This window comes from Burkholderia sp. BCC1993 (genome assembly GCF_905339865.1).
Classification (GTDB): Bacteria; Pseudomonadota; Gammaproteobacteria; order Burkholderiales; family Burkholderiaceae; genus Burkholderia.
The window spans coordinates 170194-252248 of record NZ_CAJPGZ010000013.1; the positions used below are offsets into that span (position 1 = coordinate 170194).

General features: G+C 62.4%; 72 protein-coding genes and 3 pseudogenes (1 of these 75 running past the window's edge). 52 read left to right on the forward strand and 23 right to left on the reverse strand.

Annotation, left to right across the window (positions count from 1 at the left end):
- The 4 genes from U4Y91_RS22945 to U4Y91_RS22960 form a co-directional block, all read left to right on the forward strand.
- Nucleotides 1–750, forward strand: the 3' portion of a protein-coding gene (locus U4Y91_RS22945; RefSeq protein ID WP_044847921.1) for a M20 family metallopeptidase. 705 nt of this gene lie to the left of the window's left edge; the window shows 750 of its 1455 coding nt (coding positions 706–1455); its start codon lies beyond the left edge, outside the window; the stop codon is at nucleotides 748–750.
- Nucleotides 751–810: 60 nt separating this feature from the next.
- A complete protein-coding gene (locus tag U4Y91_RS22950; protein WP_321806994.1) occupies nucleotides 811–1920 on the forward strand; it encodes a malate/lactate/ureidoglycolate dehydrogenase in 1110 nt (369 codons plus the stop codon).
- A complete protein-coding gene (locus U4Y91_RS22955; protein ID WP_321806995.1) occupies nucleotides 1917–2450 on the forward strand; it encodes a TfoX/Sxy family protein in 534 nt (177 codons plus the stop codon). Before U4Y91_RS22950 ends, U4Y91_RS22955 begins: the two co-directional genes overlap by 4 nt.
- A 293-nt stretch (nucleotides 2451–2743) precedes the next feature.
- Nucleotides 2744–3322 (forward strand): NnrU family protein, encoded by a 579-nt coding sequence (locus U4Y91_RS22960; protein ID WP_321806996.1) that lies wholly within the window; start codon nucleotides 2744–2746, stop codon nucleotides 3320–3322.
- 186 nt (nucleotides 3323–3508) lie between these two features.
- Here U4Y91_RS22960 and U4Y91_RS22965 read toward each other — a convergent pair whose 3' ends face one another.
- The 3 genes and pseudogenes from U4Y91_RS22965 to U4Y91_RS22975 all read right to left on the reverse strand — a co-directional run bounded on the left by U4Y91_RS22965 (nucleotide 3509) and on the right by U4Y91_RS22975 (nucleotide 5488).
- Nucleotides 3509–4246 carry a sulfite exporter TauE/SafE family protein gene (locus U4Y91_RS22965; protein ID WP_321806997.1) on the reverse strand — a complete coding sequence of 246 codons (738 nt, stop codon included), beginning with the start codon at nucleotides 4244–4246 and terminating at the stop codon, nucleotides 3509–3511.
- A gap of 199 nt (nucleotides 4247–4445) precedes the next feature.
- Nucleotides 4446–4559, reverse strand: a pseudogene (locus U4Y91_RS22970) (DUF488 domain-containing protein); the annotation flags it as partial.
- A 26-nt stretch (nucleotides 4560–4585) separates the two neighbouring features.
- Nucleotides 4586–5488 carry a LysR family transcriptional regulator gene (locus U4Y91_RS22975; protein WP_321806998.1) on the reverse strand — a complete coding sequence of 301 codons (903 nt, stop codon included), beginning with the start codon at nucleotides 5486–5488 and terminating at the stop codon, nucleotides 4586–4588.
- 130 nt (nucleotides 5489–5618) lie between these two features.
- On the opposite strand from U4Y91_RS22975, the gene U4Y91_RS22980 reads away from it, so the two are divergent.
- The 5 genes from U4Y91_RS22980 (at nucleotide 5619) to U4Y91_RS23000 (ending at nucleotide 9072) form a co-directional block, all read left to right on the forward strand.
- The gene (locus U4Y91_RS22980) at nucleotides 5619–6029 is read left to right on the forward strand and encodes a cupin domain-containing protein (RefSeq protein WP_321806999.1); all 411 of its coding nucleotides are present in this window, start codon (nucleotides 5619–5621) and stop codon (nucleotides 6027–6029) included.
- A gap of 91 nt (nucleotides 6030–6120) precedes the next feature.
- On the forward strand, nucleotides 6121–6822 hold the full coding sequence (locus U4Y91_RS22985; protein WP_321807000.1) for a carboxymuconolactone decarboxylase family protein: 702 nt from the start codon (nucleotides 6121–6123) through the stop codon (nucleotides 6820–6822).
- 28 nt (nucleotides 6823–6850) lie between these two features.
- On the forward strand, nucleotides 6851–7588 hold the full coding sequence (locus tag U4Y91_RS22990; protein ID WP_321807001.1) for an SDR family oxidoreductase: 738 nt from the start codon (nucleotides 6851–6853) through the stop codon (nucleotides 7586–7588).
- A 48-nt stretch (nucleotides 7589–7636) separates the two neighbouring features.
- A complete protein-coding gene (locus U4Y91_RS22995) occupies nucleotides 7637–7864 on the forward strand; it encodes a tautomerase family protein (RefSeq protein WP_321807002.1) in 228 nt (75 codons plus the stop codon).
- Nucleotides 7865–7875: 11 nt separating this feature from the next.
- Nucleotides 7876–9072 (forward strand): arabinose transporter, encoded by a 1197-nt coding sequence (locus U4Y91_RS23000; protein WP_321807003.1) that lies wholly within the window; start codon nucleotides 7876–7878, stop codon nucleotides 9070–9072.
- Nucleotides 9073–9610: 538 nt separating this feature from the next.
- On the opposite strand, the gene U4Y91_RS23005 is transcribed toward U4Y91_RS23000, so the two are convergent.
- The 4 genes from U4Y91_RS23005 to U4Y91_RS23020 all read right to left on the reverse strand — a co-directional run bounded on the left by U4Y91_RS23005 (nucleotide 9611) and on the right by U4Y91_RS23020 (nucleotide 14404).
- Nucleotides 9611–10789, reverse strand: a complete 1179-nt coding sequence (locus U4Y91_RS23005; protein ID WP_321807004.1) for an MFS transporter — start codon at nucleotides 10787–10789, stop codon at nucleotides 9611–9613.
- A gap of 490 nt (nucleotides 10790–11279) precedes the next feature.
- Nucleotides 11280–12305: an alpha/beta hydrolase gene (locus U4Y91_RS23010; RefSeq protein ID WP_321807005.1), complete on the reverse strand. Its 1026-nt coding sequence runs from the start codon at nucleotides 12303–12305 to the stop codon at nucleotides 11280–11282.
- 63 nt (nucleotides 12306–12368) lie between these two features.
- Nucleotides 12369–13418: an NAD(P)-dependent alcohol dehydrogenase gene (locus tag U4Y91_RS23015; RefSeq protein WP_321807006.1), complete on the reverse strand. Its 1050-nt coding sequence runs from the start codon at nucleotides 13416–13418 to the stop codon at nucleotides 12369–12371.
- A 155-nt stretch (nucleotides 13419–13573) separates the two neighbouring features.
- Nucleotides 13574–14404: an SDR family NAD(P)-dependent oxidoreductase gene (locus U4Y91_RS23020; RefSeq protein WP_321807007.1), complete on the reverse strand. Its 831-nt coding sequence runs from the start codon at nucleotides 14402–14404 to the stop codon at nucleotides 13574–13576.
- A 674-nt stretch (nucleotides 14405–15078) separates the two neighbouring features.
- Between U4Y91_RS23020 and U4Y91_RS23025 the strand changes: the two genes are divergently transcribed.
- From U4Y91_RS23025 to U4Y91_RS23035, 3 genes are read left to right on the forward strand one after another with little or no spacing between them, the layout of a single operon-like run.
- Nucleotides 15079–15675 carry a (2Fe-2S)-binding protein gene (locus tag U4Y91_RS23025; protein ID WP_321807008.1) on the forward strand — a complete coding sequence of 199 codons (597 nt, stop codon included), beginning with the start codon at nucleotides 15079–15081 and terminating at the stop codon, nucleotides 15673–15675.
- Entirely contained in the window at nucleotides 15672–17930 is a 2259-nt protein-coding gene (locus tag U4Y91_RS23030; RefSeq protein WP_321807009.1) for a xanthine dehydrogenase family protein molybdopterin-binding subunit, read from the forward strand. Before U4Y91_RS23025 ends, U4Y91_RS23030 begins: the two co-directional genes overlap by 4 nt.
- A 28-nt stretch (nucleotides 17931–17958) precedes the next feature.
- Nucleotides 17959–19323, forward strand: coding sequence for a cytochrome c (locus U4Y91_RS23035; RefSeq protein WP_321807010.1), 1365 nt, complete (start codon nucleotides 17959–17961; stop codon nucleotides 19321–19323).
- Nucleotides 19324–19527: 204 nt separating this feature from the next.
- Here U4Y91_RS23035 and U4Y91_RS23040 read toward each other — a convergent pair whose 3' ends face one another.
- On the reverse strand, nucleotides 19528–20421 hold the full coding sequence (locus tag U4Y91_RS23040) for a LysR family transcriptional regulator (protein WP_321807011.1): 894 nt from the start codon (nucleotides 20419–20421) through the stop codon (nucleotides 19528–19530).
- A 331-nt stretch (nucleotides 20422–20752) separates the two neighbouring features.
- Here U4Y91_RS23040 and U4Y91_RS23045 point away from each other — a divergent pair, with 331 nt between their 5' ends.
- Together U4Y91_RS23045 and U4Y91_RS23050 are read left to right on the forward strand one after the other, a co-directional pair.
- On the forward strand, nucleotides 20753–21016 hold the full coding sequence (locus U4Y91_RS23045; protein ID WP_321807012.1) for a DUF4148 domain-containing protein: 264 nt from the start codon (nucleotides 20753–20755) through the stop codon (nucleotides 21014–21016).
- Between the two features lie 466 nt (nucleotides 21017–21482).
- Nucleotides 21483–22844 (forward strand): porin, encoded by a 1362-nt coding sequence (locus U4Y91_RS23050; RefSeq protein WP_321807013.1) that lies wholly within the window; start codon nucleotides 21483–21485, stop codon nucleotides 22842–22844.
- A gap of 148 nt (nucleotides 22845–22992) precedes the next feature.
- On the opposite strand, the gene U4Y91_RS23055 is transcribed toward U4Y91_RS23050, so the two are convergent.
- The 4 genes from U4Y91_RS23055 to U4Y91_RS23070 form a co-directional block, all read right to left on the reverse strand.
- The gene (locus tag U4Y91_RS23055) at nucleotides 22993–24384 is read right to left on the reverse strand and encodes an MFS transporter (protein WP_321807014.1); all 1392 of its coding nucleotides are present in this window, start codon (nucleotides 24382–24384) and stop codon (nucleotides 22993–22995) included.
- A 338-nt stretch (nucleotides 24385–24722) separates the two neighbouring features.
- Nucleotides 24723–25499: an SDR family oxidoreductase gene (locus U4Y91_RS23060; protein ID WP_321807015.1), complete on the reverse strand. Its 777-nt coding sequence runs from the start codon at nucleotides 25497–25499 to the stop codon at nucleotides 24723–24725.
- Between the two features lie 199 nt (nucleotides 25500–25698).
- Nucleotides 25699–26565, reverse strand: coding sequence for an SMP-30/gluconolactonase/LRE family protein (locus tag U4Y91_RS23065; RefSeq protein ID WP_321807016.1), 867 nt, complete (start codon nucleotides 26563–26565; stop codon nucleotides 25699–25701).
- Nucleotides 26566–26804: 239 nt separating this feature from the next.
- Nucleotides 26805–27095, reverse strand: a complete 291-nt coding sequence (locus U4Y91_RS23070) for a putative quinol monooxygenase (RefSeq protein ID WP_321807017.1) — start codon at nucleotides 27093–27095, stop codon at nucleotides 26805–26807.
- 94 nt (nucleotides 27096–27189) lie between these two features.
- Between U4Y91_RS23070 and U4Y91_RS23075 the strand changes: the two genes are divergently transcribed.
- The 13 genes from U4Y91_RS23075 to otnK all read left to right on the forward strand — a co-directional run bounded on the left by U4Y91_RS23075 (nucleotide 27190) and on the right by otnK (nucleotide 41035).
- A complete protein-coding gene (locus tag U4Y91_RS23075; RefSeq protein WP_321807018.1) occupies nucleotides 27190–27375 on the forward strand; it encodes a hypothetical protein in 186 nt (61 codons plus the stop codon).
- A 434-nt stretch (nucleotides 27376–27809) separates the two neighbouring features.
- Complete coding sequence (locus tag U4Y91_RS23080) at nucleotides 27810–29288, forward strand: NAD-dependent succinate-semialdehyde dehydrogenase (protein ID WP_321807019.1); 1479 nt, start codon at nucleotides 27810–27812, stop codon at nucleotides 29286–29288.
- A gap of 86 nt (nucleotides 29289–29374) precedes the next feature.
- Nucleotides 29375–30343, forward strand: a complete 969-nt coding sequence (locus U4Y91_RS23085) for a sugar ABC transporter substrate-binding protein (protein WP_321807020.1) — start codon at nucleotides 29375–29377, stop codon at nucleotides 30341–30343.
- Nucleotides 30344–30383: 40 nt separating this feature from the next.
- Nucleotides 30384–31934: a sugar ABC transporter ATP-binding protein gene (locus tag U4Y91_RS23090; RefSeq protein WP_321807021.1), complete on the forward strand. Its 1551-nt coding sequence runs from the start codon at nucleotides 30384–30386 to the stop codon at nucleotides 31932–31934.
- The gene (locus U4Y91_RS23095; RefSeq protein WP_321807022.1) at nucleotides 31934–33190 is read left to right on the forward strand and encodes an ABC transporter permease; all 1257 of its coding nucleotides are present in this window, start codon (nucleotides 31934–31936) and stop codon (nucleotides 33188–33190) included. The genes U4Y91_RS23090 and U4Y91_RS23095 overlap by 1 nt, the downstream gene beginning before the upstream one ends.
- Nucleotides 33191–33253: 63 nt before the next feature.
- Nucleotides 33254–34579 (forward strand): MFS transporter, encoded by a 1326-nt coding sequence (locus tag U4Y91_RS23100; RefSeq protein ID WP_321807023.1) that lies wholly within the window; start codon nucleotides 33254–33256, stop codon nucleotides 34577–34579.
- 286 nt (nucleotides 34580–34865) lie between these two features.
- On the forward strand, nucleotides 34866–35834 hold the full coding sequence (locus U4Y91_RS23105) for a sugar ABC transporter substrate-binding protein (protein ID WP_321807024.1): 969 nt from the start codon (nucleotides 34866–34868) through the stop codon (nucleotides 35832–35834).
- A gap of 176 nt (nucleotides 35835–36010) precedes the next feature.
- The gene (locus tag U4Y91_RS23110; protein WP_321807025.1) at nucleotides 36011–36244 is read left to right on the forward strand and encodes a type II toxin-antitoxin system Phd/YefM family antitoxin; all 234 of its coding nucleotides are present in this window, start codon (nucleotides 36011–36013) and stop codon (nucleotides 36242–36244) included.
- Entirely contained in the window at nucleotides 36241–36630 is a 390-nt protein-coding gene (locus tag U4Y91_RS23115; RefSeq protein WP_321807026.1) for a hypothetical protein, read from the forward strand. Before U4Y91_RS23110 ends, U4Y91_RS23115 begins: the two co-directional genes overlap by 4 nt.
- Nucleotides 36631–36911: 281 nt before the next feature.
- The gene (locus U4Y91_RS23120; protein WP_321807027.1) at nucleotides 36912–37568 is read left to right on the forward strand and encodes an aspartate/glutamate racemase family protein; all 657 of its coding nucleotides are present in this window, start codon (nucleotides 36912–36914) and stop codon (nucleotides 37566–37568) included.
- 82 nt (nucleotides 37569–37650) lie between these two features.
- Nucleotides 37651–38448 carry an HpcH/HpaI aldolase family protein gene (locus U4Y91_RS23125; protein ID WP_321807028.1) on the forward strand — a complete coding sequence of 266 codons (798 nt, stop codon included), beginning with the start codon at nucleotides 37651–37653 and terminating at the stop codon, nucleotides 38446–38448.
- Between the two features lie 74 nt (nucleotides 38449–38522).
- Entirely contained in the window at nucleotides 38523–39488 is a 966-nt protein-coding gene (locus U4Y91_RS23130; RefSeq protein WP_321807029.1) for a D-glycerate dehydrogenase, read from the forward strand.
- 239 nt (nucleotides 39489–39727) lie between these two features.
- A complete protein-coding gene (gene otnK, locus U4Y91_RS23135; protein ID WP_321807030.1) occupies nucleotides 39728–41035 on the forward strand; it encodes a 3-oxo-tetronate kinase in 1308 nt (435 codons plus the stop codon).
- A gap of 122 nt (nucleotides 41036–41157) precedes the next feature.
- Here otnK and U4Y91_RS23140 read toward each other — a convergent pair whose 3' ends face one another.
- Nucleotides 41158–42639, reverse strand: coding sequence for an aldehyde dehydrogenase (locus tag U4Y91_RS23140; RefSeq protein WP_321807031.1), 1482 nt, complete (start codon nucleotides 42637–42639; stop codon nucleotides 41158–41160).
- Nucleotides 42640–43122: 483 nt separating this feature from the next.
- Here U4Y91_RS23140 and U4Y91_RS23145 point away from each other — a divergent pair, with 483 nt between their 5' ends.
- Nucleotides 43123–44505, forward strand: a complete 1383-nt coding sequence (locus U4Y91_RS23145) for an MmgE/PrpD family protein (protein ID WP_321807032.1) — start codon at nucleotides 43123–43125, stop codon at nucleotides 44503–44505.
- Nucleotides 44506–44580: 75 nt separating this feature from the next.
- Here U4Y91_RS23145 and U4Y91_RS23150 read toward each other — a convergent pair whose 3' ends face one another.
- Nucleotides 44581–45510 carry a LysR substrate-binding domain-containing protein gene (locus tag U4Y91_RS23150; protein ID WP_321807033.1) on the reverse strand — a complete coding sequence of 310 codons (930 nt, stop codon included), beginning with the start codon at nucleotides 45508–45510 and terminating at the stop codon, nucleotides 44581–44583.
- Between the two features lie 846 nt (nucleotides 45511–46356).
- Between U4Y91_RS23150 and U4Y91_RS23155 the strand changes: the two genes are divergently transcribed.
- The 6 genes from U4Y91_RS23155 to U4Y91_RS23180 all read left to right on the forward strand — a co-directional run bounded on the left by U4Y91_RS23155 (nucleotide 46357) and on the right by U4Y91_RS23180 (nucleotide 54973).
- Complete coding sequence (locus U4Y91_RS23155) at nucleotides 46357–47775, forward strand: aldehyde dehydrogenase family protein (RefSeq protein WP_321807034.1); 1419 nt, start codon at nucleotides 46357–46359, stop codon at nucleotides 47773–47775.
- 972 nt (nucleotides 47776–48747) lie between these two features.
- Nucleotides 48748–50136, forward strand: a complete 1389-nt coding sequence (locus tag U4Y91_RS23160) for an MFS transporter (RefSeq protein ID WP_321807035.1) — start codon at nucleotides 48748–48750, stop codon at nucleotides 50134–50136.
- A 122-nt stretch (nucleotides 50137–50258) separates the two neighbouring features.
- On the forward strand, nucleotides 50259–51281 hold the full coding sequence (locus U4Y91_RS23165) for a zinc-binding dehydrogenase (protein ID WP_321807036.1): 1023 nt from the start codon (nucleotides 50259–50261) through the stop codon (nucleotides 51279–51281).
- 177 nt (nucleotides 51282–51458) lie between these two features.
- Nucleotides 51459–52958, forward strand: coding sequence for an aldehyde dehydrogenase family protein (locus U4Y91_RS23170; protein ID WP_321807037.1), 1500 nt, complete (start codon nucleotides 51459–51461; stop codon nucleotides 52956–52958).
- 219 nt (nucleotides 52959–53177) lie between these two features.
- Nucleotides 53178–54095 carry an NAD(P)-dependent oxidoreductase gene (locus U4Y91_RS23175; RefSeq protein WP_321807038.1) on the forward strand — a complete coding sequence of 306 codons (918 nt, stop codon included), beginning with the start codon at nucleotides 53178–53180 and terminating at the stop codon, nucleotides 54093–54095.
- Nucleotides 54095–54973 (forward strand): NAD(P)-binding domain-containing protein, encoded by an 879-nt coding sequence (locus U4Y91_RS23180; RefSeq protein WP_321807039.1) that lies wholly within the window; start codon nucleotides 54095–54097, stop codon nucleotides 54971–54973. The genes U4Y91_RS23175 and U4Y91_RS23180 overlap by 1 nt, the downstream gene beginning before the upstream one ends.
- An 89-nt stretch (nucleotides 54974–55062) precedes the next feature.
- Here the strand turns inward: U4Y91_RS23180 and U4Y91_RS23185 are convergent, their stop codons facing one another.
- Nucleotides 55063–56037 carry a LysR family transcriptional regulator gene (locus tag U4Y91_RS23185; RefSeq protein WP_321807040.1) on the reverse strand — a complete coding sequence of 325 codons (975 nt, stop codon included), beginning with the start codon at nucleotides 56035–56037 and terminating at the stop codon, nucleotides 55063–55065.
- 202 nt (nucleotides 56038–56239) lie between these two features.
- Between U4Y91_RS23185 and U4Y91_RS23190 the strand changes: the two genes are divergently transcribed.
- From U4Y91_RS23190 to U4Y91_RS23200, 3 genes are all read left to right on the forward strand, one after another.
- Complete coding sequence (locus tag U4Y91_RS23190; RefSeq protein WP_321807041.1) at nucleotides 56240–57583, forward strand: MFS transporter; 1344 nt, start codon at nucleotides 56240–56242, stop codon at nucleotides 57581–57583.
- A gap of 14 nt (nucleotides 57584–57597) precedes the next feature.
- Nucleotides 57598–59223, forward strand: coding sequence for a GMC family oxidoreductase (locus U4Y91_RS23195; RefSeq protein ID WP_321807042.1), 1626 nt, complete (start codon nucleotides 57598–57600; stop codon nucleotides 59221–59223).
- A gap of 728 nt (nucleotides 59224–59951) precedes the next feature.
- Entirely contained in the window at nucleotides 59952–60794 is an 843-nt protein-coding gene (locus U4Y91_RS23200) for a hypothetical protein (protein ID WP_321807043.1), read from the forward strand.
- A gap of 415 nt (nucleotides 60795–61209) precedes the next feature.
- Here U4Y91_RS23200 and U4Y91_RS23205 read toward each other — a convergent pair.
- Nucleotides 61210–61657, reverse strand: a pseudogene (locus tag U4Y91_RS23205) (transposase); the annotation flags it as partial.
- A 27-nt stretch (nucleotides 61658–61684) separates the two neighbouring features.
- On the opposite strand from U4Y91_RS23205, the gene U4Y91_RS23210 reads away from it, so the two are divergent.
- The 4 genes from U4Y91_RS23210 (at nucleotide 61685) to U4Y91_RS23225 (ending at nucleotide 65400) form a co-directional block, all read left to right on the forward strand.
- A complete protein-coding gene (locus U4Y91_RS23210; RefSeq protein ID WP_415750486.1) occupies nucleotides 61685–61885 on the forward strand; it encodes a transposase in 201 nt (66 codons plus the stop codon).
- Between the two features lie 157 nt (nucleotides 61886–62042).
- Nucleotides 62043–63332, forward strand: coding sequence for an FAD-binding oxidoreductase (locus U4Y91_RS23215; protein WP_321807044.1), 1290 nt, complete (start codon nucleotides 62043–62045; stop codon nucleotides 63330–63332).
- Between the two features lie 16 nt (nucleotides 63333–63348).
- A complete protein-coding gene (locus tag U4Y91_RS23220) occupies nucleotides 63349–63906 on the forward strand; it encodes an XRE family transcriptional regulator (RefSeq protein WP_321807045.1) in 558 nt (185 codons plus the stop codon).
- 147 nt (nucleotides 63907–64053) lie between these two features.
- Complete coding sequence (locus U4Y91_RS23225; protein ID WP_321807046.1) at nucleotides 64054–65400, forward strand: glutamine synthetase family protein; 1347 nt, start codon at nucleotides 64054–64056, stop codon at nucleotides 65398–65400.
- Nucleotides 65401–65470: 70 nt separating this feature from the next.
- Here the strand turns inward: U4Y91_RS23225 and U4Y91_RS23230 are convergent, their stop codons facing one another.
- The 5 genes from U4Y91_RS23230 to U4Y91_RS23250 form a co-directional block, all read right to left on the reverse strand.
- Entirely contained in the window at nucleotides 65471–65959 is a 489-nt protein-coding gene (locus U4Y91_RS23230) for a hypothetical protein (protein ID WP_321807047.1), read from the reverse strand.
- Nucleotides 65960–66277: 318 nt separating this feature from the next.
- Nucleotides 66278–66667, reverse strand: coding sequence for a lysozyme inhibitor LprI family protein (locus tag U4Y91_RS23235; protein WP_321807048.1), 390 nt, complete (start codon nucleotides 66665–66667; stop codon nucleotides 66278–66280).
- Between the two features lie 50 nt (nucleotides 66668–66717).
- Entirely contained in the window at nucleotides 66718–67479 is a 762-nt protein-coding gene (locus tag U4Y91_RS23240) for an N-acetylmuramoyl-L-alanine amidase (RefSeq protein WP_321807049.1), read from the reverse strand.
- Nucleotides 67480–67626: 147 nt separating this feature from the next.
- A complete protein-coding gene (locus U4Y91_RS23245) occupies nucleotides 67627–69246 on the reverse strand; it encodes an FAD-dependent oxidoreductase (protein WP_321807050.1) in 1620 nt (539 codons plus the stop codon).
- Nucleotides 69246–70760 carry a polyamine aminopropyltransferase gene (locus U4Y91_RS23250; protein WP_124522413.1) on the reverse strand — a complete coding sequence of 505 codons (1515 nt, stop codon included), beginning with the start codon at nucleotides 70758–70760 and terminating at the stop codon, nucleotides 69246–69248. The genes U4Y91_RS23245 and U4Y91_RS23250 overlap by 1 nt, the downstream gene beginning before the upstream one ends.
- Before the next feature lie 121 nt (nucleotides 70761–70881).
- Between U4Y91_RS23250 and U4Y91_RS23255 the strand changes: the two genes are divergently transcribed.
- The 6 genes from U4Y91_RS23255 to U4Y91_RS23280 all read left to right on the forward strand — a co-directional run bounded on the left by U4Y91_RS23255 (nucleotide 70882) and on the right by U4Y91_RS23280 (nucleotide 75100).
- Complete coding sequence (locus tag U4Y91_RS23255; RefSeq protein ID WP_014898735.1) at nucleotides 70882–71268, forward strand: DUF350 domain-containing protein; 387 nt, start codon at nucleotides 70882–70884, stop codon at nucleotides 71266–71268.
- Nucleotides 71269–71294: 26 nt separating this feature from the next.
- Nucleotides 71295–72347, forward strand: coding sequence for an SPFH domain-containing protein (locus U4Y91_RS23260; RefSeq protein ID WP_321807051.1), 1053 nt, complete (start codon nucleotides 71295–71297; stop codon nucleotides 72345–72347).
- A gap of 9 nt (nucleotides 72348–72356) precedes the next feature.
- On the forward strand, nucleotides 72357–73877 hold the full coding sequence (locus U4Y91_RS23265; protein ID WP_321807052.1) for a DUF4178 domain-containing protein: 1521 nt from the start codon (nucleotides 72357–72359) through the stop codon (nucleotides 73875–73877).
- Entirely contained in the window at nucleotides 73877–74023 is a 147-nt protein-coding gene (locus U4Y91_RS23270; RefSeq protein WP_175911781.1) for a hypothetical protein, read from the forward strand. The genes U4Y91_RS23265 and U4Y91_RS23270 overlap by 1 nt, the downstream gene beginning before the upstream one ends.
- Nucleotides 74020–74397, forward strand: a complete 378-nt coding sequence (gene speD, locus U4Y91_RS23275) for an adenosylmethionine decarboxylase (protein WP_321807053.1) — start codon at nucleotides 74020–74022, stop codon at nucleotides 74395–74397. Before U4Y91_RS23270 ends, speD begins: the two co-directional genes overlap by 4 nt.
- A 106-nt stretch (nucleotides 74398–74503) precedes the next feature.
- On the forward strand, nucleotides 74504–75100 hold the full coding sequence (locus tag U4Y91_RS23280) for a DJ-1/PfpI family protein (protein ID WP_059692119.1): 597 nt from the start codon (nucleotides 74504–74506) through the stop codon (nucleotides 75098–75100).
- 18 nt (nucleotides 75101–75118) lie between these two features.
- On the opposite strand, the gene U4Y91_RS23285 is transcribed toward U4Y91_RS23280, so the two are convergent.
- Complete coding sequence (locus tag U4Y91_RS23285; RefSeq protein WP_057929413.1) at nucleotides 75119–75571, reverse strand: type II toxin-antitoxin system RatA family toxin; 453 nt, start codon at nucleotides 75569–75571, stop codon at nucleotides 75119–75121.
- A gap of 184 nt (nucleotides 75572–75755) precedes the next feature.
- Here U4Y91_RS23285 and U4Y91_RS23290 point away from each other — a divergent pair, with 184 nt between their 5' ends.
- Both U4Y91_RS23290 and U4Y91_RS23295 read left to right on the forward strand, forming a co-directional pair.
- On the forward strand, nucleotides 75756–76796 hold the full coding sequence (locus U4Y91_RS23290) for a bifunctional nicotinamide-nucleotide adenylyltransferase/Nudix hydroxylase (RefSeq protein WP_321807054.1): 1041 nt from the start codon (nucleotides 75756–75758) through the stop codon (nucleotides 76794–76796).
- A 74-nt stretch (nucleotides 76797–76870) separates the two neighbouring features.
- Entirely contained in the window at nucleotides 76871–78304 is a 1434-nt protein-coding gene (locus U4Y91_RS23295) for a nicotinate phosphoribosyltransferase (protein ID WP_321807055.1), read from the forward strand.
- Nucleotides 78305–78397: 93 nt separating this feature from the next.
- Here the strand turns inward: U4Y91_RS23295 and U4Y91_RS23300 are convergent, their stop codons facing one another.
- Nucleotides 78398–79309: a LysR family transcriptional regulator gene (locus U4Y91_RS23300; RefSeq protein WP_257770221.1), complete on the reverse strand. Its 912-nt coding sequence runs from the start codon at nucleotides 79307–79309 to the stop codon at nucleotides 78398–78400.
- A gap of 119 nt (nucleotides 79310–79428) precedes the next feature.
- Between U4Y91_RS23300 and U4Y91_RS23305 the strand changes: the two genes are divergently transcribed.
- The 3 genes and pseudogenes from U4Y91_RS23305 to U4Y91_RS23315 form a co-directional block, all read left to right on the forward strand.
- The gene (locus U4Y91_RS23305) at nucleotides 79429–80703 is read left to right on the forward strand and encodes a CoA transferase (protein ID WP_321807056.1); all 1275 of its coding nucleotides are present in this window, start codon (nucleotides 79429–79431) and stop codon (nucleotides 80701–80703) included.
- Nucleotides 80696–81835: an acyl-CoA dehydrogenase family protein gene (locus tag U4Y91_RS23310; RefSeq protein ID WP_321807057.1), complete on the forward strand. Its 1140-nt coding sequence runs from the start codon at nucleotides 80696–80698 to the stop codon at nucleotides 81833–81835. The genes U4Y91_RS23305 and U4Y91_RS23310 overlap by 8 nt, the downstream gene beginning before the upstream one ends.
- A 31-nt stretch (nucleotides 81836–81866) precedes the next feature.
- A pseudogene (locus U4Y91_RS23315) lies at nucleotides 81867–82055 on the forward strand (electron transfer flavoprotein subunit beta/FixA family protein); the annotation flags it as partial.

Genomic DNA, 82055 nt, shown 5'->3' on the forward strand with positions numbered 1-82055 from the left:
GGCGTGTTCGGCGGCATCGCGCCGTCGAGCTTCCGCGTGATGCGCCAGCTGTTCGAGCGCCTGGAAGACGCGAAGAACGGCAACCTGCTGCCGGGCGTGTTCCATTGCGAGATTCCCGACAGCCGCGTGCGCGAAGCCGACGCGGCCGCCGCGATCCTCGGCGACGCCGTATGGAAGGGGTTGCCGTGGGCATGCGGCGCGGACGGCAAGCCGGTGCTGCCGACCACCACCGATCCGCGCGAGGCGCTGCTGAATTCGACGTGGCGTCCGTCGCTGTCGGTGACGGGCGCGGCCGGCCTGCCGGCGCTCGCCGACGCGGGCAACGTGCTGCGCCCGCGCACCGCGTTCAAGCTGTCGCTGCGCCTGCCGCCGCTGGTCGATGCCGCACAGGCCGTGCAGCAGCTGAAGGCACTGCTCGAACTCGATCCGCCGTACAACGCGAAGGTCACGTTCAAGCCGGATGCGGGCGCCGCGACCGGCTGGAGCGCGCCGGATCTCGCGCCGTGGCTCGCGTCGTCGCTCGACGCCGCGTCGCGCCGCCACTTCGGCGCGGACTGCGCGTACATGGGCCTCGGCGGCACGATCCCGCTGATGAACGTGCTGCAGGCCGGCTTCCCGTCCGCGCAGTTCATGGTGTGCGGCGTGCTCGGGCCGAAGTCGAATGCGCACGGCCCGAACGAGTTCCTGCACGTGCCGTACGCGAAGAAGCTGACCGCGGCGGTGGCGGACGTGATCGCGTCCGCGCGCTGAGCGTTCGCGCCGTCTGTCCCGACCCGACCGGATCCAACCCGACCTGACGGAGCCTTGCCGATGACCGCGCTGCCGACCCCCGATACCGACCCGCTGCGCATGCGCGCCGAACCGCTGCACGCGTTCGTCGCGGCACTCTGGGAGCGGGTCGGCAGCAGCGAGCGCGAGGCACGGCTCGTCGCCGATCACCTGGTCGGCGCGAATCTGGCCGGTCACGATTCGCACGGGATCGGGATGATCCCGAACTACGTCGCGTCGTGGCGGGAAGGGCAGCTGCAATTGAACGGGCACGCGTCGATCGTTCGCGACGGCGGCGCGGTGCTCACCATCGATGGCGGGCGCGGCTTCGGCCAGGTGATCGCATTCGAGGCGATGGTTGAAGGCATCGAGCGCGCGCGGCGCATGGGCATCTGCGCGATCGGGCTGCGCGACGTCCATCACCTCGGCCGCATCGGGCACTGGGCCGAGCAGTGCGCGCGCTCGGGGCTCGTGTCGTTCCATTTCGTCAACGTGCCGGGCGACTTGCTCGTCGCGCCGCTGCACGGCACCGATCCGCGCTTCGGCACGAATCCGTTCTGCGCCGCATATCCGCGCGCGGGGCGGCCGCCGCTGCTGCTCGATTTCGCGACGAGCGCGATCGCGTACGGCAAGACGCGGGTCGCGTACAACCAGGGCAAGCGCGTGCCGGCCGGGTCGCTGATCGATCATCGCGGCCAGCCGACCGACGATCCGGCCGTCATGCACGAGCAGCCGTTCGGCGCGCTGCTGCCGTTCGGGCTGCACAAGGGTTATGCGCTGGCCGCGATGTGCGAGATCTTCGGCGGCGCGCTGGTCGGCGGGCATACGACCTACGGCGACACGCTGCAGAAGACGAGCGCGATCGTCAACGGGATGCTGTCGGTGCTGATCGATCCGGACGCGTTCGATGCGGCCGATGCGCAGCGCGAAGCCGATGCGTTCGTCGAATGGGCGAAGGCGTCGCCGCAGGCGGGCGATGCGCCGGTGCGGATGCCCGGCGAGCCGGAGGCGGCGAGCCGCGCCGCGCGCGGCGTGGACGGCATTCCGGTCGATCGTGCGACGTGGCGGCAGATCCGCGCGAGCGCGGCAGCCGTCGGCTTCGACGACGCGGAACTCGACGTGTGGACACAGCGCTGCACGGAGCCCGCATGAGCTGGCAATCGGAGAAGGCGCACGGCGAGGAGATCGCGTACCGGCTGGCGCCGCTCGGCAAGGTAGAGGTCGCGCGGTTCTTCAGCGGCGCCGCGATGCGGCTCGACGGCGTGATGTTCGGCTTCATGTCGCGCGGGTCGCTGTTCCTGCGCGTCGACGACGTGAACCGTCCCGCGTTCGTTGCGGCGGGGATGGGGCCGTTTTCGTATGAGCGTCCTACGCGCACCGTTGCGCTCGAGGGTTATTACGAAACGCCGGCCGACGTGCTCGAGGATGCGGGCGCGCTGTTCGACTGGTGCCGCGGCGCGTATCGTGCGGCGTTGCTGGCGGGGGCGCCGAAGCGCAAGGCGAAGGTGAAGACGGCGCCGAAGCCGCCTGCGGAGCCGAAGACGGCAGCCGCGTCGACGCCGGCGGCGAAACGGAGTGTGAAGCCGTCTGCGAAAGCATCTGTGAGACCGTCCGCGAAAGCGGCGCCGAAACCCGTTTCGAAACCGGCCACGAAATCCGCGGCGAAGCGCAAGCAACAGTAGCGTCAGCCGCCCATCGTCGCCGCGCCACGATTTACGTTGTCCTGAGTTTACGACTCACGAGGCGCAGAGAGATGCGCCTGATTCCTGACACCCGCGCGGGATGTACGAAAGCATCAACCTTGCAGAACCGGGGGTGTGTCATGCTTCACAACGGCGGCTACGGCGTTTATGATCGGCGCGGATCGCGTCCGCGTCTGGCGCGACCCGCGCCGGCCGTGTCGCCGGCCTCGCGAACGGCGCATCGAAAGCCGCGCGAATGATTCCCCACTCATCGTTCCAGACGGAGACAACCGATGCTCGTCCTGATTCTCGGTTTAGCGATCTTCCTCGGTGTGCATTCGATTCGGATCGTCGCGGACGGCTGGCGATCCGCGACCATCGAGCGGATCGGCGAGAAACGCTGGAAGGGCCCCTATGCGATCGCGTCGATCGTCGGCTTCGTGCTGATCATCTGGGGTTACGGGATCGCGCGCCAGGGCGGGACGCTGCTGTGGGTGTCGCCCGTCGGCGTTCGCCATCTCACCGGCATGCTGACCGCGATCGCGTTCGTGCTGATCGCCGCATCCTACGTGCCGCGCAACCGCATCAAGACGCTCGTCGGCCATCCGATGGTGGCCGGCGTGATGGTATGGGCGATCGCGCACCTGCTCGCGAACGGCACGCTGCACGCGGTCGTGCTGTTCGGCGCATTCTTCGTGTGGTCGCTGGTCGATTTCGTCGTGTGGCGCGCGCGCGATCGTCGCAATGGCGTCCGCTATCCGGCCGGCAGCCTGTCGGGCGATGCCGTGACGATCGGCGCCGGACTCGTCGTATGGGCCGTCTTCGCGTTGTTCCTGCACGGCCCGCTGATCGGCGTGCGGCCGTTCGGGTGAACGCGCGCGCCTGCAAGCATTGACGAGCGGGGCGCGCAAGCCGCCCGCCGCGCCCGCGAATCCGCCCGCGACATCGAGGCGGGCGCATTGCCCGCCATCGCTCGGCGCACGGGGCGCCTGCCCATCGATGGCGAGTTCGTCGCGACCGACGGCATGCGTGCCGTTGGCGCGATCGGCGCGCGTGCGTCAGATCGGCTTGACGAACAGCCCCACGGTCAGCGCGGCGCCGATGCAGACGATCGCGATCCGCAGCACGCGTTCGTTCACGCGGTGCAGCGCCCACGCGCCGAGCAGGCCGCCGACGATCGCGCCGCCGCCGAGCGCGATGGCCTCGCGCCAGTGCAGGTGCGGCGAGGTCAGGAACAGCACGACCGCCGACGCATTCATCACGCCCGCGAGCGCATTCTTGGTCGACATCGCGTGACGCGGCGACAGGCCGGCCATCGTCAGCGCGGCCATCATCAGGAAGCCGATGCCGCCGCCGAAGTAGCCGCCGTAGATCGCGATCAGGAACTGCGAGATCGCGGCCGTGACGGGGCCGACATGCTGCGTGCCGGCGCCGGTCTTGCGGAAGAAGCTGCCCCATGCAAACACGACCGTCGCGAACAGCACGAGCCACGGCACGAGGTGCGAGAAGATCGACGACGGGGTTTTCAGCAGCAGCAGCCCGCCGAGCGCGCCGCCGACCACGCTGATCGCGAACAGCGCGCGAAACGACAGCTTGCCCGCGCCGCGCACCATGTTCCGGCTGGCCCAGCCCGTCGTGACCTGGCCGGGAAACAGCGCGACCGTCGACGTGATGTTCGCCGCGAGCGGCGACATTCCCGACACGATCAGCGCGGGCAGCGTGACGAACGAGCCGCCGCCCGCGAGGGCGTTTTGCAGGCCGGCCCACAGGCCGGCGACGATGATGAGGGCGAGCATGGGTGCGGAAGCGGAGAAGTGGCGGGGCGCGCGGGTACGCGCGGCGGACGCCAGATGGTAATGCAGGATCGCGGCGGCGCAAAGCGGGCAGCGTTGCGGGGGCGCGGGGGCGCGGGCGATCGACGTGGGGCGTTGCGTCGGGCGTGATGCTTTCGCGCCGTTTCGCCGTCACGCCGTCACGCACGCGACCGGTGTCGCGTCACGCGTTCGGCTGCGTGTCGGCGGTTTCCGCTGGCGCATCGCCTTCGACGTCCGGATAGACGATCGTGTCGTCGTCCCGGATCACCGCGCCGGCAGTAAGACGCGCGGGCTCCCGCGCACTGAGATTAACTCGGCAACTTACCGTGCGTTGCCCGCATACCCGGCCCTGAGCGCGTCGACCACGAGTTCCACCGCTCGCGACGATTTGCGCCGGCTCGGGTAATAGACGTGGTGCCCGACGAACGTCGGAAACCAGTCCTCCAGCACCCAGCCGAGGCGTCCGGTTTCAACGTGGGGCTCGACCAGATCCTTCGGCACATAGGCGAGCCCGAATCCGGCAAGCGCGGCGTCAACCATCTGATAGACGTTGTTGAACGTCAACTGCCCTTCGACGCGGACCTGCAATTCGCGGCGCCCCTTGCTCAACTCCCACGATAGCAGCGCGTTTCTCGTCGGCAGCCGAAGATTGATGCAGTTGTGTTGCGTCAGGTCTTGAGGCGTTTTCGTTGACGGTCGGGACGCAAGGTAATCTGGAGAACCGACAATCGACATCGTCATGTCCGGCGCGATACGCTGCGCGATCATGTCCTTGGCGACCTGGTCGCCGAGCCGTACGCCGATGTCATAGCGGCCGGCGACGAGGTCGGTCAGACCGTAATCGTTCACCAGCTCGACCTTGAGTGCCGGATACCGACGCAGCAGCGGCTGCAGCCGCGGCCACACGTATTCGTTCGCCGCGTAGTCGGTCGCGGTGATCCGGACGTTGCCGGCCGGCTGGTCCGTCATCGCGCGCAGTGATTCCAGCTCCGCCTCGATTTCCTGAAAGCGCGGGGCGATCGATTCCAGCAACCGCTCGCCGGCCTCGGTCGGCGACACGCTGCGGGTTGTGCGCGTCAGCAATGGAACGCCCATCCGTCCCTCGAGGGCGCGCACCGTACGGCTCAATGCCGACTGAGAGACGCCGAGCTGCGCGGCCGCCCGCGTGAAATTGCGCTCGCGCGCAACCGTCATGAACGCGACCAGATCGTTGAAGTTCTCCATTGATTTATGCACCCAAGCATAGGCCTATGCCGATTTTGCCATCTAGTCGCATGAATCGCGAGTCATTAGAGTGAGATGGCTGGCCGCTGGAACGATCCATGCGGCACCCTTTTCAGTAGAGGACGACATCATGGAACTGAAGCGCGCAGGCTCGCAGGCCTCGATCAAAGGCCCCGACGAATGGTTCACCGGCACGGTCAGGATCGACCCGCTGAACGCACCGCCGCCGCCGGCGCGCGTCTCATGCGCCAGCGTGACGTTCGAGCCGGGCGCACGCACCGCGTGGCACACGCATCCGCTCGGCCAGACCCTGCTCGTGACCTCCGGCTGTGGCTGGACACAATGCGACGGCGAGCCGCGCGTCGAGATCCGCGCCGGCGACGTGATCTGGTGCCCGCCCGGCCACAAGCACTGGCACGGTGCGACGTCGACCACCGCGATGACCCATATCGCGATTCAGGAAGCGCTCGACGGCAAGAACGTCAACTGGCTGGACAAGGTGACGGACGAGCAATATCTCGGCAGCGGCGAACCGCAATGAATGCGCCCGCTGCCGCCCGTTGCGGCTCGTCACCGCGACGGGCCTGGCACTGCTCGCCGCCGCGTGCACCAACATGAAAAGGACCGACACCATGCAGGAATCCTTATCTTCAACCGATTTGAAAGCAGTTGCGCCGGCCTTCGAGCGATATACGACGCACATCGTGTTCGACGGCATGTGGAAGCGGCCACACCTGTCGCCGCGCGATCGCAGCATCGTGACGCTGTCGGTATTGATCGCCCGCGGCCAGACCGTCGAGATGCCGCTGCATGTCCGTCTCGCGCTGGATCACGGCGTGAAGCCCGCGGAACTATCGGAAATGATCGCGCACCTGGCCTTTTACGCGGGATGGGCCAACGCGAGCGCTGCGTCGATCGTCGTCAAGCACGTCTATGACGAACGCGGCATCGGGCCCGATCAGCTCGCGCCGGCGGACGTCACGCCGCTGCCGCTGAACGAGGCGGCCGAGGCGCAGCGCGCACGGACGGTCGCGGAGAACTTCGGCGTCGTCGCGCCGGGCGTGGTCGAGTACACGACCGATGCGCTGTTTCGCGACTTGTGGCTTCGCCCGGGGCTCACGCCGCGCGACCGCAGCCTGGTGACGGTGAGTGCGCTCGTCGCCAACGGCCAGGTGGCGCAGATCCCGTATCACCTGAACCGTGCGATGGACAACGGGCTCACGCAGGCCGAAGCGTCCGAGACGTTGACGCAACTGGCGTTCTACGCGGGATGGCCGAACGTCTTTTCGGCGATGCCCGTGTTCAAGGACGTATTTTCACGGCGCGCGGCGTGACGCGCGCGCAACTGAAGAGAGGAGCATCGTGACCGACAACATCGATGGCAAAGTCGTCGTCATTACCGGCGCGAGCAGCGGCCTCGGCGAAGAGACCGCGCGGCATCTGGCGAAACGCGGTGCGAAGCTGGTGCTCGGCGCACGCCGCGTGGACCGGCTGGAGCGGCTCGCCGACGAAATCGGCGCCGGGCGGCAAGCCGTTCTCGAAACGGACGTCACCGAACGCGACGCAGTCCAGCGCCTGGTCGACCGCGCGGTCGACCTGCACGGCCGCATCGACGTGATGCTGAACAACGCGGGGCTGATGCCGAGCTCGATGCTCGAACGCCTGCACGTGGACGAATGGGACCGGATGATCGACGTCAACATCAAGGGCGTGCTGTACGGCATCGCCGCGGCGCTGCCCCACATGATCCGGCAGAAGGGCGGGCACATCATCAACGTGTCGTCCGTGGCCGGGCACAAGGTCGGCCCGGGCGGCGCCGTGTATGCGGCGACCAAGCATGCGGTGCGCGCGCTTTCCGAAGGCTTGCGGCAGGAGGTCAAGCCGCACAACATCCGCACGACCATCCTGTCGCCGGGCGCGGTGGCAACCGAGCTGACACGGACCATTACCGACCCGGACGTCGCGAAGGGCATGAACCAGGTCTATCAGCAGGCCATTCCGGCGTCGGCGTTCGCGCGTGCGGTGGAGTACGCGATGAGTCAGCCCGACGACGTGGACATCAACGAAGTGCTGTTCCGGCCCACGAATCAGGCCTATTGAGCGCGGCCGCGCGCATGCGGTCGTCGTCGAATTTCGGAGAAGGATGCTATGCCCCACATCATCGTCAAAGCCTGGCCCGGGAAAACCGAGGAACAGAAGCAACGTCTGGCGGACGCCATCACGCGCGACGTGATGGAGATCCTTGGTTACGGTGAAGAATCAGTCTCGGTGGGTTTCGAGGAAGTCCCGTCGGACAGATGGAAGGAGGAGGTCTATCGTCCGGACATCGAAGCGCGTGCTCGAACGCTTTACAAGAAACCCGGCTACAAAATGTAAAGGCACGTCGCATGGGTGATTCACCTTGCAGGGACGTTTCCGGGCGATCCGTTGTCGCAACGCTGGCGCCCGTGATGACCGCGGTGCTGGCGGGCTTCATCATCATCGGCGTCGCGCTCCCGGTGCTGCCCTTGCACGTGAGCGGCGATCTGGGCTTCGGTTCGTTTGTCGTTGGCCTCGTCGCGGGCATCCAGTTCGCCGCGTCGCTGTGCTCGCGCGTGTGGGCCGGAGCCTATTCCGACAAGCGCGGCGCGAAGCGTGGCGTGATGGTCGGTCTGCTTGCCGCGGTGGCGGCAGGTTTGCTGTACCTGCTGTCGCTGGATTTCTCGAGTATGCCCGTGCTTTCCGCTGCGATCCTGCTCGTCGGCCGCGCGGTTCTTGGCGGGGCAGAGAGCTTCATCATCACCGGCGGCGTTGCGTGGGGGCTCGGTCTCGTCGATAGGCAGCATGCCGGAAAAGTGATTGCCTGGGTCGGAACGTCGATGTTCACCGCAATGGCACTGGGCGGCCCGGTTGGAACTGTTCTGTACACGACGTTCGGGTTCTCGGCGATCGCCCTGGTAACGGCACTCTTGCCCTTGACAACATTGATGTATCTGGTTCGGATACCCGCTATTGCCCCGCACTCCCACGAGGCACACGCGTCCTTCGCCGCGATCATCAGGGCCGTGTGGCTGCCTGGCGTGGGCGCGGCACTCGCCAGCATTGGCTACGGCGCGATCCTGGCATTCAGCTCGCTTTTCTTCAGCGAGATGCACTGGCGTCCGGTGTGGACGGGCTTCACCGCCTTTGGTCTTGCGTTGATCGCGGCGCGCACGATGGCGGGACATCTTCCCGATCGATTCGGGGGAGCGAAAGTCGCTACCCTGTTCGTGATCGTCCAGGCGACAGGGCTGCTGCTCATGTCGATGGCGGGAACCGTCGTTGTCGCATCTGCAGGCGCGGCCCTGGCCGGCCTCGGATATTCACTCGTCTATCCCGGGCTCGGTATCGAGGCAGTCAATGGCATCGCGCCCACGAATCGCGGGATGGCCATGGGTCTTTACACTGCATTTCTCGACGTTGCAATGGCTCTGGGAAGTCCGGCCCTTGGGTGGATCGGCGGCCGCACCGGACTGCGTGCGGTTTTCATGGTCAGCGCGGCAATCGTCGCATGCGCCGCCGGCGTGGCCATACTGCTGCGTCGCAGGCACCGCGTTGTCGCTTGAAATTCAATCCGCAGTTGTGGAGCGCCAGCGTCCGCTGAAGTCGGCAAAAACGCGGTTGACGTGGCCGGCAGCGCGCCGCACAACGCGGTCCGGTCGCACTCCCCCAGGCGTGACCGTAGGGTCATGATTTTTATATGCGGTTCTCGGAATACGATTCGCTCGGTCACGACGCCACGCCCCGGTCAGAACCCTTCAGTCGCAAGCGACACGCGCTGGAGGATTGCATGGGCGCTGGCGGCCGACTGCTACTGCGGCTGCAGCCATTGCACTGGTTGTAGGCGGGAGGCAAACGCACCGGGGTGCGGTCGCAGAATCGGGCATCGCTTCTTCGTAACGTGCCTAGTGCGACTGAGGAGGGATGCCACGATTTGCTTCGCTTCGCATGCCGACAGCCTGCAAGCGCGCTCAACATGTTCTCGTAGGCTGCGGACCGGTATCTGACGATTCGTGACCGCTTTGTCACTCGATATGACTGGATTCAGGCGTCTTCACTGTAGGACGATGCGGCAGCACGATTACAATTCGTGCTGCCGCATCCTCACGGTTTCAAACGGGCGCCGTTACCGACGATCAACGACGACGACACGAGCAATGCGGTACCGCCTACCAGTGTTGCCGCGATGGACAGGTGGTCGAGCAGAACTCCGCCGAATTCAGCGCCGACCATGATCGACAACTGAATTGCGGCCACCATCAGGCCACCGCCGCTTTCAGGTTCGTCCTTGATTCCTTGGGTCAGCCACGTAGACCACGCAACCGGAATCGCCGAATTAATCGTACCCCATGCGATCATCGCGATTGCCACTGCCCACAGCAAGTGGCTGACTGAAAGCATTCCGATGGTCACGGCGCCGAGCGCGACCGGAAGAATCATGAGCAGCTGGTACAGGCGCTTGGCGATCAGCGAACTTGCCCCGTAGGTGCCCACGAAGCCCGCGAGCCCGAGACCCAGGAGCAGCATCGACAGTTGCGTGACGTCGACGTGTGTATACGTTTCGAGAAAGGGGCGCAGATAGGTGAAGATGGCAAATGCACCGCCGAACGTCAGCATGACAGCGAGCATCCCGAATGCCACATTGCGTCGCTTGAGCAGGGCGATGACTTTGCCAACTGATTGGTTCCCTTGAGGCCGCATCGACGGAATGCTGAACCACAGCCAGATCAGGTTGAGGAAAACTATTGGCGTCAGTGCCCAGAATACGCCACGCCACCCGATCACGCCGCCTACGTAGCTGCCGATTGGCGCAGCAAAGGCGGTTGCAACGGCGTTGCCGGTGAATAGAACGCCGAGCGCCTTCGGAATAGAGTCTTCCGGCACGAGCCGCATGACGGTTGCTGTTGCGAGTGACCAGAAGCCGCCGACTGCAATGCCGAGCAGTGCACGGGCTGCCATCAGCATTGCGAAATTGTCTGCGTCTGCGATAAGGGCGAGCGACACAAGCATCAGCACCGCCATTGCGGCAAGTACGTTTCTACGATCGAAGCGGCCCGTGAGCGCCGGAATCAGCAGACTTGTCGCCACTGCGAAGAGTCCCGATACCGAAATCGCCTGACCCGCCATCCCGACGGTTGCATGAAGGTCCGACGCAATCGGTGTAAGAAGGCTCACCGGCATGAATTCCGTGGCGATCAACATCGCGGCGCACATTGCCATCGAGCTGACGGCACTCCATATATGCCGGGCGGAAATTTCAGTTTGCGCTGTCAATGTCGACATGGTGTTCCTTGTTGATTCGCGAATACATAGCTGGCTGCGAACGAGTGGAGATGAAATGGTTGCTCGGTACCGATCGGCATGACGCGTAACGCTGCGGTAACGGATCCTGCGGATGGGAGCCGCGGTGCGGCCTGTTCGTTATCTGACGACTGCCAGGCGCGGGGTAATCGCCACGCAGATATTTCAGTCGTAACGCCGCAAGCGAAGAGGGAATGAGGGTGCCGGAACGACGGCCGACATGTGCGATGGATGCAGGCGTCACGGAGCCAAGACCGTATTAAACAGTGAGGCGGACAATCGATAAAGGTGGTGGGGGTGATTGGTCTTATGAGCGCTCGCGATAAATCAATCGGGGAAAACGCCAGCGTTGGGGGGCCAGAGCCGCCGTGCTATCGGTATGGGAGTGGACGAACCACTACTTCCGCAAAAAAGGCCACGCCGGTGCGTGGCCTTTGGACTGTCGGGCGCAGAAAGCCGCAAACCTCGACGACTAGAGGTTCTTCTGGAAGAACGACTTCAGCTTATCGAACGGGATCAGATTGACTCGATCGTAAAGGTCGACATGACCTGCACCCGGTACGACGACAAGCTCTTTCGGTTGACCAGCAAGTCGGTAGGCCTCTTCGCTGAATTCCCGAGAGTGTGCGTTTTCACCCGTGATGAACAGCATCGGGCGGGGGGATATCGTCTCGATGTCATTGAACGGATAGAAGTTCATGAATTTGACGTTGCTGGTCAATGTCGGGTGCGTCGTGAGCGCCGGCGACGATCCATTCGGCGTGTACTCGCCCCGCGGTGTGCGGTAGAAATCGTAGAATTCGCGCTGAATTGGCGGAGTATTTGCGTTCAGTTCGTGCACTGTCCCGCTGGTGTACTCGGTTTTACCACCAATGAATTCGACATAGCGTTGTTCTGCAGCTGCGGCGATTGCCTGCTTCCGCTGCTCAACGGCTTGCGAATGCCGCAGACCGTTTCGATTGACGCCGCCCATGTCGTACATGCTGACTGTCGCGATGGCTTTCATGCGCGGATCGATCTTGGCCGCACTGATGACAAAGCTTCCGCTTCCGCAGATGCCGAGCACGCCGATTCGCTGTCGGTCAACAAACGGCCGCGTTCCGAGGAAATCCACCGCGGCGCTGAAGGCTTCGGCGTAGATGTCCGGTGCTACGGCATTGCGCGGCTGCCCGGCACTCTCGCCCCAGAAGGACTGGTCGATAGCGAGCGTGACGAATCCCTGTTCGGCCAGTTTTTGCGCGTACAGGTTCGAGCTCTGTTCTTTAACAGCGCCCATCGGATGCCCGACGATGATCGCCGGGCTCTTCTTGCTACGGTCGAGGTTCTTCGGAACGAAGAGGTTCCCGACGATGTCCATCTTGTATTGATTCTTGAACGTGACCTTCTGCAAAACTATCCGGTCACTCGTGTAAAAGTTGTCGGCGCCGTTGGACATGTCAGCAGCCACTGCTGAGAATGTACTGACAAGCAATCCAAGCAACATGATGAGCTTTTTCATTGATGCGTCCTTCGTCATGTGAAGTAACTGAAGCCTGATGGGCGTCTACCAGCGGCATCGCGTTCAAGCGGCCAGGGTGGCGTTGTCGATCACGAAGCGATATTTGACGTCACCCTTGAGCATGCGCTCATAGGCATCGTTGATCTCGTCGACGCCGATCAATTCGATGTCGGAGACGATGCCGTGCTCGGCGCAGAAATCGAGCATTTCCTGTGTTTCGGGAATGCCGCCGATCATCGAGCCTGCAAGTGATCGCCGCTTGAAGATCAGATTGAACACTTCGGGCGACGGATGTGGTGACGCAGGTGCGCCGACGAGTGTCAGGGTGCCGTCCCGCTTCAGCAGCGTGAGGAATGCGTTGAGGTCGTGAGGTGCCGCAACGGTGTTGACGATCAGATCGAAGCTCTTCACATGGGCGGCCATCTCGTCTGAATTGCGGGATACGACGACCTCGTTCGCCCCAAGCGCCTTAGCGTCTTCGCGTTTGGATTCCGATGTGGTGAACGCAACGACATGTGCGCCCATCGCGTGGGCAAGCTTAATACCCATGTGTCCGAGGCCACCGATGCCGACGATGCCGACCTTCTTTCCCGGCCCGGTGTTCCAGTGGCGAAGGGGTGAATATGTCGTGATGCCGGCGCACAGCAGGGGCGCGACGGCGGCGAGTTGTTCTTCCGGATGACGGATGCGTAAAACATAGCGCTCATGAACGACGATCTGCTGGGAGTAGCCGCCCAGCGTCCAGCCGGGCTCGTCAGCAGTCGGGAAGTTGTAGGTGCCGGTCAGGCCGTCGCAATAATTCTCGAGGCCTGAATCGCACTCTTCGCACTGCTTGCAACTGTCCACGATGCAACCGATGCCGACAAGGTCTCCCGGGCGGAATCCGGACACGTGTACACCCACGGCGGCCACGCGGCCAACGATTTCGTGACCGGGTACGCATGGGAATTGCGTACCGGCCCATTCGGCGCGCACTTGATGAAGATCGGAATGGCAGATGCCGCAATACGCGATGTCGATCAAGACGTCGTGCGGGCCTGGCACGCGCCGGGAAATTTCCATGGGCTCAAGAGGTTTGTCACCGGCATACGCGCCATAAGCTTTTACGGACATGGTTTGTTTCCTCGATGGAAGGGGAGATCGACATCAGCCATCACGTCGACTGGCTGACTCTCGAGTTGATTTACATGGCGGTGAGCGGTATCGGCCGACCAGTCGCCGATCGCAATGGGCCAGACCGCTTGCACTGAGCCGTCGGATCGGTGCAATCAGAAGTCAGTCGATCTCGAGAGCGCCTCGTGAGCAGATGCATCTCTCCGACGTAACTCCGTGACGTCGCGAATGATGTCCAGGACATCGCTTCCAACTGCGAAGAACCGTGGCGGATTTTCCAGGGCGGTCAGCTTGACCAGCGCCTCGCCGAACTTGTCGGGGTCGCCTGCCTGGGTGCCGTTGATGCGGGACCAGGACGCATTGACCGGTTTCTCATGCGCATAATCGGTAATCGACGGCTGCGTGTAGCGGACGTTACTGTCGGCCAAGAGATCCGTCCGGAACATGCCCGGTTCCACCACGGTCGACTTGATCCCGAATTGCTCGATTTCGCTCGCCACGGAAAGCGTGAGTCCTTCGACCGCGAACTTGGTCGCGCAGTAGGCCGCGACATCGCTGAATCCCATGATGCCGCCGCCGGAACTGATGTTCATTACATGCCCGGACCGTTGTTTGCGCATTACGGGCAGCACTGCCCGAAGCACGTGCATCACGCCGTAGACGTTCGTGTTGAACTGACGCTCGATTTCCTGCCATTCGAGTTCTTCGAAGTTCCCGAGCAGGCAAAAGCCGGCGTTGTTGACCAGCACGTCGACGCGACCGAAACGACGGGTGGCGGTTGCGACTGCTTCAGCGACATCGCCAGCGTTGGTTACGTCCGCTTTGACGGTCGCGAGACTATCTCTGGTGAGATGAGCCAGCGAGCGCTCGATCTTCGCCGTGTCTCGTCCGACGGCTACGACCTTGTCGCCAGCCTTCAATGCAGCCTTCGCGACACCAGCACCGAGGCCGCTGCCGGCTCCGGTAATGAACCATACCTTGGTCACTGCATTCTCCTTATCAAGTGGCGAGTCTGTCGTTCGGCAAACAGCGATCGGCCCTGATTTCCGGTTTCGCGTGTTCTTGCGGTGTGTTGTCCCGGCTGGAAAATTCGAGCCATGGAACGCCGGAGGCGCGAGCGAATCTTTGGGGAATATTCGGCCGATTCCGTGTCCAGGAGTGCCTTGGACACAGTTCGAATCGAGCCTCGCTGAGCCAAGCGGCCAGACGCCGGTCACCGAGTGCGTCGGTTGAAACGACTGTGAGTGGACGCCTGTAGTTAGACGTTGGATTTGAATGATAGCGAGAAAGTCGCGATAGAAAACTCCCCGGAACGTGATTGGAGTCATGAGCGAAGCTAATCAATTCTGTGCCGGTTTCTCCTTTGGTTCCCCGACTGAATATCCGTCAATACATTTCCGCCGTTCGTGTGCCGAACCCAGCGTCAAGCAGCGATCCACCTATTCATTACGGTGGCAAAGACTGAACTAGCTCCGCTGTTTGCCACGAGTGGACGTTCAAGATTCATGAGCGGTTCTAATAGGGTCAATCTGTATCGAGGGGGTAATTGCAAATTCCTTGGGTGCTAGCATCGGCCGCATCTGCGAGGTATGCCGGCGCCAACGTGCGAGTCGAGAGGGCCGCACTCGCAATTTCAGTTTTATGAAAAGATGGGAGAGCCATGCAGCTTCAGATCAACGGCAAGACCTATGAGATCCAGTCCGATGCCGACACCCCGCTGTTATGGGCGATCCGTGATGAGCTCGGCCTGACGGGCACCAAGTATGGCTGCGGCCTTGCGCAATGCGGTGCCTGCTCCGTACTGGTCGACGGCGCGTTGATGCGCTCCTGCGTCACACCCGTCGAAGGTGTGGTCGGACGCAAAATCACGACTATCGAAGCGATCGAAGAGGATGCTGTCGGCAAGCGCGTCGTCGCAGCATGGGTTAAGCATCAGGTTCCTCAGTGCGGCTACTGCCAATCCGGTCAAGTCATGGCTGCAACGGCACTGCTCAAACAAACGCAGCACCCCACTGACGAGCAGATCGCAGCGGCGATGATCAACCTGTGCCGCTGCGGAACATACAACGCGATTCACGCGGCCGTGAATGATCTGTCGGGCGCTGCGGTTGCGCACGCCGACGTCGATCGTCCGATCACATCCGCGCTACCAACTGTGGCGACCGCCGCAACGGCTACGCTGGCAGGTATCGCCGTAGTGAGCGCAGTCGCGAGCAAAGCACCTGCCGCAGGCGATGAAGAGCGGGGTGACGCATGACGCAAACAGTCGATACGCGCGGGCAGGGCGACGCGTTCCCGATCGCTGAGCCGACGAACATTTCCCGGCGCCGTTTCCTACTTGCGGGCGCGGGCACTGCTGCTGGTGCGTTCGTGCTTGGCTTCGGCCTTCCGGTTCGAACGGCTCGTGCCGCGGTCGCAGTGTCTGGCACGGCGCCCGGCACACGCGTCCCAGCGTTCCTGGAGATCCGCCCGGACAACACGATCCGATTGCTTAGTCCGTTCATGGAGGGCGGACAGGGTGTCTTTACTGCGATGGCGCAAATCGTCGGTGAGGAGCTCGATGCGAATCCCGCAAACTTTATCGTGGAAAACGCACCGCCCGGCGCACAGTACATGGTCATGGACACCGGCATGCGGATCACTGGTGGCAGCCAGTCCGTTCGAACGAGCTATCCGACAATGCGCCGTCTGGGTGCACTGGCGCGCCAGATGCTGCTGCAGGCAGCGGCTGCGCAGCTGCGAGTACCTGTCGAAGGATTGAGCACGGAACCGGGCAAGGTGATCCATCGCGCATCCGGTCGGTCGCTCGACTACGGCCAACTCGCATCGCGCGCGATGGATCTGCCTGTGCCCGATCCCACAAGCGTGAAGCTGAAGGATCCGACGCAGTTCCACTGGATCGGCAAGCCGGTCCAGCGTGTGGACGTGCATCAGAAATCGACGGGCAAGGCGATGTACAGCATCGACAGTCGCGTGGACGGCATGCTGCAGGCGGCGGTCCAGCACGCACCTCGGCTGGGGCTGACCGTGGGTGCGATCCGCAACGAGGCGCAGGTCGGTGCGATGAAGGGTGTGCATTCCGTTCACCGTTTGCCAGGTGCGGTCGCCGTGGTGGCCGAGCGCTGGTGGGATGCGAAGCGCGCGGCGGAGGCGCTGCAGGTCGACTGGCGAGAGCCGGGGGCGAATTCTGCCGTGCGCTACATGCCGGCCGATTTCTCGACCGCGGCATTCGCACAGCGTCTCGCCAACGAGCCGGGCGCAGGCGACGACGCTGAAGTCGTGGGGGACGCGAACGGCGCGTTCAAGCACGCGAAGAAGGTTGTCAGCGCGACCTATCACAGCCAGTATCTGAATCACGCCCAGCTGGAACCACCGTCAGCCCTCGCGCGGTTCAACGCGGATGGTTCGCTCGAACTGTGGATTCCCAATCAGGCACCCGAAATGTTCCAGGCCGATGTCGCCAAGCGCACGGGCTTGCCTGTCGAGAAGGTGATCATCCACTCTCCGCTGTTGGGAGGGTTCTTCGGGCGGCATTTCCTGTACGACACGGCGCTCGTCTATCCGCAAGCGATTCAGCTGGCAAAGGCGGTCGGGCGTCCGGTCAAAGTCATTTGGAGTCGGGAAGAAGAGTTCCTGCGCGACGCGTTGCGTCCAATGGCTGCCGTGCGCTTCCGGGGCGGGCTCGACGATCACGGCATACCCATTGCGATCGAGGCCGTGACAGTAACCGAAGGTCCGACCGAGTCGCTTAGCAACAAGCGTGGCGAGAAAGTCGACGATAGTGCTGTCGAAGGGCTGGTCGGCAAGCATTACGTGATTCCAGATCGCCGCATTGCTCGGCTCTATGTGAAAACTCCAATGGTGCTCGGCTATTGGCGCTCCGTCGGCAGTTCGATGAACGACTTTTTCTACGAGACGTTCCTGGACGAACTGGCCGACGAGGGCGGACAGGATCCGTATGACCTGCGGATGCGAATGTTGAGCGGAAACAAGCGGCTAACGAATCTGCTGCATGCAGTCGGCGAGCTGTCGGGCGGCTGGAAGCGCGGGCCTTTCACGGCCAGCGATGGCTCGCGTCGAGCCCGTGGCGTAGCGATGGCGAGAGCCTTTGGCACCGAGACGGCGGTGATCGCCGAAGTGTCGATCGAGCAAGGGCAAGTCAAGGTACACGATATCTGGGAGGCGATTGATCCGGGCAGCGTTGTCAACCCGGCCATCGTTCAGGCGCAGGTGAACGGGGCGGTGGCCCTGGGGCTGTCCGAGGTCCTGCTGGAAGAGGCTACCTACGAAAAGGGCGTACCGACCGCGCGCAACTACGACATGTATCCGATTCTGCCGCCTGCGCGCATGGCGCGTGTGCACGTCCGGATCATCGAGAGCGGCGAGAAGATGGGCGGGATAGGCGAGCCACCATTGCCCGCCGTGCCACCAGCCGTGGCCAATGCGGTTTCCAGGTTGACCGGCCAGCGCATTCGCAGCATGCCGCTCTCGCGCTACACGTTCAACACTTGAAACCTTGCCCGGAAAGCAACGCCAGACAATGACGAAAAGCTGCTTCAAGAAGATCCTCGCCATCCTGCTATCGGCCTGTGTTGTCGTGGCCGCTGGCGTCGCTTGGTTCGTGACCCGCACACCTGCGTCCCCATTCGACGGTGCAGCTGATACGGGTGTGCCGTCGGCCGATCTGATCCGGCACGGTGAATACGTCGCGCGCCTCGGTGACTGCGTCGCATGCCACAGCACGCCGAGCAGCACACCGTTCGCGGGCGGCCTCGAGATGGCCACACCGATGGGATCGATTTTCGCGACGAACATCACGCCCGACAGAGCGACCGGCATCGGCAGTTATACGCTGTCGGATTTCGATCGCGCGTTGCGCCACGGTGTCGCGCGCGACGGCCATCGGCTCTATCCGGCCATGCCTTACCCTTCCTACTCAAAGCTTTCCGACGATGACGTGCGCGCGCTCTATGCGTACTTCATGCACGGTGTGAATCCAGTTCGACAGGAAAACAAGCGTAGCGATATTCCGTGGCCACTGAACATGCGTTGGCCACTCGCGTTGTGGAATGCAGTATTCGCCGCGTCGGGCGCTTACCAGGCGAAAGTATCGTCCGATGAGCAGTGGAATCGTGGCGCCTATCTCGTGCAAGGGCTTGGTCACTGCGGCAGTTGCCATACTCCGCGCGGGTTGTCGATGAATGAAAGCGCACTGGATGAAAGCAGCGCGCTCTATCTGTCAGGTGCAGAACTGGACGGTTGGTACGCACCAAGCCTACGGGGCGACGCGAACACGGGGCTCGGTCGCTGGAGCGAGGACGACGTTTTTCGTTTCCTCAGAACGGGGCGGAATCCGCATGCCGTCGTGTTCGGTTCGATGGCCGAAGTGTTCAACAACTCGACACAGTACATGGCGGACGACGATTTGCGCGCGGTCGCGCATTATCTGAAGTCGCTGCCCGGTGATTCCGCGCGAGATGGTGCACCGTGGAAATACAATGCAGCGTCCAACGACCATCTCGCTATCGACCAGAGGTCGAGGGTGCCTGGCGCGCAGACATTCATGGCGAAGTGCAGTGCTTGCCATGGCATCGACGGACGCGGACAGGGACAGTGGATACCGCCTCTCGCTGGCGCCGCGTCATCGATGGCAAACAAGAACGTGTCCTCGATCAACGTGACGCTGAACGGGTCAGGTCGTGTTGTCGCGAGCGGGGTTCCGGATAGCTATCGAATGCCACCGTTTCGCAAGCAGCTCTCGGATCAGGAGATCGCGGACGTGCTGACCTTCGTCCGGACGTCGTGGGGCAACCGCGGCGGGGCGGTGAGTGCAGATGAGGTGAAACATCTTCGCGAGCGGACGAATCCGGCCAGCAGCAATGTGATCGTTCTGCAGATGCGTTGAGGCGGACCGCCCCGTCGCTCTGCGATAACAAACGGGGCGATTCTATCGGTCAGCGTGGCGCGCGAGTGCGCACCACGCGTGGACGTCCGTATATGTAAAAGTGCGACCGAGAGTGGCTCGTCGACTTGCGGGATAGTTCCTGTAGCTGATGTTTCTGATCAGTCGGATTGCAGGCTTTTAGCGGCCAATCTCATCGACCGGACATCAGGCACGATGTTTCAATGCGTCAATCACGACGGAGAATGCTCGCGATGCCTGACGGCGGCTCGGATAGTAAGCGTGGTAGCCCGGAAATGTCGGGCACCAATCTTCGAGGACACATTGGAGACCACCGCTTCGAAGATATGGCTGCGTCGCGTCCTTCGGCAGGAAGGCCAACCCGAATCCGTCTAGAGCGGCCTGCAGCATTTGCGGCTGTGTGTTGAAGGTCAGTTGCCCACCGACACGGACCTGAATTTCGCGCTTTCCTTTTTTCAACTCCCACGCATACACACCTTTCATGGTGGTGAGTCGTAGTGTAATGCAATCGTGCTGAAGGAGATCCTCGGGAGTTTTCGGATGCGTTCGCCCCTTGAGATAGGAGGGCGCACCGACAATCGCCATCGGAATGTCCGGACTGATCCTTACGGCAATCATATCCTTCGCTACCTGGTCTCCGAACCTGATGCCGATGTCATATCGTTCCTCAACGATGTTCGCGAGACTGTAGTCGACCGAGATCTCGACTCGAATCTCGGGATACTTTGGCAGTACTTTCCTCAATTTCGGCCAAACGACCGTGTCGATCGGGTGATCGGTTGCAGTAATGCGGACGACACCTGCAGGTTTGTCTCGGAAGTCCGACAGCGACGCCAGCTTCGCTTCGATTTCTTCGATACATGGCGCGATGGTCTGGAGCAATTCTTCGCCGGCATCGGTCGTCGAGACACTGCGTGTGGTGCGAGTGAGGAGGCGAACGCCAAGCCGTGACTCGAGATCGCGGATCGTATGACTCAGCGCTGACTGTGAGACGCCGAGTCGTGCCGCAGCACGCGTGAAGCTTCTCTCGCGTGCGACGGCGAGAAACACTTGTAGGTCGTTGAGGTTTTCGCGAGTCATCGGCGTTTCCCGAGTCGAAAGTGACAGAATCCTAACACCAATGAGTTTTTGCACGCCGACTGTACGTCCAATTATTCATGAGCAGAATTAATAGGTCCTAGCAAACATAGCTACTTAATCGCGCTACCTGGAAAACGTACACTCATGGGCGATACAAGGCTGTCGACCCACCGTGCGGGCGAGAGCGACCATACCAAGCACGGCACCAGAGGGTACATTGAGCTGGAGACGTTGATTTTTATGCCGAATGCGCTTTGCATGACGAGCTTGCCGCGAGCGGGTGAGTCATCGAATACGGCAACCCTATATCCGTCTTTCTGGAATCAATGTCATGAACAACCGTATCGCTTTTGTCGCCACCGCGTTTGCTGCCCTCATTCCTGCGATGGCATCGGCTCAGTCGACTTCGCAAGGCTTGACCCGCGAGCAAGTCCGTAATGAAATGATTCAATACGAGGCAGCCGGCTTCAATCCGGCACGTGCGAATCCTCGTACTTGGGTCAATGATGTACAGTCGGCAACAATGAAAGTGACGCTTGCGCAGCAGGCGCATGCGCAATTCGCGGATAGCGGCGCGTCGCCGAAGTGCAATTGATATTTCCGCCAAACTTTCATGATGCTCGAATGATCGGGGCGGCGTCGACAGCCCCGGTCGATCCCCAGCACACCAATCTTGACGGGCACACCATCAAAGATCGATACGCGGTCGCGACGCGACGTCACGCCTACCAACGCACCGGCCGTCACGGCCATGCCGGCTGAATTTAATTTCCTCGGTCGCCCCGACGCGTTGTCTTGTTGCCGAACGGCGCATTCCGATCCATGAACTTGGTTCGAAGGATTTCTCGCTTCGGCGGAACGTTGCGTCCAGGAGTTTGCCGGAGCGCTCGATGTTACGTTGCAGTCGTGCAACATGGCGTGGTGCCCGGCATGTTGGTGACGATGCATGTTTCCGAGTCGCACGAGGTAGCGTATGCGCCACGGCGTCGCCGTCGGATTTTTTAGGAGAATTGAAATAAGGAATCCGACGGAATATGGTCAACCTATCTGACCAGATGCCGATGGATCATCAAAAAAATATTGCCTTCAAGCGCATCAGGATTATCGATTTCGATAGATGCGGAATAGACGTCCTTGAAAATATAGTCCAACTCAATCCGCTGCGAAGCGGATCGACGATGGGGTCCATCGTAGACCCCTGTTACGTGGTGGTGGGGACGTCAATTCAAGGAAGTCATATGAAAGCGAAGGGATGGATTGGTCTTTCGTTGCTCGCGATTGCCTCTGGGGCATGCGCACAGAGCAGCGTCACGCTCTATGGTCGGATCGACAACGGTTTGACGTACTGGAGCGGTCGAGCCGATGGACATCTGATCGGTGCGGAGACCGCAGGGTTTGGGGAATCGTGGTGGGGTATCGAAGGGACCGAGGACCTCGGCGGTGGGACGAAGGCCATTTTCAAACTGGAAAGCGGTATCAATACGCTGAACGGCGGCATCAACAACGGTAGTTTGTTCGGACGCCATGCATGGATCGGTATGACCCATGATCGATATGGCACGTTCAAGATGGGCAATATCGGTACCGGCGAGATCATGCAGGACAGCTACGATGCCGATCCGCAGGTCTTTCAACAGTTCGCTCTGTCGACGCTCGTGCGTGGCCGCAACTGGACGCAGGCAGGTAACGGGCTCGAGTATACGTCGCCCAGCATCGGCGGGTTCACGGTGAAGGGGCAGTATGACCTGACGAATAACCCCAATGGATGGAACGCAGCACCATCGAGTAGCGGTATTTCCGGCTCCGGACCGAATCAACTTGGTGGCGCTCAGGGGCGTACCGACGGCATCAAGGCGATGTATAACGGCGGAAACCTGGAGGTGCTCGCGATCTACGATGAAACGCGAGATCCGAACGGAAAGTTCAGCAACGTCTACGTCAGTTCTCGATCCGTCATGGCCGGCGGTAACTACACGTGGGGACCGTTGAAAGCGTATCTCGGCTATCAGCACCTGAGTGCGCCGGAGGCATCGCTCGGGAGCTACGGCGTTGCGACTGGTGCGTTGCCGTCAGGGGTGAGAGGTGTACCCACGGCGGTTGATCATGAGTGGTTCGGGGTGACCTATACGGTGAACCCGTTCACGGCGGTCACTGGTGCGGTCTACCACGCGAACGCGAACAACGGCAACGGCAACGCAACCATGTACACGCTCGGGGGCACCTACAGCCTCTCGAAGCGAACCTTCTTCTATACCGAACTCGCGTATCTCCACAACAGTTCCACGTCCAATCTCGGGTTGGGAAATGGCTTTGCCGATCCGTACGGGCCGAACCAGAATCAGGGTGGCGCGGCAGGCAATATCGCGCCGAACTACGGACACAGTCAGTTCGGTGTCGTCGCCGGCATCATGACGCTGTTCTGATCTGCGATTCGCACTACGGGGCAGCTTCACTGCTGCTCCTGCATATCTCCAAGCGCAAAAAGTTTAGGCGGCACGTACGTCATACCCTGCGTCGTGCCGCGCTTTTTTATGGTGCTCTTGCGCAGCGTGCAGCTTGCGCCTGGCTGAATCAGGATCCAGCTTGTCGAGGAGTTTGCCGTGCGGCCCCCGGGGCGTTATCGAGTCTCCGAAATACCAGCGCGGAGAGAAGCGTAACAATGCCGACGCATACGAATCCGAGCCGGAAACCGACGATGGTTGATTCCCACTGCGCGGAAAAAATATGAACGAGCGCGCCACCTATCGATACGCCCAGTCCCATCGCAAGCATTTGAACCATCGAGAAAAGGCTATTACCGCTAGCTGCATCCGCACGGGACAGGTCCTTCAAGGTGACGCTGTTCATCGCCGCAAACTGCATCGAGTTGGTCGCACCGAATCCCGCCAACACCAGAATCTCCAATGCGAGCGGTGTGCTGTCCGAGAACAGCGCGAACGCCATAATGAACGCGCCGACGATCAACGTATTGGCGAGCAGGAACGTACCGTATCCGTACCGTTTGATGAGCGGCGGGATCCAGCGTTTGGCCGTTGCTCCTGCGAGTGCCGCAGGAAGCAACATCAGACCTGATTGGATCGGTGTGAATCCGAGCTGCAACTGCATCATGAGTGGCAGCAGGAATGGCACTGCGCTTGATCCGACGCGGCAAACCAGATTTCCGATCAGGCCGACGCGAAAGTTTGGCTCGCGAAAGAGGGCCAGTCTGAAAAGAGGATCGTCGCGATGGCGTGCGTAACGAACGTAGGTGAGTGCAACGCCGAGTCCGAGCACGAACAACGCCATCGACCACGTCGCACGATGTGCGTCGAACGGTGCGTCTGTCGCGAGCGAAAAGGCAATCATCGAGAGAGAGAGCAGAGCGCAGCCGGCGAAGTCAAACGGCGGGGCAACGTGCAGTGTATCGCGGGGCAGATAACGACGAACAGCGACGAGTCCGAGCATCCCGACGGGTACGTTGATCAGGAAGATCCAGTGCCACGAGACCATCTCGGAAAACCATCCACCAAGCGTCGGGCCGACGATGGGCCCGGCCTGCCCCGCAACCGAAACGAGCGCGAGTGCCGACACGTACTGATCCCCAGGCATGCTCCGCAATATCGCGAGTCGCCCGATCGGTAATAGCATCGATCCGCCGACACCCTGAAGCACGCGGGCCGCTACCAGTTGATCCAGCGTATGTGCGCTCGAACAAAGAATTGATCCGATGACGAATACGAGAATTGCAGCGAAGTAGACGTGACGTGTGCCGAAGCGGTCTGCCAGCCAGCCGGAAGCTGGTGTGAGAAGCGCCATCGTGAGCGTGTAGGCGACAACGATCGAACGCATCGCAAGAGGCGATTCGTTGAAGCTGGCCGCGATCGCCGCAAGGGCCGTATTGACGATCGTCGTATCGAGCGTCTGCATGAAGAAGCCCATTGCCACGATCCACAGCAGAGGGGTTTGGGCGGAATTCTGATTCATGGTGCGTTCGAAAGTCGTCATCGGCTTGTTGAATCGCGATTCTGCTCATGCGATGGACGATCATTGCGGCATCCGGTAACTGCGCGAGACGGTCGATGCGATCTTCGGAAGAGCGCTCGCTTCGTCCGGTCGAGATGCGGCATGGTGGGCGGCGAGGCGATTTCGTGTCTGGATCGGGACACTACTCGCATCTCTGCGGGAGTCGGCACCCGACTGCGACGATGACTGTCGTGGCGGGTGGATGCCTGGATGCAGTTCAATATGATGCCGCCTGGCGGCACATCTGCTTGCGGGAAATCATTGCGGGACGCATGGATAAATGCGTCCCGCAAAGGCGGTCAGAGTCCGGCTGTCTGACCGCCGTCCACCACGACGGCATGGCCGATTGCGAACCCGGCAACATCGGAGCAGAGCCAGAGGACGGTTTCGGCGATCTCTTCCGGCCTGCCAAGTCGACCGACGGGTTCCTGCGCGATCATGCATTGACGGCCTTCCTCCGTGCCTTGCGTGAACCGGCCGATCATCGGCGTGTCGATGATGCCCGGGCAGACGGCGTTGATTCGCACGCCGTCCTTTGCATACTCGAGCGCCGCCGACTTGGTGAGACCGATCACACCGTGCTTTGCCGCGCAATACGCGCCCTGGCCGCGAATGCCGACGACGCCTGCGCCGGACGATGTGTTCACGATTGCGCCACCGCCGTTCTTGAGCATCAGCGGGATCTGGTGCTTCATGCAGTAGAAGATGCCGCCGAGGTTCACGCGCACGGTTCGTTCGAACAGTTCGTCGGATACATCAGCGGTATATGACAAAGGTTGTTCGATGCCTGCGTTGTTGAAGGCGAAGTCCAGGCGACCGAATGTCTCGATCGTCTTGTCGAGGGCCACTTTTACATCTTCCGATTTCGAAACATCGCATTTCACGGCGATGGCGCGCGCTCCAAGGGCTTCGATCTGTCGTACCGTTTCCACCGCGCCTTCTTGGGAAAGATCGGCGACAACGACATTGGCGCCTTCTCGCGCAAACGCCAATGCCGTGACGCGACCGATACCATTTGCACCACCCGTCACAAAGGCGACCTTACCTTCGTAATTCCATTTCCGATGAGTCGTCATATTGCGTTCCTATCTCCGTTCCACTTGCTCGTTTTGATATGGTCAACGCGCGAATCCTCGAGCGTTTCAGGATTCGTGCGAGCTTGTCGATCGATGCCCAGACCGATCTGCGCGGCTTTCTCTACGGGCAAGGATTCGAAATCCGCGCGCGGATGCAGTTCCGCGTTATATGTCGTTTTATTAGGGAGAGGGCGGCAGGTCACATACTTGCCCGGCTGGCCCGGGAGCCGGGCCCAGGCGATGACACCTCAACAGTGAAGATGGCGCTGCGCGGAACGCGTGCCCGAAGCTCTTCGTCGGTTCCCAGGTAGACGCAACAGTAAAGGGTCGTGTCATCCTTACCGCCCAGTACACACGAGACCGCATGTCCGTCAAACTGCACGCGATCCGTGATGATGCCTCCGTCGAGTACGCGTACGAATTCTCCGGTGTTGTAGCAACCCGCCCAAATGGCGCCATCGGCGTCTGCACAGATGCCGTCCGGTTGACGCTCGCCGAGATCGGCGTAGAGGCGCCGATTGGACAGATTGCCTTGAGGGTCCCTGTCATAAGCGGTGAGATGCCCGCGCCATGTTTCGGCGACGACCAGTGTCCGGCCGTCGTCCTTGATGACTGCACCATTCGGAAATTCGAGTTCGGATGCGGCGACCCGTATCGACCCGTCCGGTTCGACGATATGCAGGTCCGTCAGTGCTCGCGGCGCACCACCGAACAAGTCGTAACCGAAATTTCCGACGTAGATGCGTCCGTCGTCGTCGACGACGAGATCGTTGAGATCCCCGGTGGCGACTGCGGAAAGGTCTGCATAAATCGATACCTCGTTTCCGCACACTTTCATCAACTTCTTGTCGGCGCACGACACGACTACGGGCGTGTCATCCGCGAGGAATCCGATCCCGGCGGGGCGGCCGGCGATATCACAAACGAAAGTGCGGCCTCCCATCGCCTCGACGGTGTACAGCTTCAGATCGAATACATCGGAAACCCACAACCGGCCATTGCGCCAGCGTGGAGCCTCCAGGAAAACGAAGTTGTCGGCCAGAAGACTGGCCTGATGTTCTTTCATGAATGTGCTCGGGTCGCGACATGGCGGCCGTCGATCTTTCCGACGGCCTTTGATGAAGGTTATTTCTCTGCTCTTGGTAGGTCTAGTCGATTTTTCTGGTGTGAGCGGTAAGTTTCGCTGAATGAGAGACGTCTTTCGAGATGTCTCGTCCTGATCGTAGGTACCCACAATGGGTGCGGCTCAGCGACTGTCCCGCTTTCCGACACCCGCTGGCGATTCAACTGACCGAACTGATCTTGCTACCGTACCTTCCGAAGAACATGGATCGTATTTTTCTCGACCCAGCCTGCGACTTTTTCCAGGTAGGCCACTACGTGCGGGGAATTGCAGTGGGCATTGAACGTCTTTTCATCTTCCCAACGCTCGACGAAAACGAAGCAGCGTGGTTCGCGCGTGTCGCGATGCATCTCATACTGCAGCATGCCTGCTTCCTTGTGTGTCGGCTCGAGCAGCCCTTCCAGAGCCTCTGCCAGTTGAGCCTCGTATCCCGGTTTCGCCCACGATATAGCTACTGCGGAAACTTCAGACATGCTGATTCTCCTAGATCGAAAAAGTGAGTGCGCAGCATAGCCGTTACAGCGCCCAAGAAAAAGCGAGCCTTGACCTGAGGGCCAAGGAGATCACTTGAATCGCGACGATTTCGCTGCGAGATTCGGATCGGGTTTTTCCCTGATTTTTGGGGATGCCAACAACGCGGCAGGCCGCGTCGTTGTTGGCCGATGCCGTCTGCATCAGGCTTTGCGCGATGCCTTTCGCCGCTATGTCCCGAATTCAGAGTTGCTTACCGTCAACGCCAGAAAAATCGACTAGACCTAACGTCTCTCGCGGCAATAACCTTGGCTTCAACGGAGACAGCTTTTTGACGGAAGTAGGCAACCAGTGTGGAAATTTAAGCTAGTAGCATCGGCGCAGTTCCAGTCTATGCCTCAGGATTCGTCAGTGCCGGCATCCCGGTGTCCAGCGCGTCGGATCTCTACATTGCGTCGGCTATGGTCGTTACTACCGCGTTAGCATGAACTGGAATTGGTCCATGGACCCAGGATTGATCGATGTAAGTTCGGCCGGAGCGGACTTGGCGAGCCGTAGGCCCCACGTCCGGTGCTCAGATTTGTCTACCGATGAGGCGTTCGGCGTCGAATGAACTATTCGTATGGACCTGAAAACTGCGTGTCGGTCCGAGACGCTCTCATGTGAAGCGAATGGCCTATGTTGAAATTTGCTTTCTATAACTAAGGAATCGAGAGATGGTCAAGTTGAGCTCCCAGATGGCAGAAGGCGCGCGACGATATGCATATCCACGAATCGGGTTGTTTATCGATGGAGAGTGGATCTACGATCGCGAGACTGCCGTCGAGGTGAGAAACCCTAGCACGGAAGAAGTCCTGGCAAGTGTCCCCAGGGCCACTGCGGAGGATCTCGAACGCGCACTCGCCGCAGCGGCCCGCGGATTCCGGACGTGGCGCGAAACGGCTCCGCAGCAGCGCGTTGCGGTGATCAGGAAGGCAACTGCGCTGATGAGGGAGCGGTTGGGCGAGATCGCTTCGACGATCACCCTCGAAAACGGCAAGCTCTACGCGCATGCATACGCCGAGGCCGATCGTTCGCTGAACTTCTTCGACTGGAATGCCGCGCAGTCGCTGCGGGACTATGGGCTCATCGTGCCGGGTGAGCCGCAAATGCAGAAGTTCGTGCTGCGGCAGCCGATCGGTCCCGTGGCTGCGTTTACGCCGTGGAACGTGCCGATCAGCTCCGCGGCACGAAAGGTCAGTGCCGCACTGGCAGCAGGCTGCTCGGTGATTCTGAAAGCGGCCGAGGAGACCCCGGGAGCTGCGTGCCAGGTCGTGCAAGCGTTCGAGGATGCTGGATTGCCTGCAGGGGTGCTGAACCTCGTATTTGGCAACCCGGCCGAAATTTCGTCGACTTTGATCGCGTCGCCGGTCACCCGGCTGGTGACGTTTACCGGTTCGGTACCGGTTGGCAAGCACCTCACGCAACTGGCGGCGGCGGCCATGAAGCCGGCGCTGATGGAACTCGGAGGTCATGCGCCGGTGCTCGTTTGTGAAGGCGTCGACGGCGCGGCGGTCGGCCGGCTCGCCGCACAAGGCAAGACCAACGCGAGCGGCCAGATCTGTGCGTCGCCTTCGCGATTCATTGTGCACCGCAGCGTGTATCAGGCATTCGTGTCGGCATTTGCCGATGGCGTAAAGGACGTCCGTGTGGGCGACGGATTCGGCCAGGACGTGCAGATGGGGCCGGTTGCGAGCGCCCGTCGCCTTGCTGCGATGGAATCTCTCGTCGCCGATGCGCGACAGCGCGGCGCGCGCGTCGCCGCGGGGGGCAACAGGATCGGCGATCGCGGTTACTTCTTCGAACCCACGGTGCTGGCCGATGTGCCGCTCGACGCGGACGCGATGACGACGGAGCCGTTCGGACCGCTCGGCGCATGCGTGCCGGTATCCGATCTCGATGAGGCGCTGACGGTAGCCAACAGTCTTTCCGTGGGGCTCGCGGCCTACGCATTCACGAATTCCTTGCACGACGCGGAGCGTATCGGTCGGGAGCTCGAATGCGGCGTGCTGTCGATCAATCATTTCGGGACCCCTGATGCCGATACGCCGTTCGGCGGTGTCAAGGAAAGTGGAATTGGTCGAGAAGGAGGACCGTCGACGCTCGACGCGTTCGTCGTGACGAAGACCGTTCTGCAGAAGACCGTGCAAGTGTGATTGCAAGCCTCGGTCCGGCATGTCGGCTGCCGGGCCGATAACAAGAACGCCGACGTTCGATAAAAAAGATGGAACAGGAGACAGCGATGAAATCGCAATGGAAGTACCTCGGCCTGGCCGGGATGGCGGGTGCGCTTGCACTGTCCGCGCAGCTGGCCGGTGCCAAGGAGTTGACCGTCGGCTATGTCGCGGCAGGGATGCAGTACCCGTTCAATGTCGCTGCTGCCAGAGGCTTCGAAGCCGCCGCGAAGGAGGCCGGCGTCAAGTCGGTCGTTCTCGACGCGAAGACGAGCGTCGAGCGGCAGGGTAATGCGGTCGACGACCTCATTGCGCAAAAGGTCGACGGAATCGCAGTGCTGCCGATCGACGCAGTCGTCGCGCAGAGCTGGGTCGACCGCGCGGCTGCGCGCAATATTCCGGTCGTGGCTGTAGCTACGCAGATCGGGGATCCGCAGAAGCATCCGATCAAGGACGTCTATCCGAAACTGGCCGGGCTCGTCGCAAGCGATGAAGTGCGAGCCGGCGCCGACGCCGCGCAGATTGCCGCTCGTCTGTTGCCGAAGGACCGCGTGGCGAAGATCGCCATTGTGGAAGGCGCGCCGGGTTACCCGACCGTATGGCAGGCGACCAAGGGATTCAAGGACGGTCTTGAAAAAGCCGGCATCAAGTATCAGATCGTCGCGTCTCAACCCACGGACTGGACGCCGGAACAAGGCGAATCGGTTTGCCAGAACATTCTCACGGCCCATCCCGACGTCGATCTTTTCTACAACCAGGCCGACGATATGGTGATCGGCTGCGCCCGCGCGGTTCGCGCTGCCGGTTCGCACGCGAAGCTGGTCAGCCGTGGCGGATCCAAGCTCGGCATCAACGCGATCAAGACCGGCGACGTCGACGGCACCGTGTGCATTCAGCCGGGCAAGATGGGCCGGCTTGCGTTCAAGACCCTGTATGCGGCGATCACCAACCCCGGCGCGCCGAAGGGTAAGTTCGTCGATGTCGACACGCCTCAGGTGACCAAGACGTCGTTGTCGGCGTGCGTCCCGGAGTGGTGAGCACGTGAACGACCCGGCGACATGGCAAGGAGACAGCAACATGACGAATAGCGTCCAGCTTCTGCGTCTTCAGGGAATTACGAAGACATATCCGAATGGTCTCGTCGCGCTGCGCGGCGTGAATCTGGACATAGAACGAGGAAAGGTCCACGGGCTTCTTGGCGCGAACGGCGCGGGAAAGTCCACGTTGATCAAGATCCTGTCGGGCTCATTCTCGGCGTCCGGCGGACGGATCATCTGGAGGGGCGGAAGCGTCGAGTACAACAGCCCGAAGGAAGCGAGCAACCTCGGAATTGCAACGATTCATCAGCACATTCCCCTCGTTTCGACGCTGTCGGTGCTCGAGAACGTGTTTCTCGGCGTGGATGGCCCCTGGCGGCGGGATCCGGCGTACCGCAAGCGCTTCATGGAACTGTGCCAGCGGATCGGATACTGGCTCGCGCCGGATCGACTCGTTAGCGATCTGTCAATTGGCCAGCGCCAGATGGTGGCGATATTGCAGGCGTTGGGTACGGGCGCAGAGCTCATCGTGATGGACGAGCCGACGGCGTCACTCGCGACCAGCGAGCGGGAGGTCGTGTATCGGATCGTTCGCCATCTGTCGCGCGTCGAGAACAAGGCGATCCTCTTCGTATCGCACTTTCTCGACGAAGTCGTGGCGCTTACCGATTGCGTCACGATATTGCGGGACGGGCAGGCGGTCGTCCATGCGCAGACGAGCGACCTCGACGAAGCGCGTATTGCGGAAGCGATCGTCGGGCGTCAGATCGCCGCGCTCGAGCATGCTGCACCGCAACCGATCCGTCCAGACGCGCCGGTGCTGCTCGACGTACAGAACCTCGCTTCGCCGGGCAAGCTCGAACCGATCTCGCTGCAACTTCGCGCGGGCGAGGTGATCGGCATCGCCGGCCTGCTCGGGTCCGGGCGAAGCGAGCTATTGCATGCAATCTTCGGCGCCGATTCGGATGCAACGGGTGTCGTCAAGGTGGAAGGGCGCGTAATGCGGCGCTCGCCGATCGCGGCGGTCAAAGCGGGCCTTGGCCTCGTTCCCGAAGATCGGATGGATCAGGGCCTGGTTCCCGGTTTTGAGATCTGGCGCAATACGACGCTGCCGGCACTCGACGGCGTGTCGTGGCTCCGTTGGCTGCCCCAGCGCGAGCGCGAGCGCAAGCGCGGTGCAGACGCCATTCGGCGATTGCAGATCAAGGCCGATTCGCCGGACATCCTCGTGACCGAGCTGAGTGGCGGCAACGCGCAGAAGGTGACGATCGGCAAGTGGCTGTTCAGCGACGTCAAGGTGTTTCTGCTCGACGAACCGACAGCCGGCATCGATATCGGTGCGAAAACCGACATCCTGCTGCTCGTGCGTGAGCTGGCGGCCGCGGGCAAGGCCGTCATCATCGTTTCGTCCGAATTCGAGGAAATCCTCGCAGTCAGCGCACGCATTCTGGTCATGCGCGACGGTCGAGTCGTTGCCGAGCGTCGCGGGCAAGAGACCTCGGAACATGAATTGATCTTGCTGGCCGGCGGGCAGAGCGCCGCTTCCGGCGGTTTGCAGCAAAGCAGCGCCCATTCTTCACAGAGCGAGTAATGATGAACATGATCACTTCCACACACCATTCTGCTTCGCCGAGCGGTGGTGCCGGCAACGGTCCAGCCGGCGGCCCCCCGGCGGGTATCTCGGCAAGCCCGGAACAGACCGGAACCGATTGGCGCAGATTGCTCAGTCTGCGGGAGATGGGCGTCTATTACGCGCTGATCCTCCTGGTCCTCGTGATTTCGGCAGTGACCGTGTATACGGGCCGGCCGAACTATCTGAGCATTGCCAACGTGTCGAACGTGCTGTACCAGTCTTCGCTGGTCGGCATCATGGCGGTCGCGATGACCGTGATCCTGATTACCGGGAATTTCGATCTGTCCGTCGCATCGGTGGCCGCGTTGTCTGCTGCCGTCCTTGTCGGCCTTGCCGACATGATCGGCTTCTGGCCGGCGGCTGGCGTCGCCATGGTCGTATCGATCGTAGCCGGTCTCCTGAACGGCGCAATCGTGCAGTATCTGGGCATCAACGCTTTCATCGTGACGCTGGGAACGCTCACGGCGATCCGCGGCGTCGTGCAGATTTACACCGATGGCCGATCGCTGTCCGTCGAATCTCCCGACGTGCTGCAATCGATGCGTGCGTTCGAATCGGGACGCATTGCCATCGCAATTCCGCTTGCGATCATCGGTGTTCTGCTTATCGCAGGTGGCGTCTGGTCCGCGCTGCGCGCGCGGCGGGAAGCGCGCAGCCTGCCTGTCGCGTCCGTCGGCATGATCGTCGGTGGTGCATGTGCATTGGCGCTCGTATGGGCTGGCGGTGCGTCGTTCGCAATGCCCAAGCCCGTGATCTATATGGCTTGCTTTACCGCAGTCGTCTGGTTCGTGTTGACGATGACGAATGTCGGTCGACGTGTCTACGCGGTGGGCGGTAACCCCGAAGCGGCACGGCTCTCCGGGATCAACGTCCGGCGCTACAAGATGGCCGGATTTGTGCTCTGCAGCGCCGCTGCCGGTTTTGGTGGCGTGCTGTTCGGCAGCCGGCTCGGTGCGGTCAACCCGACCGCGATGCAGGGTGCCGAGTTGACCGTCATTGCTTCCGCGATCCTTGGCGGGACGTCGCTTTTCGGGGGGGCGGGTTCCGTGGTCAAGACGCTGGCGGGCGCATTGCTCCTCTTCACGCTCACCAACGGTTTCAACATCCTGAATCTCGGCGCGAACTACCAGGGTGTGATCGAGGGGACCGTCGTGGTGACGGCAGCAGCGATCTACACCGTCGGCGGGACCCGCCGCCGCGGAAAAGGCCGCTGAAGGACGATGAGGTCCGCTGTTCGCAGCGGCTCTCCGACGCATGATGCCAAGAGGGGGGGACATATGGCCAAAACAAACAAGGCCCGTACGCTTGCTGCCGGTTCCATCGGGAACTTCGGCGAGATTTATGATTTTGCCGTTTTCGGGTTCTCGGTGCCGATTCTTTCGACGCATTTCTTTCCAGGAAGCGATCGAACCGCTGCGCTGCTGAGCACATTCGCCGTCTATGCGGTCGCATTTTTCGCGCGACCGCTCGGGGGGCTGCTGTTCGGTTTCATGGCTGACCGTCTGGGGCGAGTCCGGGTCATGGCTACGACGGTATGGTTGATGGCGCTCGGCACGGCGGTCATCGGATTGTTGCCGACCTATGCGGAAATCGGACTCGCCGCGCCGATTTTGCTCGTCTTATGCCGGATCGCTCAGGGCCTGGCGCTAGGCGGCGAGACCACAGGAAGCACGAGCTTCATCCTCGAGTCGGCGCCGGACGATAGCCGCGGCAGATGGGTTGGTATTACGCTGATCTTTTCGCATTTGCCGAACGCGGTGGTTGCCGGACTGATGATCGGGCTGCAGTTTGCCGCCGGCTCCGACGCGTATACGAGTTGGGTATGGCGGGTACCGTTCCTGGCGGGTGGGTTGATAGGGATCGTCGGCTTCTGGTTGCGCCGAAATCTCGATGAACCTGAGGAGTTCAAGCAGGCCGCGCATCGCGGAGACGGCCGTAATCCGCTTGCATCGGCGCTCCGATCGGGAGGGCTGCGGGGCATGTTGAATGTTGCGTTGATTCAACCGATCCAGACAGTGGGGTCGTACCTGCTGCTAGGGTTCATGTACACCTTTCTCGTTCGCGTCGCGAAGCTTGATTCGATGGAAGCGCTACTCACGAACGGCATGGCGATCGTCGTTCTCTCGCTCGTCATCCCCGTCGGCGGCATACTTAGCGATCGATATGGACGCAAGCGTGTTCTCACGATGGGAGCGGCGTGGATTGCGCTGTTTGCGTATCCTGCTGTCCAGCTGGCGGCGTCGGGTACGTTCTTGACTGCTCTGAGTGGGCAACTCCTCCTCGTTATCGGTGTCGGCTTGTACGGCGGTGCATGTTTCGTCGCAGCACCGGAGTTTTTCCCGACGTCGTTCCGTGCGACCGGACATGCCATTTCGTATCAGCTGAGCGTTGCGATATTCGGCGGTACGACGCCGTTCGTCAGTGCGTTGCTTGTCCAAACCTTCAGTTCGCCACTCGCGCCGGCCATCTATGTGGCGATCGTCGCGGTAGTGTGTCTGGTCACCGTGCAGTTCGTTCCTGAGACGAGAGGTGTTCGCCTGAGGACGTCAGTGGCCCGATCCTCCGATATCACGGGTGGCACCGCGGCGCGGGAATCTCGGTGATCACGGGTTCGTCCCGAGTCGCTGCAAGTCTCGGATCAGGTCCTCTCGAGGGTCGATAAAACTTACCGTCGAGCGCACTAAACGCAACTCGACGATTTGGACAACTGAACATAACCTAGCGGTCGAACTGTCCGGATTGGAATGTTCTTGGAGCGGAAACAAGGGCGGCGGCGAAACGATACGAAATAACCACTTCGCCGCTCGTTCGAGATGGCGATTGGACTCCCGGGTTGCCGGAGCCGCGCCGTTGGACGCATTACAGCAATCAACTAGATAGGAGACGCTCGTGCGAGCATTGTGGAAACTTCTCGGCGTGGCTGGATTGGCCGGCTCGTTGGCTTGTGCTTCGGCCGCGGTCGGGGCGAAAACAGTCACATTGGCACTTGTTGCCGCCGGGTTGAATCATCCGTTTGAGGTGTCGGTCGCGCAGGCATTTCAAGAGGCTGGCAAGAAGGCTGGCGTGAATACCGTTGTGCTGGACTCGAAGACGGACGTAGCGAGGCAGGCCAACAATATTGACGATCTGATCGCACAGGGAGTCGATGGAATTGCGCTGTTGCCGCTCGATAGTGTCGTTGCGCAGGGGTGGGTGGATCGTGTCAGTGAACACAATATCCCGATCGTCGCCGTGGCCGTGGATATCGGCGACCCTCATAAGCGAGCGACCAAGGACGTCTATCCGAAACTGGCGGCGCTCGTCGCCAATGATCAGGTGCATGCTGGCGAGATCGGTGGGCAGATGGCGGCCGCGATGCTCCCGAAGAATCGAGTCGCGAAAATCGCGATCGTTGAAGGCATGCCTGGAGCGCCGCAAGTCTGGCAGCTCAGCAAGGGTTTCAAGGCTGGCCTGGACAAGGCTGGCGCGCGATATCAGATCGTTGCATCCCAACCGACCGACTGGACGCCTGAGCGCGGCCAGGCGGTGTGCCAAAACATCCTGACGGCGCACCCGGACGTTGATCTTTTCTACAACGAAGCCGACGACATGGTAATCGGTTGCGCGAAGGCGGTGCGCGCGGCCGGATCTTCAGCCAAGCTGCTTGGTTGGGGCGGGTCCCATCTCGGCCTCGACGCGATCAAATCGGGAGCGGTCGACGGGACGGTATGTGCGTCACCGGGAAAGATCGGAAGCGCGGGCTTCGATGCGCTGTATGCAGCGGTCGCCAAGACGAATACCTCCAAGGCGCGATTTGTCGAGGTCGCGACTCCGCCGATCACGAAGGCGAATCTCGCCAGCTGCCCGCCGCAGTGGTAATCGGCAAGTGGGTGGGGTCGACTGACGTGGCAGAGCCAGGAGATGGCACTTGGTAATCCGGGTGGTCGAAATCAAGAAGTGTGGAGCGGCACGCATTCCCCGTGACGTGCCGACTTCGGCCGTAGAAATGGCGGGGGTTATCGATCGACGTCCGATCAACCGAACCGGAGCGAAACGTGGTGCGAAAAGTATCGAAGGCAACGTTCAAAGCCAAGGCGTGCGAGCTCTTTCGTCAGGTGGAAAACCTCGGCGAGAGTGTGATCGTCACGGATCATGGAAAGCCGACGATTGAGATCCGTCGCTACACGAAAGCGCAGAGCGATCCGCTCGCGATACTGTCGGCCGCCATTGTAAAGTTCGAGCCCGAAACGATGGCAATTCCTGTCGCGCCGCCGGCGAGATTTCGATGATCGTACTCGATACCCCCGCCCTCATTTCATGGTTGAGCAGTCGAGGCGACTTGTGTGCAGGGACCCGAGAAGTAATCGATCGGTCGCTTCGTGCGCGGGAAATCGCGATTTCAGTGATCAGTGTGCTCGATATCGGGCAATACGTTCACGACGGTCGGTTGGAGCTGTCGGTAAGCACGCGAAGCTGGTTGTCCGAACTGGCATCGATCGACGGAATACGTCTCGTGGCCGTGGATACGATCATCGCAGTACGCGCCGCCGCACTGTCGACACTGCTCTCGTCGCACCAGCGACTGATCGCGGCGACGGCTACAACACTCGCCGGCGTGCTAGTCACGCCTGACACGCGAATGCGGGAACTCGCATATGTAGAAACGATATGGTGATGTCGTTCTGAAATGCGGTGACGCGAGCTTGCCCTATCGATTCGCGACGCTCCCGAGGCGAAAACGTAACGACCGAGTCCGTGAGGTTAGTTTTCCTTGCGTGAGCGGCCAGAAAATCCAAATGGACGCAGCAGCAAGCTCGGGATAATTTATATCAACCGACACCACAGCGACCTCGCTGAGATTCACGTGCGATCCTGACCACGGAACTCGAGCGATATCGAGGTTAAGAGGGGCTCAACGAGCCTATTCGAATATCAGTACTTCTGTCCGCCAACATCATGACCACGATTGCAGTGATTCACACCGGGCCGGTCACGGTCCAGCCGATCAAGGAGCAGATCGGCCAATTGATTCCCGACGCCCGCGTCATCAACATCATGGACGACAGCCTGCTGAACGACGTTCGCGCAGCCGGGCATTTGACCTCCGATGTCACGAGCCGGATCTATACGTACATGTCGAATGCGCAAGCGATGGGCGTGGACATCATCCTGAATGCATGCTCGTCGGTCGGCGAAGCAGTCGATTCGGTGCAGAACCTGGTTCGAACCCCGATCGTGAAGATCGACGAGGCGATGGCCGAACAAGCGAGTGCGACGGGGTCGCGCATCGGCGTCGTGGCGACGGTTCCGACCACGCTTGACCCGACAGTGCGACTGATCCGGAGAAAGGCCGCGGAGCACGGCCGCACGATCGAAGTCACGGAGCGGATCGCGGAAGGCGCATTCGATGCGTTGCTTCGCGGCGACGCTGCGCAACACGACGAAATCGTCAAGCAGGCAATTTTGACGCTTGCGGAGCAGGTCGACGTGGTGGTCCTCGCGCAAGTGTCGATGGCACGTCTGATTCCGCAGCTCGGGACGCTGCCGGTTCCGGTACTTTCGAGCCCGCGCAGTGGCGTCGAGGCTGTGAAGCGCTCGCTCGCAGCTACCTGAGGTGCAGCGCGTCGTCAGATGGCTGACAGGCGCGTGACGAACAAGTTGTAGCAATGTTGTATTCGAGTATTTGGGAGACGCAATGAAACTGGCGGCGCGGGATTTGGTAAGAAACAGGGTGAAGGAGAAGCTGGCTCGCGACGAGGTCGCTCTATCGATGACCATCCGTATGGTTCGTACGGTCGAGATCGTCGGGATTGCACAGTCGGCCGGCTTCGACTCGTTTTACGTCGACCTCGAACACAGCGGACTGTCGTTGGAAACGACGGCCCAGCTTTGCATGGCCGGTCTGGCGGCGGGTGTGGCACCGTTTGTACGCTTGCCCAACATCGCGCCGGATTTCATCGCACGCGTCCTCGACGGTGGCGCGCTCGGCGTGATTGCACCGCATATCCAGTCGGCGCAGGAAGCGCGGCAGGTCGTCCGCGCCGCAAAGTTTCCGCCGCTCGGCGAGCGGTCGCATGGCGGAGTGTTGCCTCATGTCGGTTTCCGCCCGATCTCGAATGCGGAAGTCGGCGACGCGATGAACGAAGCAACGATGGTCGTGATCATGATTGAGACAGCTGAAGCGCTTGCGGCAATCGACGACATCGCGGCAATCGACGGAGTCGATCTCCTATTCATCGGCACGAACGACCTTTGCGCGTCGCTCGGGATTCCCGGGCAGTTCGATCACGAATTGATCCGCGATGCCTATTCTCGCGGTATTGCGGCGTGCCGGCGCCACGGAAAGCATTTGGGAATCGGTGGGCTCAATGCACATCCGAAGCTTGTTGCGCAGTTCGTCGAAATGGGCGCTCGTTATATCTCGACGGGAACGGACATCTCGTTCCTGTTGAACGGCGCGACTGCGAAGGCCGCGGCGATGCGGGGCCAGTGACGCCATATGCCGGCGCACACCGACGATTGTGGGCGCCGCCTTGCAGACAATACCCGGAAGGATCTGTTTCGATCATGAAGAAAGTCGTTGTATACAAGCCATTGCCCGATGAAGTGATCAACTATCTGCGACAGCATGCGGAAGTTCAGATCGTTGACCCGAAGCAGCCTGGTGCGCTCATCGACGCGCTGAAGGATGCCGATGGTGCGATCGGCACGGGCGTGAAGATGAACGCGGAGACGCTCGAGGGTGCGACGCGGCTCAAGGCACTGTCGACCGTATCCGTCGGATATGACGCGTTCGACGTGGACTATCTGAACCGCCGCGGGATCGTACTGGCGCACACGCCGTATGTGCTCACGGAATCCACTGCAGATACCGCGTTCGCGCTGGTTCTTGCCACCGCACGCCGTATCGTGGAATTGGCCGACTGGGTGAAAGAGGGCAAGTGGACGAAGAAGATCGGTGAGGATCTCTTTGGTGTCGACGTGCATGGGAAGACGCTTGGGATCGTCGGTCTCGGGCGCATCGGTACCGCGATTGCGCGGCGCGCAGCAGCCGGTTTCGGCATGAAGGTCGTGTATGTGGACCGTGTTCCGAATACCGTTGCCGAGAAGGAATATGGTGCGAGGAAGGTCGAACTTCAGGAGCTGCTGGAGACGTCGGATTTCGTTCTCCTGCAAGCGCTGCTGACGAACGAAACGCGCAATCTGATTGGCGCAGAACAACTCAAGGCGATGAAGCCCAGTGCGATTCTGATCAACGCTTCGCGAGGGCCGATCGTCGACGAGGCTGCGCTGATCGAAGCATTGCAGAACGGGACCATTCGCGGTGCCGGCCTCGACGTCTACGTCGAGGAACCGCACCCGGCCAATTCGCCGCTGCTGAAGATGACGAACGTCGTCGCGTTGCCTCATATCGGATCCGCGACATACGAGACGCGGCAGGCAATGAACTGGAACGCGGCGGAGAACTTGATTGGTGCACTCAACGGAACACTGAAGAGCAATATGGTCAATCCGCAGGTTCTGAACCGCTGAATCGAGCCAGGCGGATCGCTGCATAGAAATACAAACTCCGCCCGGGTGGGTCCTGTTTTGCCCACTCGGCGGAGATATAGCGAGCGATCCAAGTTCTCTAAGTCAACACGTTGCTACGAGGACATGCGGACAGCGTATCTGCCAGTTGTGGTCCGCGACCGTGAACGAACCGGCGCCGCTGTCGAGTCTTCGAAGCGTCACGCAGTCGTGATTACCGCAGAGTGCGGCGAGATTGATAGATGAATACTTCCAATGTCGAATCCGGCCGGGCGCGTCCGTTGCTTGGCTGCATCGCTGACGATTTCACCGGCGCTACCGATCTCGCGAACATGCTGGTCAAGAGCGGCATGCGTACCGTGCAGACGATCGGCGTGCCCGCTGGCGCCACCGCAATCGACAATGCAGTCGACGCTGACGCTATCGTCGTCGCGCTGAAGTCGCGCACGATTCCTGCCGCCGACGCCGTCACGCAATCGCTCGTCGCGTACGAATGGCTGCGTGCGCAGGGATGCCGGCAATTTTTTTTCAAGTACTGCTCGACGTTCGACTCGACCGACGCGGGCAACATCGGGCCGGTGGCCGACGCGCTGCTCGATGCGGCCGGCGGCGACTTCACGATCGCGTGCCCGGCGTTCCCGGAAAACGGCCGCACGATCTATCGCGGCCACCTGTTCGTCGGCGACGTGCTGCTGAACGAATCGGGGATGGAGAACCACCCGCTCACGCCGATGAAGGACGCGAACCTCGTGCGCGTGCTGCAGCGGCAGACGAAGTCGCAAGTCGGCCTGATCCGCTACGACACGATCGCATTGGGCGCGGCCGCCGTGCGCGCGCGGATCGAGCAGCTGCGCGCCGAAGGCGCGCGCTTCGCGATCGCTGACGCGCTGTCGGATCGCGACCTCTACGTGCTCGGCGAAGCGTGCGCGGGCCTGCCGCTCGTCACCGGCGGCTCGGGCGTCGCGCTCGGCCTGCCGGAGAATTTCCGCCGTGCGGAACTGCTGCCCCGGCGCGACAACGCGGCCTCGCTGCCACACATCGACGGGTTGTCGGCGGTACTCGCCGGCAGCGCGTCGAAGGCGACCAACGCACAGGTCGCCGCGTGGCGCGAAAGCCGGCCGAGCTTTCGGATCGATCCGCTTGCGGCCTCGCGCGGCGAACCCGTCGTCGACGCAGCGCTCGCGTTCGCACGCTCGCACCTGCCGCAGCCCGTGCTGATCTACGCGACCGCGACGCCCGACGAAGTGAAGGCCGTCCAGCAGGCGCTCGGCGTCGAAGCGGCCGGCCACCTCGTCGAAAGCACGCTCGCGGCGATCGCCCGCAGCCTGCGCGACCTCGGCGTGCGCAAGTTCGTCGTGGCCGGCGGCGAGACGTCCGGCGCGGTCGTGCAGGCGCTCGACGTGAAATCGCTGCAGATCGGCGCGCAGATCGATCCGGGTGTCCCGGCGACGGCCACCATCGACGCGCAGCCGCTCGGCCTCGCGCTGAAATCCGGCAACTTCGGCACGGTGGACTTTTTCGACAAAGCGCTGCGCGCACTGCATGCGTGATGCTTGAGGGATCGATCCGCATCGATTCCGATGGATGTTGCCGGTTGCGCGCGTGACATGTTCTTGAGCTGCGGCATCTTGACGATGCCGCAGCGACTCGCAGTCGCAGCGTTCCAACAATACTAACGTTGGATGAATGGATTATCCGGCGTGCGCGTTGCCGTCGAGAGAAATACGCTCTTGGTCTCGAGAAATTCGTATACCGCCTCGATCCCGTTCTCTCTCCCCATGCCGGATTTTTTCATTCCGCCGAATGGCATCATGACGCTGTAGGTTCGGTAGGTGTTGACCCATACGGTTCCGGCCTTGAGTGCCCTTGTCATGCGGATGGCCCGTCCGATATCACCGGTCCACACCCCAGCGACGAGACCGTAGATGACGCCGTTTCCCAGCGTGACGGCTTCCGCCTCGTCTTCGAAGCCCATGACCGACAGAACGGGTCCGAACACTTCCTCCTGGGCAATCCGCATGTCATTCGTTACACCGGTGAATATCGTGGGTTCGATGAACTGCCCGCCCGTCAATCCGGGGCCCGTGGCCGGGCGGCCGCCGAGAATGCATTGCGCGCCCTCGGCTCGGGCGATGTCGATATACTCCAGCACCTTCTGGTATTGCGGTGCCGTAGCGATAGGGCCGACATTGGTTTCCACCGCCATCGGGTCGCCCAATCTGATCGCCCGTGCTTGTGCGACCAACCGCTCGACGAACGCGTCCTTGATCGAGTTCTGAACCAGCAAACGCGATCCTGCGATGCACATTTGCCCCGACGCGCCGAAGACGCCCGAGACGACGCCGATGGCGGCAGCATCGAGATCGGCGTCCTCGAACACGATGTTCGGCGACTTGCCGCCCAATTCCATCGATACGCGCTTCATTGATCGCGCAGCGGCTTCATAGATCCTTGCGCCGGTGACGTCGGAGCCGGTAAAGGAAATCGCGGCGACGTCCGGATGCTGGACGACTTCGGCGCCAACCTCGTGACCCAGTCCGGTGACGACGTTCAGAACGCCGTCGGGTAGCCCGGCTTCCTTGGTCAACTCGGCGAATTCGAGCGAGCTCGCGGAGGCGAATTCCGACGGCTTGACGACTACTGCGCACCCGGCGGCCAGCGCGGGTGCGCACTTCAATGCGAGAAACTGGAGCGGCGAATTCCAAGCGGTCAACGCGGCCACGACGCCGATGGGTTCGCGAACGGTATAGGCAAGCAGGTCGGGTTTTTCGATCGGCATGACCGATCCCTCGATCTTGTCCGCGAGCCCGCCGTAGTAGTACCAGTACTCCGGAATCGTCTTTAGTTGGCCCAGCATCTCGGTGAACACTTTGCCGTTGTCCCGGGTTTCGATCTCGGCCAACCGGTGCGCGTGCTGTGCAACGAGATCGCCGATTCTACGCATGATCTTTCCACGTTCCGTTGCGGACATTCGGCCCCACGGGCCAGTGTGCATCGCACGATGCGCAGCCGCGATCGCACGTGCGGCGTCTTGTGCGTGCGCGCGCGGGATACGGGCCCAGACAACGCCTCGGTACGGATCGACGGTGTCCAGCCATTCACCGCTTGCGGGTTCAACGTGTGCACCATCGATCCACAGTTGATACGTTTTCATTTCGGGGCTTCTCCGTTCGTCGCCCGGCCCACGTGTTCGGTGCTGGTTGAACGTCCGACCGCGAGAAATTCGGCATCGCGAACGGCTGCGTTTCTTCGGGCGAAGTGAATAAAGAGGGATCGGCGATTTTGGTGAGGCAGGCGCGTAAAGTCGAGTTCGTTCTTCTGACTGCGTGGTCAATATTGCTGACCGCCCAGGAATCGGTACGTGCGGGTTTCCATCGCGGGGAATAGCGTTAGCTACGCTTACCGTGGAGACAATCAAAATCGACTGTACATGCAGATAGGCCGCGAGCAAACTTTCCGGTAAACGATGGCGGTACGCACAGTCTAGAGGTGGAGACGATCCCTGCGAGTCGACGTGCATCGGCATGAAAATGCGCATGAAGCGGCAGAGTGACGCCCCATCGATCGCGGACGTCATCGAAGCAGTACCGCGCACCTTGGTCAATCACGCGTCATTTTTACTTTCAGAGCATCGTCGATGTCCAACACACCTGATATCTGCCACAATTTTGCCGACAACGTAGCGAACACGCGTTTCGAAGATCTGTCGCCCGACGCGATCGACGGCGCGAAAAAGAGCATTCTCGACACGCTGGGCGTGACGCTCGCGGCGAGCGGGATGGAACCGGCAGTTGGTCGCCTCGTCGAAATGGTGAAAGAGAACGGCGGGCGGGCGGAGTGTTCGATTCTAGGCTTCGGCGGGCAGGTGCCGGCGGAACAGGCTGCATTTGCGAACGGCGCGATGGCGCATTGCCTGGATTTCGATGACCAGACGCCTTGGGGGGCGCATTCTGCCAGCTCGATCATTCCAGTCGTATTTGCGCTGGCGCAACGCAACGGTGGTGTGTCGGGACGTCAACTGATTACCGCAGTCGCGTTGGGCCAGGATCTGTTTGTCCGGTTGCGTTGCAACGTGGGCTGGCAGCAGGGGTGGAATCTGTCCTCGATGGTCGGCGTATTTTCGGCGACGGCGGCTGCCTCGTCCATACTCGGCCTGTCCCGCGAAGAAACGGCGCATGCGCTGGGCATCGCGAGCATGCAATCGTGCTGCACGATGGAGGTGATTCTCGGTATCGGCAGCGACCTGCGGGGCATGTATGCCGGCTTTACCGCTAAAGGCGCGTTGGTCGCCGCATTGTTGGCTCAGCGCGGTATTACCGGTATCGACTCGCTGTTCGAGGGCACGGCGGGTATCTTCAACACGTACTTCGGCGGCAAGTACGATCGCGACAAGATGCTTGAAAATCTCGGCGAACAGTATCTGGGTGGAACGACGCTCTACAAGGCTTGGCCGGCGGTTGGCAATTCCCACACGTACATCCACGCGACGATCGAGTTGATGAAGCAACACGGTCTTTCCGCGGACGATATCGAAGAGATTCGCGTGTTCGTTGGCGACTTCACGCAGCGTATGTGTATGCCCCTCGAGCTGCGCCGGGCGCCCAGAACACTCGTGGACGCCAAGTTCAGCCTTCCGTTCCTGGTCGGCATTGCCGCGGCAAAGGGCAAGATGCAGATATCGGATTTCAGTGTCACGGGCCTGTGGGATCCTGATGTTCTGGCGATGGCGCAGAAGGTCGTGCCTGTCGAGGACAAAAACCAGGACTGGAAGATGAAGTTGCCTGACGGCCGAGTGGAAATCGTGACGAGAGACGGCCGCAAGTTCGACCGTATCGGCGACAACATTCCCGGTAGCCCGGAGGCGCCGCTTACCTGGGATCAACTGTCGGAGAAATTTCGAGCCTGCGCTTCGGTTGCGGCAGTGCCGCTGTCGGCGGACGGTATCTGTGCCGCGCCGGCCCTGGCTCGCCATCTCGAGACGCTCGACGACGCGACCGAATTGATGAAGGCGTTGACCTGAAGTTGAACATCATGCGCGGTTCGGCGATATAGCCGACCGCGCATTCCGCCACGGGCGCCGTCGTTCTGGCAGGGCTTACTTCGAGAGCTCGGTGATGATTTCGATCATCTTGTCGAGAATCGGATCGTTCTGCCGTTTTACCCATCCAAAGATGAAGCGGGGGGAATAGTCGACGTTGGCGAGCGGCACGACGACGACATTGCTCGGATAGCTGAAGTTCTTTCCCATCACCGCAAGTCCGATCCCCATTCCGACGGAGATCAGATTCATTTGGGAAGTAATCGTGCTGACTTCCTGAACGATCTTCGGTTCGAAACCTGCCATCTGGCAATACGTGTAAAGCTGGCCGTAGCTGAGATTGACGCTCGAGCGCGGAACCGCGACGAATTCTTCGTCGGCAAGCTCCTCGAGGGTGACCGATTTCTTGCGCGCAAGCCGATGCTCTTTCGACACCGCGACGCCGAGTGCGCTCGTCTGGATGCAAAGCGAATCGAGGACGATCCCTTCGCGTGCCTGATTGATTTCAGTGCGTCGCTTGCCGGGGGTGGGGCTAGGCCCGAGATGCATGAAGCCCGCGTCGATTTTGCCTTCGGCGAGGGCCTTCGGCTGCAACGTCGTCGACATTTCGACGAGCGACAGGGTGACCTCCGGGTATTTTTCGTGGAATTCCTTGATCGCTGCGCGGAAGATCGAGTGCATGAGAGTCAGCGATCCGTAGCCGATTTTCAGCGTGCCAGTCTTGCCTTGTCCCACACGCTTGGTCAGGATGACGGCCTCGTTCAGCTCGTCCATCACGCGCGTCAGGTACGGAAGTAACGTACGCCCGGCGGCGGTGAGCTTGACCGTATGCGCGAGTCGCTCGAAGAGCTGCGTGCCCAGTTCGTCTTCCAGGTCTGCAATGATTTGCGATACCGCGGGTCGGGTGATGTGCAGACGGACCGCGGCACGGCCGAAATGCTCTTCCTCGGCCGCCGCGATGAAATAGCGTAGGTGCCGAAGTTCCATTGTTGTGTGTCTCCTCGCAGTGCGGGCAGTGAGTATGGCGGATGAACGTGCCCAGATGAAGAGCAGCAATCCAGCCCTAATTATAGCGAGACGTAAGGTATATGCGGGGGAGCGCCCGAGCAACGCCGCCATATCGGGTCGGCCGCTCGCTCCTTTTCGCCGGTCGGTTAGTCTCGCTTACCGGCACTCCATAATAGCTAACTTGACCCTAGGTCGGGGCGCTTTCAAACTTTGAACCTGATGCTGACGATGTCGCGCTGGTCCTGATTCAGCTTCGAACAGGGGCGAGAGCGGCGTCGAGAGATGCTGCATGTGCGACGTTCGTCTCAACTCGGCGCTCGTGTGCGGCGTAGTGATGAGTGGGAGTCAGTGATGGGCGCTTCTGAAAGATCTTTACGCGCAATCATCGAACGATGGATGGGGGCGTCGGTAAGCGTGCGTGTCACGCATTTCAGCCACGCACTGGACAGGCAACGCAGATTCGTTCGTGTCGAGGTGACGTCGGATCGTGACCCTATTGCGCTCGTCTTCTTTCGTCACGACGACGGTCGATGGTACGTGTTTCCACCGGATCGGAAAGCGCCTTCGATGATGGCCGCGTAGTGGTCCTGCGATCGCGGTTCAACGCTGTCATCGGGCTACTCGCGTGCGTTGTCGAAGGACGGCAGTGCACATGCACGACGCGGCCTTTGACGAGCCGATCAATGTAGCGAGATTTCGTTGTCCGGAATTAAAAATAAAACGTAGAGATCGACGAAATCTCCATATGTTTGGATGGAGCGAATTAAAACGGATGCGCGGTGTGGAATCGCACGCACCCGGATAATGAATCATCAGGAGGTAGGAATGAGATCGTACGAAAAGTGTTATATCAATGGCGAGTGGGTTCATCCGGTCGCACCTCGCGACTGGACGTTGGTCAATCCTGCAACTGAAGAACCGTTTGCAACGGTCGCATTGGCAGGAGCAGGCGAAGTCGATACGGCGGTGAAGGCCGCACGCACCGCGTTCAAGTCTTTCGGCGCGACGACAAAGGCCGATCGCGTCGCCCTGCTGGAACGAATCATCGATCACTTCACGAGGCGTGAACAGGAACTGGCGGAAACCGTCACGCTTGAACTCGGTACGCCGGTCAGTCAGAAGATCCATGCGCCTGCTGCGCTCGCTTCGTTCAAGCAAGCCTTGTCGACGCTTCGCGATTACGAATTCGAAACGCATCTCGGACCGAACCTGGTTCGACGCGAGCCTATTGGCGTATGCGGGTTGATCACCGCATGGAATTGGCCGCTTCAGTTGCTCGCGACGAAATTGGCCTACGCGCTGGCAGCTGGATGCACCGTGGTGCTCAAACCGAGCGAATACACGCCGCTCAGCGCGATTCTCCTCACCGAGATTCTGCACGACGCGGGTGTGCCGAAAGGCGTATTCAATCTCGTCGTTGGCGACGGTCCGACGGTCGGCAACGCGATCAGCAAGCACATGGACATCGACATGGTGTCGTTCACCGGGTCGACTCGCGCGGGCGTGATGGTGGCGGAAGCGGCGGCCCCGTCGGTCAAGCGTGTCGCACAGGAACTTGGGGGGAAGTCGGCGAACGTGATCCTCGACGATGCCGACCTCAAGGCCGCAGCCCAATGGAACGTTACGCGAGCGTTTTCGAATACGGGGCAATCGTGTCACGCACCGAGTCGCATTCTGGTCCTTCGCAGCCAGCTCGATGAGGTCGTGTCGCTTCTCGAAGATGCAGCGAAGACGGTGCGCGTCGGTAATCCGCTGGATCCTGAAGTTGCGATGGGCCCGGTGGTCAGCAAGGCTCAATTCGATCGGGTACAACAATACATCGCGATCGGGATCGACGAGGGAGCTACCGTTTGTACGGGAGGTCTCGGTCGGCCGGACGGGATCGAGCGCGGCTATTTCGTCAAGCCGACGATCTTCTCCGACGTGACGCCCGACATGCGGGTCGCGCAGGAGGAAATTTTCGGTCCGGTGCTGGCCGTTATTCCATACGACTCGGAAGAGGAAGCAATCGAAATCGCAAACGGTACCGAATATGGCCTAGGCGGATATGTATTCTCGTCGAATCGGGAGCGGGGTCTATCGGTCGGTCGTCAATTGCGCGCGGGGCGCGTGTTCCTGAACGGTATGGCGAGCAACACGATGGCACCGATGGGCGGCTACAAGCGCTCCGGGAACGGCCGGGAGATGGGCGTGTTTGGTCTCGAGGAGTATCTCGAGGTCAAGGCGATGATCGGCTTCGAGTGACCTGTCTGCTCGGTCTTGCAATTCGGCGGCCGGACGCGCGCTCATCGTGAGGGCGCGTAGTTGAAGGTCGCGACACCGGCGCCACCATCACATTCGACCGGCGCGAGCTGCGCGCTTTAGCGGGCTCGCGCCGGTTGTCAATTCTCCCGATTCAAGTGGCCTGCCTGGTAGTGGACGGCAAAACTGAAATGCCGCTTGGAAGGGACGTAGACGCCAATTCCCGTTCGGCACGAAACCACCGGCCAACAATGATGTTGACGATCATTGTGTCCTGCGATCCCCATGGATGCAGCACGTCGCTGCTGGAAAGCTCGGAAGACGAACGGCGGCCCGACCAGGTAAGTGAAGCTTACGTGTAGGCCAATCAAAACCAACTGTACACGTTGTACGTCGCTCGGCACACTTGTTGAAAACGAAGGCTGGTTGCCAAAACGATGGGGACGAATCTCGATCGCCAAGTATCGAGGACATTGCTTCGAGCGTGAGGAAGCCGAAGTGCGAAGGTGCGAACCATCCGTCTCTACGAGCATCCGGGCTGTTGAAGTGGCGGCTGCTTAACAGCATGACGCGTATCGACTACAAGTTCATTTTCGTCGTTGTCGATGTGAAGCGCGTTGACGGCAATCAATTGATTGCGTCATGACTGTCGTCACGGCATCGGCATGAGATCGCGTCGCTCGTATACCGTCGTCGTGCGACATGTGCACCGACAGAATATTGCGGTGGATCGTAGCTGATCGAATAAAAATACCCGATACGGGGGAGACATGCAGATACATCTTCGACGAGTTGCTGGCCGCTCATCCGAGACAGGCTGACCGACTTGTTCTGACGACGCACTGTGTCTCTCCGGCAGTCGGCTTGTATTTCCGTCGCCGTCCGTGCATGTCCGTTCCTCGTGATCGGTCGCACGTCGGACTACGTGAGTCGAACAAAACAGATATCAGTGTCCATTACTGAGGAGCGAGACAAGTGAAGATCAACAGGGTTAATGCGGGAGCGCGACTCGATCGCCTGCCGATCGGCACCTTCCACCGGCGCGTACTTTGGCTGGTCGGCATGGGGATGTTTTTCGATTCGTTTGACAATACATTGTCGAGCGCCGTGCTCGCGGCAATGTTGAGTAGTCACTGGTCGACGTTGCAGATGAACTCCGTGTTCATGTCCGCAACATTCGCCGGTCTCACCATCGGTGCCGCACTCGCCGGATGGTTGAGCGACCGCTACGGCAGATTGTTCGCGTACCAGTTCAATCTGGCGATTTTTGGCGTCATGGCACTCGCTTCGGCTTTCGCCCCGTCCATGGAGTGGCTGATTGCCATTCGCTTCGTGATGGGCATCGGGATGGGGGCCGAATATGTGATGGGTTACGGTCTCGTGATCGAGTTTGTTCCCCCGCAGCAACGCGGCCGGTACTTGGGGTTACTCGGAATGATCGCGGGCGCTGGCGTGTTCATCACGGCGCTAGTCGGCATGGTGGTGATTCCGTGGCTGGGCTGGCGTGCGATGTTCGTGATCGGTGGGGTCGGCACATTGTGGGTTTGGTGGTTGCGCCGCCATTTGCCTGAGTCGCCGCGCTGGTTGGAGCGGATGGGTCGAGGCGCCGAAGCGGAGGCGATTCTGCAGAAGATCGAGGCCGAGGCGGGTGTGACCGAACCGCTGCCGGCATCTCAGCAAAACGCAGTTTCCGAACCGCGCAATGTTCCTGTATCGGTGCTGTTCACGCGTCCCGTGATTCGCCGCACGTTACTGGCGATTGTCGTAAACGTCACATGCCTGTTCGGCTCGTACAGCTTCACCGGCTGGATGCCGACGTTCTTTGTCAGCCAGGGGATGAGCGTGACCAATTCGCTGGGATTCCACGCGGCGATGATGGCCGGCTACGTCGTGGGTCCGCTCATTTGCGCATTGATTGCCGACCGCATTGGGCGTCGTTGGGGGCTGGTGATGTTTGGCGTGATCTGCGCAAGCCTCGGCGCCGTGTATCCGTTCCTGACTTCGCCGCTCCCGATCATGACTTGCGGTTTCTTCCTCGTTGCGTCGGTAGCCGTCTTCCTGACGCTTGGGCTTGGCGGCACACCGGAATTGTTCCCGACGGAATATCGGTTCCGGGGTGGCGGCGTCGCGCAAATGATCGGCCGGCTGGGGCTGGTGGGTGCGCCTTTCCTCGTGCTGGCACTGTTCCGGCATTACGGCATTGCCGGCGTCGTGGGCGTGATCTCTGGCGTCTATCTGGCGATTGCGTTGCTCATGGCTGTCGCAGGCATCGAGACCAACCAGCGGTCGCTCGAGGCGCTGGAACCCGACGCGGAACCGGTCTCGCCGGACGCGGTGCCGAATCCGGTACCGAGGAGAACCTGAACTCCCAGGTGGAAAGCGCTCGCGTCGACGGCAGAGCGAGGATTGTGAACGATAGGCCGAGCCGACAACGTTGCGAGCGCCACTGTTCAACTGGATGCTATTGAAAAGGAGGTAGAGGAACCATGCGCGGCATAGTTTTTCGCGGTGACTGCACGCTCGAGCTCGTTACCGTTCCCGATCCGACACCGGGTCCCGGCGAAGTCGTTCTCGAAATGAAGGCTTCCGGCATGTGCGGCAGCGACCTGCATTTCTACCGCCGTCCGCGCAATGCGTTGGCGACGCCGATCATTGCAGGTCACGAACCGAGTGGCGTGGTAGTCGCCGTGGGGCCCGGTGTGACGAGTTCGCTTGCGCGGATCGGCGCGCGCGTGATGGTGCATCACTATCACGGTTGCGCCGGATGCGAGGATTGCCGGGCAGGATGGCCGCAGATGTGCAGCACGATTCCTGCCGTGGTCTACGGGACTGACGCACACGGCGGTCATGCGCCGTACATGAAGGTGCCGGCGAGCACGTTGGTGCCTCTCGACGATCGCTTGAGCTTCGCGGCCGGCGCCGCGATTTCGTGTGGTACCGGCACCGCATGGGGAGCGTTTGAGCGCATGGGGCTAACCGGTCGCGGTACGGTCGCGATCTTCGGGCAGGGGCCGGTCGGCCTGTCAGCAACCGTCCTTGCGAAGGCACAAGGGGCGCGCGTCATCGCGCTCGATCTTGACGAGAGCCGTCGGGGCCAGGCAACCGCATTCGGTGCCGACCACGTTCTCGATCCGCGCAACGGCAACACGGCGGACGCGATTCGCGAGCTTACCGGCGGTAGAGGCGCGACTATGGCGCTCGAGACTGCCGGGGCTGCGTCGGCGGGCCGTGACGCGCTCGCCTGCGTGCGTCCGTGGGGAACGGTGTGTCTGGTCGGCATCGGTGCGGAGATCAGCTTCTCACTTGCGAACGTGCTTCGCACGCAACTGCGTATTCTGACGTCGTGGACGATGTCGATTCAGGCGCAGAAGGCCTGCGCGGACTTCGTGGTCGAGCGCGGAATCGATCTTGACGCGCTCTTTACGGACCGATGGACGCTCGACCAGGCCGACGAAGCTTATCGAAGCTTCAATCGCCAAAGTGGCGGTAAGGGCGTATTCCTCATGTAGCGCGCTTTGGCAGCGGCACCACGTCGGAGACGATCGAACTTCCTGAGCGCGCAGGCGGGTGGCATCGCGATACAGGGCAACTGCGTCTGAATCTGGGCTGGGCCGCCGCGATCTACAGACTCGAACCATCACAGATGCAGTTCGTTGCATCGCATTTTTTACGTGATCAAAAGCCTCATGAACCAGCACGTTTCCACTATCGCGCTCAGCGATGCGACGAAGCAGTTCTTGTCCCGCGAGCAACATGGAATTTTTGTCAACGGGGAGATTGCCTCGGCTACGTCGAGCCGAACATTCGAGACGATCGACCCGTCGACTGGCAAGATTCTCGGCCGCATTGCGGAAGGAGACGAGCGGGATATCGATCTGGCCGTACGCGCCGCACGGACCGCGTTCGAAGGTTCATGGAGCAGCTGGACGCCGTACGAACGGCAGGCATTTCTGTACCGTGTGCACGACACGGTTGAGCGCCATTTCGACGAGTTGGCGGAAATCGAATCGCTGGACATGGGCGCGCCGATATCGCGCACGCGTAGCGCGAAGGGTTCAGTGCTGAAGATGATTCTGTTTTTCGCGTCGCAGTGCAGCAATATCACCGGCGAGACGCTACAGAACGGACTGGCCGGAGAGGTGACAACGCTGTCGATGAAGGCGCCAGTGGGGGTCATTGGCGGCATTATTCCGTGGAACGGATCGCTCGTCAGCCAGTGGTGGTTGCTGGGAGCAGTGATTGCCACGGGGTGCACTGCCGTGCTGAAACCGGCGGAGGACGCGTCGCTGACCGTGTTACGTATGGTCGAGTTGCTGCACGAGGCAGGACTTCCGCGTGGCGTCGTGAATGTCGTCACCGGTTTCGGAGGCGTAGCCGGTGAGGCGCTCGCGCGGCACCCGGGGGTCGACCGGATCGCGTTTACCGGGTCGACTGTGACGGGCCGAAAGATCATCGAGGCGTCGGCCGTCAATATCAAGAGACTTCAGCTTGAGCTGGGCGGCAAGTCGCCCGACATCATTTTTGCGGATGCTGATCTGGACAAGGCCGTGCCGGGTGCGGCAATGGGCGTGTTTTCGAACTCTGGGCAGATATGTTTTGCTGGTACGCGGGTGTTCGTCCAGCGTTCGATCGTTGACGAATTCTGCCGACGCGTCGCGGCCTTCACACAGAGCCTCAGGATTGGACGTAGCCTTGATGCGAATGCACAACTCGGACCATTGATTTCGGCGCGCCAATTGGACCGGGTAATGAGCTATGTCGAGATCGGAGCGCAGGAGGGCGCGCGGCTAGTCTGCGGTGGTGCGCGCGTTGGTGGAGATCTGGCGGACGGGTACTTCATCACACCGACGGTGTTCACCGATGTCGACAATGGAATGAGGATCGCGCAGGAAGAGATTTTTGGACCGGTCCTGTCGATCATTCCGTTCGATACCGCCGAAGAGGCGATCACGCTCGGCAATCAGTCGGAATACGGGTTGGGTGGGGCGGTCTGGACTCGCGACATCTCGACGGCGCTCAAGGTCGTGCGGGGAGTTCATACAGGCGTAATGTGGGTAAATTGCTACGGCTTGATTGATCCGCTCGTTGGATTCGGCGGAACCAAGCATAGCGGATACGGTGCGAAGGGCGGCCGAGCTCATCTCGACACGTACTTGTACACGAAAACCGTGTACATCAATTCGTAACGTACAGGAGATTTTGTGTGCCGCCGGTTGTGCGAAAAGGTTTTTCCGCGCCCGCTTGTATGGAAGGCATTTCGCCGTCACGACCTGGTAAGCGGGCCTTACCAGGCCCGATGGAAAATTCGACTCGACCTCGATTGCCGACAAGCGCAGCATAACGAAATTGTCACGTAGATTCCGGCCGGCGTTCTGTCGGCCGTCTGAGCGCAACGGAGGAGATACATGCGCGTTGGATATGTTGGCTTGGGCGCCATGGGTGGAGCACTTGCACGTCACCTTGTCGGGAAATTCCCGTTGACCGTGTTCGATCTCAGCCCGACGGTCGTCCAGGGTTTTGTAGATTTGGGCGCGAGTGCAGCCGCGTCGCCCGCGGATGTCGCTCGAGCAAGTGACATCGTGCTCTTGTGCCTGCCGCGAAGCTCGGACGTCCAGAAGGTCATCTTTGGCGCTGGCGGTCTGGTTGAGGGGCTGTCCTCGGGCAGTATCGTGGTAGATCAAACCAGTGGCGTGCCGAGCGAAACACGCGAGTTCGCTCGGCAGCTCGCGGAAATGGGTGTCGCGTTGTTCGATGCACCCGTGTCCGGAGCGATGGCAACGGCGATCGCCGGGACGATATCGATCATTGCGTCGGGCCCGTCCGATGCATTCGACACTGCGCTCCCGATCCTGAAGACAATCAGCCCGAACGTCTTCCATTGTGGCCAGCGCGTCGGCAATGGCCAGACCATGAAGACCGTCAACAACATGATGAACGTCAGCTGTCGTTTGGCGACGCTCGAAGTCGTCGCGATGGGGCGCAAGATCGGGTTGCCGCTTGAAACCATGACCGAGGCGATCAACGCGACGACCGCTCGCAACTATACGTCCCAAGGGATGTTGCCGGCGATCGCCGCGGGGCGTCAGTCTACGAAGTTCTCGCTCGCGCTGCAGGTCAAGGATATCCATCAGGCCATTTCGCTCGGTGCGGAGCAGGGGGTGCCGATGCCGATCGGCGGCGCAGCCCGCGCAATACTGCAAATCGGATTGAACGCACTTGGCAAAGACGCCCAACTCGAGGAAATGATCGGTGTCATTCAATCCATGGCCGGGACGCAGTTTGTCGAAAAGTCTGCCGACTCGGAAGCAAAGGAGGTGAAGTAATGAATATCGGGCTGGCAGGGACCGGCGCACTCGCAGCTTTCGTGTCGCGTCGGTTGGCAGGCAAATATCCGGTTTTTTTTGTCGACATCGCACATGGGGATTCGTCTCCTGCGGTGGGGGTGGAGCGACTCGATAGTCTCGCCGCGCTGGGAGGGCGTTCAGATGTTGTTCTGTTGGCTGTGGATTCCGAGACGCAGTTGGATGAACTGCTCTCGCAAGATGGATTGTTGGCGGGCTTGTGCGAAGGGAAAATCGTCGCGAACCTCGGGCAAGACGATCCGGATAGGGCACGCGAACGAGCGGTGAAGTTGGCCGGACGCGGAATTGCGTTGGTCGACGCGCCGCTGCATACCGAGAACACGGAATCGATCCACGAAGCATCTGCGATCTTGTTCGGGGGGGCGTCCACCGCATTCCACTCTCTTCACACTGTGCTGGAAACCATCTGTCCGACGATCGTGCAATGTGGCGATACGGGCAACGGGCACGCCACACGGTTGGTCGTGGCCGCGATTGCGGCTTGCAACCGGCTAATCACGTACGAATGTGCCGCGATGGGTGTCAGCAACGGCCTGACCATTGGCGACATGGCAATCGTACTGAACAAAAGTTCGGGCTATAACAGTGCGTCCGCGCGCGTGCTTCCAGCGCTTGCGTCGACGGGCCACACGGCCGATGCAACGCTAGGGGATGTTGCAAGTGACGTCACGATGGCATCGGCGGTCGGTATGCGCTATGGCGCGCCGATGCTGATTGCGACGCTTGTCCGCTCGATGCTGGATGCGGCCTGCAACCGATTGGGCAATTCGGTCAGCATCGACGAGTTGGCCGCTGTTTGGGAAGCGGACGCACGGCTGCCGGTTCCTCAACGCTTCTAACGATAGAGCGAGATCACTGGCCAAAAACGGAATCAAAATATCGCGGCGACGATGCCTGGTGGACGCATCGCCGCCGCGTTCAAGTACTGTCAGGCGATGTTGTCGGAGGGTGCGCGCGGTGCCGAGTCGTCGTCAATCGATACCATCGCCGCCGATTCGCTACGAAGTGCGTTCAGAAAGTGCGAAACCAATGGGCTAGCGCGTTCGGCGTCCCAGATCGCGCCGATGTCCGGGAATCGGATGGCGGGTCCGAGCCGCACTCGGTCCAACCCAAACGTTTTGTATAACTGCAGTTCGGAACCCAGCAGCGTCGACAGATAGTTGCCGCCGTCCATCAGAAGCTGGGCGCGGATGGATGAGCCAGCTTCAACGCATGGCTTCGGCGCAGGAAGATGCTGTTCCGCAAATGCTGCATCGACGAGGGTCCGCATTTCGGCTCCCGATGGCGGAAGAATCCATGCGTAATCGAGGAGGTCGGGCCAACGTGGGGGCGCTTCTTCCAGGCACGGATGCCCGCGTCGCGCAACGATCTGGATACTGTCGGCGAGCAGCGGTTCTGTCGCAAATCCAGTACCAAGTGCATGGGCGCCGAGTGCGCCGATGATCACGTCGATGCTTCTGTTCGTCAGCATCTCGAGCAGCGAGGCAAACGGTGCTTCTACGACCGAGACGAAAATGCCTGGCCACGCCTCCTGGAGGCGGACAATCGTCTTCGGAAGCAATACGCGCGGTAGACCGCTGCCCACGTGCAGGCGACCATGCAATCCGGATTGCACCGCTTTCAGATCCGCGTCGGCGCGATATACCTCACCGAGCATGCGCTCCGCGTGCGAGCGCAGCACTTCTCCGGCCCATGTCAGCTCCAGCCGGCGGTGTCGGACGAAAAGCGCATGGCCGATGACGTCTTCCAGATCACTCAACCAGTGAGATAGCGCCGGTTGGGTCATGTGCAACTGCGCAGCGGCCGCCGTCATGCTTCCTGTCTCATGGAGTGCGATGAACACCTCGAGATGGCGCAGTTTCAGTTTGCGCGCCCACGGAATGCTGTGAAGGGTGTTCTCCATCGATCTTTGAGCCTGGCCATGTGCTTTCGTTTATGGATACATCCAGTTTATTCATTTCCATCCCGGCAGGCTAGCTTTGATAATGGTTCGCATACCAGACGAACATGGTTGAGTACGGTGGCCAATCGATTAGATCGATGAGGTCGCCACGATTACGAATACAACGACGTACCGCGCGTCGCGGTCGTCATAAGGAGACAACGTGAGCAGATCCAGTGCAAAGCGCACATTGGGTGCCGCATCCATTGGAAACTTCGGCGAAATCTACGATTTCGCCGTATTCGGATTCTCGGTGCCGTTCATCGCAGCGCATTTCTTTCCCGGCACCAACCCGGCGACCGCCATTCTCAAGACTTTTGCTGTTTACGCCGTTGCATTCGTTGCGCGCCCACTCGGGGGCCTGGTGTTCGGTTACATGCTGGACAGGGTGGGACGCGTCAAGGTGCTGGCAATGACGATCTGGTTGATGGCGGCCGGAACCGCGATGATCGGACTGTTGCCGACTTACGATGCGATCGGCATTGCTGCGCCGATTATCCTGGTGCTCTGCCGACTTGCCCAAGGCTTTGCAATGGGAGGGGAAACGACAGGGAGTACGAGCTTCATTCTCGAATCCGCCCCCGTCAAAGGTCGCGGGAGATGGGTTGGCATCATCTGGTTCTTCGCGCATTTGCCGAATGCACTCGTTGCGCTGATGCTTCTCGCGATGCAGGTGTTCATCGGTAAAGAAGCTTATCTGGATTGGGCGTGGCGTATCCCGTTCGTCATCGGTGGCCTGATTGGCATCGTCGGATGGTGGCTCCGCAGCTCGCTGGATGATCCCGAGGAATACAAGCTTGCAACACGCGGCAAGCGCGGCATGAGCCCGCTTCGTGCAATGACCAGTTCAGGCTGGAAGTCGATGATGTATGTGGCAATGATTCAGCCCGTCCAGACGGTTGGATCATATTTGTTGCTCGGCTTCATGTACACCTTTCTCGTCAGGGAGACGGCCCTCGACTCGACGGCGGCGCTTCTGGCGAATGCCGGCGCAATCGTGGTGTTGGCCATTTTCATTCCAGTCGGCGGCGCGTTGAGCGATCGTTTCGGTCGGAAGCCGATACTTTCAGTCGGTGCGCTTTTTATTGCGCTTGTGGCCTATCTTTCTGTCCGCCTTGCTGCCAACGGAACGTTCTTCGATGCAGTCGCCGGGCAGGTGCTTATCGCGATCGGTGTCGGCATTTACAGCGGCGCCTGCTTTGTGACTGCAGCCGAGTTTTTCCCGACGCATTTTCGCGCGACCGGCCATGCGATTTCATACCAGGTCATTGTGGCTGCAATGGGCGGTACGACGCCGCTAATCAGTACGTGGCTAGTGCGTACGCTTGGATCGCCGTTGGCCCCCGGTTGGTACGTCACGGCCGTTGCCATCGCTTGCCTGATTTTGATTCGGTTTGTACCGGAAACGAAGGATGTCGACTTGAGCGGACCGGTCGACGAGCAAGACAAGCGCATCGAGCGCATTCCGAGCCCCACGGCAGTCGCTCGCGTTAAAACGACCAAATGAGAAAGGTATCTGGCATGGAAATCTACGATTACATCATCATCGGCGCTGGCTCGGCCGGATGCGTCGTTGCGCGGGAACTCAGCGAAAATCCGGAAAACAAGGTGTTGTTGCTCGAAGCTGGGCCACCGTCGGACAAGTTCTGGGTGCATACCCCAGCGGGGATGGCAAAACTGTACTTCAACGACACGCTCAACTGGAACTACTACACCGAACCGATGCCGGCACTACGCGATCGCAAGATGTATTGGCCACGCGGAAAGGGGTTGGGTGGATCGAGCTCCATCAACGGCATGATCTATATCAGAGGTCACCGCGGCGATTTCGACAAGTGGCGCGATCTGGGCAATCCGGGTTGGGGCTATGACGATGTTCTGCAGCATTTCAAACGCATCGAGCATAACGAGCGGGGCGCGGACGAGTTTCGAGGTGCCGGCGGTCCGCTGTGGATCAGCGACCCCGCGGTGAAGGTTCCGAGTTCGTACGACTTCATCGAGGCGGCACGGCGGGTCGGTATTCCGGAAACGGAAGACTTGAACGGCGCAATTCACGACGGTGTCGGATTTATGCAGCATACGATTCGCGACGGGCGCCGGCAGTCGGCGTACGTCGCGTTTGTCGAGCCGGTTTTGAATCGACCTAATCTGACCGTAAGGACCGGTTGTTTGGTCCAGCGCATTCTTTTCGACGATGATCGTCAAGCGACGGGCGTCGAGATTCTGTGCGACGGGGCTATCCAATCCATCGCTGCCGCGAGAGAGGTAATTTTGTCGGCGGGTTCGTTGAATTCGCCCCAGATCCTCATGTTGTCCGGTGTGGGGCCCGGTGAGGAACTTCAGCGGCATGGGATCCGGCAGGTCGTTGAGCTTCCTGGAGTTGGTCGTAATCTGCAGGATCACTTCTACGTACATACCGCCTACAGATCAACGGATCGCAGCTCGTATAACCGAAACATCCGTGGGATGTGGAAGTACTTCGAAGGTGCTCGCTATCTGCTGACACGAAGCGGATACCTGGCCCTTGGGTCGTCTCAGGTCGCGGCATTCGTGAAAAGCCGGCCCGAAGTCGACTACGCCGATTTGCAGATCAGCTTTCGGCCGATGACGTTTACCTATCATCCGAGCGGGCACGTCGAAGTCGATCGGCAGCCGGGCATGGGGGTATCGGTATTCATCCTGCGCCCTCGTACGACCGGCGCAGTCACACTCCGATCCGCAAATCCAGCCGACAAGCCGATGTTCACGCCAAACTTCCTCACCGACGAGGACGATGTGCGCGTCATGATCAGCGGCATCAAGCAGATCCGGCAGATCATGGCGACGGAGCCGATTGCATCGAGAGTGATCAATGAGCACGTGCCGGGGACGCAGGTGAAAACCGACGAACAGCTGCTCGACTTCATGGCCGAGACGGGGAACACTGCGGCACATCAGACCAGTACCTGCAAGATGGGACGAGATGCGCTCTCGGTGGTCGATGAGCGTCTTCGTGTCCGAGGAATCGGACGGCTGCGCGTAGTCGATGCATCGATCATGCCGCACGTCACGTCGGGGAACACCAATGCACCCACACTCATGATCGGCGCCAAAGGTGCCGATATGATCAACCACGATGCCGTTCCGAGGCGCGTTATCCGCGTATGAGCGTTCGTGTACGGTGATGAGCGCCAGCGGCGGCGTTAGGGTGGCCAGTAAGTCGGCGCTCATCACCGGTATCGGCGCGGACCGACAGGCCGCGTTCTCGCGGCGCTCGTGTTGGCGGCCATATACGATGGTGTTGGTTCAATTCTGCGAATGCGTCGCACAATCCAGGTGCGAACATCAGATCGTGCGCCCGCCTTTCTCTGACTGCTTCGGGGGGGATTCTACCGTTCGGGGTGCTGCGGAGATACTCTGCTGTTCTTCCACAATCAACGTGGTCTGGATTATTTCTGCAGCGTTCCGGTTAGTCGGTTTCGTAGCCTCGGAGCGCCGCTGCTGTTAGCGAAACTTACCAGGCTATCAATGAAAACGAACTGTACTAAGGCAGGTGCTACGCGCAAAATCAGCAACATAGTTAATGTGCTGAAGTTGGACATCAGCTGCGCCATTTCCTCTTGCAGCGGTGCTATGGCGATCAAGCCATACGCGCAACTTGTTAGCCATGTTGCAGCGATGGGGCGTGCAGCAGAGGAAGAGCCAAGCGCGAGCAACGAGTGTCTGGACGTCGCGACGCAAGCAGGCATCCGGACGTTGGTGCACTGAACGTGCACGACATGGGGAACGAAAATTCGGCAACTTGAGTTGCTTATATTTCGGACACCATATTGACCCAGCTATCACTGGATTTTTGGCCTATGCATGGCCGGACAGGCACCACAAGGAGGGGGTAAATGCGAATTTCGGAAGCTTCGTCGACGGATTATGGCCGGATCGGTAGCAATATGCGGGAAGGGGTGCTCGAGCAGAAATTTCTGTTGCAGGGAAAGCCGGGCTCGCCGAACAACTATCTGATCAACGTAGGTCGTACCGGTGCCGGCGGTTGGGTGGCACCGAGCCACCGACACAACTTCGATCAGGTACGCTACGTGATCAAAGGCGATTTTCCCTACGGGCAGGGAAAGGTACTGCCGGAAGGCTGGGTCGGTTACTTCCCCGAAAGTGTGTACTACGGGCCGCAGGAACGTCCCGAAGGGCTTGAAGTGATGGTTTGCCAGTTCGGTGGCTCGTCAGGTTACGGCTTCGTGAGCGTTGAAGAGCGCGAGGCAGCAAACCAGGCACTGAAGAGCAAGGGCGAATTCAAGGAAGGCATTTTTACGTGGTACGACGAGTCCGGGAAAAAGCACAACCAAGACGGTTTCGAGGCCTGCTTCGAGTATGTGAAGGGTCACAAGCTGGAGTACGCGATGCCGCGGTATGAAGACCTCGTACTGATGAACCCGGCCAGCTTCGACTGGGTTCCGAGCGGTACGGCGGGGGTTTACACGAAGTTGCTTGGCGCTTTCACGGAGCGCAATACGCGGATCGGCTTCGTGAAGCTTGAAGCCGGTGCTACGTTCGCCGCAGGGATGCAGTCGTCGATCGAGGTGCTGTTCCTCAGCAAGGGGAGAGTTGTCGTCGAGGGCAAGGAGTTCGGTCTTCACACCGCGTTCGAGTTCGATGCCAACGAAGGGCCGGTGTCGATCAAAGCGATCGAGGAAACGGAACTGCTCAGTCTGGTGCTTCCGACGTTCTGACGGTCTGGCGAAAGCGCTGCGGGCACTGAACCAACGGGTGCCGACGCCGATGGGGCGTCGGCACCCGTGCTCTCATGGTCTTAAGTTTTCAGTGAGGGTTGGCTCGTGGAGACTTCGGGAATCGATACTCGATCTGGTTTCTATTCCAGTGAAGGGTAGCTGCAGCAGTCATATACTTTCCTGCAGCTAGTGCCCTCGTTGTCGCCACTCGAGAGATTTCTCGGATAATCCTGTTGGTCCGGTCTTGCAACCGTGGGGTGGGGCCATCTACACGGGCGCGGAGTATTTCGCAGTTTCGTTTGCCTGCGAGGGCGTTCAACGTTCGTGGCTTTCTTGCAGCACGGACGTCTTTTTCAAGGTGCCCGCGTGCGTCGGTGGAGGTATCCGGAATTTCGTGTGTGAGGCGGGTTGAGATTCAGACTCCAATGTTGAATCGTTCCGGGTAAAGCAGTGCAAACTGCGTCATCGCGCTCTTCCAATCGTGTCGGGAGCCGGTCCATTTGGCAACGACGTTGCGCAGCGCCAGCCAGATCAACTTCAGCGCGGCCTCGTCCGACGGGAAGTGGCCGCGCGCCTTGATGATCTTCCGAAGCTGCATGTGCAGCGACTCGATCGCGTTGGTCGTATATACAATTTTCCGGATGTCAGGCGCGAAGGCATAGAACGGAATCACTTGATCCCAGGCCCGGCGCCAGAGTGCGGCGATCGGGGGGGTATTTCGTGCCCCAAGGGCTCGTATCGAACGCGTCTAACGCCACGGCGGCGGCTTCGGCCGACGGTGCCTGGTATACCTCCTTGAGCGCCGCCGCGACCGATTTCCTGTCTTTCCAGCTGGCGAAGTCCAGCGCATTGCACACGCCGTGCGCTCGCACTGGCGAATCGAGAACTCGATGCACTGGGTGCTCGACGTAGCGTTCGGCGAAGATCAATGCAGGGTGCGAGTCGAACATGCGGCGCAGAACTTTGCAATTCTGCGCCGCATCACGATGAACCTGCTGCGCAAGGACACGCAAACCAAGGCAGGCCTCAAAATCCGCCGGCTCAAGGCCGCCACTAGCGACAGCTATCGCGCTCAACTCCTTGGCTGGTAGCGCCCTTCATGCGATTGCACTGCCGAAACCACCTGAAAAGAGCGCAACTGTAGTTCGTCGGACTCCAACGATGACTCCTATTCCCCCGCTTGCATCCGTGAAATTGACGTGCTAATTTTTCATGAAATTAGCCGACTGAAATTTCACGGGAGCCCGCATGTTCGTGCAGTCCGACCGTCACGTCGCAAGCTACTACGCCGGCACCTACCCGGCGCCGATCCCGCGCCGTCCCGAACTGGACGAACGCGTCGACGCCGACGTGCTGGTCGTCGGCGCGGGCTTCAGCGGGCTGCACACGGCGTTGCGCCTGGCGCTTGCGGGCAGGCGCGTGGTCGTGCTCGAAGCGAGCCGCGTCGCGTGGGCCGCATCGGGCCGCAACGGCGGGCAGGCGCTGCTCGGCTGGTCGTGCGACATGCAGCCGCTCGAGGATTCGCTCGGCCGCGACGGCGCGCGCGTGCTGTGGGACAGCATGCGCTGGGCCGCGGCCGAAGTGCGCGAACTGCCCGCGCGGCACGGCTTCGACATCGACTATCGGCCCGGCAGCCTGTGGGCCGCGGTGCGGCCGCGTCGCGTTGCGCTGCTCGCACAGGCCCGCGACGAAGCCGCGGAGCGCTGGGGCTACGACCGGCTGCGCGTGATCGGGCAGGACGAGATGCCCGAGTGGATCGGCAGCGCGCGCTATCTCGCCGCGCTCTGCGATCCCGAGGCCGGCCATCTGAATCCGCTGAAGCTCGCACTCGGTCTCGCGCAGACGATCGAACGGGCCGGCGGCCGCATCTTCGAGCAAAGCCGCGTGCTCGACTGTCGCGAGACGGCCGGCGGTCACGTCGCACGCACCGCGCACGGCGAAGTGCGCGCGGACGTGCTGGTGCTCGCGTGCAACGCGTACGTCGACCGGCTCGATCCCGAGCTGTCGCGCCGGTTGCTGCCGGTCGGCACCTACCAGGTCGCGACCGCGCCGCTTTCGGCGGACGTCGCCCGCTCGCTGCTGCCGCAGAACAGCTGTGTGATCGACAACCAGTTCGTGCCCGACTACTTCCGCCTGAGCCCCGACAACCGCCTGCTGTTCGGCGGCGGCTGCACGTATCTCGGCGGGATTCCGGCCGACATCGCGGCCGCGACGCGCCCACACCTCGAACGCGTGTTCCCGCAACTGGCCGGCGTGCCGCTCGACTACGTGTGGGGCGGCCACATCGACATCAGCATGCGCCGCACGCCGGACATCGGCCGCCGCGGCCAGCGCTTCTGGCTGCAGGGTTTCTCTGGGCACGGCGTGCTGCCGACGCTCGCCGGCGCGCGCGCGGTCGCCGATGCCGTGCTCGGCGACGATCGCCTGCTCGCGCAGTACCAGCGCATCCGTAACCCGCGCTTTCCCGGCGGCGACCGCCTCGCCGCGCCGCTGGAAGCGATCGGCAAGGCCTGGTACCGTTTGCGCGATACCGTCTGACGTACCGGAACTCATCATGAACGAACAGGAAGAGATAGAAAGTCTGGCGATCCTGATCCGCGACCTGCGCAAGCATCGCAAGGTCACGCTCAACGATCTCGCGGAACGGATCGGCCGCTCGGTCGGCTTTCTGTCGCAGGTCGAGCGAGGGCTGTCGCGCCCGACGGTCGCGGATCTCACCGCGATCGGCGAGGCGCTCGGCGTGCCGACCACGTATTTCTACAGCCTGAGCAAGCCGCGCAGCGTGCCGTGGGCCACGCGGCCCGACGAGCGGCGCACCGTGTATTACGCGGCCGGCATCACGGACATCCTCGTGTCGCCGAACATGCGCTCGCGCTTCTCGATCCTCGAGAGCCATCTCGCGCCCGGCGCGAGCAGCGGCGAGCGCTCCGTCGACGACAGCGACGAGCAGGGCGGCTTCGTGCTCGAAGGCGAGCTGACGATCTGGATCGACGGCGACGACACGCCCGTCACGCTCGGCCCGAACGACGCATTCCAGCTTCCCGCGCACAAGCGGTTTCGTTACGCGAATCTGGGCGACGCGCCGGCGCGCGTGATCTGGGTGTTCACCTGAGTTCGTCGGCGGGCGGTCCGGCGGATCGTCGCGCCGTGCTGCTGGTTTGCAGTACTGATCGACATCGGGCATGTGACGTGCCGCATGCCGATGAGTCCGGTTCGCCGCGCTGCGGCACCGTCATACAAGACATGGAAAGGATGAGACATGGCTGACGTCGTTCCCGTGCTGGTCGATGAAGTCCGCGCATTCCGGCAGGCGCATCCCGAGATCCGTTATGTCGACCTGATCTGTCTCGACCTGCCGGGCCATTTCTACGGCAAGCGTTATCCGATCGATGCGCTCGAGAAGGTCGCGTCGGGCTCGCTGCTGAAGCTGCCGCAGAACTGCGTGCTGCTCGGCACGCAAGGCGGCCTCTACAAGATCGGCGATTACTGCTTCAACGACGGCGACCCCGACGCGCCGCGCCGCCTGATCCCCGGCACGCTGAAGCCGGTGCGCTGGGAGCGGCAGCCGCTCGCGCAGATGCTGATCAGCTCCGACGGCACGGACGCGCCGATCGAGTTCGAGCCGCGCGAGGTGCTGGCGCGCGTGCTGCGGCGGTTCGCGGCGCGCGGCATCCGGCCGGTCGTCGCGTTCGAGCTCGAGTTCTACCTGTTCGCCGCGCAACTCGCGGACGGGCTGCCGCAGTATCCGCGCGACCGCTTGAGCGACGACCGCGACGACCAGCCGAACATGCACATCGAACGCCTGTCGCGGTTTTCCGATGTGCTGCACGAGATGGTCGAGGCCGCGTGCGAGCAGGGCGTCGACGCGACGGTGATCACGGCCGAGCTCGGGCCCGGCCAGTTCGAGATCAACTTCGGCCACACCGACGACGCGCTGCGCGCGGCCGACTGGTCGGCGCTGTTCTGCCGCAGCACGCGCGGCGTCGCGCTGCAGCACGGCTATCGTGCGAGCTTCATGGGCAAGCCGTACCTGCATGCGCCGGGCAGCGGGATGCACGTGCACGTGAGCCTGTATGACGACGCGGGCCGCAACCTGCTCGCGGCGGACGCGCAGCGGCCGCTGCGGCATGCGGTGGCCGGCTGCCTCGCGCTGCTGCCGCACTGCATGCCGGTATTCGCGCCGAACCACAATGCGTTCCGCCGCTACGGCTCGATGGTGAATGCGGCGAGCCGCGCAAGCTGGGGCTTCGAGGATCGCGACGCGTGCATCCGGATTCCGGAATCGGATGCGCGCAATCTGCGCATCGAGCATCGGCTCGCGAGCGCGGACGCGAATCCGTACCTGGTGCTCGCGGCGATCCTGTCCGGGATGGAGCACGGGCTCGACGCACGGATCGAGCCGATCGCGCCGCTCAACGACGATCGCGGCAGCGGGATCGATTTCCCGAAGGAGATGCTGTCGGCCGTCGCGGCGATGCAGGATCACGCGGCCGTGCGCGACGGGCTCGGCAGTGAATTCGTGATGGTGTATTGCGAGAACAAGCGGCAGGAGGAGCTGGATTTTCGCAACGAGATCGGGGCGCGCGAGTATCGGTGGTTTCTGTGACGACATCACGCGTGACCCCGCCGCGGGTCACGCGCAATCGGCCTGCGTCGTTGCTTGCGGTCGAATCCGCTCAATACGTGGACAAGGCGTTCCAGCGCTCGCCGTCCTTCACTTCGACGGCTGCGGTCGCGACCGGCGTCATGACCAGCAATTCCGTCGCGCGCACCGACCACACGACGGCGATCAGCGTCGAGTCGTCGAGCGTCGTTCCGTTCAGGTACAGGCTCATGCTTTTGACGTCGGTTTTCAACACGCTCCAGTCGACCTTCTTCAGGCCGTCGATCGCGAGACGATAGAAGAAGTCGTAGTTGTCGTAGGCCGTCTGCGTGTCCGTGCCGGTGCTGAAGAACCAGCCATTCTCCTTGTTCTTGTACATGCACCAGCTTTGCGCCTGCTGCGCGAGCGTGCCGGTCGTGACGAGCTTCACGAGATTGCTTTTCGCGTCGTCGACGGTTTTCGCCTGCCACGGCGCGAAGCCGCCTGCCGCCTTGACGTCCGCCGGCGTGCGGCCGGGTTTGCCCGCGCGGGCGTTGTCTTCACCACGGTATGCGTATTGCATGATGTGCCTCCGGTTCGATATCGGTCGGTGGGGATGTGTCCGCGATGCGAATGGACACGAGCACGATATCGGCGGCGCACGCGGCGGAAAATGGACCGAAGGTGTGGCGGGGCGTCAGGGGGAGGACGGCACGGGACGATCGTTCGGGGTGCCACGCATTGCCGGGTCGCGGATAAGCGCGGCATGAACGGGGACGAGCATGCGGACGAGATGGCAGGTCAAGGGCCGAATGAACGGAATGACGGGAATGACGGGAATGGCCGAACGCGGCCATCCCCGGTTCATCCGTAGCACGCCGGCGCAGCGCCGGCGGCATGCTTACTCGCCGAGCTTCGCCGTCACGCACCCCGTGCTCGCGCACTCGCGCTCGCGTTCGCGCAGGAACGACAGGCGCGATTGCGTCGCGTCGATCGCGCACTGGAGGTTCACGAGATAGCCGTCGTCGCGCGTTTCGCTGCAGCGGTCGTCGCGCTGCTTCATCCACGCGAGTTGGCCCGTCTTCAGCTTCGCCTGCTGGTCGCCGCTCAGCTGCTTGCGCACGCGGCCGTACTCGTCGTTCAGCTCGCGGTCGAGCTGCGAGAATTCGTTGCTGCTGCAGTACACCTGGTCGAACGCGCTGCGCGGCTTCCCGCAGCCGGCCGCCTGCGCGGCGAACGGCACGGCAAGTGCGAGCAATGCGCAGGATACGAGCAGATTCTTCTTCATCATTGTGGTGCTCCTCACTGGGTGAAAACCGTTGAAACCAACCGGCGGCGCCTTTACCTGGCCGCCGTACACGCGTCGATCCCGCCCGCGATCGCGGTGGCGAGGCGCTGGATCGTCTCGCGCTGCGCGAGCCGTTTTTCCTCGTCGGGATTGACGATCACGCCCGCCTCGACCAGCACGGCCGGGATCGGCGCGGTACGCAGCACGACGAGATCGTCGAAGCGGTGGATGCCGAGTTGCGGATCGATCAGCGGGCGGTTCTCGCCTTTGATCGGCTGCGCGTGATACAGCGACGGCCGTTCGCCGGCCGCGACCAGGTGTTCGGCGATCGCCTTCGCGCAACGCAGGCTTTCCGCGTAGTGCGGATTGCGCTCGGACACGAACACGGCGAAACCGCGGAATTCGCGTTGCCGGCCCGCGTCGATGAACGGCTGCTGCATCGAATCGTGATGGATCGACACGAACAGGTTCGCGTCGGGCGCCTGCGTCGAGCGCTGGTCGAGGGCGATCTCGCGGCCGTCGGCCGACGTGCGCAGCACGCGATCGCCGTGCGCGGCGAGCGTCTCCGCGACGGCGGTGGACAGGTCGAGGTTGTACCGGTATTCGACCCGGCCGCTTGCGCCGGTGGCACCCGGATGGGCCGGCGTATGGCCGGTGTCGACGACGACGTAGCGGCCGGAGGCCGGCTGTGCGTCCGGACCTGCCGCATCGGCCGCATGCAGCGCCAGCGGCACGCCGAGCAGCGGGACGCACGCGAGCAGGCGCGTGGCGGCGCGCACGAACGGACGAAGGCGTCGAAGGGTTCGGTTTGTCATTGTTGTTGTCGAGGAGGGCATGCGGCGCGTCGCCTGGCGCGCACCGTCGGCCTGCTCAATGCAGTCGGAATGTCGCGCGATTATAGCGGTTGCCGGCGGTGCCGCAATGACGGAATGCGCGGCGTCGCGCGCGCCGGAAACCGGCGCTCAGGCGAGCACGCGCCGGGCCGCGAGCATGCCCCAGTACGATGCTTCCTCGAACAGCGACAGCCCGGACAGGTCCGCATGCGCGAACACGACGGGGCCATCGGCCTCGCGCAGCGCGAGCAGCCCCGGCCGGCTCAGGAAGCCGACGTCGGGCGTCGCCATCGCGTGGCCGCGCACGGTGATCTCGAGCGCGGTCGCATGCTTCCACAGCTCGCGCCCGTACACGGCCTGCAGGTCGATCGCCGCCTGCTCGCGCAGCGCGTCGGGCTTTGCCTGGGCAAGCCAGCGGCGCGTGTCGTCCGGCGCCCGGGTGCTCAACGCCTGATAGGCGGAGAACACGGAACGCGTCGGCGGCGACATCCGGATCAGCTGGTGCGTCGACACGACATAGCCGAGCCCCGCGCCGTCGTAGACGACGTTGTCCCACGCGAGCGGCACGCCGGCTGCCTCGGCCGGCATCCCGTCGAGCAGGAAATTGGACACGAGCCACGGCGCGCGCGGCGGCAGGTCGCGCGCGGGATCGAAGCCGTCGGCGCGCAGTTGCGGAAACACGCGAGCCGCGACGAACAGCGGCATGGCGCTGACGACGCGCCGCGCCTTCAGCGTGAACGTCGACAGCGTGCCGTCGTCGGCGATGCGCGCACACAGCACGTCGACGCCGCCCGCGCGCTCGGTCGCGCGAACGGCGAAGCCGCGCCGCGACCACGCGTTCGAGCCGGTGCGCGCGGTGATCGAGTCGCTCAGCTTCGTCACCATCGTATGCAGCCCGTCGGGCCAGGTCAGCACGGCGCCGTCGCCCGCATCGCTCGCGTGGCCGCCGCGCGACGAGAAATAGTGCAGGCCGGCCCACGCGGACACGTGCTCGTAGCCCGCACCGTAGTCGTCGCGGCAGCAGTAGTTCAGGTACCAGTGCAGCGCGGTCGCGGTGTAGCCCTCGTCGAGCAGCCACTGCCGGAACGAGCGCCGGTCGAGCGCGCGCCAGCGCGGGTCGCGCGACGATTCCGCGAGCGGGATGCAGAACACCTTGCGGCCGTCCGCGCCGCGCGCGGTGCGCAGGCTGTCGGTGTAGGCGAAGAAGCGCGTTTGCTGCGCGAGCGCGTCGGCGTCGAGGCCGGCCGTCGGCACGATGCCGTCCTGCCACTGGCCGCCGATGAACAGCCGTTCGTCGGGGGCGTGCACGAGCGCGCGTTCGTCGTACGCGGGTTGCGCGGAGAACGGCGCCGCTTCGATCACGCCGAGATCGGCGAGCATGTCGCGCAGATGCGCGGATTCGAGCGACGGCAGCGGCAGGTAGTGCGCGCCCTTCGGATAGCCGAGTTCGCCGAAGCGGCCGCCGGCCGCATTGCCGCCGAATTCGGGGCCGGCGAGCACGACGAAGCGTGTGTGTCCCGCGCGCGCGAGCTGCCACGCGCACGACAACCCGGACGCGCCCGCGCCGAGGATCGCGACGTCGGTCTCGATCGTGCCGGACGGCGGTGGCAGCGCCGCGTGGTCGCGCAGCGCATGGCCTTCGCGCATGCCGGGGTAGCCGACGCGCGGCGTCGTCTCGATCCAGCCGGTGCGGCCGCACGCGGCGAGCGACGCCGCCGCGGACGCGACGAGGAACGTGCGGCGATCCATCAGCGCAGCACGTGCTTCCAGTCGTCGTCGAAGCGGCGCACGAGCGGCTGGTCGTTGAGTTCGTTCGGCGACATCGGCAGCGCCGGCATGTCGGCCGGGAAGTGGAACATCTCGGCGGCCGTCTGCGCGTCGAGCCAGCGCGTCGGCACCGAATAGCGTGTCGGCACGGTGAAGTCGCGACGCTTGCCGGCGATCACGAATCCCCAGTCGCCGAACGACGGCACGTAGCAGTGGTATGGCCAGGTGTTGAGCCCGGCTTCGCGCAGCGTCGCGATGATCGTCCAGTACGCGTGCGGCGCGAAGTACGGCGACGTCGACTGGATCACCGCATAGCCGTTCTCGGACAGGTGGCGCGCGAGCAGCCGGAACACCGGCACCGAATACAGCCGGCCGAGCCCGAAGTTGGTCGGATCGGGGAAGTCGACGACGATCGCGTCGTACACGTCGGCGTTCGATTCGAGCCAGCGCACCGCATCGTCGTTGATCACCTGTACGCGCGGGTCCTTCAGCGAACCCTGGTTCAGCTTCACGAGCGGCGCCGAAGTCGAGAACAGCTTCGTCATCGCGGGGTCGAGATCGACGAGCGTGATCCGTTCGAGATTGCGGTGCTTGAGCAGTTCGCGCACCGCGAGGCCGTCGCCGCCGCCGAGCACGAGCACGCGCTTCGCCCACGGCAGCGCCTCGATCGTCGGATGGATCAGCGCCTCGTGATAACGATGCTCGTCGCGCGACGAGAACTGCAGGTTGCCGTTCAGGTACAGCCGCATGTCGTCGTGCCACTGCGTGAGCACGATGCGCTGGTACGGCGTCGTTTCCGAATAGATGGTCTCGTCGCCGTACACGCCGTGCTCGGCCCAGTGCGTGATGCGGTCCGACAGCGCGAAGCCGGCGACGAGCAGCCCGATCACGAGCGACGCGCGCATCAGCTTGCCGCGCACGTTGCGGATCTCGGCGCGGAACAGGTGCGTGGTCCACAGCGCGACGAACGCGTTCAGCAGCCCGAACAGGAAGCTCGTGCGCAACAGGCCGAGACGCGGCGCGAGCACGAGCGGGAAGATCAGCGACACGGCGAGCGAGCCGAGATAGTCGAAGGTCAGCACCTCGCTGACGGTATGGCGGAACGCCTGGCGGCGCTGCTGGAACGCGCGCATCACGAGCGGGATCTCCATCCCGATCAGCAGGCCGAGCGCGAGCACGAGCGCGTAGAGCGCCGCGCGGAACGGCGCGGCCAGCCACGCGAACACCGCGAACAGCAGCGCAGCCGACACGCCGCCGAGCAGGCCGACGAGCAGCTCGATGTCGACGAAGCGGTCGAGCACGTCGTCGTCCTCGACGAACTTCGCGAGCCACGAGCCGATCCCCATCGCGAACAGGTAGCAGCCGATCACCGACGAGAACTGCAGGATCGAATCGCCGAGCAGGTAGCTCGACAGCGCGCTGCTGATCAGTTCGTAGCCGAGCCCGCACGACGCGAGCACGAGGATCGACAGGACGAGCGCGCGCTTATGCAGCATGGCGCGTCCGTTGTGCAGTGCTCGTCAATGTGGATATACTGGCGCGGATTTTCGTGGGGTGGCCCGCCATGGGCCGGCCTGCGACGGGGCGGCGAACCGAGCACAAAATCCGAGGAAAAGAATGAATAGTGCCTATCTTTATGCGGTTCATTTGCTGTCGGCGTTCGTGCTGCTTTTCGTGTTCGCGGCAGTGTACCTGAAGGTCACCCCGTTCGACGAACTGGCCCTGATCCGCGACGGCAACGCGGCCGCGACGCTGTCGTTCGGCGGCGCGCTGGTCGGCTTCTGCCTGACGCTCGCGTCCAGCATCGCGCACAACTCGACGCTCGGCGAAGTCGTGCTGTGGGCCGTCGGCGCGATGGCCGTGCAGCTCGTCACCTACGCGGTGCTGACCCGCCTGATTCCCGGCATGAACCATGCGATCGAGGATCGCAACGTCGCGATGGGTGGCCTGATGGGCACCGCGTCGCTCGTCGTCGGCATCATCAATGCCGCCTGCCTGACCTGACACGCCACGCGTCCTGGGAGACCGACATGAGTCTGGGTTCGTTTATCCGCAAGCAGTTCATCGACGTCCTGCAATGGACGGAAGACACCGACGGCGTGCTGGCCTGGCGCTATCCGATGGAAGACCAGGAGATCCAGTACGGCGGCCAGCTGACCGTGCGCGAAACGCAGGTCGCGATCTTCGTCAACGAAGGCAAGGTCGCCGACGTGTTCCAGCCCGGGCTGTACAAGCTGGAAACGCGCACGCTGCCGGTGCTCACGTACCTGAAGAACTGGGACAAACTCTTTCAGTCGCCTTTCAAGTCGGATGTCTACTTCTTCAGCACGCGGCTGCAGCTCGGCCGGCGCTGGGGCACCGCGCAGCCGGTGACGATCCGCGATCGCGAATTCGGCTTCGTGCAGCTGCGCGCGTTCGGCATCTACTCGTACCGGATCGTCGATGCGGCCGCGTTCCACCGCGAGGTCAGCGGCACGCGCGCGCAGTACACGGTCGACGATCTCGAGCAGCAGCTGCGCAACCTGGTCGTCACCGCGATGAGCACGACGTTCGGTTCCGCTGACGTGCCGTTCGTCGACATGGCCGCGAACCAGACGCTGCTGTCGCAACGCGTCGCCGAGGCGCTGGTGCCGGTGTTCACGCGCTACGGCCTCGCGCTCGATGCATTCGCGGTCGAAAGCGTGTCGCTGCCGGCCGAGCTGCAAAAGGCGCTCGACCTGCGGATCGGCGCGGGGATGGCCGGCGATCTCGCCCGCGCGACGCAATACCAGACGGCGCAGGCGATTCCGCTGGCCGCGCAGAACCCGGGCGGCATCGCGGGTGTCGGCGCGGGGCTCGCGGCCGGCGCGGTGATCGGGCAGGCGATGGCCGGCCAGATCGCGGGCGCCGCGCAACCGGCGCCGGCCGCACCGCCCGCGCCCGTCGCGGCACCGGTTGCCGCCGCGCAGCCGGCCGCAGCGGCCGAAGGAACCGATTACGTGCAACGCCTCGAACAGCTGAAGGCGCTGCTCGACAAGGGCCTCGTCACCGAAGAGGACTATGCGCGCGCGAAGGCGGACATCCTCGCGAAGCTCACCCGGTAAGCGTCGCGCATGTTCAGTACTTCGTGCCCCCAGTGCGGCGCGCCGGTCGAGTTTCGCTCGGCGGCGGCGGTGATGGCCGTCTGCGCGTTCTGTCGCAGCACGCTGCTCAAGCGCGGTGCCGACGTCGAGCGCATCGGCGAGCTGGCCACGGTGCTCGACGACGCGTCGCCGATCCAGATCGGCACGGCCGGGTGCTACGGCAAGCGCACGTTCACGGTGCTCGGCCGCATCCAGATGACCTACGACGCCGGCATGTGGAGCGAGTGGTACGTCGTGTTCGACGACGGTGCATTCGGCTGGCTGTCGGATGCGTCGGGCCAGTATGCGGTCACGGTGCGCGAGCCCGACGATGCGTCGGGCGGCGCGTGGCCCGCGTTCGGCACGCTGGAGCCGGGCATGCGGATCGACCACGGCGGCCGCGCGTATCTCGTGTCCGACAGGCGTACCGCGCGCTGCACGGGCGGCGACGGCGAGTTGCCGTTTCGCATCGATGCGGGCTGGGAAGCGCGCGTCGTCGACCTGCGCACCGGCAACGCATTCGCGACCTACGACTATTCCGACGCCGAGGCGAACGGCGGGAGCCCGGCCGTCTACAGCGGCGAAGCGATGGCGTTCGACGCGCTCGCATTCACGGGACTGCGCGATATCGACAACGATACGCGCGAGAAACGGGGCGCGCAGATGGTGCCGTTCGCGTGCCCGAGCTGCGGCGCGCCGCTGTCGTATGCACCGAACCTGGCCGACTACGTCGTGTGCGGCAGTTGTCACGCGGGCGTGCAGTGCACGGCCGAGCAGCAGACCGTGTTCGCCGCGCAGCGCAAGCTCGATGCGGTGAAAGGCGCGCTGGAACTCGGTGCGACCGGCACGTTCGACGGCGTGAAGTACACGGTGATCGGCATGATGCGTTGCCGCGTGCCGGACGACGACGAAACGTGGGACGAATACCTGCTGCTGAACCCGAAGCGCGGCTTCCTGTGGCTCGTGCAGAGCGAAGGGCGCTGGGAACGCGTGCAGGTGCTCGATCACTGGCCGACGATCGGCGGCGAGTCCGACGTCACCGACGAAGGCAAGACCTATCGACTGCGTGAGACGTACGACTCGGAAGTCGTGTACGTGGTCGGCGCGTTCAACTGGCGCGTGCAGGTCGGCGACCGCACGTCGATCGCCGACTACGGCTGGCAGAAGGACAAGCTCACGCGCGAGCGCAGTGCCGCGGAAATCGTCTGGTCGCGTGCGCGGCCGCTGTCGGCCAGCGCACTGGCCGAACGCTTCGCGACGCCGGCGCTCGCGACGGCAGCGGTTGCGTCCGCAACGGGTTCCGCCGGGACGTCGACGGGCCTGTTCGGTGCGAAGCAGCCGCACAGCTTCGCACCGCTGCCGATCGTGTTCAGCGCGATGCTCGTGATCTTCAACCTGGGTTCGCTGTTCTCGTTCAGCGGCCGCTCCGTCTACGTGCTGATCGGCCTGCTCGTGCTGTGGCTGCCTGAATGGTTGTGGAGGGGCTTCGCGTCCGACGGGGGCAACTCGTAATGCGTTACATCCTCTACGGACTTTACGGGCTGATCGTCGTCACGTTGTTCAGCTGCGCATCGCTCGGCGGAAGCGGTTCGGGCGGCGGCGGGTGGGGCAGTTCGTCGGCGCGCAGCGGCTATTCGTCGTACGGGTCGCACAAATGACGGCGCGTGACGGTATCGCCGCGCCGCGTGCGACGCTCGGCTCGCACGTGCTGGCCGATCTCGCCGGCATCGACGCGATGCTGCTGCGCGATGCGGCGCGGCTCGAGACGATTCTCACCGACGCCGCGCAGCAGGCCGGCGCACGCGTGATCGGCGCGCATTTCCATCATTTCGGCGGCGAGCATGGGGTGACGGGTGTCGTGCTGCTCGCGGAGTCGCACATCACGATTCATACGTGGCCGGAGCACGGCTTCGCGGCCGTCGACGCGTTCATGTGCGGCGCCGCGCGCGCGGCCGAGGCGGTCGATGCGATCGCCGCCGCGCTCGGCACGCACGCGCAGGTCCGGCAGCAGGTGGCGCGCGGCGTCGCGTAAGCGGTCGGGTTGCAGGCGCCGGCGGCGCGCGCGCGATGACGCGCACGCACCGATGGCGCGAACCGCTTATGATCGTGCGGTACGACGTCCCCACGCAGAGGCCCCCATGCACATCGCCATCCTGACCTTCGACGGTTTCAACGAACTCGATTCGCTGATCGCGCTCGGCATTCTCAACCGGGTCAAGCAGCCGGGCTGGCGGGTTTCGATCGCGAGCCCGACCGCCCGCGTGCGCTCGATGAACGGTGTGACGATCGACGCGCAAGCGTCGCTGCAGGACGCCCGCGACGCAGACGCCGTGCTGGTGGGCAGCGGTGTGCGGACCCGCGACGTCGTCGCCGATGCCGCGTTGATGGCGCAATTGCAGTTCGACCCCGCGCGGCAGTTGCTCGGCGCGCAGTGCTCGGGCACGCTCGTGCTGGCGAAGCTGGGATGGCTCGGCGATGTCCCCGCGTGTACCGACCTGACCACGAAGCCGTGGGTGCAGGAAGCCGGCGTGGCCGTGCTCGACCAGCCGTTCGTGGCCAGCGGGAACGTCGCGACCGCCGGCGGGTGCCTGTCGTCGCAGTATCTGGCCGCGTGGTTCATCGCGCGTCTGGCCGGCGTCGAGGCCGCGCGCAGTGCGATTCACTATGTCGCGCCGGTGGGAGAGAAGGACGATTACGTGTCGCGCGCGATCGCGAATATTTCGCCGTTCCTCTGATGCGCGCGGCGTCGCGCGTCAGTGCGGCAGCGCTTCGGCTTCGGCCCAACGCTTGAACGAGTCGAGACGCCGGCGCGTCTGCACGAGATAGAACGCGCCGATCAGCGGTTCGAGCAGCCAGCGCAGCCATGCCGGCTGCGCACGGAAGTGATACGTGAACTTCACTTCGGTCGTGCCCGGTGTGCGCTCGGTGAAATTCCAGCTGCCGCTGAAGCGTTCGAGCACCTTCGGCCCGTCGACCATTTCGACGGCCGCGACCTGCGGCGGACGGTACGAGATGTAGCGCGACACCATCGTCGCGCCCGACTGGCTGCGGCAGAACGCATCGACGCCGACGTCGGCCGTCATCCCGTCGGGGAGATACGCGTCGGCAAGGAAGCTGTCCCACACGAGCCGCCGCGCGTAGTCCTGCGACCACGTGAAGAGGCGTCTGCGATCGACGCCGACGATCCGGCTGACTGAGATCCTCATGATGGGTAGCAAGCGCAACGATGTAATCGGGATGAAATCGAGTGTAACCCGCCAAAGCAGAGCAATTCTTCAGACTTCGTCAAGTCGAGCGCGCGCTCGATTGACCTTCTCCGGGAATTCCCCTACGATCGATTCCATGCCTTCGGGACAGACCCGAAGCGTTTCAATCTCTTGAGGGAGCCTCATGAGTACGCAACAGAACCGGCGCTTCGACGCGCTCGTTTTCATTGGTCGTTTCCAGCCTCCGCATCGTGGTCACCTGAACGTGCTGAAGTCCGCACTGAGCAGGGCCGAGCGCGTATGCGTGCTGGTCGGGTCGACCGACAAGCCCCGCACCATCAAGGATCCGTTCTCGTTCGACGAGCGCTGCCAGATGCTGGCTTCGCTGCTCGAGCCGTCCGAGCGCGAGCGCGTGACGGTCGCGCCCGTGCAGGATTCGACGTACAACGACGGCGACTGGGTGCGCTGGGTGCAGGATGCCGTGGCCGCCTCGCTCGGCGAGGTCGCGCAGCGCAGGGTCGGGCTGATCGGCCACGAGAAGGACGCCACGTCGTATTACCTGCGGATGTTCCCGCAATGGGAGCTCGTCGACGTCGATGCGACCGAAGACATCTCCGCCACCGAAATCCGCGACCAGTATTTCGCCGAACGCACCAACAGCTTCGTGCAATGGGCCGTGCCGGAACCCGTGTTCGGCTGGCTCGAACGTTTTCGCACGCAGCCGGCATTCGCACAGCTGAAGGCCGAGGCCGAATTCATCGCCGGGTATCGCAAGGCGTGGTTGGCCGCACCGTATCCGGTCACGTTCGTGACGGTCGACGCGGTGGTCGTGCACTCGGGCCATATCCTGCTCGTGCGCCGGCGCAGCGAACCGGGCCGCGGCCTGTGGGCGCTGCCGGGCGGGTTCGTAAACCAGGACGAACGGCTCGACGCGGCCTGCATCCGTGAACTGCGCGAGGAGACCGGCCTGAAGCTGCCGGAGCCCGTGCTGCGCGGCTCGATCAAGGATCGCCAGGTATTCGATCATCCGACGCGCTCGCTGCGCGGCCGCACGATCACGCACGCGTGCCTGTTCAACTTCCCGACCGGCGAGTTGCCGCGCGTGAAGGGCAGCGACGACGCCGACAAGGCGCGCTGGGTGCCGCTCAACGAATTCGCGCAGATGCGCAATGTGATGTTCGAGGATCACTTCGAGATCGCATATCACTTCCTGGGGAAGCTGTGACACGCTGATTCCCCGGATTCCGGTCCGCTGCGACAGACGCGGCGGCACGTCAACGGCCTAGAGGAGCTCTAGCCATGCAAAACGATCCCGGCGGCTTTGCCGCGGTTCTCGCCAATCCGATCCTCAACACGGATTCGTACAAGGCTTCCCACTTTCTGCAATACCCGCCCGACGCGCAGGCGATGTTCTCGTACGTCGAGTCGCGCGGCGGCCGCTACGACCGCACGCTGTTCTTCGGCCTGCAGATGCTGCTGAAGGAATATCTGTGCCGGCCGGTCACGCACGCGATGATCGACGACGCGCGCGATTTCTTCGCGGTGCACGGCGAACCGTTCAACGAGGACGGCTGGCGCCATGTCGTCGAGCACTACGACGGCTACCTGCCCGTGAGGATCCGGGCAGTGCCCGAAGGTTCGATCGTGCCCGTGCGCAACGTGCTGATGACCGTCGAATGCGACGACCCGAAGGTGTTCTGGCTCGCGTCGTATCTGGAGACGATGCTGCTGCGCGTGTGGTACCCGGTGACGGTCGCGACGCGCAGCTGGCACCTGCGGCAGACGATCCGCCGCTTTCTCGAGAAGACCGACGACGATCTCGCGCAGCTGCCGTTCAAGCTGCACGACTTCGGCGCGCGCGGCGTATCGAGCGCGGAATCGGCCGCGATCGGCGGTGCGGCGCACCTCGTGAGCTTCATGGGTTCGGACACGGTGCTCGGCGTGCTGGCCGCGAACCGCTTCTATCGCGAGCCGATGGCCGCGTATTCGGTGCCAGCGGCCGAGCACAGCACGATCACGTCGTGGGGGCGTGAACACGAAGTCGATGCATACCGGAACATGATTGCTCGCTTCGGTTTGCCCGGCGCGATCGTGTCGGTCGTGTCGGACTCCTATGATCTGTTCGCCGCGCTTGAACTGTGGGGCGGCCCGCTGCGCCACGCGGTGATCGACTCGGGCGCGACGCTCGTCGTGCGTCCCGATTCGGGCGACCCGGTGGCGATCGTGCTGCAGACCGTGCGCGCGCTCGACGCTTCGTTTGGCTCGACCGTGAACGGCAAGGGGCGGCGCGTGCTGAACCGCGTGCGCGTGATCCAGGGCGACGGCGTCGACGAGCTGTCGATCGACGCGATCCTTTCCGCACTCGACGACGCGGGCTACGCGGCCGGCAACGTCGTGTTCGGGATGGGCGGCGCGCTGCTGCAGCAGGTGAATCGCGATACGCAGCGCTTCGCGATGAAGTGCTCGGCGATCCGGCGCGACGGCGTGTGGCACGACGTGAGCAAGGATCCGGTTACCGATCCGGGCAAGCGCTCGAAGAAGGGCCGGCTCACGCTGCTGCGCAATCGGCGCACGGGAGAATACCGGACAGTGACGCTGCCGGTCGCGTGGGACGATCGCGCGCTGGAAGGCGAGTGGGACGACGCGCTCGAAACGGTGTTCGATACCGGGCGGATGCCGGTCGATACGACGTTCGCCGAGGTGCGGGCGAGGGCGCACGCGGGCGAGCAGTGACACGCGCGCCGGGGTGAGGCGGCAACGCGCGTCACCCCGGCGATGTCAGGGCGTGTCGTGCAGCCGGCCCATTCGCACGGGTAGTCCGCTGTTTCAAGGCCCGGTTCGTGTGCGCATCGCATCGGCGATTGCGTCGCGCACGCAACCCGCGGCGATTTCCGACGCGCGCGTGCGTGCCGCCCGCGCCAGACGCGCGATCACCAGCGGCTGGATCACGGTGGATTCCCGAATCGCACATTCGACGACGAGCGGCGAGCGCGAGACCACCGGGCTTTGCGTGATCAGCAGCGACACGCCGAGCCCGCTCGCGACCATTGCCCGAACCAGTTCGATCGAGACCGCGCGATAGCGCACGTTCGGAGACAAGCCGCATTGCCAGAACGGCGCCATCAGGAAGTCGCGGCTGTGCGGCAGGTCGATCAGGATGAACGGATACGCGGCGAGATCGCGTAACGAAATCGCGCGCTTGCGTTTCGCCAGCGCGGACCCTGCAGGTACGAGCGCATAGGGCCGCAATTCGGCGAGGCACTCGCGCTCGATGTCTTCGGGCAGGCCGACGTCGTACATCAACGCGAAATCGATCTGCTGCTTGTGCAGGGCAATGTCGAGCTGTGCCAGATCGCCTTCCACGAAACGGATTTCGAGGCGCGGATGGCGCTGCTGCGCGAGTTCCAGCACGCGCGGCAAATAGACCGGCGCGATCGTGCTGAATACGCCGATATGGACGATGCCGCCCGGCTCGTCACCGATATCGTCGGTCGCGAATGCGGATGCCGACGCCAGCAACTGGCGCGCCTCGGCGAGCTTGCGTTCGCCGAAATGCGTAAGCGTCATCCGCGTGCCCGCGCCGCGCGTGAACAGCCGGTCGTCGAACAGCGCTTCGAGCTCGCGGATCGCGACCGAGATCGATGGTTGCGACACGTTGAGCTGGACCGCGGCTGCGGTTGTGCTGCCCGATTCGGCGGCAGCGACGAAATAGCGAAGCAGTCTCAGCGACAGAGCCATGGCGAACCCATATGAAAATCGTATAGGTGTTAATTTATTCCGATATTTTATCTGATTGCCCCGCTCGAACAGAATCACTGCATCGGCCGATTCGGCCCGACCTTCAGGAGAAAGATGCCGTGACTGTGTCCAGGCTGCCGCTCGACGGCATACGCGTGATCGATTTTTCCCGGGTGCTGGCGGGGCCGCTGTGTTCGGCGTTGCTCGGCGATCTCGGCGCCGACGTGATCAAGATCGAGCCGCCCGCGGGTGACGACTATCGGGCGATCGGCCCGTTTGCGAATGGCGAGAGCGGGCTGTTCGGCGCGATGAACCGCAACAAGCGTAGTGTCGTGATCGACCTGAAGACCTCCGACGGCCAGGCGCTTGCGCAGTCGTTGTGCGCCAGTGCTGATGTCGTCGTCGAGAACTTTCGCCCCGGCGTGGCCGATCGGCTCGGGATCGGTTACGCGACGCTGTCGGCCCGCAACCCGGCGCTGGTGTACGCGAGCGTGTCAGGATTCGGGCAGACTGGCCCGGAATCGCGCCGGCCGGCGTACGACATCATCCTGCAGGCGATGTGCGGGCTGATGGATGCGACCGGTGCACCCGACGGCGAGCCGACACTCGTCGGCGATTCGGTGTCCGATGTGGTCAGCGGGATTTTTGCGTCATGGGGCGTGCTCGCGGCGCTGATCGCGCGCGATCGCACCGGACAGGGCACGCACGTAGACGTGTCGATGTTCGATGCGACGATGAGCCTGACCGCTGCACTGGTCGCGCGTTACGCGACCACCGGCATTGCGCCGCGGCGCGTTGGCAATCGCCATCCGACGTCCGCGCCGTTCGGCGCATATCGTGCCGCGGATGGCCATTTCGTCGTCGCGGTGCTCAACAACAAGCTGTTCGGTTTGCTTGCCGACACGATCGGCCAGCCGGTGCTGGTCGACGATGCACGTTTCGCGTCCGACACGTTGCGCTGTGAACACGAAGCGGCGTTGCGCGCGTACATCGAGCGGTGGGCCGCGACGCGCTCGGTCGACGAGATCAACGCGACGCTGGCCGCGGCGGGCATTCCGGTCGCACCGATCCGGAACATACGGCAAGCGCTCGAAAGCGAGCAGGCACGTACACGGCGACTGCTCATCGATACCACCGCGGCCGACGGCTCGCCGATCCGGTTGCCCGCGCAACCTCTGAAGTTTTCCGCGTATCCCGACACCCGCACCACCCGCGCGCCGCAGCTCGGCGAACACACGTACGCCGTGCTCGGGCAGGTGCTCGGCCTCGACGAAGCAACGATCGCCGCATTGGCGAAGGCGGGCGTGATTCACGCGGCACCCGAGCCGACCGACGGCGGCGCTGCCGAGCCGTCGCGACAGACCGAAACCCATCAGGAGATGAACGATGCTTAAACGATTGGGCGTCAGCGATGCCGACCTCGAAATTGCTGACGCGATCCGCCGCTTCGCACAAGCCGAACTCGCACCGCACGCGGCGCAGGTCGATCGCGACGAGACGTCGACCACGCGTTACGTGCCCGCGCTGGCCGAACTCGGCGTGATGGGGATGAATCTGCCGGAGCGCTGGGGCGGCATCGGCGCGGCGCCGGCCGCGATCGTCCTGTCGCTGGCCGAAATCGCGAACGCCTGCGCGGCGACGTCGTCGATGATCGGCGCGCACTATCTGGCGACCGATTCGGTGCTGATCGGCGGCGACGACGCGTTGCGCGCACGCTACCTGCCGGACGCCGCAAGCGGCGCGAAGCTCGGTGCGTTTGCGTTGACCGAGCCGCAGGCCGGCTCCAATCCGGCCGGCATGACGACCCAGGCCGTGCGCGACGGCGACACCTACCGGATTCGCGGCGTCAAGCACTTCATCTCGAACGCCGATGCCGCGCAGTTCATCGTCGTCTATGCGAAAACCTCGCCCGAGCTCGGGACGCGAGGCATCAGCGCGTTCGTCGTCGATCGCGATACGCCCGGCGTGTCGGTGTCGTCGCCGGAGAAACTGATGGGCATTCACGGTGCGCCCGCGCACGAAGTCGCATTCGATTGCATGGTGCCGGCCTCGAACCGGCTCGGCGATGAAGGGAGCGGCTTCCGCATCGCGATGAAGGTGCTCGACAACAGCCGGCTCGACGTCGCGGCGACGAGCCTCGGCATTGCGGAGGCCGCTCTGGGCGACGCGATCGACTGGGCGAAGCAGCGTCACGTTGGCGGCGAGGCGCTCGCGAACAAGCAGGGGCTGCAATGGCGATTCGCCGACATGAAGACGCAGCTCGAAGCCGCATGGCTGCTGACGCTGCAGGCCGCGGCGCGGCGCGCTGCCGGCGAACCGTTTACCGACCTGGCGTCGATGGCGAAACTGTATGCGTCGGAGATGGTCGCGTTCGTGACCGATGCGGCACTGCAAATTCACGGCGGCTATGGGTTCACGCGCGAAATGCGGATCGAACGACTCGTTCGGGACGCGCGCATTCTGCGGATCTACGAAGGATCGTCGGAGATCCAGCGCACGGTGATTGCACGCACGATGCTGGCATGACGGCACGTGAAATCGAACAAGGAGACGCGTGGTGAAAGTATTGGTGACGGTGAAAAGGGTCGTCGACGCAAATGTGAAGGTCGGCGTGAAATCCGATCAATCCGGTGTTGACATCGCGAACGTGAAAATGTCGATGAACCCGTTCGACGAAATCGCGGTGGAAGAAGCGGTGCGGCTGAAGGAAGCGGGTGTCGCGACCGAAGTGATCGCGGTGTCGGTG

Excerpts from the sequence above, each read along its gene's own strand:
- U4Y91_RS22950 (WP_321806994.1), top strand. The coding sequence starts at position 811 with ATGACCGCGCTGCCGACCCCCGATACCGACCCGCTGCGCATGCGCGCC.
- U4Y91_RS22955 (WP_321806995.1), top strand. The coding sequence starts at position 1,917 with ATGAGCTGGCAATCGGAGAAGGCGCACGGCGAGGAGATCGCGTACCGG.
- U4Y91_RS22960 (WP_321806996.1), top strand. The coding sequence starts at position 2,744 with ATGCTCGTCCTGATTCTCGGTTTAGCGATCTTCCTCGGTGTGCATTCG.
- U4Y91_RS22965 (WP_321806997.1), bottom strand. The coding sequence starts at position 4,246 with ATGCTCGCCCTCATCATCGTCGCCGGCCTGTGGGCCGGCCTGCAAAAC.
- U4Y91_RS22975 (WP_321806998.1), bottom strand. The coding sequence starts at position 5,488 with ATGGAGAACTTCAACGATCTGGTCGCGTTCATGACGGTTGCGCGCGAG.
- U4Y91_RS22980 (WP_321806999.1), top strand. The coding sequence starts at position 5,619 with ATGGAACTGAAGCGCGCAGGCTCGCAGGCCTCGATCAAAGGCCCCGAC.
- U4Y91_RS22985 (WP_321807000.1), top strand. The coding sequence starts at position 6,121 with ATGCAGGAATCCTTATCTTCAACCGATTTGAAAGCAGTTGCGCCGGCC.
- U4Y91_RS22995 (WP_321807002.1), top strand. The coding sequence starts at position 7,637 with ATGCCCCACATCATCGTCAAAGCCTGGCCCGGGAAAACCGAGGAACAG.
- U4Y91_RS23000 (WP_321807003.1), top strand. The coding sequence starts at position 7,876 with ATGGGTGATTCACCTTGCAGGGACGTTTCCGGGCGATCCGTTGTCGCA.
- U4Y91_RS23005 (WP_321807004.1), bottom strand. The coding sequence starts at position 10,789 with ATGTCGACATTGACAGCGCAAACTGAAATTTCCGCCCGGCATATATGG.
- U4Y91_RS23010 (WP_321807005.1), bottom strand. The coding sequence starts at position 12,305 with ATGAAAAAGCTCATCATGTTGCTTGGATTGCTTGTCAGTACATTCTCA.
- U4Y91_RS23015 (WP_321807006.1), bottom strand. The coding sequence starts at position 13,418 with ATGTCCGTAAAAGCTTATGGCGCGTATGCCGGTGACAAACCTCTTGAG.
- U4Y91_RS23025 (WP_321807008.1), top strand. The coding sequence starts at position 15,079 with ATGCAGCTTCAGATCAACGGCAAGACCTATGAGATCCAGTCCGATGCC.
- U4Y91_RS23030 (WP_321807009.1), top strand. The coding sequence starts at position 15,672 with ATGACGCAAACAGTCGATACGCGCGGGCAGGGCGACGCGTTCCCGATC.
- U4Y91_RS23035 (WP_321807010.1), top strand. The coding sequence starts at position 17,959 with ATGACGAAAAGCTGCTTCAAGAAGATCCTCGCCATCCTGCTATCGGCC.
- U4Y91_RS23040 (WP_321807011.1), bottom strand. The coding sequence starts at position 20,421 with ATGACTCGCGAAAACCTCAACGACCTACAAGTGTTTCTCGCCGTCGCA.
- U4Y91_RS23045 (WP_321807012.1), top strand. The coding sequence starts at position 20,753 with ATGAACAACCGTATCGCTTTTGTCGCCACCGCGTTTGCTGCCCTCATT.
- U4Y91_RS23050 (WP_321807013.1), top strand. The coding sequence starts at position 21,483 with ATGGATCATCAAAAAAATATTGCCTTCAAGCGCATCAGGATTATCGAT.
- U4Y91_RS23055 (WP_321807014.1), bottom strand. The coding sequence starts at position 24,384 with ATGAATCAGAATTCCGCCCAAACCCCTCTGCTGTGGATCGTGGCAATG.
- U4Y91_RS23060 (WP_321807015.1), bottom strand. The coding sequence starts at position 25,499 with ATGACGACTCATCGGAAATGGAATTACGAAGGTAAGGTCGCCTTTGTG.
- U4Y91_RS23065 (WP_321807016.1), bottom strand. The coding sequence starts at position 26,565 with ATGAAAGAACATCAGGCCAGTCTTCTGGCCGACAACTTCGTTTTCCTG.
- U4Y91_RS23070 (WP_321807017.1), bottom strand. The coding sequence starts at position 27,095 with ATGTCTGAAGTTTCCGCAGTAGCTATATCGTGGGCGAAACCGGGATAC.
- U4Y91_RS23080 (WP_321807019.1), top strand. The coding sequence starts at position 27,810 with ATGGTCAAGTTGAGCTCCCAGATGGCAGAAGGCGCGCGACGATATGCA.
- U4Y91_RS23085 (WP_321807020.1), top strand. The coding sequence starts at position 29,375 with ATGAAATCGCAATGGAAGTACCTCGGCCTGGCCGGGATGGCGGGTGCG.
- U4Y91_RS23090 (WP_321807021.1), top strand. The coding sequence starts at position 30,384 with ATGACGAATAGCGTCCAGCTTCTGCGTCTTCAGGGAATTACGAAGACA.
- U4Y91_RS23095 (WP_321807022.1), top strand. The coding sequence starts at position 31,934 with ATGATGAACATGATCACTTCCACACACCATTCTGCTTCGCCGAGCGGT.
- U4Y91_RS23100 (WP_321807023.1), top strand. The coding sequence starts at position 33,254 with ATGGCCAAAACAAACAAGGCCCGTACGCTTGCTGCCGGTTCCATCGGG.
- U4Y91_RS23115 (WP_321807026.1), top strand. The coding sequence starts at position 36,241 with ATGATCGTACTCGATACCCCCGCCCTCATTTCATGGTTGAGCAGTCGA.
- U4Y91_RS23120 (WP_321807027.1), top strand. The coding sequence starts at position 36,912 with ATGACCACGATTGCAGTGATTCACACCGGGCCGGTCACGGTCCAGCCG.
- U4Y91_RS23125 (WP_321807028.1), top strand. The coding sequence starts at position 37,651 with ATGAAACTGGCGGCGCGGGATTTGGTAAGAAACAGGGTGAAGGAGAAG.
- U4Y91_RS23130 (WP_321807029.1), top strand. The coding sequence starts at position 38,523 with ATGAAGAAAGTCGTTGTATACAAGCCATTGCCCGATGAAGTGATCAAC.
- otnK (WP_321807030.1), top strand. The coding sequence starts at position 39,728 with ATGAATACTTCCAATGTCGAATCCGGCCGGGCGCGTCCGTTGCTTGGC.
- U4Y91_RS23140 (WP_321807031.1), bottom strand. The coding sequence starts at position 42,639 with ATGAAAACGTATCAACTGTGGATCGATGGTGCACACGTTGAACCCGCA.
- U4Y91_RS23145 (WP_321807032.1), top strand. The coding sequence starts at position 43,123 with ATGTCCAACACACCTGATATCTGCCACAATTTTGCCGACAACGTAGCG.
- U4Y91_RS23150 (WP_321807033.1), bottom strand. The coding sequence starts at position 45,510 with ATGGAACTTCGGCACCTACGCTATTTCATCGCGGCGGCCGAGGAAGAG.
- U4Y91_RS23155 (WP_321807034.1), top strand. The coding sequence starts at position 46,357 with ATGAGATCGTACGAAAAGTGTTATATCAATGGCGAGTGGGTTCATCCG.
- U4Y91_RS23165 (WP_321807036.1), top strand. The coding sequence starts at position 50,259 with ATGCGCGGCATAGTTTTTCGCGGTGACTGCACGCTCGAGCTCGTTACC.
- U4Y91_RS23170 (WP_321807037.1), top strand. The coding sequence starts at position 51,459 with ATGAACCAGCACGTTTCCACTATCGCGCTCAGCGATGCGACGAAGCAG.
- U4Y91_RS23175 (WP_321807038.1), top strand. The coding sequence starts at position 53,178 with ATGCGCGTTGGATATGTTGGCTTGGGCGCCATGGGTGGAGCACTTGCA.
- U4Y91_RS23180 (WP_321807039.1), top strand. The coding sequence starts at position 54,095 with ATGAATATCGGGCTGGCAGGGACCGGCGCACTCGCAGCTTTCGTGTCG.
- U4Y91_RS23185 (WP_321807040.1), bottom strand. The coding sequence starts at position 56,037 with ATGGAGAACACCCTTCACAGCATTCCGTGGGCGCGCAAACTGAAACTG.
- U4Y91_RS23195 (WP_321807042.1), top strand. The coding sequence starts at position 57,598 with ATGGAAATCTACGATTACATCATCATCGGCGCTGGCTCGGCCGGATGC.
- U4Y91_RS23200 (WP_321807043.1), top strand. The coding sequence starts at position 59,952 with ATGCGAATTTCGGAAGCTTCGTCGACGGATTATGGCCGGATCGGTAGC.
- U4Y91_RS23210 (WP_415750486.1), top strand. The coding sequence starts at position 61,685 with ATGCACTGGGTGCTCGACGTAGCGTTCGGCGAAGATCAATGCAGGGTG.
- U4Y91_RS23215 (WP_321807044.1), top strand. The coding sequence starts at position 62,043 with ATGTTCGTGCAGTCCGACCGTCACGTCGCAAGCTACTACGCCGGCACC.
- U4Y91_RS23220 (WP_321807045.1), top strand. The coding sequence starts at position 63,349 with ATGAACGAACAGGAAGAGATAGAAAGTCTGGCGATCCTGATCCGCGAC.
- U4Y91_RS23225 (WP_321807046.1), top strand. The coding sequence starts at position 64,054 with ATGGCTGACGTCGTTCCCGTGCTGGTCGATGAAGTCCGCGCATTCCGG.
- U4Y91_RS23230 (WP_321807047.1), bottom strand. The coding sequence starts at position 65,959 with ATGCAATACGCATACCGTGGTGAAGACAACGCCCGCGCGGGCAAACCC.
- U4Y91_RS23235 (WP_321807048.1), bottom strand. The coding sequence starts at position 66,667 with ATGATGAAGAAGAATCTGCTCGTATCCTGCGCATTGCTCGCACTTGCC.
- U4Y91_RS23240 (WP_321807049.1), bottom strand. The coding sequence starts at position 67,479 with ATGACAAACCGAACCCTTCGACGCCTTCGTCCGTTCGTGCGCGCCGCC.
- U4Y91_RS23245 (WP_321807050.1), bottom strand. The coding sequence starts at position 69,246 with ATGGATCGCCGCACGTTCCTCGTCGCGTCCGCGGCGGCGTCGCTCGCC.
- U4Y91_RS23250 (WP_124522413.1), bottom strand. The coding sequence starts at position 70,760 with ATGCTGCATAAGCGCGCGCTCGTCCTGTCGATCCTCGTGCTCGCGTCG.
- U4Y91_RS23255 (WP_014898735.1), top strand. The coding sequence starts at position 70,882 with ATGAATAGTGCCTATCTTTATGCGGTTCATTTGCTGTCGGCGTTCGTG.
- U4Y91_RS23260 (WP_321807051.1), top strand. The coding sequence starts at position 71,295 with ATGAGTCTGGGTTCGTTTATCCGCAAGCAGTTCATCGACGTCCTGCAA.
- U4Y91_RS23265 (WP_321807052.1), top strand. The coding sequence starts at position 72,357 with ATGTTCAGTACTTCGTGCCCCCAGTGCGGCGCGCCGGTCGAGTTTCGC.
- U4Y91_RS23270 (WP_175911781.1), top strand. The coding sequence starts at position 73,877 with ATGCGTTACATCCTCTACGGACTTTACGGGCTGATCGTCGTCACGTTG.
- speD (WP_321807053.1), top strand. The coding sequence starts at position 74,020 with ATGACGGCGCGTGACGGTATCGCCGCGCCGCGTGCGACGCTCGGCTCG.
- U4Y91_RS23280 (WP_059692119.1), top strand. The coding sequence starts at position 74,504 with ATGCACATCGCCATCCTGACCTTCGACGGTTTCAACGAACTCGATTCG.
- U4Y91_RS23285 (WP_057929413.1), bottom strand. The coding sequence starts at position 75,571 with ATGAGGATCTCAGTCAGCCGGATCGTCGGCGTCGATCGCAGACGCCTC.
- U4Y91_RS23290 (WP_321807054.1), top strand. The coding sequence starts at position 75,756 with ATGAGTACGCAACAGAACCGGCGCTTCGACGCGCTCGTTTTCATTGGT.
- U4Y91_RS23295 (WP_321807055.1), top strand. The coding sequence starts at position 76,871 with ATGCAAAACGATCCCGGCGGCTTTGCCGCGGTTCTCGCCAATCCGATC.
- U4Y91_RS23300 (WP_257770221.1), bottom strand. The coding sequence starts at position 79,309 with ATGGCTCTGTCGCTGAGACTGCTTCGCTATTTCGTCGCTGCCGCCGAA.
- U4Y91_RS23310 (WP_321807057.1), top strand. The coding sequence starts at position 80,696 with ATGCTTAAACGATTGGGCGTCAGCGATGCCGACCTCGAAATTGCTGAC.